Raw genomic sequence first — 115,343 nt, 5'->3', positions numbered from 1 at the left:
GTTGCCCCGGTTGATGAAAATCAGACCACATCCCGCGTGAATGTGGTGACAACTGGCACCCCCTCCGCTATCCGCCAGATACGTGCCCAAATTGCGCGTGTGGTGCCCGTATCCCGCGTTGTGGATCTTACGGCAGAAGGCCCATATGTGGCGCGGGAAATGGCACTGGTGAAAGTGGTTTCCTCTGGCGAGCCGCGTACGGAAGCCCTGCGGATTGCGCAGGCATTTCGTGCACAGGCAGTGGACACCACGGCAAGTTCTTTTGTGTTTGAACTGACTGGCTCTACAGAAAAGCTGGACAGTTTTATCGAGCTGATGCGTCCGCTTGGGCTGGCTGAGGTTTCACGCACAGGCGTGGCCTCCATTTGCCGCGGACCGCAGACAATTCAGAGCATCTGAAGTATGAGAAAAGCCGGAAAAGCTATTCCGGCTTGCTAAAAGGAGCAAAAACCATGGCAATGCGCGTGTATTACGACCGTGACGCCGATGTGAATCTGATTAAATCCAAAAAGGTTGCCATTATTGGTTATGGTAGCCAGGGCCATGCCCACGCAAACAACCTGAAGGACAGCGGCGTAAAAGACGTTGTGATCGGCTTGCGTGAAAGCTCCTCAGCAGTTGAAAAAGCCAAGGCTGCTGGCTTCACCGTGATGACCCCAGACAAAGCTGCTGCATGGGCAGATGTTGTTATGGTGCTGACGCCGGATGAAGGCCAGGGTGCTCTGTACAAAGAATCTCTGGAAAAGAACCTGAAGCAGGGTGCCGCTTTGGCATTTGCTCATGGTCTGTCCATCCACTTCCGTCTGATCGAAGCACGCCCGGATCTGGACGTGTTCCTGATTGCACCAAAAGGCCCTGGCCACACCGTGCGTTCCGAATATCAGCGTGGCGGCGGTGTGCCCTGCCTGGTTGCTATTGCGCAGGATAAGTCTGGCAAGGCTCTGGACATTGCTCTGTCCTATGCTTCCGCTATCGGTGGTGGCCGCGCAGGCACGATCGAAACTTCCTTCAAGGAAGAAGTTGAAACCGATCTGTTTGGTGAACAGGCAGTTCTGTGCGGCGGTCTGGTTGAACTGATCCGCGCTGGCTTTGAAACGCTGGTTGAAGGTGGTTACGCACCGGAAATGGCATACTTTGAATGCCTGCACGAAATGAAGCTGATCGTGGACTTGATCTACGAAGGCGGCATTGCCAACATGAACTACTCCATCTCCAACACTGCTGAGTATGGTGAATACGTGTCTGGCCCGCGTGTGATTACGCCAGAAACCAAAAAAGCCATGAAGGGTATCCTGACAGACATCCAGAACGGTACGTTCGTGCGTAACTTTGTGCTGGAAAACCAGTCTGGCAACGTGTTCTTCAAAGCTACACGTGCTCGTAACGATGCGCACCAGATTGAAGCCGTTGGTGAAAAACTGCGTGGCATGATGCCGTGGATTGCAAAATCCCGTCTGGTTGACAAAACCAAGAACTAATTCAGTTCTGGCGTTAGCCTTAGCAAAAAGCCCTGCCACCTCATGTGTGGCAGGGCTTTTTCTGTTTTGGGGCTATCTTGCTGTTAAAACCATGAGCGGATGCCAAAGGTAAAACGTAAATCCTCTGGCCCATTTTCTGCCATGCGGGTGTTGTTTCTGGCTACGCTGGCGGTGTTGCCATAATGCCCGGCATAGGTAACGGCAATATATGGCGCAATCTGGCGTTTGAACTCGTAGCGTAGGCGTAAACCTGCATCTATGTCAGAAAAACCCCGGCTGACACCACGCTCTGGGTCTGCATGAGAATAAAAGTTCAGCTCGGCTTGTGGCTGTAAGATCAGACGGTTGGTTATCAGGAAGTCATAAGAACCTTCCAGTTTGCCTGCCACTCCTGTGTTGTTGAAATATGCCGTGGCAGATACATCAAAAAAGTAAAGTGCCAGCCCTTGCACACCTACGGCACCCCATGCGCGGGTAGGGCCGCTATCTACATCTAACCGGATACCTGCCTGCACATCAAAATAAGTGGAAATGGCGCGGTCGTAAAAGAATTCATGATCGCCGTCTGAAAAACGATGGTGGCCATCTAGTAAGCCTTCGGACTTTACCCAGAACTTGTTGTAATCTGTGCCAAACCACGCCTGGCCAGAATAGCGGAACAGGCTGTTGCCCGGAGTATATCGGCCCTCGAACTGTTCCAGAAGCGCATGGAAATACGTGTTGTGGTCCATAACCGGGTGGATATGCTGCACGTAATGCACTTTGGGCACAGGTGGCGGTGTGGCTGGCCATTGTGCGCTGGGTGTAACGGGCGGATAGGCGGAAGTGCCCGGTTTGTCGTTTTTGTTGGGTGCTACGCTTTGCGTAGAATGGTGCGCGGGTGTCGAGCTTTGCGGATGCGCAGGTTTTTGGGCTGGCATGTCCATGTCGCCCATATCCATATCATCCATGCCTTCCATACCTGCATGGTGCATGGAAGCCGCTTTAGCCTGCGGAATAACCGTAAAAGCCATAAGCAGAGCAGGCATGCCCAACAGGAGCCAACGACACAAAATCTGGCGGTAAAAACATGTTTTCATGACACCACCACCGTGCGGAACATGCCTAGATCCATGTGGTAAAGCAGATGACAGTGAAAAGCCCATAAACCCGGTGTATCGGCAGACACCAAGTAACTAAGCCGCCCGCCCGGTTGCACAATAATGGTGTGTTTTACGGGGTTGTACAGGCCGTTCCCGTTTTCCAGTTCACTCCAAAGGCCGTGCAAGTGGATGGGGTGTTCCATCATGGTGTCATTGATCAGGGTAAAGCGTACCCGTTCGCCCAAACGCAGCGGAATGGGCTCAGCTTCCGAGAATTTTTTACCATCAAATCCCCAGATATAACGCTCCATATTGCCGGTAAGATGCAGCGTGATCTCGCGCGACGGTGGGCGTTGATCTGTGGCTGGGTGGGTGGCGCGTAGGTCTGCGTATGCCAGAACCCGTCGGCCATTGTTTTGTAAGCCATCACCGGGGTCTGCCAGCCGGTTGATGGGCATGGCGGCACGGTTTTGGTTTTCTACATTCAAGGGTGGCGCATGTGTTTTTGCTACCGGATGCATGGGCATGGCGTGCATATCCATGTCACCCATATCGTGGCCCCCATGCATGGCCATACCCATATCTACCATGGTGCGTACGGGGCGTTCATCCATCGAGGGAATGGGCGCACTCATGCCGGAATGGGGGGCGAGCGTGCCGCGGGCGTATCCTGTTCTGTCCTCACTTTGGGCAAAAATGGTGTAGGCTTGGTTGTCTTGTGGCTGCACAATGCAATCATACGTTTCCGCCACACCAATGCGGAATTCATCTACCCGCACGGGTTCAACATTATTTCCATCTGCCTGAATGACATCCATCTGTAAGCCGGGAATGCGGATATCGTAAAAGGTCATGGCGGAGGCGTTGATAAACCGCAGCCTGACGCGTTCACCGGGTTTGAAAATACCGGTCCAATTGGCAGCAGGCGTGCAGCCATTCATCAGATAGGTATAAATAATGCCGCTGACGTCTGAAATATCCGTAGCGGACATATTCATGCCTGCCCATTGCATACGGTCTTTTAGTGTAGGCCAGACGCCAGATTTCTTGGCATCATGAAAGAACGAGGCAGCCGTGCGCTGACGGAAATTATAGTAGTCGTCCTGAAACTTCAGCTTGTTGATGATGGTATGGGGCGCCACATCAGACCAGTCTGAAAGCAGGATAACGTAATCCCGGTCATAACTGTTGGGGTCTGGCTCCTTGGGGTCAATCACAATGGCCCCGTACAGTCCCATGGCTTCCTGCATGTTGGAGTGGCTGTGGTACCAGTATGTGCCGCTCTGTTTGATAGGAAAGCGATAGGTAAAGTGTGCGCCGGGTGCAATGCCCGCAAAGCTTAGCCCCGGTACCCCATCCATATGGGCCGGGCAGCGTATGCCATGCCAGTGGATGGAGGTTGTTTCATCCAACGTATTATGAATGTTCAGGCGTAAATCATCGCCTTCACGCCACCGCAGGATAGGGCCGGGCACACCGCCATTCATGGTGGGTACGCGCTGCGGCTTATCCACAATATTTACGTTTGCCCAACCGATGGTCAGATCAAAATTACTGCTGGTGTGCGGGGTTACAATTCCGGATGTGTGGGAAGAAGCAAAAACCTGTTGAGGTGGCCGAAAAGCATACATGGCCGCCAATGCGCTGCCGCCAGTTATAAACTGCCGACGAGACACATTTCTCCCTTTCAAGGCAGGAGGAATATGCATGGGTATTGTCCATTCTGCATTATGCTGCACGTATGTAAGAACGCGCAGACCGACTGATTAAAACGTGTGAAAAATCAGGCGTTATGCAGTTTGGGTGGCCTTAGCAGAGGTGCGGCAGCGTAATCTGGCAGAAACAGAACATTCCTGCGTAACCGATGCGCAGGTATTTGCCATGCGGCTTCATGCACAGGCACATAAGGCAGAAGCGCAGAAAGCCCAGATGCAAAGCAGTCTGTCTGGCAACAATGCTGTTGATGATGGTGTGCATGGTTTTGCAAGGCACAATGGGCCGCATGGGCTGCCAGTGGTGCAACTGCCGAATGTTCCATCGGCATGCTCATGGCATCATGAGAATGGCATTCGGCGGACTGCATGCTTGTAGGCCACCCACCCATTGCATGGGTAGATGCAAACACCTTGCCCGGCAGAAGCGCATGCAAACCTACCAGCACTGCTACAAAAAGCAGGCCGCTCAGAATTTTTCTGAAAGGCAGGATGCGATCCATCATCTCGCCACCATATCTGCAATGTGTGTATGAGAGCAAGAAAATGTCCTGCAACGCAGAAAGTCGTATCATAAGTTGGTTTTGGTGCGATACGCAGGTGTGCAGCTACAGGCGGAGTAGGGTGAATGAGCCAGACAATCAGTTTCCCGGTAGAAGGGATGTCCTGCGCTGCATGCGCTGCCCGGCTGGAAAAAGTGCTGAACAGGTTGGAGGGCGTGCAAGCCTCTGTCAATTTTGCAACAGCCAAAGCACAGGTTGATCTGGGGGCCGGTGCAAGCAGCGTAACAGATGTGTTAGGTGCCGTAGCTAAGGCCGGGTTTGGGGCACAGACATCCAGCGTAGATCTGGCTCTTACAGGGCTTTCTTGTGCAGGCTGTGCCGGGCGGGTGGAAAAAGTGCTGAACGCCCTGCCATCCGTGCATGCAAATGTTAATCTGGCTACCGAGCGTGCGCATGTGACCTTTGTTCCCGGTATTGTAACCGTGCAAACGCTGATAGCAGCGGTGGAAAAAGCCGGATATGGCGCAAGTGTTTTCCAACAGAAAACAGCAGAAGAAGCCAAGCATCAGCGGCAGAAGGAATGGCGCACAGCGCTTACGGGTTTTGTGCTGGCAGCGGTTTTAAGCTTGCCGTTTTTGCTGGAAATGGTGGGTATGATGGTAGACGCACACCATGCGGTTATGTTGCCGCTATGGGTGCAGCTTGGTCTGGCCACTATAGTTCAGTTTTGGTGTGGCCGTTCCTTTTATGCAGGCGCATGGCATGCATTGCGCAGTGGTGCTGCTACTATGGATGTGTTGGTGGTTTTGGGCACCAGCATTGCCTATGGCTTCAGCGCGGTTGTGGTGTTGTTTGGGCTTGATCAGCCTGTTTATTTTGAGGCCAGCGCGCTGGTTATTACACTGGTTTTGCTGGGGCGTCTGCTGGAAGCACGGGCCAAGGCGCGTGCAGGGGCTGGGATGGAAAGTCTGCTACGGCTCCAACCCAAAACGGCGCATGTTGAACGTGCCGGGCAGATAACGGATGAACCCGTAGAACAATTGCAAATTGGCAATGTGTTTTTGGTGCGTCCGGGTGAGAGTATTCCTGTAGATGGTGTGGTGCTTTCTGGCGCATCGGATGTGAACGAAGCCATGCTGACGGGTGAGAGCGTGCCTGTTACCAAGCAGGTCGGAGCCAACGTGTTTGCAGGCACATTAAACCAGACTGGCGCGCTGCGGGCCAAAGTAACCGGAATTGGCAGCCAGACCGTTCTGGCAGGCATTGTGCATATGGTGGAGCAGGCGCAGGGTAGCAAAGCCAGTGTGCAGCGGCTGGCAGATAAGGTGGCATCTGTTTTTGTGCCAGTTGTGCTGGCGCTGGCTGTGCTGACATTTGCAACAGGCTGGTTGTTGACAGGCGTGTGGGACCAAAGCCTTGTTAACGCTATTTCCGTGTTGGTGATCGCCTGCCCATGTTCTTTGGGGTTGGCAACTCCTACCGCCATTATGGTGGGCACGGGGCTGGGCGCGCGCGCGGGTATCTTGTTCCGTAATGCGGATGCACTGGAGCAGACACGTAAGCTTACAACGCTTGTGGTGGACAAAACAGGCACCTTAACCCAAGGGCAGCCCGCAGTTGTGGATGTTCAGGTTATAGCGCCTGCTTCTGCACAAAATGCGCTGGCTCTGGCATATGCACTGGAAAGTCAATCCGAACATCCATTGGCGCGTGCAGTTGTTAATTATGTACGTGCGCAGGATGTAACAGCGGCAGAGATATCTGGTTTTCAGGCGGTGCCGGGGCAAGGTGTTACCGCAGAGTTTCAGGGGCAATCTGCTGCGTTGGGTTCTCCTACGTATCTTAGCACTCTTGGCTGTAAGGTAGATCATGAATTCACCCAAAGCTGGCAGCAGCAGGGGCGTACGGTTGTGGGGGTGGCGCAGGGGCAAACGGTTCTGGCATGGTTTGCGCTGGCAGATCAGATCCGACCAGAAGCGCATGAAGCTGTAGCGGCTTTGCAGCAGCAGGGGCTGGATGTGGTTATGCTAACGGGGGATAACGCCCGTGTTGCGCAGGCTGTGGCCCAGCAGGTGGGTATAAAAACAGTTATTGCCGGTGTGCTGCCAGATGGCAAAGCAGCCGAAATTCGTAAGTTGAAAGAGCAGGGTAAGTGCGTTGGCATGGTGGGTGATGGTATAAATGATGCCCCGGCCCTTGCCTCAGCCGATGTTGGGTTTGCCATAGGGGCTGGAGCAGATATTGCGCTGGAAACGGCTGATGTTGTGCTGATGCGCAGCAACCTGATGGCCTTGGTGGATGCGCTTTCCCTCTCTCGCGCCACGGTTTCCAAAATATGGCAGAACCTGTTTTTTGCCTTTATCTACAACATTCTCGGTTTGCCACTAGCGGCACTTGGTAAGTTGGACCCAGTGCTGGCAGGGGCTGCTATGGCCATGAGTTCTGTTTCAGTTGTCAGCAATTCTCTGTTGCTAAACCGGTGGAAGCCCAAATCCTGATAACATCAGGTGGGTAAAGAAGGATTGGTTTCACCAAGTAAAATACTGCCTTCTTCTGGCAACCACTCTCCTGTGTTTTCATCACGCCCTTGCAAGTAAAACTGGCGAGGCGTGGTGTCTGATGCAGATTGTGCAGCCTTTTGCAGAAATTTCTGCATAGGGGCAGATTGTTTGCGGTTAATCAGGCAACACAGCTTGGTATCAGGAAAAGCGTCCAGCATATGAGCGGAGCAGTCTTCCCCCGCAAAAATCATTAACGGTGGCATCTGCCGTTTTGCGACAAAATATTTGTGAATAATGGCTGTTTTGCCTGCATCTGCCGGGAAGGGGTAATGAGCAGCCTCGGTAGAAAGCAGGATTTTTTTGCGCTCTGCCAAACGTGCGCCAAAAACATGTTCACGCGGCAGGTTGTATCCATACTCTGCTGATGTTGCGAACAGCGCAGTAATATCCTCCATGCCGGAGGTGCAGATAACCGGGTCTATCCCATGTTCTTGCAAAATCTGGAACAGGTTGGCCATTTCTGGCGTAAGCCGTAGGGCCTGCACAACTTTGGCAGATACAGGGCCAGCTTTGCCGGGGCGCTCTGCCGGGCATTCCCACGTTTGTGTGGTAATGGAGGCCCCAAGGCACCATTCATTTGCCGCGCGGCTTAGGGCAATAACATCTGCTGCCGTTTGTCCAGCCACCAGCCGTATCATCCAGCGTTGCGCGGCTTCTGGCCCGTGCAGTGTGGCAACGGCCTGTTGGCAAAAGGCCATTCTGGCCCGAAAAGCTTGCAGAGTAATATCTTTTGCCAACACATCGCGTGGGAGCGGATGCGGCATATGCCCGTAACGGGCCGCCAGCGCACGATAATCCTCTATCAGATCATCCACCAGCACCGGGAAGGAAACGGGTTGCCCAGCCATATTAAAAAATGGTGCTGGCAAGGGGTGCGCAAATGCATGCACGTGGATAAGGTGCCGGAATTCATCTGCACGCATTAGAAAGCTAAAGTGTTCCAGCATGTAGAGGAACAGCGTTTCCTGCACATCGCCCACAATGGTTGTGTTGTTCCAGTCCACCACCACATAAGGCCGACGTTGCGGATTATAGATGGAAGAATATTGCCCGTTGGCGTTGATAACGTTCTGAATGGCCTTATGCACCTGCGGCGCCCATTTAAGGGTCTCCAGCATGGGCGGTTCGCGTTCCATTAGTTCGGGAATGGATGTTGCACGTGCAGCAATGGGTGGCCCAGCCAGAGCAGAAATGCCCATACCAGCACAGCAAAGACCAAAACGACGGCGAGAAAAACTGTTACGCATAAAAACCTCTGGCTGGTTTGCGTAGGGTATGAATCAGCGCGTTGGACAAGGTATGTGTAATTGTAACCCAGAATACAGCAAAATGCCTTTTGCCTGACAGGCCGTAAGAGCACGGGCGGGATCAGTCTCTAACCCTTGGGTGGCATCTGTTAGAAGCACGCTTGCATATCCGGCTTTGTGTGCATCTATTGCTGTGGCCTGCACGCAGTATTCCAATGCCAAGCCACACACAAAAACACGCATGATGCCATGTTGTTTTAAAACTGTATCCAGCAATAGGCCCAATTCTGTTTTGGCCCCAAAAGCAGAGTAGCTATCCTGATCGGCCTGCGCACCTTTGAACACATGCAGGGTATGGTCGGGTAGGTGTAAATCTTTGGGAAAATCTGCCCCGTATGTATGGGCTACACAATGCGGGGGCCACGAACCCTTTTGATGGTGGGTATTGAAAGAAACATGATCAGGTGGGTGCCAGTCCTGCGAGGTTACGATCATCCCAAAAGGTAAACGTGCCAATTTGTTGATAACAGGCACAATGGCATGGCCTTTAGGCACAGGCAGGGTGCCGCCCGGCAGAAAATCGTTCTGCACATCCACTACAATCAGCGCATCCCTTTTGCCCGGTATAAAGGTAGGTGGGAAAGGCGCTGATTGCGGGGGCATGCGTGTTATTCTTTATGCAGAAGGGAGCAGCCGCGCCAAGGCGCGATTGCGGCCAATTAATGGTAGAAGATCACGCAGTTCCGGCCCTTGTTCTTCACCTGTCAGGGCCAGACGAAGGGGATGAAACAGGGCTTTGCCAGAACGGCCTGTTTTTTCACGCACAGCGGTTGTCCATGCTTTCCATGTGGTTTCATTCCACGGTTCGGCAGGTAGCAGGCTTGCGGCTTCTTTCAGGAAGTCATCTTCTCCTTCCTGCACGGGGGGAATGATATCTCCATCCGTTACATTATGCCAAAGGCGTGCTTCTGAAAGCAGTTCGATATTTCCGCGAATAGCCAGCCAGAATGCCTCTGTGGCCCCTTTAGGTAATCTGTCTGCCACATCTGCATAAGGTGTCTGGGCCAGTAGTTTGTGGTTCATGGCCAGCAACTGGCGGGTATCAAACCGAGCGGCAGAGCGGGAGATATGGGAGATATCGTAGATCTTGGCCTGTTCATCAAACGGCAGCAACACCGGGTCATCCGAGGACCCCAGGCGAGCAAGGTAGGAGATAAGCGTTGTTGCTTCTATGCCATCCTGCCGGAATGTGCGCAGAGAGCACGCATCAAACCGCTTGGAAAGTTTACCGCCATTTTCATCAAGCAGCAGTGGCAGATGCGCAAAACGGAAGTGATCAGGATGTGCCCCAAGAGCTTGGGCAATATTAATCTGCACGCCGGTGTTGGTTACGTGGTCTTCCCCACGAATAATGTGGGTAATGCCTGTTTCCAGATCATCTACAACAGAAGCCAGTGTGTACAGCACTGTGCCATCTGTGCGCACCAGAACGGGGTCTGAAACAGAAGGAAGTTTTACCTGGCAATCACCCATCACCATATCGCGCCAGCGTACAGTGGTGTTGGACAGTTTGAAGCGCCAGTAGGGTACTTTACCGTTTGCTTCAGCCTGTGCGCGCTGCTGGGCAGTCATTTTCAGCATGGCACGATCATAAACCGGAGCACGGCGCTGGCGGATCTGTGTTTCGCGCTTGGCAGCCAGTTCCTGCTCACTTTCAAAGCAGGGGTAAAGGTGGCCAGAGGCCTTTAGTTTTTCAATGGCCGCAGCGTAGCGGTCCAGCCGTTCTGTCTGCCGGAAGGTTTCATCCCACTGAATGCCCATCCAGTGCAGATCTTTCTGGATAGCTTCTACCAGCTCCTCGCGGGAGCGGCCGATATCCGTATCATCAATACGAAGTTGGAATTGGCCACCGTGGCGGCGGGCGTAAAGGGCATTGGCAAGTGCCTGACGGGCATTGCCAACATGCAGGAGGCCGGTAGGGCTGGGAGCAAAACGGAGTTTCATGACAGAAGCTTATGGCGCGAATGAACAGGAAAGGCCAGCCACAGCGTTATGCTGTGTTAGTGCTGGTGGCCACCATTATCTGCATCGTCCGGCGCTGCGTAAAGGTCTGTCAGGTCTTCATTATCTTCAACCAGCCGACGCGGGTCCAGCATACGCCAGTCTCGTTCCATGGGTGTTGCGCGGTGGGCTGTAAAATCATCCAGCTCATTGGCGGAATGCCAGCCATCTTCACCTGCATCTAGTACCACAGCATCTTCACCAAAGCTGAACCACGTTGTGAGCACATCCTTGGCGCTGGCGCCGGGGGTGCGGCAGCGTTCTATACTGTCGCGCACATAGGCGCGGGCAAATGCATTGGCGTGTTCCAGATCATGAAAAACGCCAACATCTTCCACAATGTTATCTTCCGCACCGCCAGAAAGATCCAGAATGCGAACTTTCCATGTTTTGTCTTCGGTATCGGTTTTGTCGGTCATGTCTGTTCGCCTTTGGTGGTTTTGCGGAAGGAGGGAAGTAGGAATTCCCTCCCAATTTTTACCCGTTCAACGCCGTTGTAGGAGACAATATCGGCTGTGGCGTAGGTTTCGTTCCATAGTTCAGGAATAAAGGAGCCAGTGCCCACAACATCAACGGGGGCGTGTGCGTCTGCCATACAGGCGCATTTGGTAACACCGAAGCCAGAAGACGCAATAATTTTAACATGCGGGAAGCCTGCGTGATCCAGTTCCTCGCGCATTTTCCAGATAGCTGCGGCAGAAACACCTGTGCCAATCAGGTAGCGCAGTTCTTTATCAGAACGGTAACGACGTAGTGCTTCAGGCGCATGGCGGTTGACGACTGCATAAGATTCCTGCGGATTCAGCCCCTGCATAAAGCGGCCGCCATGTGTATCCAGCCTTACAGCCAGCTTGCCTTCTGCCGCCAGTTTGGGAAAGCGGTTGCAAACGGCCAGCGCGTCCGTAATTTCCTGTCCAAAGTAATCAACCAGAACAACCAGATCTGTATGAGGAAATTCCGCGTGGAACATTTCAGCCGCACGCACGGTGGAACCGGCATATCCAATTAAAGCATGTGGCATGGTGCCTGCGCCATGCGTGCCGCCAAAAAAGGGTGCAACGGCATCATTGGCTGTGCCTACAAATCCGATAGCGCCGTTTTCCTGCGCTTCACGCCCCCCAACAGAAGCCGCATAGGCCATAAGCTCCTGCATTTCATACCCAGCGCAATGGCGGGCATCCATGGCTAAAAAGCGGGTATGCGGCAGGGAAAGTGCCATCTGATAAGCGCGATGTGCCGCAACACAGGGGCTACCAAGTTTTTGCAGCAGCAGTGTTTCCAGATCAGCCAGATGGGTAAAGGAACCTGTTACGTAAACCAACGGCTCGCCTGCGCCCACCCATTCACCTTCTGGGTGCACCACATCGACAGAGTAGGGGGCTTGGCGCTCGGCCATAACGTTTTTCAGCCATTCCAGCATCAGCCCCGGAGCAGAAATAACCGGACGACGGATAAAGAAGGCGTATGTAACCTCGCAATCTCCAAACCGGCCGACAATCTGGCGGGTACGATTAAAATAGGAATCTGTACGCGCGCGAATTTCCGCATCGGGAAGCGGTGCTGCTGTGCGGGCGGAACAGACGCCTGCTGAAGGTTTGGAGAAGGAATGTGTCATCCTGATCTGCTCTTTCTGCCATTGGGGCTGCAGGGATGATGGGAACAACGGGGGGCAAGGTAAACCCCACCCCCCGGTTCTGTGATCAGCCTGAGTGTTCAGGCTGAGTTCATAAAAGCGTGTATGCCTTAGCGTTCGCTTTTGAGTTCTTCCGCAATCAGGAAGGCCAGTTCCAAAGACTGTTCAGCATTCAGGCGCGGGTCACAGAAGGTTTCATAACGGTTGCCCAGATCTTCTTCTGTCAGGCAATGCGCGCCACCTACGCATTCGGTTACGTTCTGGCCTGTCATTTCCAGATGCACACCACCAGCAGGCACGTTTTCTGCCGCACACACGGCAAAGAACCCTTTCACTTCCTTCACGATGGAATCGAAGGAGCGTGTTTTGATCTTCTGCTGTGTAGAGGTGGTGTTGCCGTGCATGGGGTCTGTCAGCCACGTTACAGTCTGCCCAGTAGCTTTTACGGCCCGCATAAGCGGGGGCAGTTTTTCTGTAATCTTATCCGCACCCATACGAGAGATAAGCGTAATACGCCCGGCTTCGTTTTTCGGGTTCAGGATTTCTGTCAGCTTTTTAATGTCTTCCACGCTGGTAGTGGGGCCGACCTTAATGCCGATAGGGTTACGCACACCGCGCAGGAACTCAACATGCGCGCCATCAGGCTGGCGGGTGCGGTCCCCAATCCACACAAAGTGGGCGGAGCAGTCGTACCATTCACCAGATGTCGAGTCGATGCGTGTCAGAGCCTGCTCATAAGGTAGCAGCAACGCTTCGTGAGAGGTGTAGAACTCTGTTTCATCAATCTGCGGGGCAGATGCTGCGTTCAGCCCGCATGCCTGCATGAATGCCAGCGTTTCGCCAATACGTTCCGCCATAACGCGGTAACGGTTGGAAAGCGGAGAACGCTCAACAAAGCCAAGATTCCAGCGATGCACCTGATGCAGGTTGGCATACCCACCGTGAGAGAACGCGCGCAGAAGGTTCTGGATACCGGTGGACTGGAAGTAGCCGGTTTCCATACGAACAGGGTCTGGAATACGGGATTCCGGTGTGAAGTCTGAACCGTTGATGATATCGCCGCGGTAAGACGGCAAGGTAACACCGTTTACGGTTTCCGTATCGGAAGAGCGCGGCTTGGCGAACTGGCCAGCCATACGGCCAATTTTAACAACCGGCACTTTGGCGCCAAATGTCAGCACTACGGCCATCTGCAACAGCACGCGGAAGGTATCACGCACGATGTTGGCTTTGAATTCACCAAAGCTTTCAGCGCATGCGCCACCTTGCAGCACAAAGGCCTGCCCGGTAGCCGCTTGCGCCAGATGGTTGCGCAGGGTGCGCACTTCCCCGGCAAATACCAGCGGCGGATAGGAACTTAGCCGATCTTCAACCGTTTTAAGCGCGGCCTGATCCGGATAACTGGGAATCTGCTTTACGGGAAACGAACGCCAGCTATCCGGCATCCAGGTCGCAGACGTCGGGTTGGGCTGGGTGAGCGTTGCACTCATAACGCGGTTCCTGTCAGTTTAAGGGTGGTCAGGTCAGAGGTTGAATAAAGAAATATAAAGCACCTTACACCCGCGCACGGATGCCAAGGGGAAGCCTTTATGTCTAAAACAGCGCCAATAGGCAAATTTCATCTTTCAATGCCAAACGCGTGCGCTTGCCTTTAATGTATGGCGGGCATATGGCCGCTTGGTTTGGCATTTTGCCATGTTGGTGCAATATAGCACCAGCACAACCCGGCTGGAACGGTTTTTCGGGCAGGGTAAATTTTCATTTTTTCGCGGGGTAACGCGCAATGGCGCAGCTGCGTAAACCGTTTGTAACGGTGCTTTCGGGCATATGTGTTGGATTTGGCCTTATGGCTGGTATTTCTGCAGCTTATGCAGATCCAGCCCTGATGCCTGATGATAATGTTTCCTTCTCTGAAGGTTCTGGCAGCCTCGATTCTAATGGCCAGCAGAGCCAGTCTTCTGAAAAGAAGACCGTGCATGGGCATCGTAACCTGCCACCGGGGTATCAGGATGCACCATCCATGGATTTTCAGCATGGCGCAGACCCGGATCATCTGGCCAAGGTGCATCGTGACTCGGTAACCGGTTCCGATATTTCCAAATATGGTTCTGCCTATCAGAGCAGCAGCCCGTTTGGTTCCGGGCAGGTTGGGGATTCTACCGGCAACGGATGGGTTATCCCGCGCTAATTTTCTTCCACCAAGCGTATCTGGGCCTGACCATTCGTCAGGTCTGTGATGCGTTGAGTGATGTTTTCCTGCCAGTCTGTGGGCAGCGTAAGAATAAATTGAGCACCCAGAGCATCAAATTCTGGCGTGTCAGCCTCCACTCCCCATTCAGGCAAACGAGACTGTAGCAGCCCGATCAATGAAAACGGGCAATGAAAGCTCAGTTTGATACGGTCTATCAGCGGTTCTTTTGGGGCTTCCCGCAAACATTCTGCCGCAGTGCCAGCATAAGCACGCACAAGGCCGCCAGCCCCAAGCTTGATACCGCCAAACCAGCGCGATACCACAATGGCAACCCGATCAAGCTTTTGTGCAAGAACAACCTGTAAAATTGGTCGCCCAGCAGTGCCTGATGGCTCTCCGGCATCATGGCAGCGGCAATGTGGGCCAAATTGCCACGCCCAGCAATGATGCGTGGCATCTGGCCCTGCCGCTGCAATGCGGCTGATAAAAGCTTCGGCCTCTTCTATGCTGTTTATGGGCGTAGCATTGGCAAGAAAGCGGCTTTTTTTAATATCCCGTTCCAGAGTAAAGGGGCTTAGAAGCGTTTCGGTCATGCGCTTAATGATACAACCTGCCTAAAGCCCAGCAAATATGTATTCTGACGGATGTATGATGAGAAAGCCAAAGTTATGGCCTTATTAAGGTTGTTTCTTTGGTAAAATGGCATGACAGGATGGTGAAAAACAGGCTTGCCCTGTTGGGTGTAGGATCGTTTTGTTCCAATATATGGAAACAATCGCATTTCGCGGCTTTGCAGATTATGTATCTGCTAGCAGTGGAGCAGAAAAAGGAAAGCAGCAGCATGGTGCCTGTGTTGCGTAAGAAGTGTTTGGTTCTGGCAGGTGTTTGCGCAGTTGCTCTACCTATTCTGAATATACCGTCTGCTATGGCAGAAGGCGGGTTGGGCGACGATGACGATGCAGAAACGCATCGTCCAGCAGATATGCACAACTTGGCAACCAAGCCGCCGCTGCCCCGTGCCCATAAGGATTTTAGCAAATATCGCTACAAGCCAGAGGGCGATAAAGTGCAGGAACAGCCAGATGCCAACCGGTTGTTATTCTGGACACAGGATGGCAAGCCAGATGGTTATGCACAGCGGCGTGGAAGCAGCATTATTTATTATAATGCGCAAGGGCAGGCGATACGCATTCAGCACCTGACCCCAGAAGAAATGGCTGACTAGCACGGACTTCCACCTTCTTCCTGTATGCATACAGGAAGAAGGTGGTGTTTTTACCCGGCGGAAATCAGATCCAGAATAGCAGCGGATGTTTCTTCAATAGATCGGCGCGTAACGTCAATAACCGGCCAGTTATGGCGGCGGCACAAGCGGCGCGCCCAGTGCAATTCTTCCTGCACTTTTTCCAGATCAATATAGGCATAATCTGCCACAGGATCGATCTTGGCTTTGGATGGCACCATTTGAGACAAACGGTTACGGCGAATTTCAATGAGGCGTTCTGGGTCTATTGTCAGCCCGATAACGGGTTTATTGGTAGTAAACAGATCCTGCGGCGGCTCAATGCCCATTACCAAGGGAACATTGGCTGCCTTTAGGCCCCGATTTGCCAGATAAAAGCAGGTAGGTGTTTTAGAAACGCGCGAGACACCAACTAGAATAACATCAGCTTCGTTCAGACCTTTGGTTTCCTGCCCATCATCATGCGCCAGCACATAATGCATGGCCTCAATGCGCTGATAATAGGTTTCATCCATGATGTACTGGCCACCCGGATGAAGCGTAGCTTCTTCTCCCGTTTCTTCCGTAAGAAAGTGCAAGGCGTTATCCAGCACATCTAATAGCCGCACCTGTAGGCTTGCACAGCCTGCTTCCATATCAGCCTGCAAGGTTGGGTCTGTCAGGGAAGACATAACTGGCCCACGATCCAGCGCGATATGGCGCAAAACCCGGCGGAGCTGAAGTTGCGTGCGAATAAGGTTCCAGTGGCGCAGATGCACTTCTGTGTTGGGAAACTGCGCAATACAGGCGCGGGCAACGGAATCCAGTGTCTGGCCCGTTGCTTCGGAGACAAGATGGAGCGTGATTTTTTTTTGCATGATCTAGATTCAAAAATGGCCGCCTCGGTGAGAGGCGGCCACCTTTTTGTTCAGGCTTTTACGGCCTTGTTGTTTTTGGCAGCCAGTGCAGCCTGTGCTGCGGCCAATCTGGCAACGGGCACCCGGAAGGGAGAGCAGGAGACGTAATCCAACCCAACTTCTTCAAAGAAGGAGATGGAAAGCGGATCGCCCCCGTGTTCACCACAGATGCCCAGTTTGATGTCGGACTTGGCGGCGCGGCCTTTTTCCACACCCATACGCACCAGTGCGCCAACGCCTTCGCGGTCGATCGAGACAAACGGATCTTGCGGAAGCAGCCCTTTTTCCACGTATTCTGGCAGGAAGGAGCCAGCATCATCGCGGGAAAGGCCAAGGGTGGTCTGTGTCAGATCGTTTGTGCCGAAGGAGAAGAAGTCTGCGCTCTGCGCAATCTGATCTGCCGTAATGGCTGCACGTGGCAGTTCGATCATGGTGCCGATCTTGTAAGACAACTCTGCCTTCCGTTCAGAAAGAACATCAGCAATGGCTGTTTCACAGGTTTTACGCACCAGATCCAGTTCTGCCTTGGTACTGATCAGCGGGATCATGATTTCTGGAGCAACAGGCTTGCCTGTTTCCTTGGCAATATCAAGGGCCGCTTCTGCAATGGCACGCACCTGCATGGCGTAGATTTCTGGGTATGTAATGCCCAGACGGCAACCACGATGGCCCAGCATCGGGTTGGCTTCAGATAGTGCAGACCGGCGTGCGCGCAGGGTTTCAACATCCTGCCCAAGCGCTTTGGCCACTTCTTCCAGCTCAGCTTCACCATGCGGCAGGAATTCGTGCAGCGGCGGATCAAGCAGACGAATGGTTACAGGTAGCCCCGCCATAATGCGGAACAGTTCTGTAAAGTCACTCCGCTGGAAGGGCAGAAGCGCGTTAATGGCTTTGGCGCGGGTGGCTTTGTCATCCGCCATAATCATCTGGCGCACATGGCCAATACGATCAGGGCCGAAGAACATATGCTCCGTCCGGCACAGGCCAATACCTTCTGCACCAAAGCGGCGGGCTGTTGCCGCATCTTCTGGCGTTTCAGCATTGGCGCGCACACCAAGGCGACGGATGGAATCTGCCCACCCCATAAGGGTTGCAAAGTCACCAGAGAGTGTTGGTGGAATGGTGGGAACACGGCCTTTGTAAACAGCACCCGTGCCACCATCCAGTGTAAGCCAGTCACCAGCTTTAAGCGTGTGGCCATCTACCTTCATGGTCTGGGCTTTGTAGTCCACGGCAATGCTGCCAGCACCGGCTACGCACACGCGGCCCATGCCACGGGCCACCACAGCAGCGTGGGATGTCATGCCGCCACGTGTTGTTAGCACACCGCGAGCAGCGTGCATGCCGTGCACATCTTCCGGAGAGGTTTCAACACGCACCAGAATAACATCTTCACCTTTGGCTGCACGGTCTTCCACATCTTCAGCAGAGAACGCGATAACGCCCGTTGCCGCACCCGGAGAAGCGGGAAGGCCGCGTGTCAAAAGCTGACGTTCTGCTTTGGGGTCCAGCACAGGGTGCAGAAGCTGATCGAGAGATGCAGGAGGCACGCGGTTAACGGCTTCTTCCTGCGTGATCAGATTTTCCTTGGCCATATCAATGGCAATGCGCAGAGCAGCTGCGGCTGTGCGTTTGCCAGAGCGAGTCTGGAGCAGGTACAGCTTGTTAGCCTGCACCGTGAACTCAATATCCTGCATATCGCGGTAGTGGCGTTCCAGCAGATCGCGCACTTTTAGCAGTTCCTGATACGCGTTGGGCAGGGCCTTTTCCATAGGCACTTGGCCTTCAGCCGCACGGGATGCAGCCATGGGCTGCGGTGTGCGGATACCGGCCACAACGTCTTCACCCTGAGCGTTGATCAGGTATTCACCGTAGAAAATGTTTTCACCGGTAGAAGGATCACGTGTGAAGCAGACGCCTGTGGCGCAATCATCACCCATGTTGCCGAACACCATGGATTGCACGTTAACAGCCGTGCCCCAGCTTGCCGGAATATCATGCAGCTTGCGGTAAGTGTTGGCGCGTGGGTTCATCCATGAGCCAAATACGGCCCCAATGGCGCCCCAAAGCTGCTCTTTCGGGCTTTCAGGAAAAGCGGTGCCGGTTTCCTGCAGAACAATCTGTTTGTAGCCTTTAACGACTTCCTGCCATTCCTCAGCGCTCAGAGATGTATCATCTTCCTTGCCGATGGCACGCTTGATCTGCTCAAGCAGATCTTCAAAGCGGTGGTGGGCAACACCCAGCACAACGGAGCCGTACATCTGAATGAAGCGGCGGTAGCTATCCCATGCAAACCGGGCATCACCGGATGATTTTACCAGCCCTTCAACGGTGCTGTCATTCAGCCCCAGGTTGAGAACTGTATCCATCATGCCGGGCATGGAAACACGTGCGCCAGAACGGACAGAAACAAGCAAAGGGGCATTGGCATCGCCAAAGCGCAGACCCATGGCTTTTTCAACCAGACCCATAGCTTCTTCAAGCTGGGATTCCAGTTCAGCCGGGTATTTCCGTCCGTTTTCGTAGAACGCCGTGCAGACTTCAGTGGTAATGGTAAACCCCGGGGGGACGGGCAGGCCAATATTGGCCATTTCTGCCAGATTAGCTCCCTTACCGCCGAGGAGATTGCGCATCCCGGCGTTGCCTTCGCTCTGGCCTGCGCCGAAACTGTAGATCCACTTGGTCATGTGCCGTTCACTTCATTCCTGCACACAGTAAAGCCAAAAGCCCCGACCGAGGGGAGGAAAAGGAGATAACGGGGCGATAGGCTGGCCTGCGTGCTATTTTTATTCTTGGTTTTGGACGACTTTGTAATCCATCCCTTCGTTGGAAAGTAGCATGACGCAGTTTTGCTGGGTGGGCAATCTCTCTTTTGTATCAGAATACAAAAAAACGTGTGCCGCGCTGCGCTATTCCTGCTCGGAGCAAAAAGCGTTCCATTCTGCTTCATCCATGGTCTGAAGGCCAAGTTCCACAGCCTTTTTGGCCTTTGAGCCAGCTTTTTCCCCCAGAACAACCAGATCTGTTTTTTTGGAAACAGAATCCGAAACCTTAGCGCCCATGCGTTCTGCCGTTGCTTTGGCTTCTGGCCGTGTCATGGTGTGTAGGGTGCCGGTAAACACAATGGTTTTGCCAGCCAAGGCACCTTCGGATGCTGCGGTTTCTTCCGTTATGGTCAGATTTGCGCGTAAATCCGCCAATGTTTGCAGGTTATGTTCTTCTGCCACAAAGGCCACCAGATCTTCTGCTGTGGTTGTGCCTATACCGGTAATGGAACCCAGTTCCAGCCGTGCGTCAGATCCAATAATGGCGGCAGCCTGCATCTGGTTAAACCAGTTTTCATAGGTGCCATAGTGGCGTGCCAGCAGGCGGGCATTGCTGGCGCCAATCCGACGGATGCCAAGCGCATAAATAAAACGAGAAAGAGAAATGGTGCGGCGGCTCTCTATGGCCTGCAACAGCTTTTGAACAGATTGCTCGCCCCAACCATCGCGCTTTTCTATGTCTGCGGCGTGTTCATGCAGACGGAAAATATCACCAGGTGTTAAAATCAGGCCGATATCGTGGAATTCACGAATACTGCGGTCTCCCAAGCCTTCAATGTCAAACGCTTGGCGGGAAACAAAGTGGATCAGCCGCTCCACAACCTGCGCGGGGCAGGTAAGCCCACCTGTGCAACGGCGCACAGCTTCGCCTTCTGGCCGCACCGCCGCCGCACCGCAAGCAGGGCAATGATCGGGGAAGTGATAAGGTGCCTGCCGGGGCGTGCTATCTGTAGAAGGGGCAACGCCCAACACTTGAGGGATAACATCTCCCGCCCGCTGGATAAAAACCATATCACCGGGGCGGACATCCTTGCGGGCAATTTCATCTTCATTATGCAAGGTTGCGCGCATAACCAGCACACCACCAACATTTACCGGCTCCAGATGTGCAACAGGGGTGAGCGCACCTGTGCGGCCAACCTGAATTTCTATTTCTTTCAGGCGGGTAACCGCCTGTTCCGCCGGAAACTTCCACGCAATGGCCCAGCGCGGGGCGCGGCCTGCAAAACCTAAGCGTTCTTGCAGGGCCAGATCATCAATTTTGTAAACAACACCATCAATATCGTAGGCAAGTTCAGCCCGATTCTGGCTGACTTCCGCAAAAAAGACTTCGGCATCTTCTACGCCTTTAATCTGGCGAGAAAGCGGATTAACCGGAAAACCCCATGCTTTGAGTTGCTCCAGATAAGCCCAATGGCTGCGGCTGATTTTTTCTGAGCAGAAACCAAGTGCATAAGCGAATAAGGACAGCGGGCGTTGTGCCGTAATTTTGGAATCTAGCTGCCGTAATGAACCCGCGGCTGCATTACGCGGGTTGGCAAACAGCCGTTTGTTTGCAGCTTCTTGCGCTGCGTTGAGTTCCAGAAAGTGCTTTTTGGAAAGAAAAACCTCACCACGAATTTCGATGAGATCGGGGTAGGAGCCAGAAAGGCGTAACGGCAAATCCTTAAGTGTGCGCAAATTGGCGGTAACGTCTTCGCCTTCAGTGCCATCGCCGCGGGTGGTGCCACGTACAAAACGGCCTTTTTCGTAGGTTAGGCTGATAGAAAGGCCATCAATTTTGGGCTCCCCTACAAAAATCAGTTGTTCTGTCGCTTCCTGATCCAGCCCTAAAAAGCGTGTGGCGCGGCTGATAAAGCCTTCAAAATCTTCCCGGTCAAACACGTTGTCCAGCGAGAGCATGGGCACAAGGTGGATGTGCTTGCCAAAAGCTGTATCGGGTGCGGCCCCTACGGCTTGGGCTGCGCTATTTTCTGGTTCGGCCTGTGGGTGCTGAGCCACAATGGCATCATACCGCCTACGCAGGGCATCATATTCTGCATCGCTGATTTCTGGCGCATCGTTCCGATAGTAAGCCGCGTTATGGTGGGCAATTTCGGCGGCAAGGTGCTCCAGTTCTTCCCGTGCTTGTTGGAGTGTCATTGTAGCGGGAAGAAAGGCGGGTTCAGGCATTATTGTCATGTCCAAGTAGGCTGGCGGCAGCGGCGCGGGCGGCATCGGTTACTGTATCACCGGCCAACATACGCGCAATTTCCTCGTTACGCTCGGTATCTGTAAGTGGGGTGGCGTGTGTTACGGTTTGGCCGTTGCGGGTAAGTTTGCCAATACGCAAATGTGCATCTGCGCTGGCCGCCACTTGAGGGCTATGGGTAACAGCCAGAACCTGCACATTTTGCGCAAGCCGATGCAGGCGTTCACCAATGGCGGCGGCCGTAGCTCCCCCAACGCCCGCGTCAATTTCATCAAAAATCAGTGTGCCAATACCTGATTGACCAGCCAGAACCAGTTTAAGCGCCAACATAAGGCGGGAAAGCTCACCACCAGACGCAACTTTCGCTAAAGGCCCTGCTGGTTGGCCGGGGTTGGCCGCTATCAGAAAGATCACCTGTTCCATACCCTGCCTGCTCCACTGTTCAGCAGGAAGCGGCTTGATATCCACCAGAAAGCGGGCTTTTTCCAGTTTGATAGGCTTTAATTCTGCGGTAACGGCCTGCTCCATCTTGCTGGCAGCTTTGGTGCGGGCTTCGTGCAGCGCTTTGGCTTTTTGAATATATGTTAGCCGTGCTTCTTCAGTTGCAATTTTAAGAGATTCCAGCGCCGCCGTGCCGTTTTCCAGTGCTGTCAGGCGGCTAGAAAGCCGAGTAAGCAACTCTGCCAGATCATCTACGGGAATGGAATGTTTGCGTGCCACGGTGCGAAGGGCGAACAGGCGCTCTTCTGTATCTTCCAACAGGCGCGGGTTGGCTTCTGTGTCCGCAGCTAAGCGGGAGAGCAGGTTTTCGGCTTCTGCCAAAGCGTTTTCGGCATTTTCCAGCGCTGTGAGGGCTTCTGTTGTGCGGGCTTCCAACGGTTCGGCTTCTGCCAATGTTGGGGAGGGAGCGGACGCATTTGTTGGCACAAGGCGTAGCAGGGCGCGGGTTGCGCCACGTAAGGCGGCGGCCGGGCCGGGGGAGCGTCTGTCTCTGGGGGTGAGTTCGGAAAGGGCTGCGGCTACAGCTTCTCCACGTCGTTCAGCTTGTTGAAGCGCATGGCGTTGTTGGGCTAATTCCTCTTCCTCACCCGGTTGCGGGGCGAGGGCTGTGAGTTCATCAACCGTATGGCGCAGCCATTCCTCTTCCCGCGCGGCTTCTTCTAAAGCGCGATGTGCATTGGCAAGTTCTGAGCGTAGGGTTTGCCAACGATCAAACGCACCAGCAGTACCACTTAATAGGGAAGGTTTGACACCATAAGCATCAAGCAAACCGCGATGTGTGCTGGAATCGGCCAGCCCCATTTGCTCGTGCTGGCCTTGAATTTCAATGAGGGTTGCGGCCACGCGCCGCAAAAGCGTGATACCAACAGGCTGATCGTTGATCCACGCGCGGGAGCGGCCTTCCTTGGAGATGACACGGCGTAGAACCAAGGGCTCCTGTAATTCTGCGGGAATGTCCTGCTCTTGCAGAATGCCGAATGCCTCGTGTGAAGCAGAAACATCAAAACTGGCAGTTACGCGCGCTTCTGGTGCACCGGCACGTACTAGGCCAGCGCTTGCACGATCACCCATGGCAAGGCCCAAACTGTCTAGCAGAATGGATTTGCCCGCTCCGGTTTCCCCTGTAAGTGCAGTAAAACCTGCGTGGAGTGAGAGATCGAGCGTTTCAATCAGAACAACATCCCTGATGGAAAGGCTTGTTAGCATAATGGCATCCGGTTTTCCGGGCTTGCGCCCAAAGGACAGGAAAGACGGCAAAACACAAAAGCCAATAGCTTCCTGCTTGCCCCGCCCGCGAGGGGCGGCAAATGCACAATACTCATTTCAGGCACGAGCCGCCAGAAAAATGTTCTCTATGTGTTCTTTATTTTGCAGGTGAGCTTGCAGGGGCAGCCGGAGCAGTAGGTTCTGCTTTTACAGGTGTAACAGGTGCTGCCTTAATAGGCATGGCCTGCGGCTGTGTGTTTTCATTACGCGTATCTGTTGCCAGAGCATCTGGTTCCATAGCTGTGCCTTTTTTGGCGCCAGCTGTTCCGGGTTCGGCATCTTTGGGCATATCAGATGCAGAAACAATCTTGCCGGGAATAGGGAACTTATCCGTTAGCAAATGATAGCGGTGCAGATTATCATAGGCATAGCGATACCATTTGCTGCCGGGGTAATTGTAACCCAGCACAATGGCAGATTTACGCGCCTGATCCGTTAATCCCAGATCCAGATACACTTCCACCATGCGTTCCAATGCTTCGGGCACATGGTTGGTGGTCTGGAAATCCTGCACCACACGTTGGTAGCGGTTGATCGCGCCTTCGTAGTTCTTTTCACGCTGATAATAGCGGCCAACCAGCATCTCCTTACCAGCCAGATGGTCTCGGCAGAGGTCAATTTTTAGCTGCGCATCACGTGCGTATTTGGACTGCGGAAAGCGTGTGATCACTTCTTCCAGCGCATCCATAGATTCTGCCGTGCCTTGTTGATCGCGCTGGACATCTGCAATCTGCTCGTAAAAGCACAGGGCGCGCAGATAATAGGCATAGGCGGAATCTGAACTGGTGGGGTGTAGGCTAATAAAGCGGTTAAGCTGCTGCACGGCTTCGGGGTATTTCCCTTTCAGGTAATACGCGTAGCCTTCCATAAGCTGGGCATTCGCGATGTAACCAGAATAGGGGTAATTCTGCTGAAGCGTTTCAAACTCTGAAGCTGCAAGGGCATAGCGCCGAGTGCGCAGGGCATCAATGCCGTTATTGTAAAGGGTTTCAGGCGCAGCAATTTTGGGAGCCGGCGGCAGCTTCTTGTTTTCATTAAACAAGCCACAGCCTGCCAGGCTCGTCAGCAGGGCAACTGAAAGCACGTGGGGCAGGACGTGGCGAAGTAACTGTGGTTTGATACAAATGTCAGACATACCGGCTCTTCATTTAGAGACGGCATCTTATAGCATGCCCACTGCGCAAGAAAAGCAATGAAACAGCTATTGATTCGTTATTGCGCCAAAAAGGCATCAGGCGGCGGACGCAGCAGGTAGGGATGTCGTGATATCACGCCACGCATTCTGGTCTGCAAAAAGGGCGCGTAAAACTTGGTTGTTCAACGCATGGCCAGATCTGTGGCCCCGGAATTCACCCAACAATACGCCACCGGCAAGGTAGAGATCCCCCACCGCATCCATGACTTTATGCCGAATGAATTCGTCCGGCTTACGCAGGCCAGATGGGTTGAGAATATGGTCATCATCCACCACGATGGCATTGTCGAGCGAGCCACCGCGTGCCAGTCCGGCGCGATGCAGGGCTTCAATTTCCGCTTTAAGGGTAAAAGTGCGGCTATCTGCCAGTTCATGGCGGAAAGACCACGGTGTAAGCTCGGCGCTATAGCTTTGCTGGCCAATGGCTTTTGCCGGAAAATCAATGCTCAGGGAAAGATGAAGGTGGTGGCCTGCTATGGGGTGAAGCTCTGCCCATGAATCATTATGGCAAATCCGAATGGGCTTGGAAACTTCAATAAAACGGCGAGGGGCATCCTGCGCCTTCCGCCCGGCGCAATCCAGCAGGAATACAAAATCGGCGGCAGACCCATCAAAAACCGGAGTTTCCGGGCCGTCAATCAAAACAAGCACGTTATCTATGCCGCAGCCATTCAAGGCCGCCATAAGATGCTCAACCGTAGCCACCCGGTTTTCTGGGCGTTGAGCTTCACCCAAAACGGTGCTTAGGCGTGTTTCCAACACGTTATCGTACCGGGCCGCAATGGGGGCCGCATTGGGCAGATCTGTACGCTGGAACACAATGCCATGTCCGGCACTGGTAGGATGCAAGCTCATGCGAATGGATTGCCCCGTATGCAGCCCCGTGCCAGTGCACGAAATGGCATGACGAAGCGTATGCTGCAAAGCAGACGGGGTTTTCCTTACAGATGGCATAAAAGATACTGGGCTTTCTACAATATCGGAATACAGGAGAGGCTCCCTTAGCAGACCGTCCATTATCTGGGCATCCTATGCTTGCGTAGATAGAAAGTTATGACAACGCTAAAGCTTGTTTCTGGGAGAAGCCAGTCAACGATTATTGCCATCTATTACATAAAAAATGCGCCGCCTTATGAAAGGCGACGCATTTATAGAGTAAAGTATAAAAAATTAACGGCGCAGGAAGGTAGGAATTTCCAGACCGGAATCTCCTTCACCAGAACGCAGGCCAGATCCCTGATCAGCTTGGCTGATGGTGGGGCGCGGCTGAGCGTTGGGTTCCTGCCGGGAAGCATCGGCTCCGTTGCGGCGGAACGCACCAGTTACGCGGCCAAAAAGGCTGCGATGTGCTGGGGCTTCCTGCTGCTGAGGGGCTGCGGCGGGTTGGCGCGGCGTTTCAGTAAACAGACCAGCGCGGGGAGATACCGCCGGGCGTAGCTGTTGAGGCTGGTGGTTGGTGGCTGCTGTTGGCGCAGCCTGTACCGGCACTGTATGTGCTGGCGGAGCAGAAACATTATTGGCGCCAGCGGGCTGAAAAACCTGCGCATGCTGCGGTGCCGCTGTGGCCTGTGTAGAAGGCGCAGCCTGCGTTGTTGTGGGTGGAACAGGCGCAGTAGTCGGCGCTGGCGCGGCGCCACCAACAGCAGCCTGCGGCTGTTCTGCCGGAGCTTCACCCTCAACCGCCACCAAATGCGGACGATCGGTCGAATCGGAAGGCATATCAATGCCAGTGGCAACCACGGATACCCGGATACGGCCGCTCATTTTTTCATCAATAACAGTCCCGAAGATCATGTTCGCGTCTTCAGGCACTTCACGGCAGACACGGTTAAATGCTTCTTCTGCTTCAAAGAAGGTCATGTCTTCGCCACCGGTTACGTTCACCAGCAGGCCCTTAGCGGTGGACATGCAGGTATCTTCCAGCAGCGGGTTGGAAATAGCGGCTTCTGCTGCTTCTACAGCGCGGTTTTCACCTTCACCTTCACCTGTGCCCATCATGGCTTTGCCCATTTCAGCCATAACGCTGCGGATATCGGCAAAATCCAGATTAACGTAACCACGATCCATCATCAGATCGGTTACGCCGCGCACGCCCATGTTGAGCACCTGATCAGCCAGTTGATAGGCTTCACGTAGGGTCGTACGTTCGTTGGCAATACGGAAAAGGTTCTGGTTGGGAATAACAATCAGCGTATCAACATACTGCTGAAGTTCCTTGATACCTTCATCCGCAACACGTCCACGGCGTTTGCCTTCATAAGCAAAAGGCTTACTGACAACGCCGATGGTCAGAATATTCCGCTCACGCGCCATGCGGGCAATAACGGGGGCTGCGCCTGTGCCCGTGCCACCACCCATGCCGGTGGTGATAAAAACCATGTGAGCGCCATCCAGATACCGTGCAATTTCATCTGCGGCTTCTTCTGCCGCAGCCCGGCCTACTTCTGGCTTTGCGCCGGCACCCAAACCGTGGGTCAGATGTGGGCCAAGCTGGATTCGGCTATCTGCCAGACTTTTTTCCAGACTTTGGGCATCGGTGTTGGCAACAACAAAATCAACCCCCTGCAGGTTGGACGCAATCATGTTGTCAACTGCGTTCGTTCCCCCACCGCCAACACCAATAACTGTGATTTTTGGGGAAAAATCAGCATGTGTTTGGGGTGGAACGGTCAGGTTGAGTGTCATGTGTGTCTCCCGAACGGCTGCAGCTTACCGGTATATGCTTAGAGAAATAAGATTACATTCAGATTACCAAGAATTTGTAAGCTAAATCAAACCCTCTCTCGAATAAAAGCGACGAGTTTTTGTAAAAAGCCGGAAGGGGCTGCTTCCCGAAACTCCACGTCTCCAAAAGGACGTTCTGCGCTGGCAGCCCAGAACAGCAATCCAGCGGCTGTTGCAAAGCCCGCAGCAGCAGCAGTATTTTCGGGCAGACCAATAATATGCTTAGGCCGCCCAAGGCGAACGGAGCGCGTAAACCCTGCCCCAGAAGGACGTCCAGAACTGACTGGCATGCCAAGTATGCGTTCTGCCATAGGGCGAATGCCATCTAACAAGGATGCGCCGCCAGTTAACACAATGCGCCCACTGGCCGCAGTGCCAAGGCCTGCTCCATCCAGTTTTTCACGCACCAGTTCCAATGTTTCTTCTACGCGCGGGCGGATAATATGGCCGAGCTGTGCGCGTGAAACCTGCTCAAAATGCGGGACATCATTGCCCAAAAGTTCAACGGTAAGCACTTCATCTTCAACATCTGATGCCAGATCTGCGCTGCCGTAAAAGGTTTTCAGGCGTTCGGCATTTTCCAAGGAGGTGCTAAGCCCGCGTGCAATATCACGCGTAACATGCAGGCCGCCCACACCAATCTGAGCCGTATGCAGAATTTGTCCTTCACCAAACACTGCCAGAGATGTGGTGCCACCCCCCATATCCACTAAGGTAGTGCCAAGGTCTCGCTCATCTGCATCCAGCACGGAAAGGCCAGAAGCGAGAGGAGACGAAACCAAGGCTTCCATTTTCAGTTCCGCACGGCTCAGCACAGTTTCCAGATTCATCAGTGCTGTGGTGGCCGCATCTATAATATGCAGGCGAGCTTTGAGCGTTTCGCACAAATGGCCCCGTGGGTCTGAAACGCCTTCCGTATCATCCACGGTAAAATCTATGGGGAGGGTATGAATAACTTCACGCCCCTGAACGGTGGCCTGAATACGGCCTTCCGTTACCACACGCCGAATATCTGCTTCTGTGACAACCCGGCCGCCAATAGGCCAGCGCACGTTAAACAGACGGCTGGCCGGATGCCCGCAGGAAAGATTAACCACCACCTTGTCAATCGGGCGCTCTGCCATGGTTTCGGCCTGCCCAACGGTGGCCCGAATGGCAGCTTCTGCTTCCTGCAACTCTGTAATGGCGCCATTACGCACACCAGCAGAACGCCGCCAGCCATAACCAACCACGCGTAAATTGCCGTTGGGCTCACCTTTGCCAATCAGACAGGTGATTTTGGTGGAACCAATGTCCAGAACAGCGGTGTAACCATTGCGCCATGTATGTGGCCGTTTGTTTTTCTCGCTAGGTGGCAAGGGGAGAGAGCTTTCCCCGCCACTCATCAGCAGGGAAGATCCAGTTGCCGCTGTCGTGCGCTTTTTATGCAGCCGATCAGAAAGACTAAATCCAGAGGAAGCGGGTGAACGCGTGGGGTCACTCATCTGGGTTTTCCTCCGGGTTATCTTTTTTTGCTTCTTTAGCCGCAGGGTGCACAGGATGCGAGACCGGTTTGGTAGCATCTGCCTTGTGCGGTGCAGAAGTATCTTGCGTGTTATTTCCTGCATCCGATGGTGGTGGAGATGCAGGTGGTTTTTCCTTAATGGTCAACCGGTCTGGCAAGCGCATATCTATCAGCAGCACGGGCCGATCCAACAGCCGTGTTGTAGCGCTGATTTTTGCCAGCCTGTGAATGGCCGGTGCTTCCTCGCCTTCTGGCAAAAGCACGGTTGCGCCATCACGCAGTGTAAGATTCCAACGCCTGTCACTGACACGTACAGCAGCCGTAACACGGGCTTTAACGTCTGGTTCTTGTGCTATAATATCAATTAGGCTGGCAGCGGACGTGTTTGCGCCATCCCCCACAACCAACGGCAATTTGGTAAAGGCTTCTGCATCCTTACCTGTCATGCCTTGGTCTGGCACACGGTTGCCTTGCTTATCTATCAGTTCAAAATGCCCTTGATGCTGCCAGACAGCATAGGGCAGGCGTTCGGTAATATGCACGTCAATTTCGCCAGAGAGATGGCGTTCTATGGTAACGTGATCAACAAAAGGCAGGGTATCCAGTTTTTCCCGTGCAGCGGAAACACTAAAATCTAGCACGGGGTCTCCAACTTCCACACCCAATGCATCCCGAATACTTTGCTCACTGGTGAGCTGCGCACCGTCAATATGAATGCTGGTAACGCGCAGGGCAGAGGTACCCAGCAGCTTATCGCGCAAAGGGGCGAGCTGTTCCTGCACAGCAGGAATTTTCAGGCTGATATATCCAGCACCACCCAGAACGGCCAGAAACAGCAGCCCGGTAATAGGCCGCAGCAAGCGTTTTTGCCGCCTAAGAAAAAGCCCGATGCGAGAGGGCCTGTCAGCAGGAGATGGGGGCACCCTCATTGTCGGCAGGTAGCCTGTTCAACCAGCCACGCGCAAAGTTCCGGGTAGCTGATGCCACAATAGGCGGCCTGTTCGGGTAACAGGGAAGTTGCTGTCATACCCGGTTGCGTGTTGACCTCCAGCAGAATGAGGTGTGGCTGCTCCGGATTGGTATCATCCAACCGGAAATCAGAGCGCGATGCGCCAGAGCAGCCCAAAGCCTGATGAGCCTTTACAGCAACTTCCAGCGCAAGTTTGGCACTAGAAGCATCAATTTGTGCAGGCAGAACGTGGGCAGAACCACCGACCTGATATTTGGAATCGTAGTCGTAAAAATCATGCCCCGTGCCGGTGGGGGTAATATCCGTAATGGTGAGAGCACGATCCCCCATAACACCTACGGTAATTTCACGGCCCGGAATAAAGGCTTCTACAAGGGCTTGTGGGCCAAAAGTCCAGTTTTTAACAATATCTGCCCGCGTGTTGGAACCCGTACGCACAATGGAAACCCCAACGGACGAGCCTTCATTGAGTGGTTTCACAACATATGGTGTGGGTAGGGGATCTGCATCGGCAAGGGTGGCAATATCTACCACCATCCCTTCGGCTACAGGCAATCCGGCAGTTTGGAAAATAGCACGGGCAGCAGCTTTATCCATGGCAGTGGCCGAGGCCCGAATACCCGAATGGGTATAGGGAATGCCCATCCAGTCCAGAATGCCTTGAATACAGCCATCCTCACCAAAACGACCATGTAGGGCGTTAAACACCACATCCGGCTTTTGTGTGTTCAGTGTTTCAACCAGTGCTGCCAGATCTGCTTGGGCATCCAACGTACAAACATCATACCCTTTGCTGCGCAACGCTTCAGCCACACCTTGCCCGGAGGAAAGGCTGACTACGCGCTCGGAAGACATTCCGCCCATCAGTACGGTAACGCGTTTTGGTGCACTCATTTGGGGGAGGCCTCCGTTTTACCTAGCCGCTTGATTTCCCAGTGCAGGGAAACGCCAGAATTCTGGGCAACACGTGTGCGCACGTCTTCCCCCAATTCTTCCAGATCGGTTGCTGTGGCATTGCCTAGATTGATGAGGAAATTGCAGTGTTTTTCACTTACCTGCGCATCTCCGTGGCGCAGCCCACGGCACCCTGCGGCGTCAATCAGTTCCCAAGCTTTACGAGCAGATGTTTCTGCATCTGGATTGCGGAAGGTGGAGCCCCCGGTGCGTGCTCGCACAGGCTGAGAAAGCTCACGCGCGGCGCGTACTTCTGCAATACGGTTGGCAACATCTTGCGCATTTGCTGGTGTGCCCCGCAAACGGGCACGAATAACAAATGCACCTTCCGGCAGGCCAGAGCGACGATAGCCAAACCGCAGGGCAGCGTTATCCAGCCGGATCAGGCTGCCGTCCCTCGTAATAATTTCGGCCCAATCCAGAACATTGGCGATGTCTGACCCATAAGCGCCTGCGTTCATCCGCACAGCTCCTCCAATGGAACCGGGAATGCCAGCCAGAAATTCCAACCCGGCAAGCCCGGCCTGTGCGGCATGTTCGGCCACGGTGGCATCCAGACAGGCGCAGCCAGCTATAATGCCGTCAGCTTCTACCGTAATGTCAGCAAACCCACGCGCCATACGCACCACCACGCCTTCCAACCCACCATCACGGATGATGACGTTAGAGCAAGCTCCCAAAGCCGTTATGGGCAGTTCGGGGGAAAGGCGTTGCAAAACACCAGCCAGATCCTCGGCATCAGCAGGCTGAAACAGCCATTCTGCCGCCCCACCAACCCGAAACCACGTGCGTGGGCCCAAAGGTGCCTGTGGTGTTAGCCTTCCGCGCATATTGGCAAAGGCATGCTTGACCATATCTTGCATGGAGGCCGGATTGTTCATGCCGCGTTGCCACCCTTGTCTTCTGCCTGCAGGGCAGCAAGCTGGGCAGGTAGAGCCTGCGCCCAGTTGGTAATAGTGCCTGCGCCAAGGCACACAACATAATCCCCCGGTTTGGCGATGGCGTTGATCATTTCTGCCAAATGGTCTGGGCTGGACAATGGTACCACCGAACGGTGCCCACGTTCACGCAGGCCTTCAATCAGCTTGTCGCGGCTGGCATCGGGCAATGGGTCTTCACCCGCAGCGTACACATCTGACACAATCACGGTATCTGCATCATTCATGCAGGCGCAGAAATCTGAGAACAGGATTTTCAGGCGCGAATAGCGATGCGGCTGCATAACGGCAATAACATGGTTGGCACCAGCTTGCCGGGCAGCTTTCAGTACAGCGGCAATTTCAACAGGATGATGGCCGTAATCATCAATCACCGTAATGCCACCGGCTTCTCCCGTGCGGGTAAAGCGGCGTTTTACACCACGGAAACTGGCAAGGCCTGAACGGATGACGTCATCACTGATGTCCATTTCCGTTGCTACGGCAATGGCGGCCAGAGCGTTCTGCACATTGTGAGAACCCAGCATAGGCAGACGGAAGGGGCCAGCCTTGCGGGTGTGGCGGCTTACGCGATCTGTTAGCGTGACTTCGAACGTGGCGCCCAGTTTGTCAGTAATCAGTTTTTCTGCGCGCACATCGGCTTGTGGAGAGAACCCATAGGTGACAATCCGGTGGTCAGACAGGCGCGGGATCATTTGCTGCACGGCTGGGTGATCAATGCACAGCACGGCAAATCCGTAAAATGGCACGTTGGAAACAAACTGGTCGTAAGCTGCTTCCATTGCTTCGGGGGAGCCCCAATGGTCCAGATGTTCCGGGTCCATATTGGTAACAACCGAAATAACGGAAGGCAGGCGCAGGAAGGAGCCATCGCTCTCATCTGCCTCAACCACCATCCAGTCACCTTTCCCCATACGGGTATTGGTGCCGTAGGCTTCAATAATACCACCGTTAATAACTGTCGGGTCCAGCTTGGCGGCTTCCAGCACGGCAGCTACAAGGCTGGTGGTGGTGGTTTTGCCATGTGTGCCACCCACAGCAACAGACCAGCGCAGGCGCATGAGTTCAGCCAGCATTTCTGCCCGGCGTACAACCGGAATTAGCTTGGCGCGTGCGGCAACAACTTCCGGGTTATCGCGCTTAACAGCAGTGGAAATAACCACCACCTGTGCATCACCCAGGTTTTCGGCTTTATGACCAATGGTTACAGGAATACCCGCAGCCCGCAGGCGTTTAACGTTAGCGTTTTCTGCAATATCCGAGCCCTGCACAGAATATCCCAACAGGCACAGCACCTCCGCAATGCCGGACATGCCAATGCCGCCAATACCGACAAAATGGATGGTTCCGATGGAAAGGGGGAGGGCTCTCATGCGCGTGTCTCCGTCTCGCTGGAGGTCGTCGGATGGGCGGGTGCAGGGGAAGGAGTGAAGCATTCTTCTACTATATCGGCCAAGCGGAGGGCAGCATCCGGGCGGGCAAGCGTGGCAGCGGCTTGGGCTGCCTGTGCCAGTTCATCCGGCGCGGTGAAAAGATCATTCAGGCGGCTGGCAAGGGCCGCAGAGGTGAAGTCTGGCTGGCGTATCATCCAGCCTGCTCCGGCATTGGTAATGGCGCGGGCATTTTCCGTTTGCTCATCGCTGGCGGCAATGGGCAAAGGCACCAGAATGGACGGGCGGCCCGATGTTGTAATTTCTGCCACAGAAGAGCCGCCAGCACGCCCGATAACCAGATGGGCGGAGGCTAGAAGTTCGGGCACATCCTGCAAGAAGGATTCAACACGTGCCTGCACACCCATTCCTGCATATGCAGTGCGCACGGCATCCAGATCATCTTGCCGCGCCTGCTGTGTAATATGGATACGTTGGCGCAGGCCTTCCGGCAATTTGGCTATAGCGGCAGGCACAACCTGAGAGAAAATACGCGCCCCCAGAGAACCACCCCATACCAGTAGGTTAATATGGTCTGTTGGTGGCACCCATTCTTCACCCGCAAGGGCGGCAATGGCGGGGCGTACGGGCATACCCGTAAACACGGTACGCGCGCCAATAGGTAGCTTGGCAACGGAAGGGAAAGACGTAGCAATAACATCCGCAAAGCGGGAAAGAACCGCATTGGCCTTACCCAACACAGCATTGCCCTCATGAATAATCAGGGCGGGGTGTTTACGCCCGATCAGCCGTGCGCCCAGCAAAGGCGGCACGGAAGGATAGCCCCCAAAACCTACCACTACATCAGGCTCGATTTGTTGGAGAATGGCACGCGCTTTCCATGCACTTGCCAACAGGGTGACGCCTGCACGAATGGCACGGATTGGCCCACGCCCAGCCACACCAGCACCATTGAGAACATATTGCGGGCCACGGGCAAATACACCACTTTCCCGCTTACCAGCGCGCCCATCTGTCATAAGCACAAGGTGGTGGCCGCGTTCTGCCAATGTATCTGCCAGCGCTTCGGCCGGAAAGAAGTGTCCGCCAGTGCCGCCTGCGGCAATGACGATAGTACGTGAACTCATGCTGACCGCCATTGTCTGAGTGTGGTTACAAAACTATTGCCAGCCAGGGAACGCCCCTGTTGTTGCCGTGTAAGAGCAAGCACCATGCCGATAGCCAACGCAACAGACATGGCAGAAGACCCACCATAGGAAATAAATGGCAGTGTCATGCCCTTGGTGGGAATAAGATGCAAGGAAGAAGCCATGTTCACAAACGCTTGCAGGCCAAAGCCTGTTACCAAGCCAGATGTGGCAATCACAACAAATGGATCGTCCTCACGGATCAGCCGCAGCAGGGTGCGCACCACAATCACGCCAAATACGCAGATAATGAGCATGCACACAACCAGCCCGTATTCTTCCCCCGCCACAGCAAACACAAAGTCTGCATGCGCATCTGGCAGCAGATCTTTTACGCGGCCTTCACCGGGGCCACGGCCCAGTAGGCCACCATTGCCAAAGGCGCGCAGGGCGGTATCAATCTGGTAGTGGTCCCCCACGCCGGGGTGCATAAAGCGCTCAACGCGGGAACGCACATGCGGGAAGATGAAAAACGCAGCAATACCAGCGGCAATCATGCAGCCAAAGCCAAATGCAACCAGAATGAGGTTAAGGCCATCTACAAAAAGCTGCACCAGGAACACGGCCGTAATAACCGTAAGCATGCCAATGTCTGGCTGAGATTTCAGCAGCAGCATAATCAACCCATATAGGGCAAAGGCAATAAGCATACCGGGAAAGTAGCGTGAAACACGGCGCTGCGTCAGCAGCCAGCCTGTAACAACGGCAAAGCAGGGCTTTAAAAACTCGGATGGCTGGAGAGACATCATGGGCAGGGCAATCCAGCGCCGCGCCCCTTTAATTTCTATGCCATGCACAAGGGTAAGTGCTGTTGCCCCTAGCATCAGCATACCGCCTATTATGGAAAGGCGCAGCACAGCCTTGCGGGAGAGCATGGAAATGCCCACCACGATAACCCCCGCAATGCCTAAAAACATCACCTGCTTGAAAATGAACATATTGCGCGATGCGCCAATACGCACGGCCACAGCAGGGCTGGCGGCCAGCATAAGGATGTAGCCAAAACCAATAAGGATGAAGGTGCAGATCAGAGTTGTCCGGTCTACATTCCGCCACCAGCGGCCAAACGGGGAATCATCGGTGCGGGAAGAACCGGCCATCAGTCTCTCACTGCTCTGTCATGCCCGCATGCCGGGCGCAAACCTCATCTGCCAGTTCCTGAAAGCGCAGGCCACGTGCCTCAAACCCAGAAAACTGATCAAAGCTGGCGCAGGCGGGTGAAAGCAGCACAACAGGCGTATGCGTAAGGTGCGCTTCCGTATAAGCCGCAGGCACGGCGTTTTCCAGTGTTTCTGCCATAGTAAAAGGCACGTTGTGTTCTTTTAGTGTTTGGGCCAGTTGCGGAGCATCCCGCCCGATCAGGAATGTATGTGCAATATGCGGGAAATAGGGCGTGAGAGAGGCAATGCCGCCTTCTTTTGCCGTGCCGCCTGCAATCCACACCAGTTTTTCATAACACCCCAAGGCGCGTGAGGCTGCATCTGCGTTGGTGGCTTTGCTGTCATCCACAAAATCCACCCCATTGCAGGAAGCTACAAGCTTTTGCCGGTGTGGAAGGCCGGGAAAGGAGGCTACAGCCTGCGCAATGGTGGCATCTGGCACATCCAGAAAGCGCGCTATTGCAATAGCAGCAGCGGCATTTTCTGCATTATGGGCACCGGGAAGGCTTAGCCCGGTTTGTGCTATGCATGTGCTGTGGTGCCATATGGCGCCATCCTTGCCGTAGTAAGAACAGGTCGGATTGGTGCCAGAAATGGTTTCACACTTGGCAGGTTCATGTTCCAGCTCTGCTGCAATGGTGCGGCACCATGTATCATCCATGCCAACAACAGCCATATCCTTGCCTGTCTGGCCGGTGAACACCCGCTTTTTGGCTTGAGCGTAGCCATCCATGCCTGCGTGACGGTCTAGATGATCTGGCGTCAGGTTCAGTAAACATGCTGCATCAAAGCGCAGGGTATCCAGCCGTTCCAGCATGTAGGACGACATTTCCAGCACATATACGCCGTTATCCGGTAGCAAAGGCAGGGCAAGGGCGGCTGGCCCCAGGTTGCCACCAGCGGCTACGGGCAGTTTGGCTTCTGCCAGAATATGGGCCAGCAAAGTGGTGGTGGTGGATTTGCCGTTGGTGCCTGTAATGCCAACAAAACGGGCTTTGCTGCCAGATTTGCGCACAGCCCGATAAAGCAGTTCCGCATCGGAAAGAATGGGAATGCCCGCTTCCTTGGCCATAAGGGCAATAGGGTGTGGCTTGGGTAAGACGTGTGGAATGCCGGGGGAAAGAATAAGTGCTTCAAACCCATTTAGGCTTTCAAACGGCTTGCACTGAATACGCGTGGCAACGTTTGGCGCAAGAGTGGAAAGTGCTTTTGCCAGCCCCTTGCGTCCGCCTTCACCATCATCCCATACCTGTACGGTGGCACCTGTGCCTGCCAGCATAAGCACTGCTGGCAAGCCATTTTTGCCAAGCCCGAAAACAGCAAAGCGTTGCCCGGAAAACAGGGAGGGTGAAAAGCCGTTCATCTTAGTTTCAGCGTGGCCAGACCACACAGCCCCAGAACAATGGAGACAATCCAGAACCGGATGACAATTTTGGGTTCTGCCCACCCTTTTTTCTCAAAATGGTGGTGGAAAGGGGCCATAAGAAACACACGCCGCCCTGTGCGTTTGTACCAAAACACCTGAATGACCACAGAAAGTGTTTCCGCCACAAACAGGCCACCCACAATGCACAGCACCAGTTCATGCTTGATAGCTACGGCTAGGGAACCCAGTGCACCACCAAGGGAAAGAGAGCCTGTATCCCCCATAAAGACCGAGGCCGGAGGGGCGTTAAACCACAAAAACCCAAGGCCAGCCCCCACAAGAGCGGCGCAGAATACGGCCAGTTCCCCCGTACCGGGTACGGCGTGGATTTGCAGGTAATCAGCAAAAACGTGGTTGCCGACCAGATAGGAAAGAATGGCAAACACTAAGGAAGCCACAATAACGGGGCCAATAGCCAGCCCATCCAGCCCATCGGTAAAGTTAACCGCATTGCCAAAGCCGGTAATCACGATCATGGCGAACGCAGGGTAGAGAATACCCATCGGCAGCAGAAGGTCTTTTACAAACGGAAAAGCTAGGTGGTTTGCCAGTTCTGGCGGCATAAGATATTGCAGCCATAACCCGCAGATAAGCGAGATACCAAATTCTCCACCAAGCCGGGCGCGTTTGGAAAGACCATCCGTGTTGCGGCGCGCAAGTTTGCGGTAATCATCTGCAAACCCAATGGCGCCAAAACCCAGCGTGGTGAGCATAACGGCCCACACAAACCCATTTTCCAGATCTCCCCAAATCAGCATGGAGATCACCAGAGAAATCAAAATAAGGCCCCCCCCATTGTGGGCGTGCCGGTTTTTTCCAGAATGTGGCGTTCAGGGCCAACGGCGCGAATGGGCTGACCTTCGCGTTGGATACGGCGCAGCATTCTAATAAGCGGGCGGCCAAGAAGCAGGCTGATGCCAAGGGCTGTCATACACGCACACCCCGAGCGGAACGTGATGTAGCGCAGCAGGTTCAGGATTGTGATGTGTCCATCATGCGCAGCGTGAGAAATTAGCATATACAGCATTAGGCACACTCCACTGCGGGAAGTGCGTTGAGTGCTGCAATAATATCACGCATGCGGCTCCCTAAACTGCCTTTCACCAACACGGCGTCTCCTTTGCGCAAAGCCGCGCAGACATGAGGAGCAAGTAAAGCAGCGCTTTCTGCCCATGCGCCCTGCTTAGAGGGCGGAAGGGCATCAAAAAGGGTTTTCATGTAGGATCCGCAGCAAAAAACGAGGTCAGCAGCACTGGCTGTAGGGGCAGCAAGCGCTTGATGTTCGGAAATGGAAAATTCACCCAGTTCACGCATATCGCCCAGAACGGCAATACGACGCGTGGCAGGAATATGGCGCACAACATCCAAAGCAGCCCGGATGGAAGCCGCTGAGGCATTGTAACTTTCATCCAGCAGCGTAATGGCCCCACCGGCAATTTTGGTGAGGGCACCACGACCTTTGCCCGGGCGGAAAGCTGCCAATGCGGCCGCGGCTTTTGCAACATCTGCACCTAGGGCGGCACAAGCTGCGAGTGCCACAACGGCGTTGCGGGCCAGATGAGTGCCGGGGGCGGGAAGGTGGACGTTGAAAGTTTTGCCCAAAATGGAAACATCAAAGTGCGAGCCATCAGCACCAGTTTGCAAATGGCTTAGATGTGCAGTGCTTTGAGGGTTTACACCACAGGGCCACAAAACAGCCTGCGCTTTTACTGCTGCTGCTGTAAAAAACGGCGTGCCGTGCGCATCATCTGGCATAATGGCAATACCGCCTGCGGGTAGTGCGGTAATAATGGAGGCTTTTTCTGCCGCAATAGCATCCAGACTGCCCATATGGCCCAGATGCGCTGAGCCAATGGTGGTGATAACGGCCACATCTGGCTGCACCATTTTGGCAAGCGGAAGAATTTCTCCCGGATGGTTCATGCCAATTTCACTGATACAGAAAGCAGCCTCTCGCGGTAGGCGCGCAAGGGTAAGCGGCACGCCCCAATGGTTGTTGTAGGAGGCCTCGGCCGCATGTGTCAGGCCAGAAGGTGCCAAGCAAAGGCGCAACATTTCCTTGGTGGTGGTTTTACCCACGCTGCCTGTTACGGCTACAACTTTACCTTTAAAGCGCGCCCGTGCGGCCAGTGCCAGTTTTTGAAGGCCCAGCATGGTATCAGATACCAGCAGAATACGCGGGTCCGTTAACCCTTCGGCTGAATGAGCCAGAACGGCCGCGGCACCTTTTTCTAGCGCTGTAGCAATGTGCGCATGGCCATCGCTGTTGTCGCCTTTGAGGGCAATAAACAGGTCTCCGGGGGCAAGGGAACGTGTATCAATTGAGATGCCGGTAACGGAAACAGGAGCATTTCCTAAAAACGTTCCACCTGTTGCGGTTTCCAGTTCTTCGCGCGTCCACAAAAGGCTCATGGATGGCCCGCCAGTGTGCGCAACACGGCGGCATCATCAAACGGTAAAATGGTATTGCCTATAATTTGTCCCTGTTCGTGACCTTTGCCGGCCACAACCAGTACGTCGTCTGCTTTAAGCATGGAAAGAGCTTCTGCTATTGCCTGTTTTCTATCTGCAATTTCCAGCGCTTGCGGAGCGCCGGTTTTTATATCTGCACGAATGGAGGCCGGGTTTTCTGTGCGCGGGTTGTCATCTGTAATAATGGCAATATCCGCACCTTTTACGGCTTCCTGCCCCATAAGAGGGCGCTTGCCACTATCGCGGTCTCCGCCTGCGCCCAAAACAACAATCAGTTTGCCGCGTGCGTGGGGGCGTAAAGATGCCAAAAGCCGTGCCAGTGCATCTGGCGTATGGGCGTAATCCACATAGGCGCAGGCTCCGTTGGGCAGCACTGTTGCGCGTTCCAGACGTCCCCGCACCCCTTTAAGATGGGGCAGAAGGGGGAGAATACGCGTAATTTCGGCATTATCCTGTGCGGCCAAGGCTACAGCCAGCAATACGTTGTCTGCCTGAAAGCGTCCCGGAATAGGCAGCAGAACCGTGCTCGTGCGGCCATCGTGTTCAATGGTCAATTCCTGCCCGGCGGGGAGAGCGTTATATGCCACAAGGCGGAGTGTTGTGCCGTGCTCTCCAACCAGCCTTAGCCGTAGGTTCCGCCGTGCGGCAATGGCACAAATAGCTTGGAGCGTTTGTGCATCCATATCGGCATTGGCAGCCGCAATGGCATGTTCTGGCAAAAGGGTATCAAACAGCTTCAATTTGGCTGTGCGATAGGCCTCTATGGTCAGATGATAATCAAGGTGATCGCGTGTTAGATTGGTAAAACCCGCTGCGGCAAGATGTAAACCATCTAGCCGCCCTTGTTCCAACCCGTGGGATGAGGCTTCCAGCGCCACATGCTGAAAGCCAGCTTGAGTAAGCGCTGCCAGCCCATTGGCAAGGGCAACCGGATCTGGCGTGGTAAGTGCTGGAAATGAAATGGAAGTTTCTTCCGCCCCGGTAAGGCCAAGCGTGCCAATGGCAGCGGCCTTAAAGCCCTGCAACGCCCAGATCTGGCGCATAAAATCCGCAGTGCTGGTTTTGCCATTTGTGCCAGTAATAGCTACCAGATGCTGTGGCTGCGGCCCCGCCAGAACAGCCGCCATAAGCGCCAGTGCGTGGCGTGGGTTAGATGCCAGAACCAGCGGGCAGGCGGGTACATCAGTCGGCCATTGTGTATCTGCGGGTGCCAAAACTGCTGCTGCACCATTTTGCACGGCAGTTGCGATAAAGGCCCGGCCATCGGCTTTTACACCCGGCAACGCGGCAAAAAGCGTGCCCGGTTTTACCTGCCGACTGTCCGCTGTAATGGAAGAAATTTCAGGATTTCCGGGCAGAGCCGGAAGCCCTACAGCAGCAAGAAGGGTGGAAAGAGGAAGGCTCATTCGTCCATAACCTCCGCAGCCGCTTTTTTGCGTTCAGCCATAGCACGTTTAAGGGCTTCTTTTTCTGCCTTGTGTTCGGCTTCCGCTTTACGCGGGTCTCCCGGATCATTCCCAGGGCCAAGTGGCCTTACGCCACGCGGCACTGCAGGGTGCAGGGGCAGAGCCATTTGCGCATCAATTTGCTCAGCATGCTCTGTATCTGGAAAAATCTGGAGCATGGGGCCAATGCGTGAAACAATTTTGGAAACAGTAGGTGCCGCGTTCCAGCCTGCTGTGGTCCAGCCGTGGGTTTGGGGTGTGGGTTTGGGGCTATCCAGCATAACATACACAGCATAATGCGGTGAGTTCATGGGGAAAATGCCTGTAAAAGCCGAGATATTGACGTGCTTCAGGTAGCCACCATGTGGGCCAATTTTTTCTGCCGTGCCGGTTTTGCCCCCCACAAAGTAACCCGGAGATTCCGCAGTGCGCCCTGTGCCGTGGGTAACATCCAGCCGTAAAAGACGACGCAGAAGGCTGGATACTTTTTCGGAAAGAATACGCGGGCCTGCGGGCGTAACTGGGGCATCTGCCGCGCTGCTTTGAGTATCATCTTCCACGCTTTGCTCAAGCGCTGCATTTTGAATGCCGCTGGCAAATTGCGGGCTTATGCCGGGCGCGCTGGCTGTGGCATTGGCTGGGTCTTCCTTATCCAGCAAAGTAGGCGTTACCAGAATACCGCCATTAACCGTAGCTGCTGTGCCACGCACAATAGCCAATGGGGGTTCTGCCACACCATGCCCGAACCCAACTGTCATAACCGTGGCAATACCCCATTGATGTGGCACCAATGGGCGTGCAGCTTCTGGCAGTTCCACCGGAACGGGGGAGAAAAACCCCATGGAACGCAGCCATTCGGACTGTTTTTTGCCCCCAACATCCAACGCAATATGTGCGGCTGCCGGGTTGGAGGAATAAGCCATCACCTCGGGCAATGTCAGCCACGGAGAGAAATGGTCACTCTTCATATCGCGGATAGTAAAGCGCCCGATATGCAACGGTACGGATGAAAACCGATCCCAAATATGGATAGTGCCTGTTTCCAGCCCCATAGCCGTTGTTTGCAGCTTAAAGGTAGAACCCGGTTCGTACAAACCAGTAACCGCACGGTTAAAGCGCTCATCATTAGTGGCATGGGCAAAATTATTGGCATCAAAGTCAGGCAGGCTGACCATGGCGATAATTTCACCGGTGCGCACATCCATCACAATGCCACATGCCCCAATGGCTTGGAATGTCTGCATGGCATTTGCCACTTCTTCACGCACAGCAGACTGAACACGAATATCCAGTGAGAGATGGAGCGGGCGATGATCAGAAAGCAGGCGCTTATCAAAGTATTTTTCAATCCCAGCCACGCCGTGATCGTCAATATCAACAGTGCCCATAATCTGGGCGGCCATGCGGCCTAGCGGGTAATGCCGCCTTTCACCCGGTTCGAAATAGATGCCCGGAATGCCAAGGTTATTGATGGCCAGTTCCTGTTGGGGCGAAATATTACGTGCGATGTAAACAAACTGCTTGGGGCGGGAAAGGCGATCAGCGGTTTCCTGCTCATCTATATCCTTCAGGATAGACTTTAGCTTGTGCGCAACATCCTTGGGGTCGATCAGCTCTTGCGGGTTTGCATAAACCTGCGCAACAGGCAGAGAAAGCGCCAAGGTTTGGCCGTTGCGATCCACAATGGAAGCACGGTGCACTTGTGGCAGAGAGAAATCACCAGCAAGGCTGCCCTTGGGGTCAATTTTAGGAATTTCAGGAACCTGTGGCGCAATCTGCCGCTTTTCTGGCGCCATGGGGTGAACGACGGTTGCAATAGTAAGCTTAATGGCGACAACGGCAAAAATCAGGCAAAAACCGCCAGCAACACCCAAAAGCCTTACATGCATTTGGTCCCGATGTGCGCGGGCGCGCAAATCGTCCCCCGTAACACCTACTGTACGCGTTGGGTCGGGGTCATTGGGGGAGACAGACATGTCAGGTCAGAAAGGCCTTTAACCACAAAAATCAGTTGGCAACCGGAACCGGAGCCGGTAGCGCATCACCACCGCGGCTGAGCAAAGAACCGCTGCTATAGCCGGAAGTCGCGCGCGCTTCCATATAGCTGGAAGGCGCCGAAGATGCGCGATGCGGGCGTGTAGCATGCCAGCTAGCCGCGGCAACTGGCAGAGGATGGCGGATTGGCGCCGTATCATCATCCGAAGCTTGTGCAACGTGCCGAATAGCAGGGGATGCCGCATGGGTAAGGCTGTGGCGAACCGGGGCTACAGGTGCATCGTCATCCACGTTGGTGGAGGCAACAGCCTGCGGGCGCGGTGTTTCTACAGCCATATGGTGCACAGGGTGCGAAGGTACGGCGGGCTCGGTTGTCTGTGCAACACGCACTGGTGCAGCTACGGGTTCAGGCGCAGTATGAGGGTGATCATGATGTAAGGCAGGTGCATGCAGAACAGGTGCGGCATCAGCTACAGATGTTGCGCGTGGGCGAGGGGCGGGTTCCGCTGCAACATGCGGTACGTCAGCAACAATAGTTGGTGCGGCCACGGGGCGCGCCTGATGGGGAACTGCCGGTGGTGTTACGTGCGCAGGGCGTGCATCAGCCACAACAGCCGGTGCGTGCACTGTGGGCGCAATAACTGGCGGGGGGGCAACATTGGTTGATTTGTCTGCAACCAATGCTGGTGCAGGCGGCTGGGCATCTTTTACAACCGCAGGCAGGTGGCTTTCCAAATCAGCCATACGCACAAACTGCGTAGGGTTCATGGTCTGCAACCCAGCCTCATGCCGCGCCACAAGCTGGGCCAAGCGTTCAGGCTGGTTTTCCAAAGCCCATTCCGTGCGTAGGATGGATGTTTGTGTGCGAACGTGCTCCGTTTCCTTCACGATCTGCGAAATCTGCTGATCGAGAAGGGTGGTCTGGTGCTTCTTTGTGTAAAGGAAAAAGCCAGATGCAATCGCCAGAACCGCACAGCAGCATGTAAATGGACGGGGGATCATGGACTTAGCCCTTTTTTACGGAAGCAGGGGTTGAAGCACGTTTCATGACAGCGCGCAGCCGTGCACTTCTGGCGCGCGGATTATAGCTACATTCGGTATCGGTGGGCCGCCGCGCTTTGTGTGTAAGGGCCACAAAATCGGCTTCTGGCGCTGGGGTACCTGCGGCGCGAGGATCATAGCGTGAAAAGCTTTTATCCTTGCCCGTGGCATGCTGCACCATGCGTTTGGCGATACGGTCTTCCAGTGAATGGAAGGAAACAACAACCAGTCGTCCACCAGGTGCCAGCATATCCAGCGCCTGTTCAAGCCCGCGCTCAATTTCGCCCAGCTCATCATTCACGGCAATGCGCAGGCCCTGAAAGGCGCGCGTAGCGGAATCTATGCCGGAACGATCTTTGGGAATAACAGAGCGTACAAGATTGGCCAGTTGTGTTGTGGTTTCAAAAGGCATTTCCGAACGTGCGTTTACAACAGCGCGGGCAAGACGGCGTGCGTGGCGCTCTTCTCCATAAAAATGGAAAATATCTGCCAGTTCTGCTTCCGGTGCCTTGTTGACGATATCTGCGGCTGATGGCCCGGATTTTTCCATGCGCATATCCAGCGGGCCTTCCATACGGAAGGAAAAGCCGCGGTCAGCTTCATCCAACTGAAAGGAGGAGACGCCCAAGTCCAGCACAATGCCATCGAACGTGGAAATGCCTGCGGCACTGGCAAGCGCCTGCATGTTGCCAAAGCTGCCTTGCAACATATGGAGGCGAGATGTGCCATTGGCGGCAGGGAAATGACGGCTGAGTGCCTGCCCGCGCGCAATTGCGTCCGGGTCACGGTCAATACCCCAGACATTGCAATCTGCGCTTTTTAGAATGGCAGAGCTGTAGCCGCCTCCACCAAACGTGCAATCCAGAATACGCCCACCATCTGCGGGATAAAGATATTCCAGAACTTCTGGCAACATAACGGGAATATGGCCCTGAGCCGTTTCAGGGGGTGTAAAGGCAGAAAGAGCGTTCATGCATTGCGCCCTTTTGAATCTGCCCCACCTGTAGCCGGAATGCTAACGCGGCGTGAACGCTGGCGTGCTTCTACCCGGCGCTGCTGCGCGGCCTGAGGTTCCCATATCTGAAAGATACGACCAACGCCCATAAAGGCAGCCGTGGGGCTATCTGCCAGCCCGGCATGATCACGTAAAAATTCGGGTAAAATAATGCGGCCTTCACGATCGGGGTCTATGGGGTAAGCATCAGCATATAGGGCAGCCGCCAGATCATCATGCTCATCAGAAAACATGTCCAGCCGATCAAGCGGTTCGGTCAGGCGTGCAAAAGCCACGGCAGGCCATGCCTCAACACAGGGCAGGGTATGGGAGGGGCGGAGAATCATCAGCGCGTCACCTTCCGTCTGCTGCGTTTTGAGTACTGAACGGAACCCGGCAGGAATCGAAATACGCCCCTTGGCGTCGAATCGATTTTCATGCGTGCCGAGAAATACGCCCACGTACGTCAGAAGCCTTTGCAGAATCAGCCTTTCCGTTCGCAATTCAGCGGGGAACAGAACCGCCTTCACCACACTTGTGGTTTGGTATGGGATAGCATGGGATGTTATGGGACGCAAATTAAAATGACAGAAAAAACAGCAGAAAACCGCCATTATTTAAGTATTCATGCAGAAAAGATTTCTGACGCGAATGTATTGATTTTGTGGCGGCAAACAAAAGATTGCCGTTTTCTGTTCTTTTTATGTTCTGTTTTTGATGAAAAAATCGGGATGAATACAGATAAATAGAGTGTCAGGTGGTCTGTAAGCCGGGTTCTGTCCACCTCTGTAAAGAGGCTGGACGGTCATTCGTCTAGGGCGTGTTTTGCAACATGCCTCTCGCAACCAACCCGAACAGCAGGGCGGAAGAACCCCCGAAACCACAAGGGTTTCTGCTGTTCCTATTCGGTTTTGCTCCCGGTGGGGTTTACCGTGCCTCCTCTGTTACCAGCGGAGCGGTGCGCTCTTACCGCACCGTTTCACCCTTACCTTCAGCCTGTCCCATAAAATCCCATAAGGATTTTACAAAGCCAGACCCGGAAGGCGGTCTGTTTTCTGTGGCACTTTCCCTAAGGTTACCCTCGCCGGCCGTTAGCCGGCACCGTTCTTCCGTGGAGCCCGGACTTTCCTCTCTCCTACCCGTTAAAGAGCAGGACAGCGACCGCCCAACCACCTGACGGAGCGCACCCTGCGTCGGGCTTGCGTTCAGGTCAAGCCGCAACTGATGTTATGAAGGCATGACGATGCAGAAAATTGCCGGTAATCAGGTAGCTATGTCTGATTTTTCTGATGTGCCTCAAAACTCTGTGCCCGCACGGCCCAATCTTCCATCTCGGCTTTTGCTGCGCTGTATCACATGGCAGGAGCAGCTTAAGCGGGAGTATGCGGGCAAAGATGCGCCTGAAGCAGACAGGCCCCATAATGTAGCACAGGAAATGGCTGCGTTTCTTGTGCGGTTGCGCAAGGCTATGGATACGCCTTCCTTCCCGCTACGTCTTTCATCTGTGCCGATGCGAAGGGTCGTGACATTATCTATCCCCGGTGCTGCGGCGCCTATGCGGGCGCGCCTTTTTATTCCCTATGGGCGGGTAAGGGGCGCGTTGCTGTACCTGCATGGCGGGGGGTTTGTGCACTGTGGGTTGAATTCCCATTACGGTATTTGCTGCCGCTTGGCGCGGGCTTCTGGGGCGGCTGTGCTCTTGCCCGATTATCGCTTGGCGCCAGAGCATCCTTTTCCCGCTGCTATTGATGACAGTCAGGCTGCTTTGCAGTGGCTTGCTGGTGCTTCTGCCCGGTATTGGGGGGGTAAAGTTGCCGTTGCGGGGGATAGTGCGGGTGGAAATCTGGCTGCTGTTTTGGCACAGGACGGGCGCGCGGGGCTGGGGCCCAAACCTGTTATACAGTTGTTGTATTATCCATCCTTATACGGAGAGAAGCTTTTTCCATCTCACCGCACTTACGAGAAAGGATATTTTCTCTCCCGCAGGTCCATGCAGTGGTATGGAGATCAGTATATTCAAAAGGAAGAAGACTGGCTGCATCCACGTTTTGCGCCGGGCTTAAACCCAGATTTACAAGGCTTACCGCCAGCCGTTATTATTACAGCCGAATGTGATCCAATGCGTGATGAGGGCACGGCCTATGCGCAGGCTTTGGAGCGGGCGGGAGTTAAAGTGATATATCACTGTTACCCCGGTGCCCTGCATGCGTTTCTGAACTTTTACGCCTTTATGCCGCATGGCAAGGCGGCCTTACGCTTGGGAGGTAAGGCGCTGAAGAAAGCCTTTGCCGCATAAAATTAGCCTTAGTGCGTTATGGAATGGGGTGAAAAACCCCCGGTGACCCCTGATCCGAATAAACAATGCGGTTCAGCCTATCTACACGCAACGTAAACAGTTTAGGCAAATCATCTTTCGGGCCGGGGCAAGTGCCGGAATGCTTTTCCATAACATCGATACGTGATGCTGTGGGCGCATCATTTCCGTTCACTACAAACAGCAGACAATCCGGCCGATCATGCGTCATGCCATTATGGGTGACCTTCAGGCGCAGGTGCTGCACCAAGGCTGTATCATCAAACCAGCTTGCGGGTTTGAAGGTGTAGGAATCTACCAGTCGATCCAGCGTGCCGGTTTTGGCCAACAGAATCATCATTAAAGAAAGCGGCAGAACGATTGCCAGCCGACGCAGGATATGTTGGCGCAGAGTGCGTTTTGCAAATGGCCCGCGGCCAGTCATTTTTTTGGGGGAGGGTGTGTTCATGTCAGCATATCTTCGTGCCAAAGGGCGCCATCACGCGCTAGAAGTGCACGCGTGGTTGGAGGGCCCCAGCTTCCGGCGGGGTAGGGTTCCAGCGGCGTAAGAGCGTAGCGCCAGGAGTCCAGAATAGGCTCTACCCATTTCCACGAGGCCTCAACTTCATCGCGCCGGATAAAAAGGGCAGGGTCTCCTCTTACAGCGTCTAGCAGTAAGCGCTCGTAGGAATCCTGATACTGCACAGAAAATTCGTTTTCGTAAGACATATGCAGTGTGGCGTTGCGCACTCTAAACCCACCTGCTCCGGGGTCTCGCGCTGCCAGAACAAGTGAGAGTTCTTCATGCGGGGCAATGCGGATAACCAACCGGCCGGGAGAGGGCATGTTGGTAAAAATAGGCCAAACCTGCGGGCGGAACTGGATTACAATTTCTGTGGTTTTTGTAGCCAACCGTTTGCCTGTGCGCAGGTAAAAAGGCGTATCACCCCAGCGGGCCGTACGAACTTTGGTGCGAATGGCTACAAATGTTTCGGTATCACTAGGGCGGCCCGTTTTCAGATCATCCACGTAGCCCGGAACATCTTCCCCTTTTACGCGGCCCGCTGTGTATTGCCCACGGATAACATTTTTACGCACCATATCCGGTGTCATGGGGCGCAGGGCGTTAAGCACTTTCAGCTTTTCATTCCGCAGATCATCTGCGCGCAGAGAGGCTGGGGCATCCATGGCAACCATGCACAGAACCTGCAAAAGGTGGTTCTGCACCATATCTCGTAATGCGCCGGATTTATCGTAGTAGGAGCCGCGGTCTCCCACGCCCACTGTTTCTGCTGCGGTAATCTGCACATGGGCGATCGCCTGGGAAGACCATAACTGTTCCAGAGCAGGGTTGGCAAAGCGTAGGGCCAGAATATTCTGCACGCCTTCTTTACCCAGATAATGGTCAATCCGATAAATGGCATCTTCAGAAAAGTAGCGGCCCACACCTTCATTGATCTCATTGGCAGATTGTAGGTCTGTGCCAATGGGTTTTTCCAGCACAACCCGTGTGTGCTGAGTGATCAGGTTATGGTGGGAAAGCCCAGCGCAAATGGCGGAATACAGCGCCGGTGCCGTGGCAAAATAGAAAACCCGCGTGCGTTCTGGGTTAGGGAGCGTGGCGCTGAGTTCCGGCCAGTGAGAGGCATCCTGCGTGGCATCAAGGTACACATAGGTCAAAAGCCCCAGAAACTGGTTCAGTGTTTCTGTGTCTTTGGCAATATCGGGGGCAAATTCGTGCAAAGTGGCGCTGCACAAATTACGGAACTGCTCAGTGGTGAGTTCAGACCTCGCCGTGCAGATAATCCGTGCTTCCTCATCAAATTCGCGGGCATGGAAGCGGCGCAAAAATGCAGGCAGCAGTTTTCGGCGTGTCAGATCACCTGTCGCGCCAAAGATAACAAAGTCAAAAGGTTCCGTGCGGTTCACAAGAGCCATGATGCAGGGTTCTCGCTGGTCAGCCGGAGGGGGGTGCCCGCCGTAAAAAAGTCGTGGTTTGCGGGCAAAATGCCCAGAACAAGAACAAGGTGCTGTGCTTATGGAAGGCCGCCCGTGTGTTTGCAAGGGGTTCTGATGTGCTGCATCATTGACCACATACACGTGGCGCGATAAGCCCGCGCTTCACTATCTGGCAATGTTAGCAGGTTCTGCCTGCGCAGTGTTGGGTGTTTGTATATAAATTTAGGAGGCCGAAGCATGGATGGCGAACGCATTTCCGGGGATGAAGATGCAGCTGTTGGCGGTATTGCCGCAGATCGGCTGAGAAGCATTATTGAGCGTGTTGAACGCTTGGAAGAAGAGCGCAAAGCTCTGGCTGGAGATATCAAGGATATCTTTACAGAAGCAAAGTCTGCCGGGTTTGATGTAAAGGTTATTCGCCAGATCATCCGCCTGCGTAAGCAGGAACCTGCTGAAGTAGAAGAGCAGGAAACACTGCTGGATATCTACCGTCGCGCATTGGGTATGTAAAAGGCTAGTCGGGTCTATTTCCCATGATGTCTCTGTCTTTTCCTGATTGGATGCCTGTTTGGGGCCAGCTTCTGGTTCTGGCTTTTGGCGTGTTGTTCGGGCTTGCTTTCATGATGATGCCTTTTGCCGTGTTTGGGGTAAAAGGGCGGTTGGGTGAGATTTCTCTCCAGTTGGAAGAAATTCAGGCCGAATTGCGTGCGCAGGCCGTGCGGGGTGCTCCTGCGTATCAGGAGCCAGCTTTGTCTGTTGTGGCAGAGCGGGACGGCAGAACATCACCCGGCGTGGTGGTGGAAGAGGTGCGTCCGCCGGAGGTGAAAAAACCTTCTGCGGCACCTCGTGCAGTGCCAGTTTTTCCCGAACTGCGGACACCTAAGGTTTCTGATGCGTATGAAGCGCGAGAAGAAGCCCCGCCAACACCGCACCTTGCGCCAGACCCGGCAAAGCCGGTGGTGCGCCGCATGCCGTGGCACGAGCCAGAATCTCCACCAGCGGAAACTGGTGCAGAAATCTTGCGTCGGCAGCGCGCGCCAGATGCTAATCAGCCACCGTACCGGCCTGATTTTTCACATGAGGCTCCGCAGCCCAACCCATCTGCTCAGATGCCGCGTATTGACGAGCATACTGGCCGTGCAGAACCTGTGCTGAACTGGCCCAGAAAAAATCCGGCAAACGATTAAGTTTTAGATCATGACGAGGTCATCACGATGGATGATCTCGTCTCGTCCATGCCATCCCAGAATATCTGTAAGTTCGGTAGAACGATGGCCTGCAATGCGCCGGGCGTCATCTGCATCGTAGGCAGCAAGCCCATGTGCCAGCACGATGCCATCAGTATTGATAATTTCTACCAGATCACCCTGAGAGAAATCGCCTTTTACGCCAAGCACGCCTGCTGGTAAAAGGGATTTACCCTGCTGCAGAGCGGTTACGGCACCATCATCCACCATAATCTCACCTGCGGGTGTTAGGCTGCCTGCAATCCACTGCTTGCGAGCTGTATGGGGGCAATCCTGCGGCAAAAACCATGAGCAGCGCCCTCCTTCCAGTAAAGAGCGGAGCGGGTGGGATGTTTTCCCTAAAGCAATAGCCATGGCGCAGCCTGAGCGCGTTGCAATACCCGCTGCCAATAGTTTGGTGCGCATACCTCCGGAAGAATAACCCGGAGGCGGTTCACCCCCCATGGCCTCAATTTCTGGGGTAAGAGTTTCAATCACGGGCAAATGCTGTGCATCGGGGTTTGTGCGCGGGTCTGCTGTGTACAGGCCATCAATATCAGAAAGGAGCACAAGCTGATCCGAGTCCGTCATTTGTGCAACGCGAGCTGCCAGTCTGTCATTATCGCCAAAACGGATTTCGGCAGTGGCAACGGTATCGTTCTCGTTAATGACGGGAACACATCCCATTTCCAGCAGAGTGTTCAGCGTTGCGCGGGCATTCAAGTAGCGCTTGCGGTCTTCCGTGTCTTCCGGGGTTAGCAAAAGCTGGGCGGCAACAAGGCCGTGGGCTGAAAGGGCATTGCTCCATGCTTGTGCGAGGCTAATCTGCCCCACAGCCGCCGCCGCCTGCTTTTCTGCCAAGCGGAGTGCGCCGCCAGCCAGTCCCAATGTGTGCCGGGCAAGCGCAATAGCACCAGAGGATACAACGGTAACAGCCGTACCCTGTTTGCGCAGGTATGCAATATCGGCAGCCACACTGGCTAACCATTCCTGACGCGGGGCCTGTTTTTCTGGATCCACCACCAGCGCGCTACCTATTTTAACAACAAGCCGTTTGGCATTGGTAAGGGAGGGGCTGGTGTATCCGGTCATGGATCAGTTCCGTAAAAGGAAAGGGGCTAGAGGGGCCTGCTTGCAGCTAAGTGTTCAGGCGGGGTTTTTATCCGCGTTCTTGCGGGTTTCGGTCACCTGATTCTGGAGCATGCGCAAAAGTTCTGGCACGCCCTGATGGGTTGCAGCAGAAATTAACACGACCGGTGCGCCACTGGCTTTTTCCAGAGCAGCACGCCGGGAAGAAGCTTCCCGCGGGGTCATGGCATCCATTTTATTGAGTGCGATAATTTCCGGCTTTTCTGCTAGCCCACCATCATAAGCGGCAAGTTCATGCCGTATGGTGCGCCATGCATCTACAACGCTACCAGCGGCACCATCTATAAGGTGCAGCAGCACGGCGCAGCGTTCAACATGGCCCAGAAAACGGTCTCCAAGCCCAGTGCCTTCATGCGCGCCTTCAATAAGGCCGGGAATATCCGCTACAACAAACTCTTCCGTCATGGAAAGGCGCACAACGCCAAGCTGGGGGTGCAGGGTTGTAAAAGGATAATCTGCAATTTTGGGCTTTGCAGCAGAAACAACAGAAAGAAATGTAGATTTGCCAGCATTGGGCAAGCCAACAAGGCCCACATCTGCAATCAGCTTCAGGCGCAGCCAAACCCAGCGCTCTTCACCCGGCCAGCCTTTATCAGACCGACGAGGGGCGCGGTTGGTGCTGCTCTTGAAATGCGCATTGCCGTAGCCGCCATCCCCTCCGCGGCAAAGGGTAATGCGTTTACCGGCTTCGTTGAGATCCGCCAGCAAGGTGACGCGGTCATCATCCATAATCTGAGTGCCAATCGGCACCTTGATGATAACAGGAGAGGCCGCAGCCCCTGTGCGGTCAGACCCGGCACCGTTGCCGCCTTTGCGTGCACGGAAATGCTGCGTGTAGCGAAAATCGATAAGGGTGTTCAGGTTAGGTACGGCTTCAAAAATAACATCGCCGCCACGCCCGCCATTCCCACCATCGGGGCCGCCGAATTCAATATATTTTTCCCGCCGGAAGGCTGTCACGCCATCTCCGCCATCTCCTGAGCGGACGTAGATTTTTGCCTGATCCAGAAACTTCATGACATACCTTACTCAAGTCCAGAACGCGAAAAAGGGCCGATCCTGAGGACCGGCCCCTGTTTCTGCTCCGGCCACACGGGAAAACGTGCGGTGGAAAAACCGAACTACTTATTCAGCAGCGGCAGGCAGCGCATCCACAGAAACGTGTACGCGGCCTTCTGCGCGGCGTTCGAAGCGAACATTGCCGTTAATCAGTGCAAACAGGGTGTGGTCTTTGCCAACACCAACGTTTACGCCAGCTTTCACCTTCGTGCCACGCTGGCGCACGATGATGTTGCCAGCAATAACCTGCTCGCCACCAAATTTCTTGACGCCAAGGCGGCGTCCGGCGCTATCGCGCCCGTTACGGGATGAACCGCCAGCTTTTTTTTGTGCCATGACCTAAGTCCTCCGTGGTCTTAACCAGCTTAATACCCTGTGCGGGATTAAGCTGCGTTGATTTCCTGAATGCGCAGAACGGTAACCGGCTGGCGATGACCATTTTTACGGCGGCTGTTCTGCCGACGGCGCTTCTTGAAGATGATGACCTTCTTGAGGCGGTCTTGAGCGATAACGGTTGCCGTTACCTTTGCGCCGGCCACGGTGGGGGCACCAATCTGGCTGCCGCTTTCGCCACCAACGGCCAGAACTTCATCAAATGTAACGGTTGCGCCGGCTTCAACTTCCAGCTTTTCAACCTTCAGCACCATGTTGGGCTCAACCCGGTACTGCTTGCCGCCGGTGCGGATAACTGCGTACATAAACTGTCTCTTCCGATCTCTGGATTCTCGCGGTACCTTGTTAGATACAGGCGAAAATTCTGGTCGCTTTTTCTTCTTTGGCTGCACAATACGCGCAGCATGGTTCCATCTGTGTGGATTAGGGCGGCTTTTTAAGCGGTGAGGGTAGGGCGCGTCAATAGAAATATGGAGTTCACGCACTTGCATGGGCTAGAAAAGCGTGTCTATAAGCTCGCGATATAGGAGAGATGCCGGAGCGGTCGAACGGGGCGGTCTCGAAAACCGTTGTGCAAGCAATTGTACCGAGGGTTCGAATCCCTCTCTCTCCGCCATTTGATATATCCCATGACAGTCCATAGTTCTACGTTATCGGGGTCTTTCCACCCCTTCTACCATAATGGCGATGGCTGTCTTTACTACGCGCTATCCGTGATGCTGTGCTCTCGCTTATCGCAAAGGCGAGGGCAATGGATTTTAGAGGTTCTCCTCTTTGCCTGCGATCAATGATGGCGCGTCTTTGTGCATCGGTAATTTTGGTGGGGCGTCCCATACGCTTACCTAACGCCTGAGCGCGTGCACGTCCTTCTGAGGTGCGTGTCCGGATCAGGTCACGTTCCACATCGGCCAAGCCACCAAGGACTGCAAGCATAAGCCGACCTGTACTTGTGCTGGTATCAGTCCAGGGTTCAGCCAGAGAGTAAAAAAGAGCCTTGCGTTCGGAAATAGTTTTAACAATTGAGAACAAGTCGAATGTACTACGTGCCAGACGATCCAGACGGGTGACGACTACGGTCTGGCCTGGTTTGAGATTTTTTAGAAGTTTTCTTAATTCGGAACGATCAGCATCGGCTCCGCTTGCCTTCTCGCGATAAATACCGCGACATCCAAACTCCTTGAGTGTTTTTAATTGAAGTTCGAGAGTCTGCCCGATTGTGCTGACACGGGCATATCCCACTTTACGGCGTGTAGTCTCTGATTTCATTCAATCTTAAACACATAAAAATACTCAAAGGTTTCTTGTAAAACTCTTGATTTATGCAAAAGCCAAAACTGGCCTTTACTCTGTTTCAGAGAGAAATCTTGTTTATATTGGCACAACAAAAAAAACAACATGAAAATAAATAATGTCAGAAAAATCCTGCCCTGATAGTTGTGCGCAAATCAAGGATTGGGAAAATGACAACTTCAACGATAACTAAGGATTGGGGCAAAGATTACCAAACTGTAAGTAACAGTAAAGCCGGTATGACGGGAATGGATACTATAATCGAGTCAAACGATAGTAATCTCACAATAACAGTAGTTCCCGAAGATGAGAAAGAATATTATATAACTTCAAATGGAACAACAACACTTCATCAAGGAACAGAAGAAAATCCATATTTAACTGGCGGTTTGCAAACGTCAGGGAATATTGAATTCACTGGTTCCTCAGACTCTTATTTAAGTATAGAAAAACTTATCAATAATTCTGGTGCAAGTGGCGCACTTGTAATTGGGGATTCTACACAAGATCACGGCTCTAGCTCCCTGACAATTAATGGTATTAATTTATCGGTAGAGAATGGAATTTCTGGTAAACCTCTTACAATTCAGAATGGCGCGACTGTTTCTGCTAGTTCTGTAAGTTCAGCTATTACATTTGGAGCTGCAGGCGATGGCACTACGACCAATTCTCATAATCTTTTAAATATTACGGGCACGGGAAAAAGTGCCGTAATCGGAAGTATTTCCAATTTTACACCAAGTGATGTTCTTGAATTCTCAGGGAATACAACAGGTACAAAATTATCATGGACACCAAATAAAGATGGTACATATGCGCTTTACGCCACTGATGCTAAGGGAAAAAATAAAACGGAACTCGTCAAGTCCCTTACTTTTGGTACAAAATCAGACGGAACACTTTATAGCCCAAGTGATTTCATAGCCTCTCAAAATACCGTAACAGGCCTTGAAGTTATTACCTGCTTTCTGTCTGGCAGCATGATCCGTATGAGTGAAGGTGATGTAGCTGTAGAAGATATTCAGATTGGTGATGAAGTCGTTGCTTTCGACTGGAAGAACAACAAGGAAGTGACCCGGCCCGTAGTCTGGATGGGCAAGGCGCATGCTGTTGTTCGGCCCGGCTTACCAGATGATGAAGCGGGATATCCTGTTCGTGTCCTGAAAGACGCGATTGCCGATGGTGTGCCTTATAAGGATATGCTGATTACCGCTGAACATTGCCTGTTCTTCAAAGATCGGTTTGTGCCAGTCCGGATGCTGGTGAATGGCGTGTCCATCTTCTATGACAAATCCATTACTTCCTATGATTATTACCATGTGGAAACCGAACAGCATTCTGTCATCACTGCCGATGGCATGCTGACCGAAAGCTATCTGGATACCGGGAACCGTTCTTCTTTCCGTCAGGAAGGCAAGGTTGCTACGCTGCGTGGTGCAGTTAAAAGCTGGGCAGACGATGCGGGTGCTCCACTGAGTGTTGAGCGTTCCTTTGTCGAGCCTCTGTTCCGTGCTCTGGAATTACGTGAAAACAGTGTGACTGGCGCACAGATACCGTCAGAAACGAAGAATCTCACGGATGATCCAGATCTGCATCTCGTAACGGATGCAGGAAGTATTGTGCATCCGATGCGTAAGACAGCGCATCAGTATAGCTTCATGCTGCCGCCTGATACGCAGTCTGTGCGTATTGTTTCACGCGCCAGCCGTCCTTCTGATGTGATTGGTCCGTTTGTGGATGATCGCCGTTATATGGGTGTCGCTGTTGCAGATGTGCGTTTGCAGTGCGCAAAACAGCATTTCGATATCACCTCTCACCTTCAGGCTGAAAAACCGGAAGGTTGGTATGATACTGACTGGACAGATTGCGCATGGACAAATGGCGATGCTGAATTGCTATTAGGGGATTATTTATTACACGGGAAAATGGGCATCCTGTCCATGACTGTTCGTGCTGCTGGCCCATATGTTGTAGACAATCAGACAATGACAAAAACGGCAAAATCTGCTTAAAACTTTAGAAACTCTTCCCCTCATCATCTGATGGGAGGGGAGAGTTTTCTCTCAGTATCCTGATTAAGGAGATTTTCCCATTCCGAGGGAAACAATAAACTAACAAAACTATTATCTATCCTGCTTCTCTACCGGATAATCGAGAAATCGGTTTTTTGCATGCATAAGAACGAATAACTCATACCATGCTGTCATGAGAAAAAAGCTTTCTACTGTGCTTCTGGCTTGAGGGCGATCACACAGGGCTTGGCTTGACCGGCTTGTATTGCGGGGATTTGACAGTCTCTGATTTTTGGAAAGCCTATACCTGCGGGGTAGGTCTTTATTTTTTGAAACAACAGGAGTCATTTCATAAGCTAAAGTGCAGCAAAACCGATCCACACGTCAGGTCTGACAGAACATAAACACGAGAATGATCCTTCATTCCCGCGCTGAAGTTTACCAGTAATATTCGTGGGGTCGTTGGATTCCGGTATACGGAAAGACCGCTTCGAGAGGATCAAGATCGCCCTTGATGATCAGGCGGGCAACATGCCTGTCATGATGACGGCCAGAACGAATATCATGCAGATGGCTGTACCAGCTGGGGTTTCATAGGCTTACCTCAAAAAGAATCTCGCATTGTTTTCCGACATGAATTGAATTTGAAAAACAAAAAAGTTGTCATTCGGTAATCTCCCCACTTTATTACCTGGTGATAATCTAACACTAAACCCCAACCTTAATTCTCCTGATAAATAAGAAATTTAGCTATTTCCATCACAATGTAGATAGGCAAAAGAGAAAGATATCAGTATTAAAATCTGGTTGGAAATTTAATTCTGAATATGGGAAATGCTAAATGCATATAAAAAAAATAGCTTCTGTTTTTAGCTTAAGTGTTATGATGGCACTTTCTGCTTGTGGCTCTAGTGGCAATGTTTCCATCAAAAACGAAACCGCGACCTCAGTTGATCAGAAGATCCATGACGGTGTAACCACCAGAGAAGAAGTTCGCCAGATGTACGGCGACCCAGTAGCAACTGACTTCACCGATAGCGGCCATGAAAAATGGACATATACCTTTTCACACACACAAGCAGATGCCGCTAACTTCATCCCGGTTTATGGTGACTTGCGCCAGGGCCAACATGGCACCGAAAAGCATCTGACCATTATCTTTGAAGGCGATAAAGTCTGGCACCACTCCATGAATAGTTCTGCGGTGAAGGCTAAAAGCGGCCTGTTCTAAGCAGCCCATTTTTTCTTTAGTGACCCTGTATGCAGCTCTAAGCATGCAGGTGGATATCCTACTGGAAAAATGGAAACGGCCAGTTCCCGGTACGGGGCTGGCCGTACATGGTGTGCTACTCACGGGAGCAGCATTGCGCTGACTTATCGAATTTTTGGAATATCCAAGAATTGCTTTCGCTACCCTTCATCTTCTCCTGTCAGTCCCTCTGCCATAGAACGAGGAGACTTTTCCTCTGTCCTGCTTTTCGGCCTGAATGGAAATCTAATAATTTTTCTGTTCTTCCTTCAAAGTTGACGCTGTTTTCTGGCAGACAGTAATCCTGTCCTTATTGACTTCAACGTAACCGGCATAAGTCCACACTACTCTGCTCGGGGAATTTCTGAACATTGCGGGGCAACTTCAGGGAAAATGATACTGCTCCGACTGACCTGAAAACACGATGGAGACGCGCAGGGCTCCATGCTTTCGATGCAGGCTGAGATCATAATAGGATAACAGGTGGAAATGACCATGACTGATACAGTAACACCATCATCCAGACCCGACATGATACACAATCTGTTCCGGGCTCCATACAAGGGACCAGCGTCAACTTTGACAATGAACTGCCTGTCGCTTTTTCTATATCACGACGGGTCCGTTCAATGCGACGCCACCCGGCGTGGCAATTAGGCTAGCAAGGCAGAATTTTGTGCCAGCTTACTCGCTTTGGGACGTTGGGCCGCACGATCCGCATGCCATTGTGCGATGATGGCACGGTAATTGAAATTCCCGTTGTGGGCCGCGGAATTGCGCCCGATCTCACGAGAGATCGTGCTGGGCGAACGCCCCAGTTTACGGGCAATAGCACGCATTCCGGTCTTGCGTGTGTATTCCAGGGCGATTTCTTTGCGCTCGGAAAAAGAAAGACTACGGCCCTGTGGACGCGGTGCAAAAGGGGTTAAATGTGTTGGTGGCATCCCGCCAGAACTCCGAAACCAACGGCTTCCAACTGGAGCATACACACCGGCTTCGATACCAGCCTCTTCACCTGCTGCAATACCCAGCCAGAACCGACACAGTGTCTCACGTTGCCAGACAGGCAGCCGTTCTGGCGAGCACAATTTGCGCCGTGTGGAACGCTCCGATTTCCATTTCCCTGTCATCGTCTACACCTCCAATGTTAAGGTGTTGCGACGACCGGTTGAATCCGCCCAATACATGTCCATTCGGTACACGCAAAGACTGACTGAAGCAGGTCTCGTTGCCCCTGTCGGAAGTGTTGGGGATTCCTATGATAACGCCCTGGCTGAGACCATAAATGAGCTCTACAAAACCGAACTTATCTATCAGCAGGGGCTATGGAAAAATAGGGACGCTGTTGAACTGTCCACACTCAAATGGATGGATTGGTTCAATAATCGCCGCATTCTGTCATCCATGGGAAATATCCCGCCAGCAGAAGCTGAGACTTGTTTTTATGCTTAGCAGAAATTACATGCTTTAGCCGCTTAGTTCAGATAAAAAACGTCTCTACAAAACCCGAGACAATTCAGTGTGGACGTCTTCCCGTTGACACTAGTGACTGTGTCAGCTGCTCTTGAGGGGCTTGGTAAGCGGGGACAAAACATTATTCCCGTGTTCATTTCAGTTGATCCCGAACGTGATACCCCTGAAGTTTTAGAGGAGTATATTGAACGTTTTTCCCCGCGCATTGTTGGTTTGATAGGATCGGAACCTCAGCTTCAGCCTCGTTTTGAGGGAGTTTCATGTCTCAGTACGGCGGCATGCTCCCAATGGTTCAGACTATCTCGTTGATCATAGTTCGCTTCTTTACCTCATGCATGGACAAAATCATCTGGTTGGCATGATCCTCGTTGATGCTAGTGCCCATCAGATTGCAAGCGAGCTCAGATGACTTTTACCATCCTCCTGATGTCAGGTTTGACCTCATCTCGCAAACATCCGGTTTGCGAGAGTCAGAACAAGTAATGCGGCCCCCAGTTCTGGTAGAAGCAGCCCCAGAATGACAAGGGTCATAATACCGACAATTCCATATCTCTGAGAAGGCATGGCGGGCGGAACCCCCAAGGTTCCCACAGGTTTACGTTTAAGCCATAACACTGTTGCTGCACTGCTCATCATCAGTAAACCAGTTGCCACTAAAAAATTGATAGCCTGATTCATCTTTCCAAAAAGCTGGCCTTCATGCGCTGCAACGCCGTAGCCAATGATCCGATCCATAAGACCTTTCTCGGTAAAGGTTTCCTGTGTCATCACATGGCCGTCAGGTGTTACCGTCACACTCTCCCGCAAAGGTCGGTTTTGTGTGTCGGAGCGCACACTCCACATAGAACCAGACGGTGTAATGATTACCGGATCTGGCAGGGAAAGAGTGCTTGCAGTCTGTACGACAGTGTTCAGACTGCTTAGCAAGTCTCCTTCCGGAAAAGAGGTGGAGGAGGCTGGCATGTCCATACCGGGCATATTCATGCTGCCTGTTGCAGGCTGCTTCTGTGGTTGGCCGAGCGGATGCCCGGCAATGACCGTGGCGGCTGGAACCGCGCCAATTTCCCAGTCCCTGACAGAGGTCAGGCGACCAACCGTGCTTTCGACTGATTGCAGAGCGTGGCCCCAGACGAAAGACCACGGTAGACCGGATACTAGAAACAGCACTAGAAATACTGAAGTCCAAACACCAGTGACAGCATGGAGATCCCGCCATCGGGTTCGTCCTTTTGTGCCAAGGCGTGGATAAACAACGCCTGCTAGTCCCTTCTGACCGCGTGGCCACCAGAGCAGCAGGCCTGTCACAATGAGCACAATGGTCCATGATGCAACCATTTCCATAATGACAGAACCCATATTGCCCAGCAGCAACTGACCGTGCAACCGAAAAACCAGACGCTCAAATCTGTTCTCTTCCAGAACAGTTTTCAGAACAGTGTGGGTGTTCCTGTCCACATAGACCCGCACGGCCTCTCCTTCTGGTCTGCTGACCAGAATACGTGCGGCACTCTGCGAAGTCCGCGGAAGTTCATAAGCCAGGAAAGCCCCCTGAGGCACTGCTGATAAAGCAGCCTGAACTTCACGCTTGGGAGAGGGCGACTGAACTGTGAGCAGATGGTCATATCGCCAGTCAATCCAGTCATCAATCTGGGGTTTGAAGAGATAAACCGCTCCGGTCAGAGAGAGAAAAGCCACAAAAGGCAGGCAGAACAGCCCTGCGAAGAAATGCCAGCGCCAGAGCGTGCGGCGGTCTGGCCAGAGAGTGGCACTGTGTATGGTCATGGCACTATCCCTCAAAACCTGATCCGCATGCCGCCAAAATACGCACGGGGCGAACCTGCGTAGATGGAACCTGTGCTGTTCATGAGTGTCGTGGCACCGGCCTGCTGACCATTGGCTTGCAGTTTATCGCTGATGTTTGTGGCTCCCGCGATATAGGTCTGGTTGGCAACGTTCTGTACCTCGAAATACCAGTGCAAACGATGTGCCCAGCCAAACCGGGCAGGAGGATCATAATGCATTTCAAGATTAAGCAGGGCATACCCCGGCGCTTTCAAGTGATTGGCGTTATCCAGCCAGTAAGAATCACGCCACGTGACTTCCGCGTATCCGCCCAACCCTTCCAGTAAACCGTCAGGCTGGTCGTAAAGAAAGCGGGCATTAAGAAAATTGGGAATGACCCCGGGAATATAATGCCCTTTGCGGCTAAAGCTGCGTGAGAGCGTGCTGTTGGAAAGAACCTCAGTGTAATTGGTATAAACCTGATTATCGTAGGTGTAACTCAGTTTAACCCGACCGCCGGGAAGCATTTTTGGCAGCGGCTTCCACGCCACACCCAGAACAACACCACGATGTTCGGACGCGGGTGCGTTAAAAGTGTAGGAACCAACGGTGTTGACGCCTGCGGACTGGCTGACTAACTCGTTTTTATAAAACTCATAAAACCCTGTTGCCTGAATGCTAATCGTCGAGGAGGGATGCCAGTCAGCACCCAGATCAATGCCGACACTTGTCTGGCTTTTCAGTTGTGTATTGTTCCCGTATTCCCCCTGTGGAGTAATGAAAAGATTGGAAGAAGATGGGGTGCCATAGGCTGTGCCAACACGGGTATGAAGCGTCCAGTCTTTTGATGGCGTGTAAATCAGCGCGCCTTCTGGCGCGAGATTGAAATAGAAACGATTGGCTGTGATGGTGCGCTGGGTACTGGCCGCTGCGGAGTAGCCATAAAGTGTTTCTGTTGCACCAATGTCGGAATATGTGCCGCCAAGACCGGCGACGATGTGCCAGTCAGGTGCGAAATGCCATTCTTCCTGAAAGCGCGCACCAAGATTCCACTGGTGCCCATAGCTTTCCGAATTCATGGCCCCTCGTGTTGCACCGCCCAGGGGCATGATGTTGTAAGTCTGTGAACCAAAATCGAGATAATCAAAATTCACGCCAGCAAATGTTTCCAACGCTCTGCCGGCAAGTTGCGCATGGTTGGTTATGTCGCTGCTTACATTATAGGAATTATAAGGACCGACATACGCCATAGGTGACGTTGGCTGGTCGATATGGCGCTGATCGTATGTAAACTGGTTTCGCCACATTGTGTGGCTGTTGAAATCATGCTCCCAGCGCAGGCCAACCACCGTGCGCCGATCAAAGCGCCCCAATCCTGCGGATTCACGACTCATAGCAACCTTCGCGCCATAGCGGCCATTGACCAGCAGATTAATAGACGCACAACCCGCCGCAGCACTGGACGCATTGGTGCACCCCTGCTGGTAGGGATTGGCCCGATACTGGTTGAGTGACAATCTTGCTGGCAGAAAAGCATCCGTGACGTTGTTGACGAATTTCAGGATAAGACGATCTGATGATGTCAGATTGACGCGAAGCCGCATATTTTCTGTCGAGGTATTATAACGGCTATTGGCAATGAAGCCGTTTCCACGCACATCGCTGCCAAAGATCATCAGATCATAGTGTTTGTTTCCAAAACCAAGGGTTGCATAATTGTTGAACATTCCGAAGCTGCCGAAATCGGAACCTAGTTCCAGCCCGTGGATATCCGCACCCTTCCGGGTGCGGAAGTTGATGGCACCATTAATGGCGTAATTGCCATACAGGGTTGAGGCTGGCCCCTCGAAAACATCGACACCCTGATAAGCATGAGGGTCGATCAAATCGGCCCGAGCTGTCCCATCGGGCTGGGTCATGGGGAAACCATCTTCCAACACCTGAATATTTTTAAGTCCCCATGATTGACGATCTCCCGACCCACGAATGGAAATATTCGTATCGCGGGGACCATTTCCCTGCGTAAAGCTGACGCCGGGAATGGTCACCACCATATCGGCAACACTCTGTCCAACCTGGTTCGCGAAATTACTTCGGTCGGAACTATAAGTCGTCTGGCCAGCAGGACGAGTAAGGGCTGAAGATCGGCTTAATCCCGTTACAAGAATCTGTTCGTTTTTGACGGGAGTTTTTTTGGTTCTGGGCGTAGGAAGAACACGCTTGCTCAAAGATGGACGAGGCTTCTTTGCACCGATGGCAGCGTGCGTCGTGGTGGCCGAGAAAATGGCACTAGCGATCATTGTCCCGTAAAACGGGAGTGAAAAATAAACAGTACGAAACATGTGAAGGAACCTGAAGAGACAGCACAAAAAGCTCACCTACATGATAGGTGAGCGGCTCTTTCAATTCAGATCAGACAGGAGGTCCCTGAGGGCAGAGTGAATTGCCCCGGGTTTTGTGGAGACAGCAAGACCCGTGAGGTAAGAGATAGTCATGAGCAATAAATCGAAGCGTTTTCCGCCTGAATTTCGTGAACGTGCAGCCCGCATGGTTCTGGAGGAAGAGAAGAACCATCCTTCGCGGTGGTCTGCGGTGATGGTGATCGCCCCAAAGCTGGATATTCACCCTGACACGCTGTCAAAATGGACCCGTCTGCATGAACGTGCCAATGCGCCTGCGGTGAGTGACCTGCCTGATCGAGAGAAGATCAGGCAACTGGAGCGAGAGAACCGCGAATTGCGGCAGGCCAATGAAATCCTGCGTAAGGCTTCTGCGTATTTTGCCCAGGCGGAACTCGACCGCCTATGTGGACGGCCGTTTAAGCGCAATACCTCACATTGTTCTCCCGATGTCATTTCTAAAACGTATTATTCTACCGGCTGGATGATGAATACCGATTTAACGTGAAGACCCGGTCAGATGCGCTCTTATGTCCGGCCTGTTTATGCGACTTTATGCGCTGGCCATCATGGGTGTGCGCTCACGTGTCAGGCACCAATCTGGTATCACGTGCTCAGGGGCACAGACGGTCGAACGGTATGGCCTGAACTGTTGCTGAATGACTGTCTTCCCATCACGTCGGTTCGTACATACTGCCGGATCTACCGGAGCAAGCTCCGGTGTCCATCGTTCTGCTGGTGCAGGTCAGCCTGCTGAAACACTGACACCAGCCGGACGATAGATCTCTTTACGTGACAACAACGCCCAGATGATACGAGCCATTTTATTGGCAAGTGCAACTGTTGCCAGACGCCTTGGACGACGCGCCATGAGTTCGCATAGCCACTGACCCGCAGCGCTATCCCACTTATGGGCACGATGAAGCATGGCCGTCGCACCAAGAACCAGCAACGTTCTTATCTGCCGATTGCCCGTTTTGGTAATCCTTCCCAGACGGGTTTTACCGCCGGTAGAATGCTGACGAGGCACAAGCCCCAGCCAGGCGGCAAAATGGCGCGCAGAGGCGAAAGAGCCAATATCCGCGACCGAGGCGACAATCAGAGAAGCCGTTATGGGACCGACCCCAGGGATGGTCATCAACCGACGCGCATCGTCATCGCTTTTTGCACGCGCCCGGATCTGCACTTCCAAAGCATCAATGCTCTGAGCGACCTTTTCATAATGCTCAAATAACAACATGGCACTCTGCTTCATGGCAGCAGGCAGGTCGGCTGATGTCTCTATTTTTGCCATCAGTTCTGGCAGATGGCGTGTGCCCAGAGGGGCTATCAGCCCGAACTCGGAAGCAAGAGCCCGTAACGCATTACTCAGCATGGTCTGCTGTTTGACCAGAAGAGCGCGGGCAGAATGCAGTGACAAGACACCTTGCTGCTCTTCGCTCTTGATCGGAACACACATCGTATCAGGATGAGTCGCCGCCATGCAGATCGCAGCCGCATCAACAGCGTCATTTTTCTTGCCTTTTTTGACAAATGATTTGACCCGATCAGGAGGAACCAGTCTGACATCATGACCAATCCTGCTGATCACCCGTGCCCAGTAATGAGCTGACCCGCAGGCTTCCAGAACAACTTCACATGGGTCAAGTTTTGCAAAAAATGCTGAAACTTCACTGCGACCAAGCTTGCGCTTGAAAACGCACTTTCCAATTGCGTCAGCCCCATGAGCCTGAAAAACGGATTTGGCAATATCAAGGCCAATTATGCTAGCTTTCATACGGGCGGTCTCCTCCTGATGGTCAGTGAACCTCCATCATGGCACATTGATGCCGCAGGGAGGCCGTCCACCCCATCTGGTTCAGGCCATGACGCGCTTCATTGATGAGCACCGGCAGACATATGGTGTCGGGTCAATCTGCAGGGTTCTGTCGATTGCGCCATCTGTCTATTATGCAACCGTTGCCAGGCAGAAAAATCCTTGTGTGCGCAGCCAGAAAGACAAAGAGCTGAGCGATGACATCCGTAGAGTGTGGAATGATAATTTCTGCGTCTATGGAGCGCGCAAGGTCTGGCATCAGTTCAAACGTGAAGGTCTGGATGTCGCCCGCTGCACGGTAGAGCGGCTGATGCGCCGGATGGGACTGAAAGGCGTCATTCGTGGCAAGGGGGTCAGAACCACACGGCCAGATCCGGCACGGCCCTGTCCACAGGATCTGGTGCAGCGCCAGTTTCATGCACCAGCCCCTAACAGGCTCTGGGTTTCGGATTTTACTTATGTTTCCACTTGGCAGGGCTTTGTTTATGTAGCCTTCATCATTGATGTGTTTGCCCGGGTCATTGTGGGCTGGCGTGTCTCATCAACGGCCCATACCGACTTCGTGCTGGATGCCCTTGAGCAGGCTCTGTGCCAGAGGCAACCTGAGGGAAAAGTGACCCATCATTCAGATCGCGGCTGTCAGTATGTGTCCATTCGCTACACGCAAAGACTGGCTGAAGCGGGGCTCGTTGCCTCAGTCGGAAGCGTTGGAGATTCCTATGATAATGCCCTCGCGGAGACCATTAACGGGCTCTACAAAACCGAACTCATCTATCGGCAGGGGCCATGGAAAAACAGGGAAGCGGTTGAACTGGCCACACTTAAATGGGTCGACTGGTTCAACAATCGGCGGCTCCTGTCCTCCATTGGAAACATCCCCCAGCAGAAGCTGAGGCTCGCTTTTATGCTCAGAAGAAATCACATGCATTAGCTGCGTAGTTCAGATAAAAAATGTCTCCACAAAACCCGGGGCAATTCACTTTCGGTATCCGTCCAGTCTCAGTTTTCTGGGCCGGAAGAAACACCCCCTCTCAGCCCAATTCCACGTTCTCATCTGGAGGACAGGCTTCCTGACTTTCTTTTTTGCTCGGTCGCCCACGTTTCCTGCCTGGTTGGGGTCTTTTGGGAGGGCGGACGATCTCGCGGAGAGGTTCCAGATCTTTCAGTGCGAATAAACGTCGCGCCGCTCAATCAGATTCCACAACCATGCGAACGAAATGCTTCCAAAAGAGGGAGCATAAATGCGGTGAGTACAGACCAACCTCAACCGGTCGAGGATTGGTGTGTCACCATCCAAATCGACCAGAAACAGCATCATGCTGATGCTCCAGACACACATTGCAATCAGCAGCGGCCATTCCCATACCAAAGACCATGCTAGATCGCTGGTAAATACACACCATGCGGCAATTAAACCACTGATGAAGGCAGGAATATTCCATACGAGAAGTCTTGTTTCGCTCCATGACAAGTCATAAGACATCCTAAACCTCATCAATCCTGATAATTTAAGCTACGGCTTTCAATTCATAGTCCACATGGAACCCATCATAAGGGAATACGACTTTATCTCCGATCTTTTCAAGCAGACCTGCTGCCAACAAGACTTGAATATCACCGTGAGTAGCTTTCACGTCCCGTCCAATGAGCTTACTCAGACCCCTTATCGACATGTGCTTTCAGCCTGACATCACCTGCAACAACTCCTGACGACGTGGTGTCAGTGTTCTCCACATGAGATCAAGCGTTATGAATGTATGTCGGGGCTCCTATTTTTTACCTTCAAACGCTGCAGCCAGTCGTTTGCCGACTTCATCCAAATCATCGAAACCAATCAGAAGAATTCCTTGCTTCTCATGGCTAAGCAAAACGTCTTTTATTTCAACCATTCTCTCACATTCTCCAAAAAATCATGTTTTAAGTTTAATGTTTTGAGGAAGTAATATGTGTGCTGTTCTATCTTTGGGGGGGGGCTTGATCATGGGACAGCGATTGTACGACTAGACTACGAAACCATGGCCATACGTCCGATGGTCGCAAGCATTCTTCGTCTTATCAATCCGCTGACTGGACGTATCAGATACCAGTATGGCGTGAATTTTCGGTTTGCCTCGACATCAAGACAACAGACACGCGTTTCGGTGGCGAGACGCGTCCGGTTGTTACCGAGACGTTCGACAGAAAAGTTGAGGGCCAACTTGGCAGCTCCGTGGTCGTTGAAACGCATGAAGTCTTTTCTGTCTTGCAAAAGAACCTGTCCATAGTCTGCCTGCCAAAAGCGGCCAGCGAGGCCAAACACTACTTCGTGGTCTTCTAAATGATCCAGAAGTATAAAGTTTCTCAGGCTAAATGGACGTTTGACGGGAAATGAATTTCTTTTGATATGATCAATGAACTTGTTGGGAAATTCCCGAATAACAATAGCCGCACGAATAATTGAATCATTATCGGGCTGATAATTTATGGCCGCACGAAGCACATTAGAAGCTTGTGCGTTTATTTCCAGTGAGTGCTGTTCGCTGAACTGAAAGCTCGGGATATATTTGTCTATAAGCATTATTTCTAAAAACTCTGTGTTATTTTGAACTCAGAAATGCTGGCGCAATAAGATTCTGGTTGAAAGAAGTTTGCTTGATTTTCACCAAGTACTCTGACGGTAAAGAGTAGAATTTTACAGCGTGTCTGGAGGAATATCCAGCTTTGGCGCTATCATCATCACGGCGGCCCAGTGCGCCGGATGTTTCTTCTCTTCTTCAAGAACCATACAGACTGCACGTTCACGAAATTCAGGCAGAAAACGCTTTGATTTGTTGCTCATGAATTCTTCTTACCTCAAGGGGATTTCTGTCTCCACAAAACCCGTGGAAATCCACAGAACACGACGATTATCCATACGCGAAAGCCTACGTGTCAGCTGGAAGAGTGGCCTGATCCGCTTTATCTCGCACTCAGACAGCAAAAACATATCACTTACAGATCTATTCTCCATCGCAAGCCTATGAATCACAAGAACTCGCTCAGTTTAATAAATTAATAGATCCTGAGCCTAGATAACGGATGCATTAAAGTGATATAAATTGCATACTTTAAATTGGAATTGTGGGTTTGCGTTTAAAAGATGAATAATGATTATATTTTCCCGACCATCTTGAAGCATGATGATAATCAAGAAAGTATTGGTTTTTCAGATGGGATCAGAAATATCCAAGAAAATCATTCTCATTTTCTTGGATATTTGAATCGAATCAGTGATACTGAAAAAAATGCATTCGTTGCCACACAAAAGATACTTGACAATGGATGGAACAAAATAGCTTCGACAATTGAGAGGTCTTTTGAGAATATTTACGTTAATATTCAGGATGATGTAAATAAATATAGTAATTTGCATATTTATGACATTTCTTCAAATTTAGATAAAACGCATGATTTGCAATTCCTTTCGCCAGATAAAGCTCAATTTGTCGAAACCACTCCAACTACCAATCAAGAAGCTATTATGCCTCTGAATGCAATGGTCAGAAGTGTAGGGGAAAGCGGTTACGATGTGTATCAGCCAGCATATTCCAATCCTGCATGGGGAGTTGTCGGTGGGGCAATGGGAATTGCTGGCTTGTTTTTTGGCGGTTCCAATACACCCGGAAGTATTGCGCACAAGGCACGTGAACAATTTCATGACAAATCAGATTATGTAGGCGAACAAATATTAGGGCGTCCGCTGAACGTTCAAGAAAGCAATCAGTATGGTGATATTGTTTATGGTTGTGTGAAGCATGATACTAAACATATGGGACCAAACAATGGACCAAAGCAGGGGTGGGATGATGCCATGCGGCAAATCACATTCGATTTGGCGCATTCCCAGGAAACATCTAATCAGTTAAATACAATTTACGAAAATATTTTAAATCAGCCTATTAATAGTACTGCATTGCAGAATGATATTAATGCTCTTTCTGGTGAGCAGACATCATTGGCAGATATTCGTAGTGAGGTAGCTCATTCGCAAACGTCTCAAAACCATATACTGAGCATTATAAGTAGTGTTCAAGATAGGCAAGCTACAGTCAACACAGATTCCGGTTTTCTGACCTCAACTATGGATAGCCTTGGAAAGGGTTCAATTACCATAACAGATGTACGAAATGGATTGATTGGTTCCCAAGGGGAAATAGGCGTTATCAACACGTATGAGCATGGCCTTTATAATGTTGATGCAGACCAGAATACGATCAACTGGGTCCGACACCAGCTTTATTCAGGAAAATCAATACAAGACGTACGCAATATCGATGCACATTCTGACCGTGAGAAAGAAACTCTGCTCCAGACATTACGGGATATTCAATATCGTGAGGCTAACGAAAGCACTGATGCGGGTTTTTTAACTACAACTATGAATGCGTTGGGGAATGGGCAGACAACACTCTCAGATACTCGCAATGGATTGATTAATCTGCCAAACGAAGACTGGGCCATCAATTACAGTGAACAGACACTTTTTGGGCACGATGCGGATCAGGCCACAAAGGACTGGGCACGTGCGGAGATGCGTGCTGGAAAATCCATGCAGGATTTGCACCAGATAGAAGCACATTCTGACCGTGAGAAAGAAACTCTGCTCCAGACATTACGGGATATTCAATATCGTGAGGCTAATGAAAGCACTGATGCGGGTTTTTTAACTACAACTATGAATGCGTTGGGGAATGGGCAGACAACACTCTCAGATACTCGCAATGGATTGATTAATCTGCCAAACGAGGACTGGGCTATCAATTACAGTGAGCAGACACTTTTTGGGCATGATGCGGATCAGGCCACAAAGGACTGGGCACGTGCGGAGATGCGTGCTGGAAAATCCATGCAGGATTTGCACCAGATAGAAGCACATTCTGACCGTGAGAAAGAAACTCTGCTCCAGACATTACGGGATATTCAATATCGTGAGGCTAATGAAAGCACTGATGCGGGTTTTTTAACTACAACTATGAATGCGTTGGGGAATGGGCAGACAACACTCTCAGATACTCGCAATGGATTGATTAATCTGCCAAACGAGGACTGGGCTATCAATTACAGTGAGCAGACACTTTTTGGGCATGATGCGGATCAGGCCACAAAGGACTGGGCACGTGCGGAGATGCGTGCTGGAAAATCCATGCAAGATTTGCATCAGATAGAAGCACACAATCAAGAATCCACAACAGAGCTTCAATCTGCTTATGCATTTGTGAATGGGCAGGTTATAGATAATGCGACTCTTGCTGGTTTTCAGAATGCCATGGGGAATGGTGAGAGCCGCAGTGATGTTTTCAAACAAATTGTAAATTCTGCGTCTGCTCAGTCTGTGATTGAGGATGTCTATGCGGATTGGGGACAACTTCCGCCTGACAGCTCAGCACTCCAGACTGCGCGCACAGCACTTTATAACCTCTCCTATGCATGGACCACGACCATCCGGAACCAGACAGCAGCACAACTCGCTACAGAAACTGCTGCCTATACTCCACCCGTGTCTGTGTCATTTCAGGATATCGTTAACAATCTTGCCGCCTCACCAAATCAGGCTGTTGGACTTGAAGCAAATCTGTTGACTAATCCGTATCTCGAAACAGGTGCGACTATTGATGAAACCCGTACACTGATGACTGTTGGCGGGGTGAATTCCTTTGCTGCGTCAATTGAGGAAGGGTCCGTTATTGTTGAGATCAAAGATTTACAACAAGATAACTCAAAAGTATGCGACCCTGTTCAGTTTCGGAGTGCCAAATCAATTGTCACAAATATCAGCAACGAAACCGACATCAAACCCGCCAATCAGAGCTTTGATATCGTGAATGGCCAAAATTGGAGTCAATCTTATAAAGATAACGGCATCCGCTGGAAATCTAACGGCGGCCGAAATGACGATCAGGGTTTACCCTATGAAGCTTGGGTACAGCATCAGCTTAATCCATCGCAAAATCCGAACGGCGTTATCTGGCTTCAGAATGAAAAATCAAATTGGCGTACCTTCGACCATTGGGATGAAAAAAACGGTATTGCAATAAGTGATAAGACGATTGACCTGCAGTTGCCATGGTATCAAAAAAACCCCACAGCAGTTGCTGCCCGTGTCATGACGAGTGCTTATAAAATGGCAGGATATGATTATGATCAATCGAAAATTGGTTCCAATTCTTTCGTTTCTTTTCGCCAAAATCAAATTCAAATGTATACGCTTAAAATTGGTGTGCCCTATATTACTGCCCCAGCAGAAATGACTCCAGAACTTCAAAACGAATGGAAAGCCCTCTGCCGTGCCTATCACAGAGCCAACGACATCATTCCCAAACAAACAGGAAAGTCAATTTCAATCCAGATTGATACGGTGAGCTGATCATGGCAGTGATAAGAGATAAAAGTTGTAGCATTATTCGAACGGATAAATGGATTTCCATAGAGTCCGAAGAGGTGTGGTATGGGATTTATTTTTCCCGGAAAGGCCATGTCATTCATGCACCAAGAGACGTCACCCCCGAGTGGATCGGACAGAATGTTCGCCTAGCACTTCAGACCAGTGAGAGTTTCACGCCTATCGATGGTGGTTCTGTTGATGGAGATGCACTAATAGCCATGAAAGCAGCCTCCAACGAACGCCGTCTTGCGTTCTGGGATGACATTACGGCATCGTATGGCTACAAAAGTCGCGACGTGGCTTGGAAGAAATTTGATCTCGTAGCTGCATCATGGAGCTTTGACTTGACGAAAGATATCAAATTGTTAAGCACAAAAAGCTCTCGTGGTGGTGCCCATTCGGCGTGGCCCAAAAACCGAAATGAGGGTCGCGTTTTTTCTGTTTCGATAGATGCCTCGGACAGGGACATCGGTGAGACGGTTCTGAAAGCCTTTGCTAAATGTGAAGGTCCGGGTAAATCCACTGAGCCACTGTTTCCGTGATGCCTCTAGCAGAAAAACTTACACAATTGCTTGTCATGTATTTGATGGCTGTTTCCTCTATGATGCCCAAACAAACAGGAAAGAGAATTTCCATCCAGATCGATACGGTGAGCTGATCATGGCAGTGATAAGAGATAAAAGTTGTAGCATTATTCGAACGGATAAATGGATTTCCATAGAGTCCGAAGAGGTGTGGTATGGCACTTACTTTTCTCGGAGAGGTCATGTCATTCATGCACCAAGAGACGTCACCCCCGAGTGGATCGGACAGAATGTTCGCCTGGCACTTCAAACCAGCGAGAGTTTTACGCCTATCGATGGTGGTTCTGTTGACCAAGAGGCTCGGATTGCAATGGAAGCAGCCTCCAACGAACGCCGTCTTGCGTTCTGGGATGACATTACGGCATCGTATGGCTACAAAAGTCGCGACGTAGCTTGGAAGAAATTTGATCTTGTAGCTGCGTTATGGCGGTTTGATTTGACTAACGATATCGAATTGTTAAGCACAAAAAGCTCTCGTGGTGGCGGGCACTCGGCTTGGCCAAAAAACCGAGATGAGGGCCGCGTTTTTTCTGTTTCGATAGATGCCTCGAACAGGGACATCGGTGAGACGGTTCTGAAAGCCTTTGCCAAGTGTGAAGGACCGGGTAAATCCACTGAGCCACTGTTTCCGTGATACCTCTAACAGAAAAACTTATACAGTTGCTTGTCAGGTATCTGATGGCCGTTTTCTCTATGATGCTCAAACAAACAGGAAAGTCAATTTCAATCTAGATTGATACGGTGAGCTGATCATGACTATGATACGAAGAAAGACTTGCAGCATTATTCGAACGGATAAATGGATTTCCATAGAGTCCGAAGAGGTGTGGTATGGGATTTATTTTTCCCGGAAAGGCCATGTCATTCATGCACCAAGAGACGTCACCCCCGAGTGGATCGGACAGAATGTTCGCCTGGCACTTCAGACCAGCGAGAGTTTTACGCCTATCGATGGTGGTTCTGTTGATGAAGATGCACTAATAGCCATGAAAGCAGCCTCCAACGAACGCCGTCTTGCGTTCTGGGATGACATTACAGCATCGTATGGCTACAAAAGTCGCGAGGTGGCTTGGAAGAAATTTGATCTCGTAGCTGCGTTATGGCGGTTTGATTTGACTAACGATATCGAATTGTTAAGCACAAAAAGCTCTCGTGGTGGCGGGCACTCGGCTTGGCCAAAAAACCGAGATGAGGGCCGCGTTTTTTCTGTTTCGATAGATGCCTCGAACAGGGACATCGGCGAGACGGTTCTGAAAGCCTTTGCTAAGTGTGAAGGACCGGGTAAATCCACTGAGCCACTGTTTCCGTAAGAAAAGAGCACTTGGCTAAGGCTTTCAGTCAACCCTTGTGAGCATCGTTTACATGAATGGCCCTAGGTTTTGTGGGAACAATTTTTATCTGATTTAAGTGGCTAATGCATATGATTTTCTGTCTGCATAAAACCAAGGACAATTCAGTCGCGTAATTCAAGGAAAAGCCCTTGGCGAATACGATAGCAAGGTTACTAAAGCAAGTAAGCTTGCGAAAAAATGACTATATCTACTTATTTCAAAGAATTTTTCAGGTCTTGTTGCGTACCACCATTAACTGTCCCAAATGGCATATAGGACAGTTCATTTTCTGCACTCTTCAACTGAGCAGCAGATGGTGCTTGTCCCGTTTCCTGAACATAAATGCTATGAATATTATTTTGGGATTCAACTGAAATAGCCATATCAGTTCTGACTTGTGCGAGAGAGGTGCCTGTGGCCAAATCGCCTGTATATGTTTTATCTTCAGATTTGGTCATATCTCTTCCCAATATTTGCTGAGACATTGAGTTTAAGTCATTCTGAGCTTCAGGGCTTTGGGCCATCTGTTTTTGCAACATATTTTGGTTAATAATAGAATACATTAAGTCATTTGCAAAATATTTAAGACCTCCTGGGTCACCATTCCTATTTAAAATTGTTTTATAAGTATTATTTGCTTCAGTATAAAAATCCTGTACTGTTTCTTTTGGATGACTTCTTTTTTTTGATAGGATTGTAAATACCGGGCTGCTGTTATCTGTATCATTAGCTGCGGATGATATGCTTTCTAGACCTCTAGCAATATTCTCTGCATCATGTGAAAAATAATCATGTTTCCCTGAAAAAATATCCTTGGTTTTTTCTACATCATTATGAGAAATGTGACCATGTATTTCCAAATCCTCTGGCTTTATGTTCGTAGAAGTTGCGAGGATTTTCTCATCGGTTTTATGTGGCACGCTGACTAAAACATCTGAAGAATTATTAAACATTCAATTTTCACCTTGATTTTGGTTATAATGAATGTAAGTGGCATAAAGAAAAATTGGGATAAACCAAGTATTCCCACATATAAGAAATTATTTTTCTCTATATATTAGACGAATTAAAAAATATTTTATATAATAAGAAGCCTTCCATATTTTCTTATTGGATGTAAAAGAATATAGATTTTTTGTAATTATTTGAAGATGGCATTTATATTTTAGAATGAAGCAATGATGAATATCTCTCCCATATCAGCATCAGAAACTGAAAAAAAATTCTCGTATAGGCCAGATATTGATGGGATACGAGCTATCGCCATTCTCATAGTCATTATCAATCACCTTAATGCTAAATGGCTCCCTGGCGGATATTTGGGTGTAGATATATTCTTCGTCATATCAGGGTTTGTTATTACCGGAAGCTTATTTAATTATGGCTACGGGAAAAGTTTACCGACACTTCTATATGATTTTTACGCCAAACGGCTACGTCGCATTACACCCGCATTGCTTGCAAATATTGTTATTTGCAGTACTGCGGCTTGGATAATTGATCCCCAGCCACAGATTTCACTTCAAACTGGTTTTCTCGCTCTATTCGGTTTCTCTAATTTTTTCTTGTGGAGAATATCTCAGGATTATTTTTCTTCCTCTACAAAACTGAATGCTTTTACCCATACTTGGTCGTTAGGCGTAGAAGAACAAATATACCTACTTTACCCATGCTTATTAAAAATAACTGGATTTTTCAATGAACAGACTTCCAAGACTTTTTCATTGATCACTATATGTGCACTTTCAATTATCTCAGCCTTCGTTTTGATGATCCTACCAGGACATACAACAGGAGGTGCCGCCTACCTGCTTCCTTTTGGTCGTTTTTGGGAGTTCGGTATCGGGTGTATCGCATGCCTCTTATCTCTTTATTTCAGAAATCATAAGAAGAAAATATTTAAAATCGTTATTTGTTATCTGTCTTTTCTATTTGTTATTCTCTCTGCTATTCTGCCTCAATATCAGAATGTTTTGTGGAGTTTTCTGGTAGCCCCAGCAACAGCTGTGTTAATCTTATTTCTACCTCATACAAACAATGCACGTCTTTTCCTGAGTGGAAATATACTGCAGTTTTTGGGAAAAATATCGTATTCGTTATACTTATGGCATTGGCCTATTATATCTTTAATAAGTTTGTATATGAAATCTAGCCATTCGTATCTTTACTACTTCTTTTTATCAACATTCTTCACATCCATTTCATCATATTTTTTTCTAGAAAAGAATTTAAAGATACTTCTAAAAAATAAAGCAAATATTTTTTCCTATTTATTATCATTACCACTCATTTTGGTTTCATCTTTGTATATATTTACACTGTATAAATCCCATAATCCTCACCCCCTTGCTATAAATGGGTTCCGCTATATACCCGATTCATATGAGAATTTTCCTGTAAAACATACCAACTTCTTTTACTGCACTGTAGAACTCCCAAAACGTCCTTTACATTTGGACACAATGGACAAATGTACAATCACACCAGCGAATAAAAGTCTTCCTACCCTTTGGGTTATGGGAGATAGCCACGCAGGTCATCTAATGGGACTACTTACCCAACTACAACAGAAATCCGGTTACGGCATTCATCTTGTTGAAACGGTTGGTGAGCCTTTCCCTGCGGAAAGTGGCATCTCGTCTCCTGAGCGTCAAAGGCTTTGGAACGCGGTTCTTACACGCATGAAAAGTGGTGATTTCGTTGTATTGGGCCGGATTTTTCTAACTCGAGACGGGGAGATCAAGCCTTTGCCCGATATTGAGAACTGGCTACAGCAGGTCGGAAAGATTACATCATATCTGGAGACCAAAAATGTCTCTATTATCATTATGTCTCCCATTCCGATATTCAGGTTTGATTCATTGTATAATTGTGCTCCGTCTCAGGCGAATAATACGACGTGTGACATTAAGCGAAAGAACGAAGAAAAACCCGTAAATGATATTATGCACCGTATTATAAATATTCAGGAAAACCACAAAAATCTTTATGTCTTTGATGCATTCTCTGAGATATGCCCAGAGGAATTAACCTATTGTTCTCCAGTCAGGCATGGAGTTCCCTTATATCGCGATAAAGATCATTTGAATATTTATGGTTCAGAAATTCTTTATAAAAATTTTTCCAGTTTTTTGAAAAACATCATACCTCCTAAGGAGTAGAAATGTTCATCGGCGTTCGCTGAATTTGGAAAGTTCGAAAACCTCTTTGGTTATGAGGTTCTGCCTGTGATTCTATCGTTTACCTTACGATGAGGGATGTATGATGAAGCAGCGTGGTTTCTTTGATGTTGAAGAGCGTCTGACCCAGGCGGAAGCAATTGAAAGACTGTTTGATCGCTTTGATGCGACCATGTACAGCGCCGGTTATCTGCCCATGTCTGACCAGATCCTAGATGGAAGGCAACCGATGCAGCCGCCAGCGATGGCGCCAGACTACGTCCGGTTTACCTTGGCTCTTGGGAAAGAACGGTCGCAGACGCTCCATCTGTTCATCCGTCAGCCAAAACTGGTCGCTCATCTTCAGTCTCCTTGCAGAGCCTGAAGCAAAATTCTCTCAACCAGAATCTTATTGCGCCAGCATTTCTGAGTTCAAAATAACACAGAGTTTTTGGAAATAATGCTTATAGACAAATATATTCCGAGCTTTCAGTTCAGCGAATAACACTCACTGGAAATTAAGCGCACAAGCTTCTGATGTGCTTTGTGCGGCCATAAATTATCAGTCCGATAATAATTCAATTATTCGTGCGGCTATTGTTATTCGGGAATTTCCCAACAAGCTCATTGATCATATCAAAAGAAATTCATTTCCCGTTAAACGTCCATTTAGCCTGAGAAACTTTATACTTCTGGATCATTTAGAAGACCACGAAGTAGTGTTTGGCCTCGCTGGCTGCTTTTGGCAGGCAGACTATATAGGTTTCAATACTGGCTCCGTTGATATGTCGCTCCGGTAGTATGCGCCCGCCCTTAGGCCACGTAAACGATGCCAATTGAGTACACCTAAACAAGAACGTAACAGGACAGATATTATTCGATCCAAAGATTGGACTTTAAATCTAACATGTCTGCAATAAGGAAATTAGTGTGCTCATGTGAAGGACTGACATGAAGGGAAGCAGACGGTCCGTTCCTTACCGAAAGATAGGGTAAGGAACGGACCGCGACTTTTAGGACGTTACGTTGCTACCAAGATGTCTCTTAACGAACGGCACACATACTACACGGGTTTCTTTGAAAACTTTCATTCATTATCACGAAATGGGATAAATTCACCCCAATCATATTTTTTTACTTTCTCTTCGTTTATGAAGAGAAATATTCAATTTCTCACGGCACAGATGTTTTCTTTCGCGGTGTTATAGCCGTCACCTCTACTTCCACCAACATGCCTGGCCACGCTAGGTTACTGACGCCGAGTAAGGTATGAGGCGGCATTTCCGCCGTGCCTATCGCTTCACGTTGGCATTTCTGATACGCGTCCTTGTCTCGCATATCTGTTAAATAGGCTGTGGTCCGGACAATATCATTCATAGAGGCATGCTGGGCCTGTAGCGCATCATGGATTTTGCGGTAGGCCATTCGACATTGGCCAGCGAAATCGCCTTTAAACTGGATGTGACCATCGTCAGGGTCTTCGGCGGCCATGCCTGCCACAAATATGAATCTTACCGATCCATCGTCCACTGTGGACGTGTCTGCAAAAATTGCCTTTGACCAAATACCATAACTGTTTTTACGAACGGGTTCTGCCCACACAGACGTGGCGCACAGTAGCCCTGCCGACACAAGCGCCAAGTTCATCAAACCTATTTTCATCGCGTGAATTCTCCGGGAATGTTTTCGATATTGGCATTGCCGGAGAAAGCTTTTAATACCTTAACCATGGTTGAGGTCAACAGATCAAAATCGAGCAATAAAAAGCTGCCGAGCGATGAACTTTCCGTCGGCGAGACGGCTCGACGGAGTGGTATATCGATTTCAACGTTGCATTTCTATGAACGGGAAGGATTGGTTACAGCCCGTCGGAATAAGGGCAATCAGCGGCGCTACGCGCGCGCGATGTTGAGGCGTATCGCCATTATCAGGATTGCCCAGAAAGCCGGACTGACCTTGGCAGAAATTAAAGATGCTTTTCCCAGTCGCCTAAGCACCAAAGCTCATCTGAGCACAAGGTAATACGCCCGGCTTCTGGATCAATGGGTTCAGGCGGTGGGACTGATCGCCGGGGAATATGGAACTCATTCGCTTCGCCGGACTAAGGTTGCCATGATTTATAAACGAACCGGTAATATCCGGGCCGTGCAGATTTTGCTGGGTCATTCAAAACTGGATAGTACGGTTCGATACCTTGGAGTAGACGTCGAAGACGCTCTGGCAGTGTCGGAAGCCACGGATCTCTGAAATCGAAAATGCCTCAGGAATTCTCTACCTCCTCCTTGTGTGTACATGTTATGATGACACATAAGGAGGAGACCATGAGCGAACATCTCTCAGATAATGCGCCAATCCCACAGAAAATTGGGGTTCGAGAGTTCCGAGGAAACATGACAGCGTATCTGCGTCAGGTCAGACAGGGCCGTACGATCCTCGTGACGTCTCACGATCAGGTTGTTGCTGAACTGCGTCCGCCAGCGCCTTCCTATCGTCCCCGTCGTCAACCCGGCACATTACGAGGGCGGATCAGAATGAGTGAAGATTTTGATCAGACACCGCCGGACGTTCTTGAAAGCATGGATCGCGACCTGTGAAGGTTCTGCTTGATACGCATGCCTTGCTCTGGTGGCTTTCGGACTCCGACCGACTGGGTGCGACTGCACGGGAGATCATTGCAGATCCGGCCCACGATATTCTGGTGAGTATCGTGTCACTCTGGGAGATTGCGATCAAAATCCGCATCGGAAAGCTGGATGCGGATATGAATGATATTCTGGCAGCCATTCCTGCGGAAGGTTTTTCTCTGCTGGGAATACAGCCCGAGCACCTCCAGATCCTGATGTCTTTGCCTCTGCATCATCGTGATCCGTTTGACCATCTCCTGATAGCGCAGGCGCAAGCTGAACACGCTACATTCCTGTCGGAAGACGGACAAATGGATCATTACCCCATCAAGCGAATACGCTGTTCGTGAAGCAGAAACTGCCGTCAGAACACGCTTTCGTGCCAGACATAGAGCGTACCGACCGGAACTCCTAAAAGCAGATGTTTACAGTGCTGGCTTCGGTAGTATTGTCCGATTACCAATCTTGTGAAGACCGCGTTTTCTGGGATCCTTCAGGATGTCAGATTGCCTGTGAACTACTTACGCCAGAGAGCTATGTGATGTGGCTGCATCCTAAGGTGAGGACATGGGGGCGAAGACTCATCAGTGCGCCATTTAGCTTGTAGTCTTTTATGTCTAATTTATCGTCAATCAGCGGATTTTTATCATTATCTTCTGGTTTTCGACAAACCTTCCTTTTTCCGCGCGCCCTCCTACTTGCGATAAATGGCATTAACGCAAGTAGGTATGGGGAAGGGGCTGTTTTTCATAAAAAGACGTAGTTTGAAGCTAATATATTTTTAGAGAAAACTGGTAGTCTTATTTTCTTTTTCCTGATGATGTTCAACCGTGAGGAAACTAAGGGTTACCCAGTGCAATCAGATCAATATGATCCTGCTTGAATCGTAATTCCTGCCTAACCCTTCAAAAGCAAGTTGCGATAATGCCAATGGTGATTTGCGGACAAGGGTTCATGTGGCTTTCGTTAATTCCGATTAGACTATTATTGTTGCTGGGATACCGTGTGTGATATCACATCCATGACCACACCTAGCGGATGATCTAAGTTTTCCAGAACTTATGTTCCCACTCGTTAAGTCAGGAAGGAAGAATAGAACTGCCGTGAGATCAAGGCAGGCTCACTGGCGCATAGCCTCGTTGGCAAATTACGCTATCGCCCTTGCGTTATGTGATTTAAGTTCAATAGCAAAATACCATACTCACAGCGCGGTTCTGACACAGATGATAGGCCAATTTAAATGATAACAGGCAATGGAGTAACGCTCGACAGTATTCGTCACGGATTCGAAGGCGAGGCATTTTCCAGCCTGTCAACAGCAGCCTGATCGGACGCTTCTTTGCTAAGCTCGGTCCAACCATCAGGCGGGTTGCCACCTTCTAGCATTCCTTGGAAAACTTTGTAGGCGTCGGTCTTTGCGCCATAAGTGCGCAAACTATTGTTATCGTTCACCCAGGCAAAGATGATGACTTTCGTGGCCGAATCATAGCGGAAGAACAGGCGGAAACGACCATTCCCGAACTTTGCCCTGAACCAATGCTTGTGCGCTTTCCCTAGCGTCGTGGCCTGCCGATAAGCGGTTGCAGTCGGATCAGCAGGGATTGACTGGAAGATCAGTTTGTTCAAGGCAGCTAATAGCTTTGTGTTTGCATTCTTCTGGTATTCGTTAGGCTTTTTTTTCTTCAACTCCTCAACGGCGTCAGTGAGCTTTTCCAACTGATCGAGAAAGAGCGGATGCGCTAGGATGGTCCAGCCATTGATAGTCAGCATAGTCAGAGCGCAACATCTCCCTCAATCTCGGCATCAAGGTCAACGTCCATGTTTCCGACAAGCGCGGCTACGCGATCAGGCAGGCTGGCAGGCAGCTTGACGACGGAACTGTCGGGATGGTCGATCATGTCCTGCTCCAGAAATTCGAGGAAGCGAAAAACGACGGGATCTCTTGTTCCTTCTGTAGCCTTCTTGACATGGACACGACGCTGGTCGTCCACGAAGAAGGTTATACGCCCACCATAGTCCACGCCCAAAGCCTGTCTGATGCTCTTAGGAATGGTTGTTTGACCCTTCGCGGTGATAGTACTTTCTTCTTTCAGCAATTTGGCCATGTCTTGGCTCCAATCTTGATTTTTTCTAAGGGTAAGGAAAATTCCTTACGATATCAAGCGGGTCATATCTACTTGTACAATTACATTTGTATCGTGTGTGAGCACGGATAACGATGGCCTGATATGTTCGTCGAAAGACGCACTATCTGAGGATGTGAGCGATGGGTACCTGTCGTTTTTCATGGGAACGACCTAGTCACAGTCCTTATTAATTTGTCTTTGCAAATGTAAAGGCATAATCAGATGATGTGTTTGTTGGAGGACACATCATGGCTTCAATTAACCTGTGCATCGATGACAGTCTGAAGAAAGCTGCATACGATCGTCTGTCAGAACTCGGCGTGACACCCTCAGATCTCATCCGCCAGACCTTTGAATATGTCGTCGCTACTGGCAAGCTCCCTGTCCGGCGCACTGTTGTATCGGATGACGGTCTGGAGCTCCTTCCCGTCGTTCGAGAGCGTCTTGCCTCGCCTGAACCGTCTATTCCGGTTTCATTGGACGATCTGTGAGCTGCTATAAAATCAAACGTCGAGCTTCCGGATATCGGCTGGTGTATCAGGTTCATGAGGGGAAACTCATAGTGCTGGTTATTACCACTGGACGCAGAGATGCCAGTCAAGTTTACGACAACGCAACCCGCCGCGCCTAAGCATGTTTTGGACAGCCTCAGTTAAATCTCCTGACGGAAAGTTATACGAAAGCCTCACCCAGACGGGGCTGGCCATAGGCAGACTTGATCAGCGCCTGCGTCATCATCCTCTCCTCCCTGCAATCCTGTTTCGGGAGCAGCTGGAAGCTGCAAGAGCCTGTGCAGCAGTCGATGGCCATCTCATAGATCCGTGGCGGTTGGCGGCGGAACTGGAAGGTTTGAGATCAGTACTACTCGGATGTGATATGTATGACCGCGGAACGTCGGTGGACGCTCTCCACGCTGCATTTGAGCAATATCAATGGTTGGTTAGGCCAACGGATACGCAACGCAACGCCATAGAAGAGGCTTCAGGTTGGCTCAGCAAATATAGTGTCAGCTCAGGCCCTCTTCTTGGCTCTGCCCGGGCCTTTCATGCATGGATAGAAGCAGGACATGTTCGTGCCCCGATGCGCGCCGCATTGATCCGCCACTGGCGCCTGACCAATGTTCTTCATTTTCCGCTTCCCCTTGTTGGAGCCAGATCCTTCGTAGCAGAAGCACCTTGGAGCCCTTCAGAATGGCTCCCTTTTTTCCTGAACTGTCTGAATGAAGAGATCGCGGCCGTTGAGGACCGCACACGGACTCTGGAACAAAGCTGGCGTCAGGCCAGATCAAAATCGGGTGGCCAACGTCGCACCTCGCGCGCTGACAAGGTGATAGATCTGCTCACAGCCTACCAGTGGTCTCGGCAACACGCCTCTCAGCCGAGCTCGGCCTGTCGCTGAAAGCTGCCCACATCTATCTGGAACGTTTTCTAGAAGAGGGGCTGATTGTTGAAGTCACGCATCGCGCGGCGCGACGTTTATTCGCACTAAAAGATAAGGAACCTCTCCGCGAGATCGTCCGGCCTCCCAAAAGGCCTCAGCCTGGCAGAAAACGTGGGCGACCGAGAAAAAAAGAAAGTCAGGAAACCTGTCCTCCAGATGAGAACGTGGACATCCGGTCGGTAGAGCCGGCGCCTGAATTGCCCCGGGTTTTGTGGAGACATTTTTTATCTGAACTACGCAGCTAATGCATGTGATTTCTTCTGAGCATAAAAGCGAGCCTCAGCTTCTGCTGGGGGGATGTTTCCAATGGAGGACAGGAGCCGCCGATTGTTGAACCAGTCGACCCATTTAAGTGTGGCCAGTTCAACCGCTTCCCTGTTTTTCCATGGCCCCTGCCGATAGATGAGTTCGGTTTTGTAGAGCCCGTTAATGGTCTCCGCGAGGGCATTATCATAGGAATCTCCAACGCTTCCGACTGAGGCAACGAGCCCCGCTTCAGCCAGTCTTTGCGTGTAGCGAATGGACACATACTGACAGCCGCGATCTGAATGATGGGTCACTTTTCCCTCAGGTTGCCTCTGGCACAGAGCCTGCTCAAGGGCATCCAGCACGAAGTCGGTATGGGCCGTTGATGAGACACGCCAGCCCACAATGACCCGGGCAAACACATCAATGATGAAGGCTACATAAACAAAGCCCTGCCAAGTGGAAACATAAGTAAAATCCGAAACCCAGAGCCTGTTAGGGGCTGGTGCATGAAACTGGCGCTGCACCAGATCCTGTGGACAGGGCCGTGCCGGATCTGGCCGTGTGGTTCTGACCCCCTTGCCACGAATGACGCCTTTCAGTCCCATCCGGCGCATCAGCCGCTCTACCGTGCAGCGGGCGACATCCAGACCTTCACGTTTGAACTGATGCCAGACCTTGCGCGCTCCATAGACGCAGAAATTATCATTCCACACTCTACGGATGTCATCGCTCAGCTCTTTGTCTTTCTGGCTGCGCACACAAGGATTTTTCTGCCTGGCAACGGTTGCATAATAGACAGATGGCGCAATCGACAGAACCCTGCAGATTGACCCGACACCATATGTCTGCCGGTGCTCATCAATGAAGCGCGTCATGGCCTGAACCAGATGGGGTGGACGGCCTCCCTGCGGCATCAATGTGCCATGATGGAGGTTCACTGACCATCAGGAGGAGACCGCCCGTATGAAAGCTAGCATAATTGGCCTTGATATTGCCAAATCCGTTTTTCAGGCTCATGGGGCTGACGCAATTGGAAAGTGCGTTTTCAAGCGCAAGCTTGGTCGCAGTGAAGTTTCAGCATTTTTTGCAAAACTTGACCCATGTGAAGTTGTTCTGGAAGCCTGCGGGTCAGCTCATTACTGGGCACGGGTGATCAGCAGGATTGGTCATGATGTCAGACTGGTTCCTCCTGATCGGGTCAAATCATTTGTCAAAAAAGGCAAGAAAAATGACGCTGTTGATGCGGCTGCGATCTGCATGGCGGCGACTCATCCTGATACGATGTGTGTTCCGATCAAGAGCGAAGAGCAGCAAGGTGTCTTGTCACTGCATTCTGCCCGCGCTCTTCTGGTCAAACAGCAGACCATGCTGAGTAATGCGTTACGGGCTCTTGCTTCCGAGTTCGGGCTGATAGCCCCTCTGGGCACACGCCATCTGCCAGAACTGATGGCAAAAATAGAGACATCAGCCGACCTGCCTGCTGCCATGAAGCAGAGTGCCATGTTGTTATTTGAGCATTATGAAAAGGTCGCTCAGAGCATTGATGCTTTGGAAGTGCAGATCCGGGCGCGTGCAAAAAGCGATGACGATGCGCGTCGGTTGATGACCATCCCTGGGGTCGGTCCCATAACGGCTTCTCTGATTGTCGCCTCGGTCGCGGATATTGGCTCTTTCGCCTCTGCGCGCCATTTTGCCGCCTGGCTGGGGCTTGTGCCTCGTCAGCATTCTACCGGCGGTAAAACCCGTCTGGGAAGGATTACCAAAACGGGCAATCGGCAGATAAGAACGTTGCTGGTTCTTGGTGCGACGGCCATGCTTCATCGTGCCCATAAGTGGGATAGCGCTGCGGGTCAGTGGCTATGCGAACTCATGGCGCGTCGTCCAAGGCGTCTGGCAACAGTTGCACTTGCCAATAAAATGGCTCGTATCATCTGGGCGTTGTTGTCACGTAAAGAGATCTATCGTCCGGCTGGTGTCAGTGTTTCAGCAGGCTGACCTGCACCAGCAGAACGATGGACACCGGAGCTTGCTCCGGTAGATCCGGCAGTATGTACGAACCGACGTGATGGGAAGACAGTCATTCAGCAACAGTTCAGGCCATACCGTTCGACCGTCTGTGCCCCTGAGCACGTGATACCAGATTGGTGCCTGACACGTGAGCGCACACCCATGATGGCCAGCGCATAAAGTCGCATAAACAGGCCGGACATAAGAGCGCATCTGACCGGGTCTTCACGTTAAATCGGTATTCATCATCCAGCCGGTAGAATAATACGTTTTAGAAATGACATCGGGAGAACAATGTGAGGTATTGCGCTTAAACGGCCGTCCACATAGGCGGTCGAGTTCCGCCTGGGCAAAATACGCAGAAGCCTTACGCAGGATTTCATTGGCCTGCCGCAATTCGCGGTTCTCTCGCTCCAGTTGCCTGATCTTCTCCCGATCAGGCAGTTCACTTACCGCAGGCGCATTGGCCCGCTCATGCAGACGGGTCCATTTTGACAGCGTGTCAGGGTGAATATCCAGCTTTGGGGCGATCACCATCACCGCAGACCACCGCGAAGGATGGTTCTTCTCTTCCTCCAGAACCATGCGGGCTGCACGTTCACGAAATTCAGGCGGAAAACGCTTCGATTTATTGCTCATGACTATCTCTTACCTCACGGGTCTTGCTGTCTCCACAAAACCCGGGGCAATTCATTGCTCCCATCAATTATGAGGAACTGGAGCGTGCGATAGATCACGCAGAACGTGTGATCAGACGCCATCGGCCTGATTAGGTTCAGTAAGAACTAGCCAAACTGCGGGCCACGTGATTTTGAGCTATTTGGCTGAGGGGGTGTTTCTTCTGGGGCAGAAAGTTTCTGGCTGGCCCGATTGAACCACGATGCAGGTGATTGTGTCTGTTCGGCACTCATACCTTGCACTGCTCGCTGATCGTCACGCAAGTCAAGACTACGCACGGCAGCCCGCCCGAGGGCATAAATGGCGTCACGCGCAGAACCGTTGCGGCCGGGGGGAACGGTCAGCTTTTCAATGCCCGCCTTTTGGGCTTGATCGATATGACGCAGAACGGCGCCAACCTGCGTGTCGCTTTCCAAAGCTTTCAGTTCTCCCCGTAAGCCCCTGAGTTCTTTCAACGTGGCACTATCTGCCTGGCTTGCGTTAAGTGTTCTGGTGGCCGCATCAATCCCGGATTGCAGTTCCTGGCGTGCTGGATCACGGAGCGACAGAGCTTCACGACGCGCTTGGTCGGGCGTCATTGTTCGACCAGACTTAAATAACGTCGCGATGGCATGCATCATAAGACGCTCGTCATTGACTGCCGCTTTGCCGCTGGCTCTATCTGAGTTGCTCCGGGTCTTGCTGTCACCACAAAACTTGGGGCAATTCAATCTAGCCATCAGCTCCGACCAACAAAGCAATCTGACGTCTGATTGCGAGTAACTGGTCAGGACGCACCTTGCTTCCGGTTACACGGAGACGATGCTTGGATGTAGTTGTCAATAAGACGCTGACTGCCCAACATAGCTTTGAACATCCATTATCAGCACTCGGATCAATCCGAACCGCCAGATCTGGAATAACGAGATTCTCGTCGTCGGTCAGAGGAATAAGCATGATGTTCGACCATTCAGGTGGGAACTATTTATCTTCGACAACAACAGCAGATCGGAGTTTGTTCGGCTTCTGTTTGGCAAGGCATCACCACGTGAGAAACAATCGTTCTATGGGACTTATCTATGTCGCCCGGTTTTCTCTATTCTGACCGGAATATGCTTTACTACGTCTGCACGACAACGGTTTCCAGCAGGAACGCTGGAAGACAAGGGTAACCGCCTTGATTGCGATTTCAAAGAACTTAGGGCAAAAGCCAGACATACCAGTTCAGATCGGCAGTCATGGGGAAATCCTCAGTTACTTTATCACTGTGCAGCAAGGACATGGACAATCCAATTTGTCACGAAACAAACACCAGCTTCTGATGCGTTAATTACTTACGCTTCCCCCAAACTTTCATAAGCCTCTCAACCAGTGAACTATGATGAATTGGAGAAAATCCCAGCTCATTTTCCATTGCTTGAATATCCAGCTTGACGGTATCTGCAATGCGCCCTTTGGAAACAAATTCTGGTACAGATTTTTCAAATGCCATGGCCTGGCGAATATCTCCACCAAAGCACACTTGCATAAAGCGCTTGTCTCGCGGCAGAGCGATGTTTGCAGGATGACTTCTGATCATTTCGACAAGCACACGTTGGAACTGAACAGCCCGCATAGCTTGATAGGTTCGATAAGAAAGAGGACAAACCCAGTCTGGCTTTACAGGAAGGTGTTGTTCTATCAACGACAACAAGAGATGAGACGACACCGTAAAAACATCTGGAATCTGCTTGCCATCACTCTGATCCATCTCGATCCGCATATCTCGAACGCGAGGGAACATAAGAGTCAGATAACGCCGGTATAAAGCTGTCCCGATTTCTTTTTGTAAACGACGGGGACTTTCCGTCTGAAGCGCTCGACTATCCGGGAGAGAGGCATCAATGTGACACGTCACCATCCGTTTGGTCAGATCAGCTGAAATGCTTGTCACGTCCTTGTTGGTCGTCAGGACGATAGGTGCGTAGCATTCGGCCATATCCCGATCAGTACGCACCATGTCAGGCACATATTTACTCATTCGATCTGGCGTCACGTCATCAATCAACAGAGGAATGGCCCCTAATTGCTGACGTAAGCCCAAAACACGTTGTGCCGTAAACATTGATGACTGAATACTTTTGACAACCCCGAACATGGATTGTGCAATAATCTGCGTAAACAGGGTTTTCCCACCACTGGAGCGGCCATATAAAACCGCGTACGGGGGATAAAGCCACGGATCGATATGATGACTAACGGCTCCTTGTCTTAAAAAGGGTGCAAAAGGTGCCATGTAAAGCCAGACCAGAAATGCCCAGTAGGAGGCGATGGCACTTTGGCTATTTCCATAAAATGCCGAAAAACTGCTGATATAATTCACAAGCAGATGTACATCTCGGGCAACGTCATGTTCTGAAATGGTATCTTTTTCAGAAAGCCATAACTGATCATTGAGAAAAATCTCTCCTGTCCGAACAGAGAGGGAGGCCCGTGGAATTTCATCTTTCGGAGAGTCCACAGCAGGCAGATTATTGCGTGCCTGCAGAAAAGTTGAAACGATTGTGGGAGTGACCAACGTTACCCCCTTGCGGCTCATCGGCAGAGAAATTGTTTCAAGTTCCTGCCGTAAGCGTTGAGCCTTTCGTAACGTATCAATGGTTATTCCCTCTGAAATCGACATACCACCCTGTTCGACATGAACCAGCCCGGCTCGTATCGCACGCACGATGGGAACATCCTCGTAAGGAAGGGATGTTGTAGAGATATCAGGCTGTTTATTCTTGCCGTCAGAAGACACGCTGATCAGAATATCCCTTTCGATTGCAACACTTTTTTTGTAGTCACGTTGGTAATATTCATCAAAAGCATCCCACGCTGCTAAATCATCAAAAGTGATGATGACTTCATGTTGATGCCCATGGAAAGCCGCTATACTGAGATTAGCGGATCCTGTGATAACGCGTTGACCGTTGGAACCTGATAGCAAATAAAGTTTTTCATGACTTGGACGGCCAGTCAGAAGCCTGAAACGCAAGGTACCATTTTGCAAACGCGGAAGAAAGAGACTGCTGCGTAACCCAAGAAGTTGACGTAAGCTTTCTACAAGAGATTTTTGATCTGTGAGACAGTCCTTAAACCCGTAGTCTTCAAAAAGCTGACTGGCTTGAGCCAAAGCAATATGGGTTTTGGTCAGAATATGCTCAGAGCCAAAAACAATTTCGATATCTTCAAACTGTTCTGTCAGATTGATCAGAAACTCCAGAGAACTTGAAAAGGTAATCGCACGTAAAGCAGAATACCCCTTGAAAACCTCAGACCAGTTCTGCTGCCGATAAGTTTTTAACTGTGCTTGAAACACAGTAAGTGGTCCAGAATGCGAAGAGGAAATGTTTGAGAAAAGATCCGACATTTTTCCATTATTCCAAATCATTGATAACTTGAGTAAAAAACTAAATAATAATGATTTTATTTTGCCAAAATTTCGAAATTTTATTGTTATTTAATTTTTAAAATTATTATATAATACAAAATAATATCTTATTACCGCGTTGAATATTACTGGTAATATTCGTGGGGTCGTTGAATCCCAGTGTAAAGAAAGAGCCCCCTAATGTTATGAGAATTTTTCCTCTTACACGGCTAGAACGTCAAAATCTATCCACGTGTCCAGATCCAGGTTGAAACGCCCATTAAGGATTGACGTGGTTATAAATCAGCAATGTGAGGCTGCGATAATCTTCTGGCATCATCCGGTGGGCTCATTGCTGTTTAACCAGAACGGTCTGGAGCAGACGTTCAGAAGAAATTGTCGTGTGATCCAACGAGAAATAGCCATAGGCCGCAAAGTTCAGGTTCCAGGGCATCACCATATCGGCTGCCGAAGATTCAGATTGCATTGTGCTACTTTCCTGACTGAAAAAGCACGATCTGCATCAGGCATCAATCAAAAATCCGCATTGTCGGTACGTTCCTCAACATGGCCAAAATCACAGCTTTGGGTTCACCAAGCGCTATCTACCTCATGATGTACTGTAAGATTTGCGAGCTTTCTCGATTTTCCGACCATAATGGTGATGGCTGTCTCTGCCACGAGCTAGGCGAGAGACAGTGCTTTCACTGATTCCAAATGCAGCAGCGATCGATTTCAGGGACTCCCCCTCTTTTCGTCTTTCAATGATTTTATGCTTTTGTAAGTCTGTAATCTGAGATGGTCTTCCCATGCGTTTGCCTTGCTTAATGGCACGTGCACGTCCTTCAGAGGTGCGTGTACGGATAAGATCGCGCTCCACATCGGCCAAGCCACCAAGGACTGCAAGCATAAGCCGACCTGTACTTGTGTTGGTGTCAGTCCAGGGTTCAGCTAAAGAGTAAAACTGAGCCTTACGATCAGTAATTGTCTTTACGATAGAGAAGAGATCAAATGTACTGCGTGCCAGTCGATCCAGACGGGTAACGACTACGGTTTGACCAGGCTTAAGGTTGGCAAGCAATTTACATAATTCAGGACGCGTAGCATCTGCACCACTTGCTTTTTCACGATAGATACGACGGCATCCGAATTCCTTCAGTGTTTTCAGTTGAAGTTCAAGAGTCTGCCCTACTGTGCTGACACGGGCATATCCAACTTTACGACGTGTTATCTCTGGTTGCATTCGGGCTTAAACGACTGAGAATGTTCAAAAGTTCCTTGCAAAAATCCTGATTTGCGCAAGAGCAGAATCTCTAACTCTCGTCACGTAAGTTAAGCCTAGGAATACTCTATACATCAAGTAATGTTAATGCAACCATAACATTCGTGGTCAGAAAAAAGTTACCATTTTTCCTTGCATAAATCAGGATTTAGGAAAATGACGACTTACGACTGGATCGGCGGAAATGGGAATTTCAATAATCCCAAAATGTGGAAAGATTCTGACTCTGGGACAATCGCCTCTTACGATCCTAATGGCCAAAATCCTGTTGTTATTAATACTGACAAAGATATCACTATAGATACAACGCCCTATTCATATTCTGATCAGTGGAAGAATCAGTATCCTAATGCCACCACAGAGCCGGAATCTGTCACATTTTCAGGGACAGGTACTGTAACCATTACAGGTTCCGGTGGTGTTGCATCGTATGGTACCATTAGCCTCGGAGATAGCCAGACTGTCATCCTTGATGGTACCACAATGTCCGCAAGCAAAACGGTTTCAGGTGGAACTATAAAATTAGAAAATGCGGCAAATCTGAGCGTAAATACTTCTCTTGATACCACAACCATTGATTTTGGCGGAAATTCCACCAACAGTGGTCATAACACAGTAACTTTGGGAAGTGGTTCTTATTCTATAAAGAATATTACAAACTTCAGCCCTGATGATTCCATAGTTATTAAAAACCAGTATGGCTACACCAATGTTGAATGGGTTAAAACTGGTGCAAACACTTATTCTCTTCTTGGCGTAGACCAGTATGGCAACACCTCGACTTCCGCCGGTAACAACTACATTGCGACTAATGTATCATTCGCTCAGTCCGGCATGGATAAAGCGGGTAACCCCACTTATTATACACCATCAGATCTGTATGGCGGAGGGACGACCGGCACAATCACAAGTGGTGAATTTGTAGGCGATACATTTTATCTGGGCAGTGGGCTGTCTTCCAACTCTGATAATACAATGGTCATCACCTGCTTCCTTTCTTGCTCTATGATCCGTACGCCTGAAGGCGATGTGGCAGTTGAAGATATTCAGATTGGTGATGAAGTCCTTGCTTTCGACTGGAAGAACAACAAGGAAGTGACCCGGCCTGTAGTCTGGGTGGGCAAGGCGCATGCTGTTGTTCGGCCCGGCTTACCAGATGATGAAGCCGGATATCCTGTACGTGTTCTGAAGGATGCCATTGCCGATGGTGTGCCTTACAAGGACATGCTGATTACTGCAGAACATTGCCTGTTTTTTGAAGACCGGTTTGTGCCAGTCCGGATGTTGGTGAATGGTGTGTCTATTTTCTATGACAAATCCATTACCTCCTACGATTACTATCATGTGGAAACCGAGCAGCATTCCGTCATTCAGGCTGATGGCATGCTGACAGAAAGCTATCTGGATACAGGCAACCGTTCTTCTTTCCGTCAGACAGGTACTGTTGTCACCTTACGTGGTGCGGTTCAAAGCTGGGAAAAGAACGCCGGTGCACCTTTAGGAGTGGAACGGTCCTTTGTTGAACCGCTTTTTCAAAAGCTGGAAGCACGGACTAGTTGTCTGACACAGACGACTTCAGTTCCTCTTGCAAAGTCAAACCTGACAAACGACCCAGATCTACATCTCGTCACGGAAAGCGGGGCCATCATTCGCCCCATTCGCCATGATGGTGAGCGTTACAGCTTTATGCTGCCGGCTAACATGGCCTGTGTGCGTATTGTCTCTCGCGCCAGCCGACCAGCGGATGTGATCGGGCCATTTGTGGATGATCGCCGCATGATGGGCGTTGCTGTAGCTGACGTATATTTTGTGACAGCCAAGCAGCAAACACACATTACTGCGCATCTTCAATCTGAAAAACCAGTTGGTTGGCACGCAACAGACTGGACGGATTGCGCATGGACAAATGGTGATGCTGTTTTGCCCTTGGATGAACTGACACAGAGCGGAATGGGTATTCTTTCTCTGAATATCCGAGCTGCTGGCCCCTATCTGGAACAGAACACGAAAGCTGTTTTGGAAAACAGACGTTCTGCCTAATCCGAATACTTCCCTCCATTTTTTGATGAAGGGAGTTTTTTACAAATATCCGATGTGTTTTCACATCGGATATTTGTCTCTTCTCAATATTTCATGAAGCCGGATTTCTTTTCACGATTTTACGCTCTTCATGAAAGCGGCAAAGAAAGCTACGGTTACAATGTCTAATTATCCGCTTCCTGCGGCTACCCAAACGATTTCCGCTGGTCAAACAGTCAATGGTGCATCTTACAACACAGATGATCATGTTGTTGTAGAAGGCTCTTTGACGAATGCCACTCTGACCCAGAATGGGGGTGGTATTGGATCTATCGTTGTGCAAAGTGGCGGAACACTCAATAGCGCCACAGTTACCTCGGGTGGTAATATCTTTGCGCTTGATGGTGGGAGTGCTTCTCATATTTCATTGGATGGCAGTAGAAGTGCTGATCTTATCGTAGAGTCAGGCGGCGCAGTTGACACTGTCTCGGCCTCCAATAGTGCGGGCATTGACCTACGAGGAGGCACACTTTCCAATGTGACGTTGACCACAAGTGCCAGTATGAAGGTTGAATCTGGCGCTACTGTTACAGGTGTTCAGGTCAATAACACAACAGAGGTTGATATTGATGCCAAGTCTCAGGTTTCCAACATTACCGTCTCCAATGGCGGCACTGTAGACAACACAGGTGGTAGCATCGCTTCAGCTACCATTGAAAGTGGCGGCAACGTTTCGGTAGAAAGAGGATATTCGTATGATTCCGCCACGAGTTCAGGTGGTTACCTTAACGGAACCATTGACCAGTGTATCATTAGTAGCGGTGGAACATTAACTGTTGGCAATGGCGGTTCAGCTACAAATGTCGGCCTGCAAAGTGGTGGGCTTATTGATTTTTCTACCCTGACATATGATTCCTCTGCCAAATATAGCTACGATGCTGCCACATATACCCTGACAGTGACAGGAAGTGGTGGAACAGCGAGTGTTACACTTGACCCCAAAACTTCAGATATTGTGGATGGTCAACAATTTGATCTCGTTGAAAATAGTGATGGCACGCTTGCCATAGAAACCTGTTTTCTTGCGGGTAGCATGATCCAGACCCCACAAGGTGATGTGCCTGTAGAAAACATCCGTTTTGGAGATAACATCACAGTCTATGTAGATGGCAAAACAGAAACACGTTCTGTTATCTGGGCAGGCAAGGCACATACAACCGTTCGCCCTGGACGTCCTGATGATGAAGCCGGATATCCTGTACGTGTTCTGAAAGACGCCATTGCCGATGGTGTGCCTTACAAGGACATGCTGATTACTGCCGAGCACTGCTTGTTTTTTAAAGATCGGTTTGTGCCCGTACGTATGCTGGTGAATGGCGTGTCCATTTTCTATGACAAATCCATTACCTCCTACGATTATTACCATGTAGAAACAGAGCAGCATTCTGTTATCCGGGCAGATGGCATGCTGACCGAAAGCTATCTGGATACCGGGAACCGCTCTTCTTTCTGTCAGGAAGGTTCCGTTATCATGCTGGGTGGAAAGCCTCGGACATGGGAACATGATGCCGGTGCGCCACTCTGTGTTGATCGTTCCTTTGTGGAGCCACTATTTCGAGCACTGGAATGGCGTGAAAACAGTGTGGTTGGCGCACAGATGCCAGTAGAAACGATGGAACTCACGGATGATCCAGATCTGCATCTCGTAACGGATACAGGAGCTACTGTGCGTTCGATGCGCAAGACGGCGCATCAGTATAGTTTTATGCTGCCGCCTGATACGCAGTCTGTGCGTATTGTCTCACGCGCCAGTCGTCCATCTGATGTGATTGGTCCGTTTGTGGATGATCGGCGCCATATGGGGGTTGCAGTCTCCGAGGTGCATCTGATGTGTGCTAAACAGCAATTCAACATCACTTCTCACCTTCAGGCCGAGAAGCCAGAAGGTTGGCATGAGACCGATTGGACAGATTGTGCATGGACAAATGGCAATGCCGAACTGCCATTAGGGGATCATCTGTCACATGGGAAAATGGGGATACTCTCCATGATCATCCGTGCTGCTGGCCCTTATGTTGTGAATGATCAGCAAACGACACGTGTAAAAACAAAATCTGCTTAAAAATTAAAAATCTCTCCCTTATCGTTAGTATTAAGGGAGAGATTTTTTATGATCTTGATGGAACAGCTATGCTTCGTAAAACAGCAAATCTGGAATCACGTAATCCTCGTACCAAAACAGTCCGGATGAAAAAGATAGTTCCTTCCCAGGAAAACACATTTCCCATCTATTTTGATGGTGAATGGTATCTTTTAGTAAATCCCGATGTTGCAGAAGCTGGGATTGATCCTCTTGTTCATTTCATGAATTTTGGTGCACACGAAAAAAGAAATCCTAACCCTGATTTTGATACAGAAACTTATTTGCGCTTGAATCCATATATTGCATCTTTTCCATTAGGGCCTTTCCTCCATTATGTTTTCTATGGTTACCATGAAGGGCGTAAATTTCAGGCTCCATAATTTTTCTTAAATATTTGGACTGATTGTTTCATGACCGAAGTTTTTTCAAATTCAGAAACCACAATTTCTACGTCTTCTGCAGATGGTATCACCGAAGTTTCATCAAACCATTCGGCTTCGGTCAAATCTCCTTACATCAACCCTTCTGCTCTCCCAGTTTTACATGGGCCTGATGGAATTTTGTTTGATTTCAATCAGGGTGCCCGTATTGTTCTGCCTGCACGTACAGAAGGGAAATGGCGGATTACATTACGTGACCTGGATACAGGGAATATTCTGTTCCAGAATGAAAATACGGGCGCTACCGTACACTCTGCCAAACGCTTTTACGTTCGCTTTGGTATTATTGTTGAAGATATTTTACCTCAAAGAGAAGCCCGCATTGTTTTCCAGCATGAATTGAATTTGAAAAACAAAAAAGTTGTCATTCAATTTCCTGTCGGCACTTTGGGCGATACGCTTGCATGGTTTCCCTACGCAGCACGCTTTGCGCATATCCATCAGGCAAATGTAACCTGCATTCTCTCTGCTTTGATTATTCCTGTGCTGAAAGATGCATATCCAGAATTAACACTTATGTCCCCAGAAATAGCTCAGGAACAAGACATACTGGCAGACAGTTATGCAATGTACTGCATGGGGTTATTTTTTGATGATAAAGAAAATGTTTTTCAACCAACCGATTTTCGGTTGGTGGGTCTTCATCGCACTGCCGCGTATATTCTAGGTGTTGATCCTGCGGAAGAAGTACCCAAACTTGCTTTGTCTGATGAAACACGCCCGATAGCCGAAAAATATGTCTGTATTGCTGTGCAGGCCAGCACTCAGTGTAAATACTGGAACAATCCCACTGGATGGATGGAGATTGTTGCCTATCTTAAAAAGCAGGGCTACCGGGTTATCTGTATTGATCAAAAACCTGTACATGGCACAGCTATTGTCTGGAATCATATTTCTTACCGTATTATCAATTGGTATACATATAATTCCTGTTGGAATGATGAGCGTGAACGCTTTGATCATCATGATTTTCTCTGGTGCCCTCGTCACGCCAATACACCACGTCAGTTTGCGAGCTTCGTATGAGTGCTTTCAGAGATGATGGCGTGATCGTGCGCACGAATAGATCGCATCAATCTGAATGTATATGTCTGGTTACGATAGAACAAACGATCAGAGATGTCGAAATGATGTTGGTAATAATCTAAAAAATGTGCTTTATCATTTTAGTTAATATATGAATAACATTCATTTAGATATGAAGTGTCTAGAGAGGGTATATTTATGTCTGAAGATAATAATACTTCTTCCAACGTTGTTGTGACGAGCGGTCAATCACTTACAGTAATGGATACTATTGTAGGTCTGACCGTTCAAAGTGCGGGTTCAGTTACAAATCTTGGCAACATATCCAGTGTGACGGATCAGGGGGAAGTGCAGAATCTGTCCACAATGCAAAGTGCTGTTGTGGAAGATGGTGGCCTCTTGGGGAATGCTGGGGGAAGCCTGAACAGCGTAACGGTTCAAAGTGGTGGAAATCTAGAAAATACAGCAACAATTACAAACCTTACTATAGAAAGTAAGGGGCATGCCGCAAGCTATGCAGGTAATGTGCAGGACGTAACTGTCCAGAACGGCGCTACATATGAAACTGACGGCGGTGCTGTATCCGCTTTAACAGCAGATACGGGTGCCAATGTTCTTTTTATGGGAGGGTCAGGTTCTTCTGTTACGGTAAATTCCGGTGCATCTATCGGTGCGGTTCAGTCTGCCAACCTCACAGACGTCACAATGACAGCAGGCGGAAGTCTGCAAGTTTCAGATGGTGCTTTTGCGACGGATATTAAGATTACTGGGGACAAGGAAGGTACGCTTGTTGTTGGCAGTAAAGGGTATGTTTCTGGTGTAAATGTTTCTGGTGCGGCGGATAACAGCGCGCAGGCTGCAACAGGTGGTGAAGTTCACGATGTTATTGTCAATTCAGGCGGCGTTGCGGATGATGTGACGGTCTATCACGATCATCTGGTGGTGAATGGTGGTGGCCTGGCATCTGGCGTAACCTTGAATGATGCTGGCATTACCGTGCAGAGCAACGGCGTGGTGTCTGCCATGACTGTGAATGCCCAAGGTATTTATGCCGCGTATATTGATGGCGGCGTATCTCATGATGCGGTCGTGAATAACGCTGGCGCCATTGTAGAATATACAAACGGTTCAGCATACAACAACACTGTGAATAGTGGTGGTGAAGACGCTGTTCTGAATGGGCTGAGTGAAGCTGCAACCATTTCTGCTGGTGGTCTTCAGTTGGTAGAAACAAAAGGCGTGACCTCTGGAACCATCCTGGATGGCGGTCAGCTTCAGGCAGCATCTGGTGGCATTGCATCTGCAACAACCGTGAACGCCGGTGGCCTTGAAACTGTAGGAGCTGGTGGAACAGCGCTTAATCAGACTGTTCATTCCCAAGGCACTGTTGTTGTTGATGCGTCTGGGATCATAGGCGGTCAAACTCATCCTGAGTGGTGGCAGCCTGAGTGGCGGCATACTTAGCGCGGGCGCAACGGTATCCGTGCTCTCTGGCGGGTATGAAAGCGGTGTCACCATTGCAAGTGGCGGCAGCGCGGATCTCCAGTCTGGCGGTAGTGGCTCCAATATTCTGATTGAGCGCTCTGGCGTAGAAAACGTGGCTCAGGGCGGTGTTGTCAGCAATTTCACCATTGAGACGGGTCGGCAGAATAATGCCGGGAGTGCCGTATCGGGCACCATTACCAATTTGGGTGAAGAACGTGTGATGTCCGGCGGCCAGGACAGTGACATGATTGTTGCAAGCCACGGGCATGAAGTTGTGAGTGCTGGTGGGGTCGCAAACCATACAACGTATAACGCCAATGGCTTTGGCTACATTAACGGTTCGGCTGTGAGTGCCGTTGTGAATTCTGGTGGTATCGAATTTGTTCAAAGCGGTGGCGTCACTACCAGCACAACGGTTAACAATGGTGGCCTTGAAGATGTTGAGGCAGGTGCTACAGCACACAATGAAACCGTAGGACGTGGTGGCACGCTCAACGTTTTCTCACAGGGTAGCCTGAATGGCGCCAATGTGTCTGGCGGGACTGTGGATGTCAGTTCGGGTGGATCTGCGGCAGATGTCAATGTTGCCAGTGGTGGCCAGTTGAACGTGCAGAGCAGTGCTGTGCTGAGTGGTACGGAGGTTCTGCAAAACGGCGGCAAAGCCACCATATGGGCTGGGGCAGGTGGCATTGTTGATCTGGAAGGCAGCACCAATACAGGGCTGACTTTGGAGGGTGTTGAGACATCTTCCGCCACAACCGTTACGACAGAAGTGACAGGTTTTGATGGAGCTTCTGCGGGAAACTCGGACGGGATTGTGCTTGCCGGGGTTAAGGCAGCCGATATTACGTCCACCAGTTATTCAGCAGATGGCAACTACGTCACCTTGTCGTTTAACGAGGGTGGGTCTGTTACGCTGCACATTGATGATGTCAGCCAGTATGGGTATGCACTTTCTTCTGATGCAGATGGCAATGCTGTTTATGAAGTCTGTTTTTTGCCTGGCTCTATGATCCGCACACCATGTGGTGATGTTGCTGTTGAAACACTGCAACTGGGTGATGATGTTCTGAAATTTGCAGATGGACAAAGCACTGTTCGTAAAGTGACATGGGTCGGTAAGGCGCATGCCACTGTGCGCGCAGGATTGCCGGATGATGAGGCAGGTTACCCTGTGCGTATCCTTAAGAATGCCATTGCAGATGGTGTGCCTTACAAGGATATGCTGATTACATCTGAACATTGCCTGTTCTTTGAAGGCAGGTTTGTGCCTGTGCGCATGCTGGTGAATGGATCTTCCATTTTTTACGATAAGTCCATCATCTCCTATGATTACTACCATGTGGAAACAGAAGAGCACTCTGTGATCACAGCAGATGGCATGCTGACAGAAAGTTATCTGGATACAGGTAACCGCCGTGCGTTCCGTCAGGCTGGTTCTGTCATGAGCTTGGGTGGAAAAATCAAAAGCTGGGAAGATGATGCCGCAGTAGATCTGTGTGTTGACCGTGCTTTTGTGGAACCTTTGTTCTGCAAGTTGGCGGAGCGGGCTGCAAGTGTCGGCGGGCAGCTAGTGGCTACAGCATCGCAGGTTCTGACAGATGAGCCCGACCTGCATCTGGTAACAGATAAAGGTGCTGTTGTGCGTGCCGTAAGGCGCAATGGGCAGCGTTATAGCTTTATGCTACGTCCTGGCACACGCTTTGTGCGTATTGTCTCACGCGCCAGCCGCCCATCTGATGTGATTGGGCCGTTTGTGGATGATCGGCGTGCCATGGGTGTTGCCGTTGCGGATGTGCATCTTGCAACAGCCGGACAGCAGCATGACATTGCAGCGCATCTGATGCAGGATAAGCCTGAAGGTTGGCATGAAACAGACTGGGCAGATTGTGCATGGACAAATGGAAATGCCCTGTTGCCTTTGGGGAATCTCCTGATCAGCCATCACATGGGACTGCTGTCTATAACAATCCGGGACACCGGATATTATGTTCTGGGTAATGAAAAACTGGCTGATAATACAAAGAACTTTGCTTAATTAGAGAATAAGCCTTCATGGCCAGACGGATGTAAATCAGTCTGGCCATGAAGGCATTTGGACAATAGATACAGGTTGTATTTTAAAATACCTGTTGTTTGTTGATGAATTTCACATTCATGCAAAATATATTATGCGTTTTAATTTTATTTAAACTATATATTTTTTATAAATTGAATTTATAACGCATATATAATAATGTATTATATGGAAATCATATATAAAATATTGATGTATTGTATTTTTATATTGATACTAATCAATAAATTATGATGATCGTGAGTATATAAACTTGTCTTGCGGCACGGTCTGTGATGCCAGCCGCAAAATAGGAGGCGAGTTACTATGCCAAAATCAGTAGTTAATCCCGAATTTCTTCCCATTCTTGAGAAAATGCCATCATTTGATGGTCTTTCATCGCTTTCACTTCCAGAAGTGCGAGAAGTTTTTCTAACATCTGTGCGCCTTATAGAAGGTCGGCCTCTGCCAGATGTTATCACGCGGGAAGAATACGTGCCGGGGTTGAATAATGCCCCAGATGTACGTGTTGTTGTTTATACACCGCGCGAAGTGCAACCCAATGCACCCGCTATGATTTACATTCATGGCGGCGGCCTTGTTTCTGGCCACCCGGAAGTGGATGACCCCAAATGCCAAAAGCTGGCTAGTGATCTGGGTTTTCAGATTTTTTCGGTTGATTACCGTCTCGCGCCAGAGGTGAAATATCCCGGCGCTATTGAAGATTGTTATGCCGTTCTGAAATGGGTGCATGAAAACGCCAGCACACTTGGCATTTCGCGCGATAAGGTTGTTGTTGCCGGTGAAAGTGCAGGTGGTGGTTTAAGCGCAGCCCTAAGCCTGATGGCGCGTGACAAAAAAGAATACAAACTTGCTTTCCAACTGCTTATTTACCCCATGCTGGATGATCGTACAGCAGTAAACAGTGATCCAGGCGCTAATTTTGGCGAATTTGTCTGGACACGTTCTGCCAACAAATACGCATGGCAGGCTTATTTGGGCGATAAAGCGGGTGGCCCACAAACGCCGCCATATGCAGCTGCTGGCCGTGCAACAGATCTGGCAGGTTTGCCCCCCACCTTTATTGGTGTGGGATCAATGGATCTGTTTTTGAAGGAAGACCTTGATTACGCAACCCGCCTGATGGCAGCGGCTGTGCCCACGGAAGTTATGGTGGTGCCGGGGGCTTATCATGTGTTTGATATGTATGTGCCGGATGCAGAACTTTCCCGTAGGTTTATGGATGCTTACTGTGCAGCACTTAAACGCACATTGAATCTGTAATACCATTAGTGCCTGACAGGTTATTTAGCCCGTCAGGCTGTGGTGTTGTATTGTATTTACCCACCACCTCTGCATGAAGCCATTTCTCTGGTGGAAACCGCTTCCGATGCCGCTTTGCGCAATTGCTGGGCACAATTTTGCGCTGAAATAATCATTTTGTGTGCGCTGGCAGAAAAGGGCAGTCTGCCCCCACTTTTGCCTGCTGCGATAAGAGCCAAATCTTTATACGCATCTACAAAAATATTTTGTGCAACACTGCCTGTGTCTTCACAGCCGCCTAAATCTGTTGGCTGGAACATGTTTTTTGCACGAAAGCAGAGCAGAGAAATTTTTTTTCCGGCAGAATAAGATGAGGCAGCATTTACACCATTATTGGAAAGATATGCCTGCACATCATCTATTCCTGATGGGGAGGAAGCATAATCAACATAAAAATCTTCCCCAGTTTGGGAAACAGAAAGAGCCTGCCCGGTAATATAGATAGGCTTATCCATGGGGAAATTTTTTGCAGCAGTAACAGAACTGGATTTCCATTCTGCCCAATAGGCTTGGGCTGTTATGGATGTTGGGCGCGGAAAAACTGGAGCCCAGTTAATAAGGCTTTTGCCACCACTTAAAAATGCTTTGATATCATTGGTTAGTAAAATGGATGCGGCATCTACATAAGGGTAAGCATCATCTACAGTCTGCGGTGCAGAAGAGGCTATAACTGGTGTTGCCCATATCAGCATGGCAACCAAAAGTATCTTTTTCAAATTCATCTCCCTTCTTTATCCGTATTATATCCTTCGGAAAGAAGAAGAGGCAGCCCCGTTCTAAAATGAATGACGGGTGGTTTTTGACCACCCGCCTGCGCGATTATCAGGAATGTGCGGTAATAACGGTTTTTGCCAGAGATTCAATTTCAGAGGCTTCTACACCTTCTGGGTTGCGCTCTGCTTTTTTGGCCACTTCGCGTTCGGCTTCACCAGCCTTAACGCCGCCTTTAAGCACATAATTTGCCAGTTCACGCACTTCTTCCTTAGTTGCCAGCTTGGGCTGTTTAAGGGCGCGTTCTGCCAGATGGAAAAGGGAGCTGGTTTCGTGCGGTGCTTTATCGGTCATAAAAAAGTCCTTTCTGCTTTGATGCTCAAGCCTAAGCATTTGTTCATTTTACGAAATGGGGATGCTCCCTGCATTCAGCTACGGGGAAGGAGGGATGGCTGCTATGTGCTGCGCAGATTACGTGTGTTAAGGCAGGAAATCTTTTATTCTGCTGGTGTTATTTTTGTTCGTACATCCGTAAGATAAAGCAGAAACTGGCCCCAGCAGCACTGCCGAGGAATGGATGAGAGATTTATGGTCAGGCATGCGTGCATGTCTGGATCGTGTTTTTGATATTTCTGGCCGAGGTTCCAGTATTCCCAAGGAAGTTGTGGCGGGTATCACCACTTTTGGGGCAATGGCCTATATTATGGCAGTTAACCCCAATATTCTGGCTTCTGCCGGGTTAGACCAACATGCCATGGTTATCACTACAATTGCCTCTGCGGTTGTGGGGTCCTTTATCATGGCGGTGGGGGCCAACCTGCCCATAGCGCTTGCACCTGTTATGAGCAGCAATGTGGTGTTCGCCCAGATTGTTATTGTGCGTATGGGAGTGCCACCGGCTCAGGCCTTTACAATGGTGCTGTTAGGAGGGCTGGCCTTTCTGTTTCTTTCCCTTACGCCGTGGCGCCGCAGAATTGTTGAAACGTTTCCGCTTTCGGTCAAACAGGGCATTCATTTTGCCATTGGAGCCTTTGTGGCTCATATCGGCATTGTAAATGGTGGCTTGGTAACGAAGGGTGGAGAAGGGTTGGTTTTTGGGCAGTTGTCCAACCCTGTTGTGCTTTTAGCGCTGGCCGGGGTTTTTCTGGCCATGATGTTAAAATGGGCGCGTGTACCGGCCGCCATTTTGGTGTCTGTTATTGCCGTAACAATAGCTGGTTTATGGGTTGCACATCCAGATGGCAGCAAGGTGACGCAACTTCCCGCGCATTGGGTGGATTGGCCATCCTATCCGTGGTTCATGTTGTTTCCGTATGATTTTCATGGCCTGTTTGCCAATCTGTTTCTGGTTTTGCCCATAACGCTTTATTTCTTTTTGGGTGATTTTTTTGATGCTACCGGCACCATGATGGCCGTAATGCAGCGTTCTGGCCTTAAGGATAAACAGGGGCAGCCTTTATTGGCAAAATCGGCTTTTGTGGCAGATGCAACGGCCAGTGTTATTGGTTCTGCTTTAGGCACATCCACTGTTTCGGCTTATCTAGAATCTTTGGTGGGCGTGGAAGAAGGGGGGCGCACAGGGCTGACAGCGCTGGTAGTGGCATGTTTGTTTGCTGTGTCATCTATCTTGTGGCCGCTTATTATCTGCGTGCCTGCTGTGGCAACTGCTCCGGCTCTTATTCTGGTTGGCTTGGGTATGCTTGGCAGCCTGCCAGACCTGAAATCTTTGGCTGTGCAGGAGCGGGTTATTCCGCTGTTCATGTTGCTTGTAACCGTGCTGACGGGTGATTTTATGGTCAGTCTGGCGCTGGGTTTGCTGCTACACACAGCCTTTGTGCTGACAACCCGCAAATGGGCAGAACTTACCCTGATGCTCTGCGGGTTGGACTGTGTGTTTATTTTGTATCTGGTGCTCTCATCCAGATTAGGCAGTTAAAAAGACAAAACAGGCTGCGGTGAATATTGCAGCCTGTGTCTGAATGTATCAGAACCCGATAACCGCATCGCCACCAAAGGTGAACATGCCGTTGTTGCGGCCACCATTAAAAGGTGTGGTGCCATTAAGGGAGCGATCAAACCGTATTTCTGGCCGAAGCTGAAATACGCGCACATGGTGCCCCAAATCTGGATGATACACGACGTTCAAGGAGAGATCCCCATATGTGGTGCCATGGCCAGAGGGGCCAGCAACAGTTTCTCCGCCCGTGCCAGCCAAGGCTTCCATATAGGAGTTATTGCCGCGGAAGGTGGCTACCATCATGTTGTTATTATCGCGGTAAATTTCGCCGCGGTAATTGAAGGTGAATTCCTTGTTGATCTTGTAGCTCAGGAAGCTGACAAAACTTTCTGCATCTGCGCCAGCAAATTGCCCACGCGCACCTATGCCACGCACCCCTTCATCATGCAGGTAGTTGAATTCTGCAGTAACAGAGAGCTTGTCATTTATATTATAGGTGGCGTTGATATCGTTCCAGAAGCGTTGTGCGTGGTCTGCTTCGTAATGTCCGACCGAGCGCCAAGAGTTTTCCGGCCCAACGCGGCTGAGTTCTACAATGCGTAGTTTCCCATGTGCGAGATTATTGAGGTTGAAGCCAAAATAAGCCGCAGGCATGTGGTTGTTATCGGATCTGCCAAAGGATGTCTGGTTCCCGGTATCAATTCCGAAAGTGACATCCACTATTGGCGTTACGTGCCAGTTAAACATAGCGCCAATATGCTCAAACGGCACAGAATATTCAGATGTATAGGCAAGTGTATAAAAGGCGCGGGATGTGGGGTCTAACCCTTCAACACCCATGGGGGCCTGTAGAATACCAACCTGCATATCCAGCCCACCTTTTGTTAGCCACGGTAGATGCACATCCACATGCGCTTGGGCGGGAATAAGCTGGTAACGCGCCTTCCATTCCTGATCTGAAATGCCAAGCACATGGTAGTATCTGGCATCGGAACCATACAGCCCTTCTAGGGTGAATCCGATCTGATACTCGTTCAGGCTGGAATCGATGGCTTTGGAAATAGTGAATTCAGCTTGGTTCAGTTGTACCTGGTTGGCGTGGTCGGCCAGAAAGTCTCCGTAGTTATAGCCGGGATTGGGGCGTGCCGGATTGGCCATGATACCGCCTTCAATCTGCCCCGTAAGGGTAATATCAGACAACCAGCGGCCCAAGCTGGAACTGCTGGTTTTCAGGCTTGTAAAGGGCAGAACCTGCGCATGTGCCGTTTTATGCAAAACCGGAAACAACAGTGAAGAAGCAGAGAGAAGCAGCAGAACTTTCTGTTTTTTAGGAAGCGTCGTCATGGAGGGGGATGTCCCTTCAGTGCGGCTGTTACATGGCCAAAGTGTTTGGTAGTTTAGGCAGAAACATTCCGATAAAGAAATAAAAAAGAAATAATGAATGTTATTTACCCGTGGCGTAGGATTGGCAGTTATAATTTTTGCCGCATTTGTTGGCGCAGGTCATTGCAGCGTTTTGTATAATGCGCGGCCTTGAACGCAGTAAGAAAGTTAATGAAAAACGCCGCAGCCAAGGAGAGGAAGGAAAGTAACGTTAGCAACTCTCCAGATGTTCGCATTGGATCATCGTAATGCAGGCCGGAATACCACAACAAGCTTATGCTCACGATTGCACCAATAAAGCCAAAAACACCCGTTGTTTTAATCATGGAATCTTCCACGGTTTCAAACTCTGATGTCTCACGCCATAGGTCAAAAAGCTGGCGGTCTATTTCACCCACCGCGCCTGCATGGGCGGCTTTATCTTCTGTTGTCACTTTGTGCGGGTTCTTGCGGTAGATTTCCAGCTCCTGCCGTGCTTTGGAAAACACACGGCGGCGTTCCTTAATGGCAGGAATGCTGATATCCACAAAGCTGAGAATAGCAACATTCAGCCCCGCGGAAAGCTGGATGATAGCCTGAAAATCCCCCAAGAAACAGCCATTACGTCCCCGTTTGCGGTAGATACTGGGGGTGTTTTAGCGTTTGAGGGGCTGGCTGAAAAAGGTATAGCCAGCATGTCTGCTATTCGGGGGCAGGAAACATGCTGGCTAAATGCTTGTTATCTAAAGCGCGCAGTTACCTCGGCAATGCGTGTGCCGTAAGTGGTGGCTGTATCCAGATCACCGCTCGGAATTTCATCTACACTAGCATCAGAAGGGCTTTGCACCAGCAGGCCGGCGGCACCACCCAGCACGTTGATATCGGCTTTTGTAGCGGCTTTTGTGTTGGAAGGCAGCAGGTCTAGGCTGATCCAGATGCCACCGTGCTGTGCCGCCAGAACCTGAAACCATGCCATAGTGCACCCTTTATCCCCCACCGGGCTGGCGCTGTTTGTAAATCCGGCAAACAGTTTGTTCTGCCACCCACGATTGAACCAGATGCGGGATGTAGCATCTGCAAATTTCTTAAACTGCCAACTGGCATTGCCCATATAGGTGGGGGAACCAAACACAATGGTTTTGGCTTTGTTTAAAGCTTCCCAGCCGTTTTCTGGCAGATCACCATTTTGATCAATTTCCAGAATTGCAGCGTTAGCACCTTTGGCAACGTATTCTGCTACTCTGCGCGTGTGGCCAAACCCAGAATGATAAACCACCACAATATCAGACATTTATTTATACCCTTGCAATCAAGATGGTTGAAAAACACAGTTTAGATTGGCGGTTTTCCATTCTCTCGATAAGAGTGCATTTTGGCAATTCATCTCACACTCCAAGAGTGAGGTGAGCCTACTACGCAGATATAAAAAACGCCGCAGGGTGAGTGCGGCGTTTGTAGTAGGTGTTTAGATCTGTTCGATTGTTGAGAAATCGAAGTTTTGCCCCTTGGGGTTTTCTCCCAGTCGGATACTGGTTGGTGAGGGCATGGAATAAGGCGGCACAGGCAAATTATACGGAGCCGGTGCGCCTTTATAAACGCGGCCTGCCAGATCAAATTTTGATCCGTGGCAGGGGCAGCCATAGCCGCCACATGTATCAGCCGTGTTGCCTGTAGGTTGGTTAAGGCCCGGCACGCAGCCCAAATGCGTGCAAATACCCACGTAAACACCATATTCTGGCACAAGAGAGCGATGCCAGTTGCGGGCATAAGCGGGCTGCTGGTTTGCAGCAGACTCTGCATCCCGTAGTTTTTCGGCCAGCGCGTGGTCTTGCAGTGCAGCAATTTCTTCTGGTGTGCGGCGCATGATGAACACAGGCTTGCCCTGCCACACAACTGTCATCTGTTGGCCGGGGGTAAGTTTGGAAATATCAACATCCACAGGCAGATGGGCGGATGCGCTGTCTTGCGGCTTCAGGCTTTGCACAAACGGAACAGCACAGGCTGCCAAGCCTGTAACTGTGCCAGCCGTGGTTACAATTCCCAAAAAGTCACGGCGTCCGGGGGCTTGTTCTGTTGCTGCGGTTTCTTCGGTTTCGCGTGTCATGGTGTTCGTGCTTTCCGTTTATCCGTGCGATTTCAGGTTTTTCCAGATTTTCCGCTTCCATGCGATAGCCAGAACAAGCAGAACAGCCAGATAAGCCAGAACCCCTTTGCCAATATGGTGGCGCTCATTACGGTGCGGATCTGCGGCCCAGACCAAGAAAGTGGTGATATCTTTGGCTTGCTGCTCCACAGTTGCCGGTGTGCCATCAGGGTATTGAATGGCACCGTTCATCAGCGGCGGTGGCATACCAATCATATGGCCTTCTGCCCAATCATTATAGAATTTGCCCGGCACAATAGGGGCATCAGCGGGCGGGGGCATGCGGTAGCCTGTCAGAAAGGCGTAAAGCCAGTCTGCGCCACCAGGGTGCACAGCAGCCAAGCGAGATTGATCTGGCGGCGCAACCCCACCCATAACAGCGGCTGCCGCTGCATCATTGGGGAAGGGTGACCGGAAGTGATCATCCGGCAAGCCGGGGCGCATTGTGGGCATGCCGGAGATGCCAACCGGGCCGGGAATCTGCTTGCTATGGGCAAGGTCTGTAATTGCCTGATCACTTAGCCCAATGCCTTCCAGATCTCGATATGTCAGGCTGCGCATGCCGTGGCAACTGGCGCATACATGATCATACACCAGAAAGCCGCGTTGCAGGCTGGCTTTATCATAGGTGCCGGTGGCACCCTCAAAGCTCCATTTCTGATGAGGCGGGGCTTTATTATCCGATGTGTTGGCCAGTGTGGGCGTTGCAAGCGTAAATGCTGCCAGCAAGGAGCCTGCAAAAACATGCTTACGCATTAGGCGTCTCCCTGTGATGCAGCAATGGAGGAAGGGAGAGGGCGCGTTTTTTCCGTGCGGGACACAAGGGGAAGGAACACAAGAAAATACCCAAAATAGTAAAGCCCGGCCAAACGGGCGGCAATCAGCCAGCCACCTTGTGCGTGGTGTTTGCCCGCATCTGCCAGCACAATAAATGCACATACAACGCCCAACAGCCCAATACGGCACAGGGGGCGGAAACGCATGGAGCGCACGGGGGAGCGGTCAAGCCACGGTAAAGCAAACAAAACCAGCAGAGAACCAGCGGCCGCAACCAACCCGCCAAATTTGGATGGCACAGATTGCAGCAGCCCGTAAAACGGCAGGAAATACCATTCAGGCTCAATGTCCGCAGGCGTGTGCATAGGGTCAGCCGGGGTGTAGTTGTCTGGTTCAATCAGCATATTGGGCCAGAAGAACATCAGGGCCGCAAACACCATGGCAAACAGAATAAGGCCAACCAGATCTTTGCTGATATAGTATGGGTAAAACGGCACCGTATCTTTGGGGGTGCGTGGCTCAACCCCAGTTGGGTTGTTGGAGCCAGAAACGTGCACAGCCGCTACGTGTATGCCTACAACCCCAACAATCAGAAATGCCAAAACAAAATGCAGCACAAAAAAGCGATGGAGGAAGATGTCTCCCAGATGGTCGCTGCCTGTCATGATGTGTTCTAGCGTTGGGCCAATACCCGGTATGGCGCCAACGGCCTTGGTAATTACATCTGCGCCCCAATAGGACATTTGGCCCCACGGCAGCAGATAGCCTGCAAAAGCGGTGGCCATAACCATCAGCATCAGTACAAGGCCGGTTAACCACAGCAGTTCACGCGGGGCTTTGTAAGATCCATAATAAAGCCCACGGAACAGATGCAAATACAAAGCAGCCAGAAACAGGTTTGCGCCTGTCATATGCATGGCACGTAAAAGCCATCCGCCAGAAAGCTGGCGTTCTATAGCTTCAACAGAAAGAAAAGCCCCTGCATCTGTGGGGGTATAGTTCATGGCAAGAAAAATGCCACTGGCCAGCATCAGCCCCAGAACAAGCGTAAGAATGGCCCCAAAATTCCACCAGCCATTCAGATTGCGCGGCACACGGAAATCAACATATTCAGCCCGAAAGGCAGAAATGACCGGAAGGCGTCTGTTAATCCAGCCAGCCAGGCCAGAATAGGGTGGTGTAGAAGAAGCAGATGTTTGCTTCTGGTCGGGTATGCTCATGGTAAATCCATGTTGGCTGGCAGAAACAGGGGCAGATAGTGCTCCGTATTCCGCTGTGGCTGTAAGGAAAGGCAACGCATAGCCAAAAACGGCATGCGGAATCTGTGGTGCAGATCTGATATGAAGGGCATACAGGTTAAAGTTGTTTCGTCTGCCTGCGTATGATGCAAAACGCACGTGCCTGTGGATATGCCATAAAAACCTGCCATAGATTGCTATCAGAATGACCGGGTTTAAGGAGCAATAAGTTCCTTTTACCTAGTTTAGATAGATATGGCGGCATCATAACTTTCCCGAAACATTTGGGCAAGGTAGAGGCGGTTTTTAACAAACTGTGAAGGCATTTGCTCTTGCATAAGAGAAAATGCAGGGCCATCATACTTGTTATCACTCGCATGTTGTGGGTGTGATGTTCTCAGGGCAGGGTGCAAATCCCTACCGGCGGTAAGCAGCGCAAAGCGTTGTAAGCCCGCGAGCGCTCGCTTCTGGCGGGGTCAGCAGATCCGGTGCAATTCCGGGGCCGACGGTGATAGTCCGGATGGAAGAGAACAGAAAGACTGGTGCGTGATCGTGATTCGTTCAGAATGACGTGCGTGCAAGGCTATCTTACGCCCTGAGTCCGTCTGGTTTATGAGAACGCGGGCAGAAACAGGGTGAACAGCTTTTCACAGATTTCCCGACAGATCATGCCAGAACGCATTGGTGTGGCGTTTCATCTCGCCGTGGCTGAGGCGTGGAGCTTTGTAGGGCGCACAGCCCCCAACCCGCCAGTAGGGTGTGTGTTATTGGATGCGCAAGGAGATGTGTTGGTTGTGGCCGCACATCATCAGGCAGGCACCGCACATGCAGAAAGACTGGCTGTAGAGCAGGCGCGTGCTCTTGGGTTGGTGGAGCGGATTGATACCGCTGTTGTCACGCTGGAGCCTTGTAATCATACCGGTCGCACCCCCCCATGTACGGAAGCACTGCTTTCTACCCCAGTAAAAACTGCCTGGATTGGCTGTGCAGATCCTAATCCACACGTGCAGGGCGGGGGTGCCGCACGTTTGGAGCATGAAGGTATTACGGTTAACCGCTTATGGCAGTGCATGAATGCTGCGGGCACATATGCACGTTGTCGTGCATTGCTGGCACCATTTGCTTGGCGCATGACACACGGGCGGCCTTGGATAACCGTTAAACAGGCGCTGGATAGCAAAGGGTCCATGGTGCCACCCCAAGGGCAAAAAACCTTTACAACCCCAGCATCCCTCCGTCTGGCACATGCTTTGCGGCGCGTAACAGATGGTATTGTAACAGGCACAGGCACCGTGCTGGCTGATAGGCCCACGCTAACTGTTCGGCATGTTGAAGATCACCCTGAACGCCGCCGCCTGTTGGTGGTATGTGGCCAGGAAAAACATGCTCCGGCTGAGTGGCTGGCCAGTGTTTCAGCCGCGTTCGATGTAAGCTTCTGCCCTGATATTGCACAACTGCCATATATTCTGGCGCAAAGTGATGCGCTGTGGGTGCTGGTAGAAGCCGGGCCAACTCTGCTGGAGGCCCTTAAAACCCATAATTTGTGGGATGATTGGCTGACCATCCGTCAGGATGCTTCAGGGCAGGATCATCTTGCTGTTTCAACCCAACATGATGTCACACCTCTTTCTTTGTTTCCTGAATGGATGCGGTGTGCGCAGGAGCAGGTATGTTTTCCGGTATCATAGAATCTCTCGGTCATGTGGTTAAGGCGGAGCACAGCCCCCAGTCTCTTATGCTGGAAGTGGAAACCGGGCTGCATGATGTGGCGGAGGGTGAAAGTATAGCCGTAAATGGTGTGTGTTTAACGGCAGTCGCGCCTTCGACAACTGGCCTTGTTCGCTTTTTTGTAAGCAGCGAGACACTGGATTGCACCACGTTGGGCGCGCTTAAAGCCGGGCACCAGATCAATCTGGAACGTGCCGTTACCCCCGCTACACGTCTTTCTGGCCATATTGTGCAAGGCCATGTGGATGCCGTGGCACGGTTTACAGAATGTACGCAGTTTGGCGATGCGCGGCGCGTGGTGTTTGAAGTGCCAGCCCAGCTACGGCGCTACATGGTGGCCAAAGGGTCTGTAGCACTTGCGGGTATTAGCCTGACGTTGAACGAAGTGGGTGAGCCAAATGGCGAGACCTTTCCCATCGAACTGATGATTATTCCGCACACATGGGAGCACACCACGCTCGGCACATTGAGGGTGGGTGATGCCGTGAATGTGGAAGTGGATATCATTGCCAAATACGTGGAGGCACAATGCCGGACCAAGTAAAAACAGCAGCCCCTGTGGCAGCTAAGGCATCGGCAAGGCTTTTGCAGGCGGTTGAAGCCGTGCGTGCTGGCCGGATGGTCATTATGGTGGATGATGAAGATCGTGAAAACGAAGGCGATCTGGTCATGGCCGCTGAGTTTATGACGCCAGAAGCCATGAACTTCATGATCACCCATGCGCGTGGCCTTGTGTGCCTGCCACTTACGCCAAAACAGGTGGATCGCCTCGGTCTGGCCATGATGGTGCGGCAAAGCGACAATACCGCTCAGTACGGCACGGCGTTTACGGTCTCTATTGAGGCGAAGGAAGGCGTTAGCACCGGCATTTCTGCGCCAGACAGGGCGCATACTGTGCGTGTCGCGGCATCAGAAAACGCAACGCCAGCAGATATCGCCACACCGGGCCATATCTTTCCACTGCGGGCCGCCCCCGGTGGGGTGCTGGAACGTATTGGGCATACCGAGGGGTCAATAGATCTGCTGCGTTTGGCCGGGTTAAAGCCAGCTGCCGTTATCTGTGAAATTCTGAATGAAGATGGCACCATGGCGCGCCGCCCTCAGTTAGAAGTGTTTGCCCGCCAGCATGATCTGCCGATTGTCTCTATTGCAGAGCTGGTAACGTGGATTAAAGCACACGGTTTGTCATCCTTGGCTGCGCAGGCCGCCGAAGCAAATCCGGAAACTGCGCCAGAGCCTGCGGTGCCAGATCTGGCGCAGGCATCCTTACCCAGTGCTTACGGTGGGGACGATTTGATCATCCATGCTTTTCAGGATGAAAACGGCGTGGAGCATGTTGCCTTGGTAAAAGGTGATGTGCGCCGCAGCGGTGCTGTGCCGCTGGTGCGTTTGCATTCTGAGTGCGTGACAGGTGATGCTCTTGGCTCCCTGCGGTGCGATTGTGGGTCACAGTTGCATGCAGCGTTGCGGGCCATAGGGCAGGCGGAATGTGGCGTGCTGGTCTATGTGCGCGGGCACGAAGGGCGTGGTATCGGGTTGGTCAACAAAATCCGGGCCTATGAGCTACAGGATGCCGGGCTAGATACGGTGGATGCCAACCATCGTCTTGGTTTTGCAACAGATGCCAGAGATTGGCGCGCAGCCTCTGGCGTATTGCGCAGCCTTGGCGTGGGCGAATTGGATTTGCTGACGAACAATCCAGATAAAGTGCGCGCACTGGAAGCACGCGGGTTTATGGTGCGCCGCCGGATTGGGCTGGAAATTCCACCTACCGCGCATAATCGTGCCTATCTGGAAGCCAAACGCCGGCGCATGGGGCATCATCTTGGGCAGTTTATTGCCGTTGATGCCGAACCGGATGCGGTTGTCTGATTTTTACATAAGTGAGTTATTAAAGGTGTTTAACTGATGGGTACACGTTCCCCCGTTTCCTTGCCGGATCTCAAGGCGCTTTCTCCTGCGCCGCGTTTGGCTATTATTGTCAGCCGATTTAATGAAACTGTGACAGGTGGCCTGCGTGATGGCGCAGTGGCTTGGCTGGCAGAACATAACATTGCCGTGAAAGATGGTGATGTATTTGCTGCGCCCGGTGCCTTTGAAATGCCACTTCTGGCACAGACACTCGCCAAAACAGGCAACTATGAAGGCGTTATCTGCCTTGGGTGCGTGGTAAAAGGGGATACAGCGCATTTTGAATTTATTAGCCTAGGCGCCACAATGGGTATTCTTCAGGCATCTTTGGCCACAGAAACGCCTATCGCCTTTGGTGTGCTGACAACTTATACAGAAGAGCAGGCACAGGTACGTTCTGCGGATGATATCCATAACAAAGGGCGCGAAGCCGCTGCGGCGTGTGTGGAATCTCTGGCCTTGCTGCGCCAGATCAAAGGCTAAATAAATGAGGTGTGTTAGGCTGCACCAACCGAAAGTGTAAAAGCCAAGCCAGAAAAAGGATGGAGGGAGCATGAAGCGGGTCACTCTCATTGCCGGGATTTTCGGTTTGGGGTTGACCGTATGGATGCTGGCCGAGTTTGGGGTGTCCTCCATTTTTTCTCTTGTTATGACAGGCGGTTGGGGCATTTTAGCTGTTATTGCTTTTCATAGCGTACAGGTTTTTCTTTCTGCTTCCGCTTGGCGCACCATTGCGGGCCAGACTTTTGGCCCGGTTCTGCCGTTAAGAGCCTATTTCATGCTCCGCTGTGTGCGAGAGGGCATAAATAACCTTCTCCCCGTTGCACAGGTTGGTGGGGAGGTAATGTCCTCCCGCTTGCTCGCACGGCGTGGCTTGGGCCTAAAACATGCGGCCGCCGCGACAATTTGTGATCTGACAATAGAGTTGCTCAGCCAAGTGGTATTTACCCTCAGCGGCTTGGTTATGTTGCTGTTCTTGGTCAAGCGCTCTGCTGTTACAGACCGATTGCTGGAAAGTGCATTGGTGCTTTTGGCTATTGGCGGCGGCGTATTTATCAGCCAGTGGCTTGGGGCCGTTGCTTTCATAGAGAAATTGCTTATCCGCATAGCTGCTCATCTGGGGTGGAGCGGTGTTGATGGTATTCGCGGCCTTAATAAGGAAGTGCTTGCGCTGTATAAATCAGGCCGCAATGCGGTTAGTGGCCTGATATTGCAGTTTTGTGCGTGGGCTTTGGGGGCTGTTGAGGTGTGGTTGATTCTGCACTTCATGGGGCATGGGTGCTCTCTTGCTACCGGATTTGTGATCGAAGGTGTGGGAGAAGCAGCTAAATCAGCCGGGTTTGCCGTACCCGGGGCCCTTGGTGTGTCAGAAGGGGGCTACATTATGGTTGGTAGCCTTTTTGGTATGCCGCCTGCAGTTGCCATCGCGCTTTCTCTTATCAAACGTTTGCGTGAAATTGCTTGGGGTTTGCCCTCTCTTATATTGTGGCAATGGCTTGAGCATACATGGCGCCCTTATGCCGAGCGCCTGCGTAAAATGCCCTTTTCCCGCACGGGTCTGTAAAAAGGAAAACAGAGCCCTGCTTACATCATCACTTGCTTCTGGCTGGGGGGTTGGGCAAACCATGACAGCCCCTTCTGCTGGGGCTGTGATTATTTTGGGATCCTGTCGTTCATCATGCTGTTTGCACCCATAGGTCGTTTTATTGCGTTTTGCGCCCGCCATGCCTGGGCTGTTGTGGCGTTGTTTCTCGTGCTTTCGGGGGCAGGCGTTTACGCTGGCATGACCCGTCTGGGAGTAACGACAGATACCAGCAAAATGCTTTCTCCTCGTTTAGAGTGGAAGCAGCGTTCCGATGAAATGGGGCGCTTATTCCCTCAGAAGGAAAACCTTCTGGTAGCTGTCATTCAGGCTAAAATGCCGGAAGAAGGACAGGAAACCGCGCGAGAGCTGGCCGCCAAGATAAGTGCCGATCATAAACACTTTTCCTTTGCGCATAGGCCAGATGCCAACCCGTATCTGCTACGCAACGGCTTGATGTTTCTGGAGCCGCAGCCGCTTTCCCAGGTGCTGAATGATACAATCGCGGCGCAGCCATTTCTGGCGGCGTTATCGCAAGATCCTTCAGCACGAGGGCTGTTTGGCGCTCTTTCCCTTATGGCAGAGGGCGTAAAGCAGGATCAGGCCAATCTGTCTGGCTTTCAGGCGCCTTTGTCCGGTTTTGCCAATACGCTGGAACAAGCCGTGGCAGGGCATGCCGAGGCTATGTCATGGCAGCAGCTTTTGGGCGGCAAACTTTCTGATCTGGCTGGAAATTATCAGTTCGTTATCACCAAACCGATATTGGATTATGGGTCTTTTCAGCCGGGTGGTGCCTCTGCAGATGCCATGCGGCAGGCTATCAGTTCTCTGGAATTTGTTAAAAATGGGCACGCCAAGGTTTATTTAACCGGGCAGGTGCAGCTGGATGATGAAGAGTTTGCAACCGTGGCAGAAGGCATGGTGGCAGGGCTTCTGGGGTCTTTGGCGCTTGTTACCTTGTGGCTTACGCTTGCTGTTAGAACATGGCGCGTGGTGCTGCCTATTGTGGTCACACTTGTGGTGGGCTTGTTGCTTACCACCGGATTTGCCGCTGTAGCTGTTGGTACGCTTAACCTGATTTCCGTGGCATTTGCTATTCTGTTTGTTGGCATTGCGGTGGACTTTGCCATCCAGTTTTCTGTGCGCTTTCGGGCTCAAACACCCACACACACGGGCGAAGAAGGCATGTTTGAAGCGCTGCGCCTTACGGGTGAAGAAACCGGGCATCAGATTCTTGTAGCTGCCTTGGCAACATCCGCAGGGTTTCTGGCCTTTACGCCCACAGCTTTTCTGGGTGTTGCGCAGCT

96 protein-coding genes, 1 tRNA gene, 1 other RNA gene, 10 pseudogenes, 1 riboswitch and 2 other annotated features (2 of these 111 cut by a window edge) are annotated in these 115,343 nt (G+C 51.1%); of the genes and pseudogenes, 42 read left to right on the top strand and 66 right to left on the bottom strand.

Translation table 11 applies throughout. The features are described 5' to 3' along the window. Together ilvN and ilvC are read left to right on the top strand one after the other, a co-directional pair. Positions 1-399, top strand: partial view of an acetolactate synthase small subunit gene (gene ilvN / locus DS739_RS09800; protein ID WP_006117448.1) — the 3' portion only. Its footprint begins 120 nt before the window's first position; only the last 399 of its 519 coding nucleotides appear in the window; its start codon lies beyond the left edge, outside the window; the stop codon is at positions 397-399. A 59-nt stretch (positions 400-458) separates the two neighbouring features. Next, the gene (ilvC, locus tag DS739_RS09795) at positions 459-1,478 is read left to right on the top strand and encodes a ketol-acid reductoisomerase (RefSeq protein WP_035351970.1); all 1,020 of its coding nucleotides are present in this window, start codon (positions 459-461) and stop codon (positions 1,476-1,478) included. 83 nt (positions 1,479-1,561) lie between these two features. On the opposite strand, the gene DS739_RS09790 is transcribed toward ilvC, so the two are convergent. Genes DS739_RS09790 through DS739_RS14200 form a run of 3 tightly spaced genes read right to left on the bottom strand, consistent with a single transcriptional unit; the run spans position 1,562 to position 4,778 of the window. Continuing rightward, entirely contained in the window at positions 1,562-2,557 is a 996-nt protein-coding gene (locus tag DS739_RS09790) for a copper resistance protein B (RefSeq protein WP_035351920.1), read from the bottom strand. Further along, on the bottom strand, positions 2,554-4,299 hold the full coding sequence (locus DS739_RS09785; RefSeq protein ID WP_006117445.1) for a copper resistance system multicopper oxidase: 1,746 nt from the start codon (positions 4,297-4,299) through the stop codon (positions 2,554-2,556). Before DS739_RS09785 ends, DS739_RS09790 begins: the two co-directional genes overlap by 4 nt. Positions 4,300-4,343: 44 nt before the next feature. Then, positions 4,344-4,778, bottom strand: coding sequence for a hypothetical protein (locus DS739_RS14200; protein WP_035351926.1), 435 nt, complete (start codon positions 4,776-4,778; stop codon positions 4,344-4,346). A gap of 122 nt (positions 4,779-4,900) precedes the next feature. Here DS739_RS14200 and DS739_RS09775 point away from each other — a divergent pair, with 122 nt between their 5' ends. Beyond that, entirely contained in the window at positions 4,901-7,273 is a 2,373-nt protein-coding gene (locus DS739_RS09775; RefSeq protein ID WP_006117443.1) for a heavy metal translocating P-type ATPase, read from the top strand. A gap of 5 nt (positions 7,274-7,278) precedes the next feature. On the opposite strand, the gene DS739_RS09770 is transcribed toward DS739_RS09775, so the two are convergent. The 6 genes from DS739_RS09770 to DS739_RS09745 all read right to left on the bottom strand — a co-directional run bounded on the left by DS739_RS09770 (position 7,279) and on the right by DS739_RS09745 (position 13,767). Next, the gene (locus DS739_RS09770) at positions 7,279-8,583 is read right to left on the bottom strand and encodes a hypothetical protein (RefSeq protein WP_006117442.1); all 1,305 of its coding nucleotides are present in this window, start codon (positions 8,581-8,583) and stop codon (positions 7,279-7,281) included. 33 nt (positions 8,584-8,616) lie between these two features. After that, on the bottom strand, positions 8,617-9,246 hold the full coding sequence (locus DS739_RS09765) for a nicotinamidase (RefSeq protein ID WP_006117441.1): 630 nt from the start codon (positions 9,244-9,246) through the stop codon (positions 8,617-8,619). A gap of 12 nt (positions 9,247-9,258) precedes the next feature. Next, positions 9,259-10,587 carry a glutamate--tRNA ligase gene (gene gltX / locus DS739_RS09760; RefSeq protein ID WP_006117440.1) on the bottom strand — a complete coding sequence of 443 codons (1,329 nt, stop codon included), beginning with the start codon at positions 10,585-10,587 and terminating at the stop codon, positions 9,259-9,261. A gap of 56 nt (positions 10,588-10,643) precedes the next feature. After that, a complete protein-coding gene (locus DS739_RS09755) occupies positions 10,644-11,063 on the bottom strand; it encodes a hypothetical protein (RefSeq protein ID WP_006117439.1) in 420 nt (139 codons plus the stop codon). Beyond that, positions 11,060-12,307, bottom strand: coding sequence for a hypothetical protein (locus DS739_RS09750; protein WP_006117438.1), 1,248 nt, complete (start codon positions 12,305-12,307; stop codon positions 11,060-11,062). Before DS739_RS09750 ends, DS739_RS09755 begins: the two co-directional genes overlap by 4 nt. 80 nt (positions 12,308-12,387) lie before the next feature. Next, positions 12,388-13,767: a class II 3-deoxy-7-phosphoheptulonate synthase gene (locus tag DS739_RS09745; RefSeq protein ID WP_006117437.1), complete on the bottom strand. Its 1,380-nt coding sequence runs from the start codon at positions 13,765-13,767 to the stop codon at positions 12,388-12,390. Between the two features lie 293 nt (positions 13,768-14,060). On the opposite strand from DS739_RS09745, the gene DS739_RS09740 reads away from it, so the two are divergent. Beyond that, positions 14,061-14,465 carry a hypothetical protein gene (locus DS739_RS09740; protein WP_006117435.1) on the top strand — a complete coding sequence of 135 codons (405 nt, stop codon included), beginning with the start codon at positions 14,061-14,063 and terminating at the stop codon, positions 14,463-14,465. Here DS739_RS09740 and DS739_RS09735 read toward each other — a convergent pair. Next, positions 14,462-15,061, bottom strand: coding sequence for a YigZ family protein (locus tag DS739_RS09735; RefSeq protein ID WP_006117434.1), 600 nt, complete (start codon positions 15,059-15,061; stop codon positions 14,462-14,464). The genes DS739_RS09740 and DS739_RS09735 overlap by 4 nt on opposite strands. A 206-nt stretch (positions 15,062-15,267) precedes the next feature. Here DS739_RS09735 and DS739_RS09730 point away from each other — a divergent pair, with 206 nt between their 5' ends. Continuing rightward, on the top strand, positions 15,268-15,693 hold the full coding sequence (locus DS739_RS09730) for a hypothetical protein (RefSeq protein WP_035351972.1): 426 nt from the start codon (positions 15,268-15,270) through the stop codon (positions 15,691-15,693). A gap of 50 nt (positions 15,694-15,743) precedes the next feature. On the opposite strand, the gene DS739_RS09725 is transcribed toward DS739_RS09730, so the two are convergent. The 22 genes and pseudogenes from DS739_RS09725 to mraZ all read right to left on the bottom strand — a co-directional run bounded on the left by DS739_RS09725 (position 15,744) and on the right by mraZ (position 45,247). After that, the gene (locus DS739_RS09725; protein WP_006117432.1) at positions 15,744-16,568 is read right to left on the bottom strand and encodes a pyruvate, water dikinase regulatory protein; all 825 of its coding nucleotides are present in this window, start codon (positions 16,566-16,568) and stop codon (positions 15,744-15,746) included. A gap of 50 nt (positions 16,569-16,618) precedes the next feature. Beyond that, positions 16,619-19,294 (bottom strand): pyruvate, phosphate dikinase, encoded by a 2,676-nt coding sequence (gene ppdK, locus DS739_RS09720; RefSeq protein WP_006117430.1) that lies wholly within the window; start codon positions 19,292-19,294, stop codon positions 16,619-16,621. Positions 19,295-19,516: 222 nt separating this feature from the next. Continuing rightward, positions 19,517-21,604: an NAD-dependent DNA ligase LigA gene (ligA, locus tag DS739_RS09715; protein WP_050793182.1), complete on the bottom strand. Its 2,088-nt coding sequence runs from the start codon at positions 21,602-21,604 to the stop codon at positions 19,517-19,519. Further along, positions 21,597-23,330, bottom strand: a complete 1,734-nt coding sequence (recN, locus tag DS739_RS09710; RefSeq protein WP_035351977.1) for a DNA repair protein RecN — start codon at positions 23,328-23,330, stop codon at positions 21,597-21,599. Before recN ends, ligA begins: the two co-directional genes overlap by 8 nt. Positions 23,331-23,487: 157 nt before the next feature. Beyond that, on the bottom strand, positions 23,488-24,525 hold the full coding sequence (locus DS739_RS09705) for an outer membrane protein assembly factor BamD (protein WP_006117427.1): 1,038 nt from the start codon (positions 24,523-24,525) through the stop codon (positions 23,488-23,490). Between the two features lie 96 nt (positions 24,526-24,621). Continuing rightward, on the bottom strand, positions 24,622-25,602 hold the full coding sequence (lpxC, locus tag DS739_RS09700) for a UDP-3-O-acyl-N-acetylglucosamine deacetylase (RefSeq protein ID WP_006117426.1): 981 nt from the start codon (positions 25,600-25,602) through the stop codon (positions 24,622-24,624). A gap of 153 nt (positions 25,603-25,755) precedes the next feature. Next, positions 25,756-27,270: a cell division protein FtsZ gene (gene ftsZ, locus DS739_RS09695; RefSeq protein WP_006117425.1), complete on the bottom strand. Its 1,515-nt coding sequence runs from the start codon at positions 27,268-27,270 to the stop codon at positions 25,756-25,758. A gap of 86 nt (positions 27,271-27,356) precedes the next feature. Then, positions 27,357-28,793 carry a cell division protein FtsA gene (gene ftsA / locus DS739_RS09690; RefSeq protein WP_035351931.1) on the bottom strand — a complete coding sequence of 479 codons (1,437 nt, stop codon included), beginning with the start codon at positions 28,791-28,793 and terminating at the stop codon, positions 27,357-27,359. Then, on the bottom strand, positions 28,786-29,742 hold the full coding sequence (locus DS739_RS09685) for a cell division protein FtsQ/DivIB (RefSeq protein ID WP_006117423.1): 957 nt from the start codon (positions 29,740-29,742) through the stop codon (positions 28,786-28,788). Before DS739_RS09685 ends, ftsA begins: the two co-directional genes overlap by 8 nt. Then, positions 29,739-30,677, bottom strand: a complete 939-nt coding sequence (locus DS739_RS09680) for a D-alanine--D-alanine ligase (RefSeq protein ID WP_006117422.1) — start codon at positions 30,675-30,677, stop codon at positions 29,739-29,741. The genes DS739_RS09685 and DS739_RS09680 overlap by 4 nt, the downstream gene beginning before the upstream one ends. Continuing rightward, positions 30,674-31,618 carry a UDP-N-acetylmuramate dehydrogenase gene (gene murB, locus DS739_RS09675; RefSeq protein WP_035351934.1) on the bottom strand — a complete coding sequence of 315 codons (945 nt, stop codon included), beginning with the start codon at positions 31,616-31,618 and terminating at the stop codon, positions 30,674-30,676. Before murB ends, DS739_RS09680 begins: the two co-directional genes overlap by 4 nt. Continuing rightward, positions 31,615-33,048 (bottom strand): UDP-N-acetylmuramate--L-alanine ligase, encoded by a 1,434-nt coding sequence (gene murC / locus DS739_RS09670; RefSeq protein WP_035351936.1) that lies wholly within the window; start codon positions 33,046-33,048, stop codon positions 31,615-31,617. Before murC ends, murB begins: the two co-directional genes overlap by 4 nt. After that, on the bottom strand, positions 33,045-34,193 hold the full coding sequence (gene murG, locus DS739_RS09665) for an undecaprenyldiphospho-muramoylpentapeptide beta-N-acetylglucosaminyltransferase (protein ID WP_035351939.1): 1,149 nt from the start codon (positions 34,191-34,193) through the stop codon (positions 33,045-33,047). The genes murC and murG overlap by 4 nt, the downstream gene beginning before the upstream one ends. Beyond that, positions 34,190-35,353, bottom strand: a complete 1,164-nt coding sequence (locus DS739_RS09660) for an FtsW/RodA/SpoVE family cell cycle protein (protein ID WP_006117418.1) — start codon at positions 35,351-35,353, stop codon at positions 34,190-34,192. The genes murG and DS739_RS09660 overlap by 4 nt, the downstream gene beginning before the upstream one ends. Positions 35,354-35,360: 7 nt before the next feature. After that, entirely contained in the window at positions 35,361-36,776 is a 1,416-nt protein-coding gene (gene murD, locus DS739_RS09655; protein ID WP_035351942.1) for a UDP-N-acetylmuramoyl-L-alanine--D-glutamate ligase, read from the bottom strand. Continuing rightward, a pseudogene (gene mraY, locus DS739_RS09650) lies at positions 36,773-37,866 on the bottom strand (phospho-N-acetylmuramoyl-pentapeptide-transferase). The gene murD and the pseudogene mraY overlap by 4 nt, the downstream one beginning before the upstream one ends. Beyond that, the gene (gene murF, locus DS739_RS09645; RefSeq protein WP_006117414.1) at positions 37,866-39,251 is read right to left on the bottom strand and encodes a UDP-N-acetylmuramoyl-tripeptide--D-alanyl-D-alanine ligase; all 1,386 of its coding nucleotides are present in this window, start codon (positions 39,249-39,251) and stop codon (positions 37,866-37,868) included. The pseudogene mraY and the gene murF overlap by 1 nt, the downstream one beginning before the upstream one ends. Further along, positions 39,248-40,717, bottom strand: coding sequence for a UDP-N-acetylmuramoyl-L-alanyl-D-glutamate--2,6-diaminopimelate ligase (locus DS739_RS09640; RefSeq protein WP_006117413.1), 1,470 nt, complete (start codon positions 40,715-40,717; stop codon positions 39,248-39,250). The genes murF and DS739_RS09640 overlap by 4 nt, the downstream gene beginning before the upstream one ends. Next, on the bottom strand, positions 40,714-42,732 hold the full coding sequence (locus DS739_RS09635; RefSeq protein WP_006117412.1) for a penicillin-binding protein 2: 2,019 nt from the start codon (positions 42,730-42,732) through the stop codon (positions 40,714-40,716). Before DS739_RS09635 ends, DS739_RS09640 begins: the two co-directional genes overlap by 4 nt. A 31-nt stretch (positions 42,733-42,763) precedes the next feature. Beyond that, positions 42,764-43,753 (bottom strand): hypothetical protein, encoded by a 990-nt coding sequence (locus DS739_RS09630; protein ID WP_006117411.1) that lies wholly within the window; start codon positions 43,751-43,753, stop codon positions 42,764-42,766. Between the two features lie 4 nt (positions 43,754-43,757). Continuing rightward, positions 43,758-44,765, bottom strand: a complete 1,008-nt coding sequence (gene rsmH / locus DS739_RS09625; RefSeq protein WP_006117410.1) for a 16S rRNA (cytosine(1402)-N(4))-methyltransferase RsmH — start codon at positions 44,763-44,765, stop codon at positions 43,758-43,760. Next, the gene (mraZ, locus tag DS739_RS09620) at positions 44,762-45,247 is read right to left on the bottom strand and encodes a division/cell wall cluster transcriptional repressor MraZ (protein ID WP_035351980.1); all 486 of its coding nucleotides are present in this window, start codon (positions 45,245-45,247) and stop codon (positions 44,762-44,764) included. Before mraZ ends, rsmH begins: the two co-directional genes overlap by 4 nt. On the opposite strand from mraZ, the gene DS739_RS14195 reads away from it, so the two are divergent. Further along, the gene (locus DS739_RS14195) at positions 45,224-45,535 is read left to right on the top strand and encodes a hypothetical protein (RefSeq protein WP_139018882.1); all 312 of its coding nucleotides are present in this window, start codon (positions 45,224-45,226) and stop codon (positions 45,533-45,535) included. The genes mraZ and DS739_RS14195 overlap by 24 nt on opposite strands. Here DS739_RS14195 and rnpB read toward each other — a convergent pair. Next, positions 45,536-45,963, bottom strand: an RNA gene (gene rnpB / locus DS739_RS09615) — RNase P RNA component class A. A 60-nt stretch (positions 45,964-46,023) separates the two neighbouring features. Between rnpB and DS739_RS09610 the strand changes: the two genes are divergently transcribed. Next, positions 46,024-47,082: an alpha/beta hydrolase gene (locus DS739_RS09610; RefSeq protein WP_035351949.1), complete on the top strand. Its 1,059-nt coding sequence runs from the start codon at positions 46,024-46,026 to the stop codon at positions 47,080-47,082. Positions 47,083-47,098: 16 nt separating this feature from the next. Here the strand turns inward: DS739_RS09610 and DS739_RS09605 are convergent, their stop codons facing one another. Further along, the gene (locus DS739_RS09605) at positions 47,099-47,548 is read right to left on the bottom strand and encodes a hypothetical protein (RefSeq protein ID WP_035351951.1); all 450 of its coding nucleotides are present in this window, start codon (positions 47,546-47,548) and stop codon (positions 47,099-47,101) included. Continuing rightward, on the bottom strand, positions 47,545-49,179 hold the full coding sequence (zwf, locus tag DS739_RS09600; RefSeq protein WP_006117406.1) for a glucose-6-phosphate dehydrogenase: 1,635 nt from the start codon (positions 49,177-49,179) through the stop codon (positions 47,545-47,547). Before zwf ends, DS739_RS09605 begins: the two co-directional genes overlap by 4 nt. A 96-nt stretch (positions 49,180-49,275) precedes the next feature. Between zwf and DS739_RS09595 the strand changes: the two genes are divergently transcribed. Both DS739_RS09595 and DS739_RS09590 read left to right on the top strand, forming a co-directional pair. Further along, positions 49,276-49,548 carry a DUF2312 domain-containing protein gene (locus DS739_RS09595; protein WP_003623048.1) on the top strand — a complete coding sequence of 91 codons (273 nt, stop codon included), beginning with the start codon at positions 49,276-49,278 and terminating at the stop codon, positions 49,546-49,548. Positions 49,549-49,571: 23 nt separating this feature from the next. Next, complete coding sequence (locus tag DS739_RS09590; RefSeq protein ID WP_006117404.1) at positions 49,572-50,225, top strand: hypothetical protein; 654 nt, start codon at positions 49,572-49,574, stop codon at positions 50,223-50,225. A 3-nt stretch (positions 50,226-50,228) separates the two neighbouring features. On the opposite strand, the gene proB is transcribed toward DS739_RS09590, so the two are convergent. From proB to rplU, 4 genes are all read right to left on the bottom strand, one after another. Further along, positions 50,229-51,356: a glutamate 5-kinase gene (gene proB, locus DS739_RS09585; protein ID WP_006117403.1), complete on the bottom strand. Its 1,128-nt coding sequence runs from the start codon at positions 51,354-51,356 to the stop codon at positions 50,229-50,231. 54 nt (positions 51,357-51,410) lie between these two features. After that, entirely contained in the window at positions 51,411-52,430 is a 1,020-nt protein-coding gene (gene obgE, locus DS739_RS09580; RefSeq protein WP_006117402.1) for a GTPase ObgE, read from the bottom strand. 108 nt (positions 52,431-52,538) lie between these two features. Further along, on the bottom strand, positions 52,539-52,808 hold the full coding sequence (gene rpmA / locus DS739_RS09575; protein WP_003623041.1) for a 50S ribosomal protein L27: 270 nt from the start codon (positions 52,806-52,808) through the stop codon (positions 52,539-52,541). Positions 52,809-52,855: 47 nt separating this feature from the next. Then, positions 52,856-53,170, bottom strand: coding sequence for a 50S ribosomal protein L21 (gene rplU / locus DS739_RS09570; protein WP_026019364.1), 315 nt, complete (start codon positions 53,168-53,170; stop codon positions 52,856-52,858). Positions 53,171-53,391: 221 nt separating this feature from the next. Here rplU and DS739_RS09565 point away from each other — a divergent pair. Further along, positions 53,392-53,481 (top strand) — tRNA-Ser (locus DS739_RS09565). 29 nt (positions 53,482-53,510) lie between these two features. On the opposite strand, the gene DS739_RS09560 is transcribed toward DS739_RS09565, so the two are convergent. Then, a complete protein-coding gene (locus tag DS739_RS09560) occupies positions 53,511-54,131 on the bottom strand; it encodes a recombinase family protein (protein ID WP_006117400.1) in 621 nt (206 codons plus the stop codon). A gap of 194 nt (positions 54,132-54,325) precedes the next feature. On the opposite strand from DS739_RS09560, the gene DS739_RS09555 reads away from it, so the two are divergent. The 3 genes and pseudogenes from DS739_RS09555 to DS739_RS09545 form a co-directional block, all read left to right on the top strand. Beyond that, entirely contained in the window at positions 54,326-56,167 is a 1,842-nt protein-coding gene (locus DS739_RS09555; RefSeq protein WP_006117399.1) for a Hint domain-containing protein, read from the top strand. An 841-nt stretch (positions 56,168-57,008) separates the two neighbouring features. Then, positions 57,009-57,398, top strand: a complete 390-nt coding sequence (gene bamE / locus DS739_RS09550) for an outer membrane protein assembly factor BamE (protein ID WP_035351955.1) — start codon at positions 57,009-57,011, stop codon at positions 57,396-57,398. Positions 57,399-57,762: 364 nt separating this feature from the next. Continuing rightward, positions 57,763-57,880, top strand: a pseudogene (locus tag DS739_RS09545) (conjugal transfer protein TraD); the annotation flags it as partial. A gap of 189 nt (positions 57,881-58,069) precedes the next feature. Here DS739_RS09545 and DS739_RS09540 read toward each other — a convergent pair. Beyond that, entirely contained in the window at positions 58,070-58,546 is a 477-nt protein-coding gene (locus DS739_RS09540) for a helix-turn-helix domain-containing protein (protein WP_006117397.1), read from the bottom strand. Positions 58,547-58,592: 46 nt separating this feature from the next. Here DS739_RS09540 and DS739_RS09535 point away from each other — a divergent pair. Both DS739_RS09535 and DS739_RS14490 read left to right on the top strand, forming a co-directional pair. Next, positions 58,593-58,868 (top strand): annotated as a pseudogene (locus DS739_RS09535) (integrase core domain-containing protein); the annotation flags it as partial. Positions 58,869-58,937: 69 nt separating this feature from the next. Further along, positions 58,938-59,198, top strand: coding sequence for an SCO family protein (locus DS739_RS14490; protein WP_330217273.1), 261 nt, complete (start codon positions 58,938-58,940; stop codon positions 59,196-59,198). 132 nt (positions 59,199-59,330) lie between these two features. Here the strand turns inward: DS739_RS14490 and DS739_RS09525 are convergent, their stop codons facing one another. Both DS739_RS09525 and DS739_RS09520 read right to left on the bottom strand, forming a co-directional pair. Next, positions 59,331-60,671 carry a PepSY domain-containing protein gene (locus DS739_RS09525; RefSeq protein ID WP_050793181.1) on the bottom strand — a complete coding sequence of 447 codons (1,341 nt, stop codon included), beginning with the start codon at positions 60,669-60,671 and terminating at the stop codon, positions 59,331-59,333. Positions 60,672-60,682: 11 nt separating this feature from the next. Then, positions 60,683-63,013 carry a TonB-dependent receptor domain-containing protein gene (locus DS739_RS09520; RefSeq protein WP_050793180.1) on the bottom strand — a complete coding sequence of 777 codons (2,331 nt, stop codon included), beginning with the start codon at positions 63,011-63,013 and terminating at the stop codon, positions 60,683-60,685. Between the two features lie 151 nt (positions 63,014-63,164). On the opposite strand from DS739_RS09520, the pseudogene DS739_RS09515 reads away from it, so the two are divergent. After that, positions 63,165-63,475 (top strand): annotated as a pseudogene (locus DS739_RS09515) (transposase); the annotation flags it as partial. 340 nt (positions 63,476-63,815) lie between these two features. Here DS739_RS09515 and DS739_RS09510 read toward each other — a convergent pair. Then, positions 63,816-64,847 (bottom strand): IS110 family transposase, encoded by a 1,032-nt coding sequence (locus DS739_RS09510; protein WP_010511145.1) that lies wholly within the window; start codon positions 64,845-64,847, stop codon positions 63,816-63,818. Between the two features lie 40 nt (positions 64,848-64,887). After that, positions 64,888-65,010 (top strand) — a sequence feature (AL1L pseudoknot). On the opposite strand from DS739_RS09510, the pseudogene DS739_RS09500 reads away from it, so the two are divergent. Continuing rightward, positions 64,900-65,825: pseudogene (locus DS739_RS09500) on the top strand (IS3 family transposase); the annotation flags it as partial. It overlaps the preceding feature by 111 nt. Before the next feature lie 223 nt (positions 65,826-66,048). Here the strand turns inward: DS739_RS09500 and DS739_RS09495 are convergent. The 3 genes from DS739_RS09495 to DS739_RS14190 all read right to left on the bottom strand — a co-directional run bounded on the left by DS739_RS09495 (position 66,049) and on the right by DS739_RS14190 (position 67,704). Next, the gene (locus DS739_RS09495; RefSeq protein ID WP_096884288.1) at positions 66,049-66,369 is read right to left on the bottom strand and encodes a hypothetical protein; all 321 of its coding nucleotides are present in this window, start codon (positions 66,367-66,369) and stop codon (positions 66,049-66,051) included. 522 nt (positions 66,370-66,891) lie between these two features. Then, the gene (locus DS739_RS09485) at positions 66,892-67,443 is read right to left on the bottom strand and encodes a hypothetical protein (RefSeq protein WP_006117393.1); all 552 of its coding nucleotides are present in this window, start codon (positions 67,441-67,443) and stop codon (positions 66,892-66,894) included. Positions 67,444-67,557: 114 nt separating this feature from the next. Next, positions 67,558-67,704, bottom strand: a complete 147-nt coding sequence (locus DS739_RS14190; RefSeq protein WP_035351308.1) for a transposase — start codon at positions 67,702-67,704, stop codon at positions 67,558-67,560. A gap of 300 nt (positions 67,705-68,004) precedes the next feature. Here DS739_RS14190 and DS739_RS14485 point away from each other — a divergent pair, with 300 nt between their 5' ends. The 4 genes from DS739_RS14485 (at position 68,005) to DS739_RS09460 (ending at position 73,180) form a co-directional block, all read left to right on the top strand. Then, positions 68,005-71,268, top strand: a complete 3,264-nt coding sequence (locus DS739_RS14485; protein WP_232517468.1) for a hypothetical protein — start codon at positions 68,005-68,007, stop codon at positions 71,266-71,268. A gap of 2 nt (positions 71,269-71,270) precedes the next feature. Further along, the gene (locus tag DS739_RS09470) at positions 71,271-71,828 is read left to right on the top strand and encodes a contact-dependent growth inhibition system immunity protein (RefSeq protein WP_050793170.1); all 558 of its coding nucleotides are present in this window, start codon (positions 71,271-71,273) and stop codon (positions 71,826-71,828) included. A gap of 118 nt (positions 71,829-71,946) precedes the next feature. Then, positions 71,947-72,504: a contact-dependent growth inhibition system immunity protein gene (locus DS739_RS09465; protein ID WP_050793169.1), complete on the top strand. Its 558-nt coding sequence runs from the start codon at positions 71,947-71,949 to the stop codon at positions 72,502-72,504. 118 nt (positions 72,505-72,622) lie between these two features. Beyond that, entirely contained in the window at positions 72,623-73,180 is a 558-nt protein-coding gene (locus DS739_RS09460; protein WP_050793168.1) for a contact-dependent growth inhibition system immunity protein, read from the top strand. Positions 73,181-73,413: 233 nt separating this feature from the next. Here DS739_RS09460 and DS739_RS09455 read toward each other — a convergent pair whose 3' ends face one another. Further along, positions 73,414-74,154 carry a DUF4214 domain-containing protein gene (locus DS739_RS09455; protein WP_035353722.1) on the bottom strand — a complete coding sequence of 247 codons (741 nt, stop codon included), beginning with the start codon at positions 74,152-74,154 and terminating at the stop codon, positions 73,414-73,416. A gap of 225 nt (positions 74,155-74,379) precedes the next feature. Between DS739_RS09455 and DS739_RS09450 the strand changes: the two genes are divergently transcribed. Further along, complete coding sequence (locus DS739_RS09450) at positions 74,380-76,362, top strand: acyltransferase family protein (RefSeq protein ID WP_006117293.1); 1,983 nt, start codon at positions 74,380-74,382, stop codon at positions 76,360-76,362. A gap of 274 nt (positions 76,363-76,636) precedes the next feature. Here DS739_RS09450 and DS739_RS09445 read toward each other — a convergent pair. Both DS739_RS09445 and DS739_RS09435 read right to left on the bottom strand, forming a co-directional pair. Next, positions 76,637-76,720: pseudogene (locus DS739_RS09445) on the bottom strand (IS5/IS1182 family transposase); the annotation flags it as partial. Positions 76,721-77,532: 812 nt separating this feature from the next. Then, positions 77,533-78,021: a RidA family protein gene (locus DS739_RS09435; RefSeq protein ID WP_006117291.1), complete on the bottom strand. Its 489-nt coding sequence runs from the start codon at positions 78,019-78,021 to the stop codon at positions 77,533-77,535. An 18-nt stretch (positions 78,022-78,039) separates the two neighbouring features. Between DS739_RS09435 and DS739_RS14295 the strand changes: the two are divergent. The 4 genes and pseudogenes from DS739_RS14295 to DS739_RS09420 all read left to right on the top strand — a co-directional run. Beyond that, positions 78,040-78,279 (top strand): annotated as a pseudogene (locus DS739_RS14295) (MerR family DNA-binding transcriptional regulator); the annotation flags it as partial. 57 nt (positions 78,280-78,336) lie between these two features. Further along, positions 78,337-78,606: pseudogene (locus DS739_RS14290) on the top strand (tyrosine-type recombinase/integrase); the annotation flags it as partial. Between the two features lie 8 nt (positions 78,607-78,614). Next, on the top strand, positions 78,615-78,953 hold the full coding sequence (locus DS739_RS09425) for a type II toxin-antitoxin system Phd/YefM family antitoxin (protein WP_170315341.1): 339 nt from the start codon (positions 78,615-78,617) through the stop codon (positions 78,951-78,953). Beyond that, positions 78,950-79,333: a type II toxin-antitoxin system VapC family toxin gene (locus DS739_RS09420; RefSeq protein WP_006117289.1), complete on the top strand. Its 384-nt coding sequence runs from the start codon at positions 78,950-78,952 to the stop codon at positions 79,331-79,333. Before DS739_RS09425 ends, DS739_RS09420 begins: the two co-directional genes overlap by 4 nt. Before the next feature lie 928 nt (positions 79,334-80,261). Here DS739_RS09420 and DS739_RS09410 read toward each other — a convergent pair. Further along, positions 80,262-80,753 (bottom strand): type II toxin-antitoxin system YhaV family toxin, encoded by a 492-nt coding sequence (locus tag DS739_RS09410; RefSeq protein ID WP_006117288.1) that lies wholly within the window; start codon positions 80,751-80,753, stop codon positions 80,262-80,264. A 2-nt stretch (positions 80,754-80,755) separates the two neighbouring features. Next, positions 80,756-81,088, bottom strand: coding sequence for a type II toxin-antitoxin system PrlF family antitoxin (locus DS739_RS09405; protein ID WP_006117287.1), 333 nt, complete (start codon positions 81,086-81,088; stop codon positions 80,756-80,758). Between the two features lie 269 nt (positions 81,089-81,357). On the opposite strand from DS739_RS09405, the gene DS739_RS09400 reads away from it, so the two are divergent. Beyond that, the gene (locus DS739_RS09400) at positions 81,358-81,600 is read left to right on the top strand and encodes a type II toxin-antitoxin system RelB/DinJ family antitoxin (RefSeq protein ID WP_035353727.1); all 243 of its coding nucleotides are present in this window, start codon (positions 81,358-81,360) and stop codon (positions 81,598-81,600) included. Between the two features lie 142 nt (positions 81,601-81,742). Then, a complete protein-coding gene (locus DS739_RS09390; protein ID WP_006117286.1) occupies positions 81,743-82,507 on the top strand; it encodes a hypothetical protein in 765 nt (254 codons plus the stop codon). A 275-nt stretch (positions 82,508-82,782) separates the two neighbouring features. Here DS739_RS09390 and DS739_RS09385 read toward each other — a convergent pair. Beyond that, a pseudogene (locus DS739_RS09385) lies at positions 82,783-83,709 on the bottom strand (IS3 family transposase); the annotation flags it as partial. Further along, positions 83,599-83,721: a sequence feature (AL1L pseudoknot), on the bottom strand. (Overlaps the previous pseudogene by 111 nt.) 40 nt (positions 83,722-83,761) lie before the next feature. Here DS739_RS09385 and DS739_RS09375 point away from each other — a divergent pair. Further along, positions 83,762-84,793, top strand: coding sequence for an IS110 family transposase (locus DS739_RS09375; protein WP_010511145.1), 1,032 nt, complete (start codon positions 83,762-83,764; stop codon positions 84,791-84,793). 237 nt (positions 84,794-85,030) lie between these two features. Here the strand turns inward: DS739_RS09375 and DS739_RS09370 are convergent, their stop codons facing one another. The 5 genes from DS739_RS09370 to DS739_RS09350 all read right to left on the bottom strand — a co-directional run bounded on the left by DS739_RS09370 (position 85,031) and on the right by DS739_RS09350 (position 90,096). Then, complete coding sequence (locus DS739_RS09370; RefSeq protein ID WP_096884310.1) at positions 85,031-85,444, bottom strand: transposase; 414 nt, start codon at positions 85,442-85,444, stop codon at positions 85,031-85,033. Positions 85,445-85,590: 146 nt separating this feature from the next. Beyond that, positions 85,591-86,061 carry a hypothetical protein gene (locus tag DS739_RS09365; RefSeq protein WP_231621170.1) on the bottom strand — a complete coding sequence of 157 codons (471 nt, stop codon included), beginning with the start codon at positions 86,059-86,061 and terminating at the stop codon, positions 85,591-85,593. 731 nt (positions 86,062-86,792) lie between these two features. Then, positions 86,793-88,853 (bottom strand): restriction endonuclease PLD domain-containing protein, encoded by a 2,061-nt coding sequence (locus DS739_RS09355; RefSeq protein WP_035351235.1) that lies wholly within the window; start codon positions 88,851-88,853, stop codon positions 86,793-86,795. Positions 88,854-89,202: 349 nt separating this feature from the next. Next, complete coding sequence (locus DS739_RS14185; protein WP_156100426.1) at positions 89,203-89,340, bottom strand: hypothetical protein; 138 nt, start codon at positions 89,338-89,340, stop codon at positions 89,203-89,205. 123 nt (positions 89,341-89,463) lie between these two features. After that, positions 89,464-90,096: a recombinase family protein gene (locus DS739_RS09350; RefSeq protein ID WP_003627302.1), complete on the bottom strand. Its 633-nt coding sequence runs from the start codon at positions 90,094-90,096 to the stop codon at positions 89,464-89,466. 195 nt (positions 90,097-90,291) lie between these two features. Here DS739_RS09350 and DS739_RS09345 point away from each other — a divergent pair, with 195 nt between their 5' ends. The 6 genes and pseudogenes from DS739_RS09345 (at position 90,292) to DS739_RS09320 (ending at position 100,588) form a co-directional block, all read left to right on the top strand. After that, positions 90,292-92,175: a Hint domain-containing protein gene (locus tag DS739_RS09345; protein ID WP_006117378.1), complete on the top strand. Its 1,884-nt coding sequence runs from the start codon at positions 90,292-90,294 to the stop codon at positions 92,173-92,175. Positions 92,176-92,335: 160 nt separating this feature from the next. Beyond that, the gene (locus DS739_RS09340; protein WP_100070301.1) at positions 92,336-94,276 is read left to right on the top strand and encodes a Hint domain-containing protein; all 1,941 of its coding nucleotides are present in this window, start codon (positions 92,336-92,338) and stop codon (positions 94,274-94,276) included. Positions 94,277-94,344: 68 nt separating this feature from the next. Then, positions 94,345-94,677 carry a hypothetical protein gene (locus tag DS739_RS09335; protein WP_006117380.1) on the top strand — a complete coding sequence of 111 codons (333 nt, stop codon included), beginning with the start codon at positions 94,345-94,347 and terminating at the stop codon, positions 94,675-94,677. Between the two features lie 30 nt (positions 94,678-94,707). After that, entirely contained in the window at positions 94,708-95,763 is a 1,056-nt protein-coding gene (locus DS739_RS09330) for an autotransporter strand-loop-strand O-heptosyltransferase (protein ID WP_096884292.1), read from the top strand. A 198-nt stretch (positions 95,764-95,961) separates the two neighbouring features. Continuing rightward, positions 95,962-99,286, top strand: a pseudogene (locus DS739_RS14650) (Hint domain-containing protein). Positions 99,287-99,631: 345 nt separating this feature from the next. After that, positions 99,632-100,588, top strand: a complete 957-nt coding sequence (locus DS739_RS09320; protein ID WP_006116391.1) for an alpha/beta hydrolase — start codon at positions 99,632-99,634, stop codon at positions 100,586-100,588. A 56-nt stretch (positions 100,589-100,644) separates the two neighbouring features. Here the strand turns inward: DS739_RS09320 and DS739_RS09315 are convergent, their stop codons facing one another. Both DS739_RS09315 and DS739_RS09310 read right to left on the bottom strand, forming a co-directional pair. Then, positions 100,645-101,349, bottom strand: a complete 705-nt coding sequence (locus DS739_RS09315; RefSeq protein WP_035353642.1) for a hypothetical protein — start codon at positions 101,347-101,349, stop codon at positions 100,645-100,647. Between the two features lie 100 nt (positions 101,350-101,449). Further along, positions 101,450-101,692 (bottom strand): hypothetical protein, encoded by a 243-nt coding sequence (locus DS739_RS09310; protein ID WP_035353640.1) that lies wholly within the window; start codon positions 101,690-101,692, stop codon positions 101,450-101,452. A 223-nt stretch (positions 101,693-101,915) separates the two neighbouring features. On the opposite strand from DS739_RS09310, the gene DS739_RS09305 reads away from it, so the two are divergent. After that, positions 101,916-103,274, top strand: coding sequence for an NCS2 family permease (locus DS739_RS09305; RefSeq protein WP_006116394.1), 1,359 nt, complete (start codon positions 101,916-101,918; stop codon positions 103,272-103,274). Positions 103,275-103,322: 48 nt separating this feature from the next. Here DS739_RS09305 and DS739_RS09300 read toward each other — a convergent pair whose 3' ends face one another. The 6 genes from DS739_RS09300 to DS739_RS09275 all read right to left on the bottom strand — a co-directional run bounded on the left by DS739_RS09300 (position 103,323) and on the right by DS739_RS09275 (position 108,974). Then, entirely contained in the window at positions 103,323-104,639 is a 1,317-nt protein-coding gene (locus tag DS739_RS09300; protein WP_006116395.1) for an outer membrane beta-barrel protein, read from the bottom strand. A gap of 128 nt (positions 104,640-104,767) precedes the next feature. Beyond that, positions 104,768-105,268, bottom strand: coding sequence for a hypothetical protein (locus tag DS739_RS09295; RefSeq protein ID WP_114012464.1), 501 nt, complete (start codon positions 105,266-105,268; stop codon positions 104,768-104,770). Between the two features lie 128 nt (positions 105,269-105,396). Continuing rightward, positions 105,397-105,948 (bottom strand): flavodoxin family protein, encoded by a 552-nt coding sequence (locus tag DS739_RS09290; protein ID WP_006116397.1) that lies wholly within the window; start codon positions 105,946-105,948, stop codon positions 105,397-105,399. Between the two features lie 174 nt (positions 105,949-106,122). After that, positions 106,123-106,761: a ubiquinol-cytochrome c reductase iron-sulfur subunit gene (petA, locus tag DS739_RS09285; RefSeq protein WP_006116398.1), complete on the bottom strand. Its 639-nt coding sequence runs from the start codon at positions 106,759-106,761 to the stop codon at positions 106,123-106,125. Between the two features lie 18 nt (positions 106,762-106,779). Continuing rightward, positions 106,780-107,556 carry a cytochrome c1 gene (locus DS739_RS09280; protein ID WP_006116399.1) on the bottom strand — a complete coding sequence of 259 codons (777 nt, stop codon included), beginning with the start codon at positions 107,554-107,556 and terminating at the stop codon, positions 106,780-106,782. Next, positions 107,556-108,974 carry a cytochrome b N-terminal domain-containing protein gene (locus DS739_RS09275; RefSeq protein ID WP_006116400.1) on the bottom strand — a complete coding sequence of 473 codons (1,419 nt, stop codon included), beginning with the start codon at positions 108,972-108,974 and terminating at the stop codon, positions 107,556-107,558. Before DS739_RS09275 ends, DS739_RS09280 begins: the two co-directional genes overlap by 1 nt. Positions 108,975-109,204: 230 nt before the next feature. Continuing rightward, a riboswitch (FMN riboswitch) is annotated at positions 109,205-109,351 on the top strand. Positions 109,352-109,450: 99 nt separating this feature from the next. Here DS739_RS09275 and ribD point away from each other — a divergent pair. The 6 genes from ribD to DS739_RS09245 form a co-directional block, all read left to right on the top strand. Continuing rightward, entirely contained in the window at positions 109,451-110,503 is a 1,053-nt protein-coding gene (gene ribD, locus DS739_RS09270; protein WP_006116401.1) for a bifunctional diaminohydroxyphosphoribosylaminopyrimidine deaminase/5-amino-6-(5-phosphoribosylamino)uracil reductase RibD, read from the top strand. After that, positions 110,485-111,087, top strand: coding sequence for a riboflavin synthase (locus tag DS739_RS09265; RefSeq protein ID WP_035353632.1), 603 nt, complete (start codon positions 110,485-110,487; stop codon positions 111,085-111,087). The genes ribD and DS739_RS09265 overlap by 19 nt, the downstream gene beginning before the upstream one ends. 14 nt (positions 111,088-111,101) lie before the next feature. After that, positions 111,102-112,415, top strand: coding sequence for a bifunctional 3,4-dihydroxy-2-butanone-4-phosphate synthase/GTP cyclohydrolase II (locus tag DS739_RS09260; protein ID WP_035353653.1), 1,314 nt, complete (start codon positions 111,102-111,104; stop codon positions 112,413-112,415). A 36-nt stretch (positions 112,416-112,451) separates the two neighbouring features. After that, positions 112,452-112,937, top strand: coding sequence for a 6,7-dimethyl-8-ribityllumazine synthase (ribH, locus tag DS739_RS09255; protein WP_006116404.1), 486 nt, complete (start codon positions 112,452-112,454; stop codon positions 112,935-112,937). Between the two features lie 70 nt (positions 112,938-113,007). Beyond that, entirely contained in the window at positions 113,008-114,018 is a 1,011-nt protein-coding gene (locus DS739_RS09250; RefSeq protein ID WP_006116405.1) for a lysylphosphatidylglycerol synthase domain-containing protein, read from the top strand. 114 nt (positions 114,019-114,132) lie between these two features. After that, positions 114,133-115,343: the beginning of an MMPL family transporter gene (locus tag DS739_RS09245; RefSeq protein WP_006116406.1), read on the top strand. The gene runs 1,384 nt beyond the window's last position; the window shows 1,211 of its 2,595 coding nt (coding positions 1-1,211); the start codon lies at positions 114,133-114,135; its stop codon lies beyond the right edge, outside the window.

It is taken from the genome of Acetobacter sp. JWB (assembly GCF_003323795.1).
Taxonomy (GTDB): Bacteria; Pseudomonadota; Alphaproteobacteria; order Acetobacterales; family Acetobacteraceae; genus Acetobacter; species Acetobacter oryzifermentans.
Note: the sequence above shows the minus strand (reverse complement) of the source record. Positions and strands in the feature narration are given on the sequence as shown.

Bases quoted from the DNA above. Each gene is read 5' to 3' on its own strand.
- ilvC (WP_035351970.1), top strand. From the start codon at position 459: ATGCGCGTGTATTACGACCGTGACGCCGATGTGAATCTGATTAAATCC.
- DS739_RS09790 (WP_035351920.1), bottom strand. From the start codon at position 2,557: ATGAAAACATGTTTTTACCGCCAGATTTTGTGTCGTTGGCTCCTGTTG.
- DS739_RS14200 (WP_035351926.1), bottom strand. From the start codon at position 4,778: ATGATGGATCGCATCCTGCCTTTCAGAAAAATTCTGAGCGGCCTGCTT.
- DS739_RS09775 (WP_006117443.1), top strand. From the start codon at position 4,901: ATGAGCCAGACAATCAGTTTCCCGGTAGAAGGGATGTCCTGCGCTGCA.
- DS739_RS09770 (WP_006117442.1), bottom strand. From the start codon at position 8,583: ATGCGTAACAGTTTTTCTCGCCGTCGTTTTGGTCTTTGCTGTGCTGGT.
- DS739_RS09765 (WP_006117441.1), bottom strand. From the start codon at position 9,246: ATGCCCCCGCAATCAGCGCCTTTCCCACCTACCTTTATACCGGGCAAA.
- gltX (WP_006117440.1), bottom strand. From the start codon at position 10,587: ATGAAACTCCGTTTTGCTCCCAGCCCTACCGGCCTCCTGCATGTTGGC.
- DS739_RS09755 (WP_006117439.1), bottom strand. From the start codon at position 11,063: ATGACCGACAAAACCGATACCGAAGACAAAACATGGAAAGTTCGCATT.
- DS739_RS09745 (WP_006117437.1), bottom strand. From the start codon at position 13,767: ATGAGTGCAACGCTCACCCAGCCCAACCCGACGTCTGCGACCTGGATG.
- DS739_RS09740 (WP_006117435.1), top strand. From the start codon at position 14,061: ATGGCGCAGCTGCGTAAACCGTTTGTAACGGTGCTTTCGGGCATATGT.
- DS739_RS09735 (WP_006117434.1), bottom strand. From the start codon at position 15,061: ATGACCGAAACGCTTCTAAGCCCCTTTACTCTGGAACGGGATATTAAA.
- DS739_RS09730 (WP_035351972.1), top strand. From the start codon at position 15,268: ATGTATCTGCTAGCAGTGGAGCAGAAAAAGGAAAGCAGCAGCATGGTG.
- DS739_RS09725 (WP_006117432.1), bottom strand. From the start codon at position 16,568: ATGCAAAAAAAAATCACGCTCCATCTTGTCTCCGAAGCAACGGGCCAG.
- ppdK (WP_006117430.1), bottom strand. From the start codon at position 19,294: ATGACCAAGTGGATCTACAGTTTCGGCGCAGGCCAGAGCGAAGGCAAC.
- ligA (WP_050793182.1), bottom strand. From the start codon at position 21,604: ATGCCTGAACCCGCCTTTCTTCCCGCTACAATGACACTCCAACAAGCA.
- recN (WP_035351977.1), bottom strand. From the start codon at position 23,330: ATGCTAACAAGCCTTTCCATCAGGGATGTTGTTCTGATTGAAACGCTC.
- DS739_RS09705 (WP_006117427.1), bottom strand. From the start codon at position 24,525: ATGTCTGACATTTGTATCAAACCACAGTTACTTCGCCACGTCCTGCCC.
- lpxC (WP_006117426.1), bottom strand. From the start codon at position 25,602: ATGGACGGTCTGCTAAGGGAGCCTCTCCTGTATTCCGATATTGTAGAA.
- ftsZ (WP_006117425.1), bottom strand. From the start codon at position 27,270: ATGACACTCAACCTGACCGTTCCACCCCAAACACATGCTGATTTTTCC.
- ftsA (WP_035351931.1), bottom strand. From the start codon at position 28,793: ATGAGTGACCCCACGCGTTCACCCGCTTCCTCTGGATTTAGTCTTTCT.
- DS739_RS09685 (WP_006117423.1), bottom strand. From the start codon at position 29,742: ATGAGGGTGCCCCCATCTCCTGCTGACAGGCCCTCTCGCATCGGGCTT.
- DS739_RS09680 (WP_006117422.1), bottom strand. From the start codon at position 30,677: ATGAGTGCACCAAAACGCGTTACCGTACTGATGGGCGGAATGTCTTCC.
- murB (WP_035351934.1), bottom strand. From the start codon at position 31,618: ATGAACAATCCGGCCTCCATGCAAGATATGGTCAAGCATGCCTTTGCC.
- murC (WP_035351936.1), bottom strand. From the start codon at position 33,048: ATGAGAGCCCTCCCCCTTTCCATCGGAACCATCCATTTTGTCGGTATT.
- murG (WP_035351939.1), bottom strand. From the start codon at position 34,193: ATGAGTTCACGTACTATCGTCATTGCCGCAGGCGGCACTGGCGGACAC.
- DS739_RS09660 (WP_006117418.1), bottom strand. From the start codon at position 35,353: ATGGCCGGTTCTTCCCGCACCGATGATTCCCCGTTTGGCCGCTGGTGG.
- murD (WP_035351942.1), bottom strand. From the start codon at position 36,776: ATGAACGGCTTTTCACCCTCCCTGTTTTCCGGGCAACGCTTTGCTGTT.
- murF (WP_006117414.1), bottom strand. From the start codon at position 39,251: ATGAGCCTTTTGTGGACGCGCGAAGAACTGGAAACCGCAACAGGTGGA.
- DS739_RS09640 (WP_006117413.1), bottom strand. From the start codon at position 40,717: ATGAGCCTTCCTCTTTCCACCCTTCTTGCTGCTGTAGGGCTTCCGGCT.
- DS739_RS09635 (WP_006117412.1), bottom strand. From the start codon at position 42,732: ATGTCTGTCTCCCCCAATGACCCCGACCCAACGCGTACAGTAGGTGTT.
- DS739_RS09630 (WP_006117411.1), bottom strand. From the start codon at position 43,753: ATGATCCCCCGTCCATTTACATGCTGCTGTGCGGTTCTGGCGATTGCA.
- rsmH (WP_006117410.1), bottom strand. From the start codon at position 44,765: ATGAACGCTCTTTCTGCCTTTACACCCCCTGAAACGGCTCAGGGCCAT.
- DS739_RS14195 (WP_139018882.1), top strand. From the start codon at position 45,224: ATGCGTGCCGAGAAATACGCCCACGTACGTCAGAAGCCTTTGCAGAAT.
- DS739_RS09610 (WP_035351949.1), top strand. From the start codon at position 46,024: ATGACGATGCAGAAAATTGCCGGTAATCAGGTAGCTATGTCTGATTTT.
- DS739_RS09605 (WP_035351951.1), bottom strand. From the start codon at position 47,548: ATGAACACACCCTCCCCCAAAAAAATGACTGGCCGCGGGCCATTTGCA.
- DS739_RS09595 (WP_003623048.1), top strand. From the start codon at position 49,276: ATGGATGGCGAACGCATTTCCGGGGATGAAGATGCAGCTGTTGGCGGT.
- DS739_RS09590 (WP_006117404.1), top strand. From the start codon at position 49,572: ATGATGTCTCTGTCTTTTCCTGATTGGATGCCTGTTTGGGGCCAGCTT.
- proB (WP_006117403.1), bottom strand. From the start codon at position 51,356: ATGACCGGATACACCAGCCCCTCCCTTACCAATGCCAAACGGCTTGTT.
- obgE (WP_006117402.1), bottom strand. From the start codon at position 52,430: ATGAAGTTTCTGGATCAGGCAAAAATCTACGTCCGCTCAGGAGATGGC.
- rpmA (WP_003623041.1), bottom strand. From the start codon at position 52,808: ATGGCACAAAAAAAAGCTGGCGGTTCATCCCGTAACGGGCGCGATAGC.
- rplU (WP_026019364.1), bottom strand. From the start codon at position 53,170: ATGTACGCAGTTATCCGCACCGGCGGCAAGCAGTACCGGGTTGAGCCC.
- DS739_RS09560 (WP_006117400.1), bottom strand. From the start codon at position 54,131: ATGAAATCAGAGACTACACGCCGTAAAGTGGGATATGCCCGTGTCAGC.
- DS739_RS09555 (WP_006117399.1), top strand. From the start codon at position 54,326: ATGACAACTTCAACGATAACTAAGGATTGGGGCAAAGATTACCAAACT.
- bamE (WP_035351955.1), top strand. From the start codon at position 57,009: ATGCATATAAAAAAAATAGCTTCTGTTTTTAGCTTAAGTGTTATGATG.
- DS739_RS09540 (WP_006117397.1), bottom strand. From the start codon at position 58,546: ATGACAGGGAAATGGAAATCGGAGCGTTCCACACGGCGCAAATTGTGC.
- DS739_RS09525 (WP_050793181.1), bottom strand. From the start codon at position 60,671: ATGACCATACACAGTGCCACTCTCTGGCCAGACCGCCGCACGCTCTGG.
- DS739_RS09520 (WP_050793180.1), bottom strand. From the start codon at position 63,013: ATGTTTCGTACTGTTTATTTTTCACTCCCGTTTTACGGGACAATGATC.
- DS739_RS09510 (WP_010511145.1), bottom strand. From the start codon at position 64,847: ATGAAAGCTAGCATAATTGGCCTTGATATTGCCAAATCCGTTTTTCAG.
- DS739_RS09495 (WP_096884288.1), bottom strand. From the start codon at position 66,369: ATGTCTTATGACTTGTCATGGAGCGAAACAAGACTTCTCGTATGGAAT.
- DS739_RS09485 (WP_006117393.1), bottom strand. From the start codon at position 67,443: ATGCTTATAGACAAATATATCCCGAGCTTTCAGTTCAGCGAACAGCAC.
- DS739_RS14190 (WP_035351308.1), bottom strand. From the start codon at position 67,704: ATGAGCAACAAATCAAAGCGTTTTCTGCCTGAATTTCGTGAACGTGCA.
- DS739_RS14485 (WP_232517468.1), top strand. From the start codon at position 68,005: ATGAATAATGATTATATTTTCCCGACCATCTTGAAGCATGATGATAAT.
- DS739_RS09470 (WP_050793170.1), top strand. From the start codon at position 71,271: ATGGCAGTGATAAGAGATAAAAGTTGTAGCATTATTCGAACGGATAAA.
- DS739_RS09465 (WP_050793169.1), top strand. From the start codon at position 71,947: ATGGCAGTGATAAGAGATAAAAGTTGTAGCATTATTCGAACGGATAAA.
- DS739_RS09460 (WP_050793168.1), top strand. From the start codon at position 72,623: ATGACTATGATACGAAGAAAGACTTGCAGCATTATTCGAACGGATAAA.
- DS739_RS09455 (WP_035353722.1), bottom strand. From the start codon at position 74,154: ATGTTTAATAATTCTTCAGATGTTTTAGTCAGCGTGCCACATAAAACC.
- DS739_RS09450 (WP_006117293.1), top strand. From the start codon at position 74,380: ATGATGAATATCTCTCCCATATCAGCATCAGAAACTGAAAAAAAATTC.
- DS739_RS09435 (WP_006117291.1), bottom strand. From the start codon at position 78,021: ATGAAAATAGGTTTGATGAACTTGGCGCTTGTGTCGGCAGGGCTACTG.
- DS739_RS09425 (WP_170315341.1), top strand. From the start codon at position 78,615: ATGCCTCAGGAATTCTCTACCTCCTCCTTGTGTGTACATGTTATGATG.
- DS739_RS09410 (WP_006117288.1), bottom strand. From the start codon at position 80,753: ATGCTGACTATCAATGGCTGGACCATCCTAGCGCATCCGCTCTTTCTC.
- DS739_RS09405 (WP_006117287.1), bottom strand. From the start codon at position 81,088: ATGGCCAAATTGCTGAAAGAAGAAAGTACTATCACCGCGAAGGGTCAA.
- DS739_RS09400 (WP_035353727.1), top strand. From the start codon at position 81,358: ATGGCTTCAATTAACCTGTGCATCGATGACAGTCTGAAGAAAGCTGCA.
- DS739_RS09390 (WP_006117286.1), top strand. From the start codon at position 81,743: ATGTTTTGGACAGCCTCAGTTAAATCTCCTGACGGAAAGTTATACGAA.
- DS739_RS09375 (WP_010511145.1), top strand. From the start codon at position 83,762: ATGAAAGCTAGCATAATTGGCCTTGATATTGCCAAATCCGTTTTTCAG.
- DS739_RS09370 (WP_096884310.1), bottom strand. From the start codon at position 85,444: ATGAGCAATAAATCGAAGCGTTTTCCGCCTGAATTTCGTGAACGTGCA.
- DS739_RS09365 (WP_231621170.1), bottom strand. From the start codon at position 86,061: ATGACGCCCGACCAAGCGCGTCGTGAAGCTCTGTCGCTCCGTGATCCA.
- DS739_RS09355 (WP_035351235.1), bottom strand. From the start codon at position 88,853: ATGTCGGATCTTTTCTCAAACATTTCCTCTTCGCATTCTGGACCACTT.
- DS739_RS14185 (WP_156100426.1), bottom strand. From the start codon at position 89,340: ATGCAATCTGAATCTTCGGCAGCCGATATGGTGATGCCCTGGAACCTG.
- DS739_RS09350 (WP_003627302.1), bottom strand. From the start codon at position 90,096: ATGCAACCAGAGATAACACGTCGTAAAGTTGGATATGCCCGTGTCAGC.
- DS739_RS09345 (WP_006117378.1), top strand. From the start codon at position 90,292: ATGACGACTTACGACTGGATCGGCGGAAATGGGAATTTCAATAATCCC.
- DS739_RS09340 (WP_100070301.1), top strand. From the start codon at position 92,336: ATGTCTAATTATCCGCTTCCTGCGGCTACCCAAACGATTTCCGCTGGT.
- DS739_RS09335 (WP_006117380.1), top strand. From the start codon at position 94,345: ATGCTTCGTAAAACAGCAAATCTGGAATCACGTAATCCTCGTACCAAA.
- DS739_RS09330 (WP_096884292.1), top strand. From the start codon at position 94,708: ATGACCGAAGTTTTTTCAAATTCAGAAACCACAATTTCTACGTCTTCT.
- DS739_RS09320 (WP_006116391.1), top strand. From the start codon at position 99,632: ATGCCAAAATCAGTAGTTAATCCCGAATTTCTTCCCATTCTTGAGAAA.
- DS739_RS09315 (WP_035353642.1), bottom strand. From the start codon at position 101,349: ATGAATTTGAAAAAGATACTTTTGGTTGCCATGCTGATATGGGCAACA.
- DS739_RS09310 (WP_035353640.1), bottom strand. From the start codon at position 101,692: ATGACCGATAAAGCACCGCACGAAACCAGCTCCCTTTTCCATCTGGCA.
- DS739_RS09305 (WP_006116394.1), top strand. From the start codon at position 101,916: ATGAGAGATTTATGGTCAGGCATGCGTGCATGTCTGGATCGTGTTTTT.
- DS739_RS09300 (WP_006116395.1), bottom strand. From the start codon at position 104,639: ATGACGACGCTTCCTAAAAAACAGAAAGTTCTGCTGCTTCTCTCTGCT.
- DS739_RS09290 (WP_006116397.1), bottom strand. From the start codon at position 105,948: ATGTCTGATATTGTGGTGGTTTATCATTCTGGGTTTGGCCACACGCGC.
- petA (WP_006116398.1), bottom strand. From the start codon at position 106,761: ATGACACGCGAAACCGAAGAAACCGCAGCAACAGAACAAGCCCCCGGA.
- DS739_RS09280 (WP_006116399.1), bottom strand. From the start codon at position 107,556: ATGCGTAAGCATGTTTTTGCAGGCTCCTTGCTGGCAGCATTTACGCTT.
- DS739_RS09265 (WP_035353632.1), top strand. From the start codon at position 110,485: ATGTTTTCCGGTATCATAGAATCTCTCGGTCATGTGGTTAAGGCGGAG.
- ribH (WP_006116404.1), top strand. From the start codon at position 112,452: ATGGGTACACGTTCCCCCGTTTCCTTGCCGGATCTCAAGGCGCTTTCT.
- DS739_RS09250 (WP_006116405.1), top strand. From the start codon at position 113,008: ATGAAGCGGGTCACTCTCATTGCCGGGATTTTCGGTTTGGGGTTGACC.